This is a genomic window from Caulobacter sp. GW821-FHT10F06, assembly GCF_058809215.1.
Genome location: NZ_JBXASK010000008.1, coordinates 115,343 through 226,977, shown reverse-complemented (window position 1 = coordinate 226,977; position 111,635 = coordinate 115,343). Strand labels below are relative to the sequence as shown.

Annotated in this window: 110 protein-coding genes and 5 tRNA genes (2 of these 115 running past the window's edge); 81 read left to right on the top strand and 34 right to left on the bottom strand. The window is 67.7% G+C overall.

The window, feature by feature from the left end; translation table 11 throughout:
* Positions 1-91, bottom strand: the beginning of a protein-coding gene (locus AC1RUS_RS18435) for a uracil-DNA glycosylase (protein WP_492918054.1). Its footprint begins 593 nt before the window's first position; 91 of the gene's 684 nt are visible here — the first part of the coding sequence; the start codon lies at positions 89-91; the stop codon falls past the left edge of the window.
* Positions 81-680 (bottom strand): LabA-like NYN domain-containing protein, encoded by a 600-nt coding sequence (locus AC1RUS_RS18430; protein WP_492918053.1) that lies wholly within the window; start codon positions 678-680, stop codon positions 81-83. The genes AC1RUS_RS18435 and AC1RUS_RS18430 overlap by 11 nt, the downstream gene beginning before the upstream one ends.
* 39 nt (positions 681-719) lie before the next feature.
* On the opposite strand from AC1RUS_RS18430, the gene folK reads away from it, so the two are divergent.
* The 4 genes from folK to AC1RUS_RS18410 all read left to right on the top strand — a co-directional run bounded on the left by folK (position 720) and on the right by AC1RUS_RS18410 (position 5,838).
* Positions 720-1,208 carry a 2-amino-4-hydroxy-6-hydroxymethyldihydropteridine diphosphokinase gene (gene folK / locus AC1RUS_RS18425; protein ID WP_492918052.1) on the top strand — a complete coding sequence of 163 codons (489 nt, stop codon included), beginning with the start codon at positions 720-722 and terminating at the stop codon, positions 1,206-1,208.
* A gap of 76 nt (positions 1,209-1,284) precedes the next feature.
* On the top strand, positions 1,285-3,006 hold the full coding sequence (locus AC1RUS_RS18420) for a cellulase family glycosylhydrolase (RefSeq protein ID WP_492918051.1): 1,722 nt from the start codon (positions 1,285-1,287) through the stop codon (positions 3,004-3,006).
* Between the two features lie 142 nt (positions 3,007-3,148).
* Positions 3,149-3,508: a DNA-directed RNA polymerase subunit omega gene (rpoZ, locus tag AC1RUS_RS18415; RefSeq protein ID WP_035049486.1), complete on the top strand. Its 360-nt coding sequence runs from the start codon at positions 3,149-3,151 to the stop codon at positions 3,506-3,508.
* 179 nt (positions 3,509-3,687) lie between these two features.
* Positions 3,688-5,838, top strand: a complete 2,151-nt coding sequence (locus tag AC1RUS_RS18410; protein ID WP_492918122.1) for a RelA/SpoT family protein — start codon at positions 3,688-3,690, stop codon at positions 5,836-5,838.
* On the opposite strand, the gene AC1RUS_RS18405 is transcribed toward AC1RUS_RS18410, so the two are convergent.
* The gene (locus tag AC1RUS_RS18405; RefSeq protein WP_492918050.1) at positions 5,835-6,236 is read right to left on the bottom strand and encodes an NUDIX domain-containing protein; all 402 of its coding nucleotides are present in this window, start codon (positions 6,234-6,236) and stop codon (positions 5,835-5,837) included. The two genes, AC1RUS_RS18410 and AC1RUS_RS18405, sit on opposite strands and share 4 nt — an antisense overlap.
* A gap of 75 nt (positions 6,237-6,311) precedes the next feature.
* Between AC1RUS_RS18405 and pyrE the strand changes: the two genes are divergently transcribed.
* Positions 6,312-6,899: an orotate phosphoribosyltransferase gene (gene pyrE / locus AC1RUS_RS18400; protein WP_492055254.1), complete on the top strand. Its 588-nt coding sequence runs from the start codon at positions 6,312-6,314 to the stop codon at positions 6,897-6,899.
* Here the strand turns inward: pyrE and AC1RUS_RS18395 are convergent, their stop codons facing one another.
* Complete coding sequence (locus AC1RUS_RS18395) at positions 6,900-8,480, bottom strand: amidohydrolase (protein ID WP_492918121.1); 1,581 nt, start codon at positions 8,478-8,480, stop codon at positions 6,900-6,902. It lies immediately after the preceding gene.
* A 257-nt stretch (positions 8,481-8,737) separates the two neighbouring features.
* On the opposite strand from AC1RUS_RS18395, the gene AC1RUS_RS18390 reads away from it, so the two are divergent.
* The 15 genes from AC1RUS_RS18390 to AC1RUS_RS18320 all read left to right on the top strand — a co-directional run bounded on the left by AC1RUS_RS18390 (position 8,738) and on the right by AC1RUS_RS18320 (position 25,089).
* A complete protein-coding gene (locus tag AC1RUS_RS18390; protein WP_492918049.1) occupies positions 8,738-9,496 on the top strand; it encodes a pyridoxine 5'-phosphate synthase in 759 nt (252 codons plus the stop codon).
* A complete protein-coding gene (gene acpS, locus AC1RUS_RS18385) occupies positions 9,493-9,891 on the top strand; it encodes a holo-ACP synthase (RefSeq protein ID WP_492918048.1) in 399 nt (132 codons plus the stop codon). The genes AC1RUS_RS18390 and acpS overlap by 4 nt, the downstream gene beginning before the upstream one ends.
* Before the next feature lie 144 nt (positions 9,892-10,035).
* Positions 10,036-10,890: a signal peptidase I gene (lepB, locus tag AC1RUS_RS18380; RefSeq protein ID WP_492918047.1), complete on the top strand. Its 855-nt coding sequence runs from the start codon at positions 10,036-10,038 to the stop codon at positions 10,888-10,890.
* A gap of 9 nt (positions 10,891-10,899) precedes the next feature.
* The gene (gene rnc / locus AC1RUS_RS18375; RefSeq protein ID WP_492918046.1) at positions 10,900-11,595 is read left to right on the top strand and encodes a ribonuclease III; all 696 of its coding nucleotides are present in this window, start codon (positions 10,900-10,902) and stop codon (positions 11,593-11,595) included.
* Between the two features lie 681 nt (positions 11,596-12,276).
* Positions 12,277-13,227 carry a GTPase Era gene (era, locus tag AC1RUS_RS18370; RefSeq protein ID WP_492918045.1) on the top strand — a complete coding sequence of 317 codons (951 nt, stop codon included), beginning with the start codon at positions 12,277-12,279 and terminating at the stop codon, positions 13,225-13,227.
* A gap of 178 nt (positions 13,228-13,405) precedes the next feature.
* Positions 13,406-14,266 (top strand): arylamine N-acetyltransferase family protein, encoded by an 861-nt coding sequence (locus AC1RUS_RS18365; protein ID WP_492918120.1) that lies wholly within the window; start codon positions 13,406-13,408, stop codon positions 14,264-14,266.
* Positions 14,267-14,998, top strand: coding sequence for a DNA repair protein RecO (gene recO / locus AC1RUS_RS18360; RefSeq protein ID WP_492918044.1), 732 nt, complete (start codon positions 14,267-14,269; stop codon positions 14,996-14,998). It abuts the gene before it with no gap.
* A gap of 210 nt (positions 14,999-15,208) precedes the next feature.
* Entirely contained in the window at positions 15,209-17,488 is a 2,280-nt protein-coding gene (gene parC, locus AC1RUS_RS18355) for a DNA topoisomerase IV subunit A (RefSeq protein ID WP_492918043.1), read from the top strand.
* Positions 17,485-18,840 (top strand): serine hydrolase domain-containing protein, encoded by a 1,356-nt coding sequence (locus AC1RUS_RS18350; RefSeq protein WP_492918042.1) that lies wholly within the window; start codon positions 17,485-17,487, stop codon positions 18,838-18,840. Before parC ends, AC1RUS_RS18350 begins: the two co-directional genes overlap by 4 nt.
* A gap of 7 nt (positions 18,841-18,847) precedes the next feature.
* The gene (locus AC1RUS_RS18345; RefSeq protein WP_492918041.1) at positions 18,848-19,426 is read left to right on the top strand and encodes a TMEM175 family protein; all 579 of its coding nucleotides are present in this window, start codon (positions 18,848-18,850) and stop codon (positions 19,424-19,426) included.
* 209 nt (positions 19,427-19,635) lie between these two features.
* Complete coding sequence (locus AC1RUS_RS18340) at positions 19,636-20,814, top strand: saccharopine dehydrogenase family protein (RefSeq protein ID WP_492918040.1); 1,179 nt, start codon at positions 19,636-19,638, stop codon at positions 20,812-20,814.
* A 239-nt stretch (positions 20,815-21,053) separates the two neighbouring features.
* Entirely contained in the window at positions 21,054-22,376 is a 1,323-nt protein-coding gene (locus AC1RUS_RS18335) for a serine hydrolase domain-containing protein (protein WP_492918039.1), read from the top strand.
* 39 nt (positions 22,377-22,415) lie between these two features.
* Positions 22,416-23,378 carry a quinone oxidoreductase family protein gene (locus AC1RUS_RS18330; protein ID WP_492918038.1) on the top strand — a complete coding sequence of 321 codons (963 nt, stop codon included), beginning with the start codon at positions 22,416-22,418 and terminating at the stop codon, positions 23,376-23,378.
* A complete protein-coding gene (locus AC1RUS_RS18325; protein WP_492918037.1) occupies positions 23,375-24,310 on the top strand; it encodes an NAD(P)H-dependent flavin oxidoreductase in 936 nt (311 codons plus the stop codon). Before AC1RUS_RS18330 ends, AC1RUS_RS18325 begins: the two co-directional genes overlap by 4 nt.
* Before the next feature lie 11 nt (positions 24,311-24,321).
* Positions 24,322-25,089, top strand: coding sequence for an SDR family oxidoreductase (locus AC1RUS_RS18320; protein WP_492918036.1), 768 nt, complete (start codon positions 24,322-24,324; stop codon positions 25,087-25,089).
* Between the two features lie 125 nt (positions 25,090-25,214).
* Here AC1RUS_RS18320 and AC1RUS_RS18315 read toward each other — a convergent pair whose 3' ends face one another.
* Positions 25,215-26,054 carry an arginyltransferase gene (locus AC1RUS_RS18315; protein ID WP_492918035.1) on the bottom strand — a complete coding sequence of 280 codons (840 nt, stop codon included), beginning with the start codon at positions 26,052-26,054 and terminating at the stop codon, positions 25,215-25,217.
* Positions 26,055-26,157: 103 nt separating this feature from the next.
* Positions 26,158-27,057 (bottom strand): flagellar motor protein MotB, encoded by a 900-nt coding sequence (locus AC1RUS_RS18310; protein WP_492918034.1) that lies wholly within the window; start codon positions 27,055-27,057, stop codon positions 26,158-26,160.
* A 90-nt stretch (positions 27,058-27,147) separates the two neighbouring features.
* Between AC1RUS_RS18310 and AC1RUS_RS18305 the strand changes: the two genes are divergently transcribed.
* From AC1RUS_RS18305 to AC1RUS_RS18295, 3 genes are read left to right on the top strand one after another with little or no spacing between them, the layout of a single operon-like run.
* Positions 27,148-28,026 (top strand): NAD(P)-dependent oxidoreductase, encoded by an 879-nt coding sequence (locus AC1RUS_RS18305; protein WP_492918033.1) that lies wholly within the window; start codon positions 27,148-27,150, stop codon positions 28,024-28,026.
* Between the two features lie 3 nt (positions 28,027-28,029).
* Positions 28,030-29,106, top strand: coding sequence for an alpha/beta fold hydrolase (locus tag AC1RUS_RS18300; RefSeq protein ID WP_492918032.1), 1,077 nt, complete (start codon positions 28,030-28,032; stop codon positions 29,104-29,106).
* Positions 29,061-29,483, top strand: a complete 423-nt coding sequence (locus tag AC1RUS_RS18295) for a ribosomal maturation YjgA family protein (RefSeq protein ID WP_492918031.1) — start codon at positions 29,061-29,063, stop codon at positions 29,481-29,483. Before AC1RUS_RS18300 ends, AC1RUS_RS18295 begins: the two co-directional genes overlap by 46 nt.
* On the opposite strand, the gene AC1RUS_RS18290 is transcribed toward AC1RUS_RS18295, so the two are convergent.
* Positions 29,455-30,306 (bottom strand): metal-dependent hydrolase, encoded by an 852-nt coding sequence (locus AC1RUS_RS18290; RefSeq protein ID WP_492918030.1) that lies wholly within the window; start codon positions 30,304-30,306, stop codon positions 29,455-29,457. The two genes, AC1RUS_RS18295 and AC1RUS_RS18290, sit on opposite strands and share 29 nt — an antisense overlap.
* A gap of 72 nt (positions 30,307-30,378) precedes the next feature.
* Here AC1RUS_RS18290 and AC1RUS_RS18285 point away from each other — a divergent pair, with 72 nt between their 5' ends.
* Entirely contained in the window at positions 30,379-30,987 is a 609-nt protein-coding gene (locus AC1RUS_RS18285) for a TetR/AcrR family transcriptional regulator (protein WP_492918029.1), read from the top strand.
* On the opposite strand, the gene AC1RUS_RS18280 is transcribed toward AC1RUS_RS18285, so the two are convergent.
* From AC1RUS_RS18280 to AC1RUS_RS18265, 4 genes are all read right to left on the bottom strand, one after another.
* On the bottom strand, positions 30,984-31,367 hold the full coding sequence (locus tag AC1RUS_RS18280; protein ID WP_492918028.1) for an NUDIX hydrolase: 384 nt from the start codon (positions 31,365-31,367) through the stop codon (positions 30,984-30,986). The two genes, AC1RUS_RS18285 and AC1RUS_RS18280, sit on opposite strands and share 4 nt — an antisense overlap.
* A complete protein-coding gene (hemB, locus tag AC1RUS_RS18275) occupies positions 31,367-32,368 on the bottom strand; it encodes a porphobilinogen synthase (protein WP_492918027.1) in 1,002 nt (333 codons plus the stop codon). The genes AC1RUS_RS18280 and hemB overlap by 1 nt, the downstream gene beginning before the upstream one ends.
* A 61-nt stretch (positions 32,369-32,429) precedes the next feature.
* Positions 32,430-32,882 carry a DUF2147 domain-containing protein gene (locus AC1RUS_RS18270; RefSeq protein WP_492918026.1) on the bottom strand — a complete coding sequence of 151 codons (453 nt, stop codon included), beginning with the start codon at positions 32,880-32,882 and terminating at the stop codon, positions 32,430-32,432.
* A 78-nt stretch (positions 32,883-32,960) separates the two neighbouring features.
* Positions 32,961-33,404, bottom strand: coding sequence for a DUF2147 domain-containing protein (locus tag AC1RUS_RS18265; protein WP_492918025.1), 444 nt, complete (start codon positions 33,402-33,404; stop codon positions 32,961-32,963).
* A 239-nt stretch (positions 33,405-33,643) separates the two neighbouring features.
* Here AC1RUS_RS18265 and AC1RUS_RS18260 point away from each other — a divergent pair, with 239 nt between their 5' ends.
* The 8 genes from AC1RUS_RS18260 (at position 33,644) to hemA (ending at position 40,517) form a co-directional block, all read left to right on the top strand.
* On the top strand, positions 33,644-34,783 hold the full coding sequence (locus AC1RUS_RS18260) for an isobutyryl-CoA dehydrogenase (RefSeq protein ID WP_492918024.1): 1,140 nt from the start codon (positions 33,644-33,646) through the stop codon (positions 34,781-34,783).
* 42 nt (positions 34,784-34,825) lie between these two features.
* Positions 34,826-35,101, top strand: a complete 276-nt coding sequence (locus tag AC1RUS_RS18255; RefSeq protein ID WP_492918023.1) for a type II toxin-antitoxin system Phd/YefM family antitoxin — start codon at positions 34,826-34,828, stop codon at positions 35,099-35,101.
* The gene (locus tag AC1RUS_RS18250; protein ID WP_492918022.1) at positions 35,098-35,511 is read left to right on the top strand and encodes a type II toxin-antitoxin system VapC family toxin; all 414 of its coding nucleotides are present in this window, start codon (positions 35,098-35,100) and stop codon (positions 35,509-35,511) included. The genes AC1RUS_RS18255 and AC1RUS_RS18250 overlap by 4 nt, the downstream gene beginning before the upstream one ends.
* An 8-nt stretch (positions 35,512-35,519) precedes the next feature.
* Entirely contained in the window at positions 35,520-36,119 is a 600-nt protein-coding gene (locus AC1RUS_RS18245) for a histidine phosphatase family protein (RefSeq protein ID WP_492918021.1), read from the top strand.
* A 2-nt stretch (positions 36,120-36,121) separates the two neighbouring features.
* Positions 36,122-37,174: an enoyl-CoA hydratase/isomerase family protein gene (locus AC1RUS_RS18240; RefSeq protein ID WP_492918119.1), complete on the top strand. Its 1,053-nt coding sequence runs from the start codon at positions 36,122-36,124 to the stop codon at positions 37,172-37,174.
* Between the two features lie 57 nt (positions 37,175-37,231).
* Complete coding sequence (locus AC1RUS_RS18235; RefSeq protein WP_492918020.1) at positions 37,232-38,041, top strand: class I SAM-dependent methyltransferase; 810 nt, start codon at positions 37,232-37,234, stop codon at positions 38,039-38,041.
* Positions 38,042-38,212: 171 nt separating this feature from the next.
* A complete protein-coding gene (mmsB, locus tag AC1RUS_RS18230) occupies positions 38,213-39,109 on the top strand; it encodes a 3-hydroxyisobutyrate dehydrogenase (protein WP_492918019.1) in 897 nt (298 codons plus the stop codon).
* 181 nt (positions 39,110-39,290) lie between these two features.
* Positions 39,291-40,517 (top strand): 5-aminolevulinate synthase, encoded by a 1,227-nt coding sequence (gene hemA / locus AC1RUS_RS18225; RefSeq protein WP_492918018.1) that lies wholly within the window; start codon positions 39,291-39,293, stop codon positions 40,515-40,517.
* Between the two features lie 124 nt (positions 40,518-40,641).
* Here hemA and AC1RUS_RS18220 read toward each other — a convergent pair whose 3' ends face one another.
* Positions 40,642-41,082, bottom strand: coding sequence for a Ros/MucR family transcriptional regulator (locus AC1RUS_RS18220; protein WP_492918017.1), 441 nt, complete (start codon positions 41,080-41,082; stop codon positions 40,642-40,644).
* Between the two features lie 162 nt (positions 41,083-41,244).
* Here AC1RUS_RS18220 and glyA point away from each other — a divergent pair, with 162 nt between their 5' ends.
* From glyA to AC1RUS_RS18185, 7 genes are all read left to right on the top strand, one after another.
* Positions 41,245-42,537, top strand: coding sequence for a serine hydroxymethyltransferase (glyA, locus tag AC1RUS_RS18215; protein ID WP_492918016.1), 1,293 nt, complete (start codon positions 41,245-41,247; stop codon positions 42,535-42,537).
* Between the two features lie 31 nt (positions 42,538-42,568).
* A complete protein-coding gene (gene nrdR / locus AC1RUS_RS18210; protein ID WP_492918015.1) occupies positions 42,569-43,042 on the top strand; it encodes a transcriptional regulator NrdR in 474 nt (157 codons plus the stop codon).
* Positions 43,043-43,113: 71 nt separating this feature from the next.
* On the top strand, positions 43,114-43,578 hold the full coding sequence (gene ribH / locus AC1RUS_RS18205; protein ID WP_492918014.1) for a 6,7-dimethyl-8-ribityllumazine synthase: 465 nt from the start codon (positions 43,114-43,116) through the stop codon (positions 43,576-43,578).
* Positions 43,575-44,036, top strand: coding sequence for a transcription antitermination factor NusB (gene nusB, locus AC1RUS_RS18200; RefSeq protein ID WP_492918013.1), 462 nt, complete (start codon positions 43,575-43,577; stop codon positions 44,034-44,036). The genes ribH and nusB overlap by 4 nt, the downstream gene beginning before the upstream one ends.
* The gene (thiL, locus tag AC1RUS_RS18195; RefSeq protein WP_492918012.1) at positions 43,996-45,060 is read left to right on the top strand and encodes a thiamine-phosphate kinase; all 1,065 of its coding nucleotides are present in this window, start codon (positions 43,996-43,998) and stop codon (positions 45,058-45,060) included. The genes nusB and thiL overlap by 41 nt, the downstream gene beginning before the upstream one ends.
* A gap of 34 nt (positions 45,061-45,094) precedes the next feature.
* Positions 45,095-45,634 (top strand): hypothetical protein, encoded by a 540-nt coding sequence (locus AC1RUS_RS18190; RefSeq protein WP_492918011.1) that lies wholly within the window; start codon positions 45,095-45,097, stop codon positions 45,632-45,634.
* A 243-nt stretch (positions 45,635-45,877) separates the two neighbouring features.
* Positions 45,878-48,016 (top strand): sodium-translocating pyrophosphatase, encoded by a 2,139-nt coding sequence (locus AC1RUS_RS18185; protein ID WP_492918010.1) that lies wholly within the window; start codon positions 45,878-45,880, stop codon positions 48,014-48,016.
* Between the two features lie 77 nt (positions 48,017-48,093).
* Here the strand turns inward: AC1RUS_RS18185 and AC1RUS_RS18180 are convergent, their stop codons facing one another.
* From AC1RUS_RS18180 to AC1RUS_RS18170, 3 genes are all read right to left on the bottom strand, one after another.
* Positions 48,094-48,441 (bottom strand): hypothetical protein, encoded by a 348-nt coding sequence (locus tag AC1RUS_RS18180; RefSeq protein WP_492918009.1) that lies wholly within the window; start codon positions 48,439-48,441, stop codon positions 48,094-48,096.
* 200 nt (positions 48,442-48,641) lie between these two features.
* Positions 48,642-49,175, bottom strand: coding sequence for a response regulator (locus tag AC1RUS_RS18175; protein ID WP_492918008.1), 534 nt, complete (start codon positions 49,173-49,175; stop codon positions 48,642-48,644).
* 273 nt (positions 49,176-49,448) lie between these two features.
* On the bottom strand, positions 49,449-49,937 hold the full coding sequence (locus AC1RUS_RS18170; RefSeq protein ID WP_492918007.1) for an outer membrane protein assembly factor BamE: 489 nt from the start codon (positions 49,935-49,937) through the stop codon (positions 49,449-49,451).
* Between the two features lie 121 nt (positions 49,938-50,058).
* Between AC1RUS_RS18170 and AC1RUS_RS18165 the strand changes: the two genes are divergently transcribed.
* The 7 genes from AC1RUS_RS18165 (at position 50,059) to AC1RUS_RS18135 (ending at position 54,396) form a co-directional block, all read left to right on the top strand.
* Complete coding sequence (locus AC1RUS_RS18165; protein WP_492918006.1) at positions 50,059-50,589, top strand: ubiquinol-cytochrome C chaperone family protein; 531 nt, start codon at positions 50,059-50,061, stop codon at positions 50,587-50,589.
* On the top strand, positions 50,574-51,113 hold the full coding sequence (locus AC1RUS_RS18160) for a YceD family protein (RefSeq protein ID WP_492918005.1): 540 nt from the start codon (positions 50,574-50,576) through the stop codon (positions 51,111-51,113). Before AC1RUS_RS18165 ends, AC1RUS_RS18160 begins: the two co-directional genes overlap by 16 nt.
* Positions 51,114-51,244: 131 nt before the next feature.
* Entirely contained in the window at positions 51,245-52,330 is a 1,086-nt protein-coding gene (plsX, locus tag AC1RUS_RS18155; RefSeq protein WP_492918004.1) for a phosphate acyltransferase PlsX, read from the top strand.
* Positions 52,327-53,304, top strand: coding sequence for a beta-ketoacyl-ACP synthase III (locus AC1RUS_RS18150; protein WP_492918003.1), 978 nt, complete (start codon positions 52,327-52,329; stop codon positions 53,302-53,304). Before plsX ends, AC1RUS_RS18150 begins: the two co-directional genes overlap by 4 nt.
* Before the next feature lie 198 nt (positions 53,305-53,502).
* Positions 53,503-53,805, top strand: coding sequence for an integration host factor subunit alpha (locus tag AC1RUS_RS18145; protein ID WP_035047822.1), 303 nt, complete (start codon positions 53,503-53,505; stop codon positions 53,803-53,805).
* A 13-nt stretch (positions 53,806-53,818) separates the two neighbouring features.
* The gene (locus AC1RUS_RS18140; RefSeq protein WP_492918002.1) at positions 53,819-54,247 is read left to right on the top strand and encodes a MerR family transcriptional regulator; all 429 of its coding nucleotides are present in this window, start codon (positions 53,819-53,821) and stop codon (positions 54,245-54,247) included.
* A gap of 72 nt (positions 54,248-54,319) precedes the next feature.
* Positions 54,320-54,396: transfer RNA gene (locus tag AC1RUS_RS18135), tRNA-Pro, on the top strand.
* Between the two features lie 61 nt (positions 54,397-54,457).
* Here AC1RUS_RS18135 and AC1RUS_RS18130 read toward each other — a convergent pair.
* Together AC1RUS_RS18130 and AC1RUS_RS18125 are read right to left on the bottom strand one after the other, a co-directional pair.
* Complete coding sequence (locus tag AC1RUS_RS18130) at positions 54,458-54,658, bottom strand: DUF2842 domain-containing protein (RefSeq protein WP_492918001.1); 201 nt, start codon at positions 54,656-54,658, stop codon at positions 54,458-54,460.
* A 41-nt stretch (positions 54,659-54,699) separates the two neighbouring features.
* A complete protein-coding gene (locus AC1RUS_RS18125) occupies positions 54,700-54,954 on the bottom strand; it encodes a GlsB/YeaQ/YmgE family stress response membrane protein (RefSeq protein ID WP_492918000.1) in 255 nt (84 codons plus the stop codon).
* A gap of 145 nt (positions 54,955-55,099) precedes the next feature.
* Between AC1RUS_RS18125 and AC1RUS_RS18120 the strand changes: the two genes are divergently transcribed.
* From AC1RUS_RS18120 to AC1RUS_RS18095, 6 genes are all read left to right on the top strand, one after another.
* A complete protein-coding gene (locus AC1RUS_RS18120) occupies positions 55,100-56,131 on the top strand; it encodes a COX15/CtaA family protein (protein ID WP_492917999.1) in 1,032 nt (343 codons plus the stop codon).
* A gap of 88 nt (positions 56,132-56,219) precedes the next feature.
* A complete protein-coding gene (locus tag AC1RUS_RS18115) occupies positions 56,220-57,668 on the top strand; it encodes an alkaline phosphatase (RefSeq protein WP_492917998.1) in 1,449 nt (482 codons plus the stop codon).
* A gap of 276 nt (positions 57,669-57,944) precedes the next feature.
* Entirely contained in the window at positions 57,945-58,418 is a 474-nt protein-coding gene (gene rplM, locus AC1RUS_RS18110) for a 50S ribosomal protein L13 (protein ID WP_056444711.1), read from the top strand.
* A gap of 3 nt (positions 58,419-58,421) precedes the next feature.
* Complete coding sequence (gene rpsI / locus AC1RUS_RS18105; protein WP_492917997.1) at positions 58,422-58,895, top strand: 30S ribosomal protein S9; 474 nt, start codon at positions 58,422-58,424, stop codon at positions 58,893-58,895.
* An 89-nt stretch (positions 58,896-58,984) separates the two neighbouring features.
* The gene (argC, locus tag AC1RUS_RS18100) at positions 58,985-59,932 is read left to right on the top strand and encodes an N-acetyl-gamma-glutamyl-phosphate reductase (protein ID WP_492917996.1); all 948 of its coding nucleotides are present in this window, start codon (positions 58,985-58,987) and stop codon (positions 59,930-59,932) included.
* A complete protein-coding gene (locus AC1RUS_RS18095; protein WP_492917995.1) occupies positions 59,929-60,366 on the top strand; it encodes a GNAT family N-acetyltransferase in 438 nt (145 codons plus the stop codon). The genes argC and AC1RUS_RS18095 overlap by 4 nt, the downstream gene beginning before the upstream one ends.
* Here AC1RUS_RS18095 and AC1RUS_RS18090 read toward each other — a convergent pair.
* The 4 genes from AC1RUS_RS18090 to AC1RUS_RS18075 form a co-directional block, all read right to left on the bottom strand.
* Entirely contained in the window at positions 60,363-60,749 is a 387-nt protein-coding gene (locus AC1RUS_RS18090) for a type II toxin-antitoxin system VapC family toxin (RefSeq protein ID WP_492917994.1), read from the bottom strand. The genes AC1RUS_RS18095 and AC1RUS_RS18090 overlap by 4 nt on opposite strands.
* Positions 60,746-60,997: an AbrB/MazE/SpoVT family DNA-binding domain-containing protein gene (locus tag AC1RUS_RS18085; protein ID WP_492917993.1), complete on the bottom strand. Its 252-nt coding sequence runs from the start codon at positions 60,995-60,997 to the stop codon at positions 60,746-60,748. The genes AC1RUS_RS18090 and AC1RUS_RS18085 overlap by 4 nt, the downstream gene beginning before the upstream one ends.
* Before the next feature lie 58 nt (positions 60,998-61,055).
* Positions 61,056-61,670: a DUF1287 domain-containing protein gene (locus AC1RUS_RS18080; protein ID WP_492917992.1), complete on the bottom strand. Its 615-nt coding sequence runs from the start codon at positions 61,668-61,670 to the stop codon at positions 61,056-61,058.
* A gap of 69 nt (positions 61,671-61,739) precedes the next feature.
* A complete protein-coding gene (locus AC1RUS_RS18075) occupies positions 61,740-63,725 on the bottom strand; it encodes a class I poly(R)-hydroxyalkanoic acid synthase (RefSeq protein WP_492917991.1) in 1,986 nt (661 codons plus the stop codon).
* A gap of 93 nt (positions 63,726-63,818) precedes the next feature.
* Between AC1RUS_RS18075 and AC1RUS_RS18070 the strand changes: the two genes are divergently transcribed.
* The 14 genes from AC1RUS_RS18070 to AC1RUS_RS18005 all read left to right on the top strand — a co-directional run bounded on the left by AC1RUS_RS18070 (position 63,819) and on the right by AC1RUS_RS18005 (position 74,006).
* Positions 63,819-64,262 carry a hypothetical protein gene (locus tag AC1RUS_RS18070; RefSeq protein WP_492917990.1) on the top strand — a complete coding sequence of 148 codons (444 nt, stop codon included), beginning with the start codon at positions 63,819-63,821 and terminating at the stop codon, positions 64,260-64,262.
* A gap of 109 nt (positions 64,263-64,371) precedes the next feature.
* A complete protein-coding gene (locus AC1RUS_RS18065) occupies positions 64,372-65,592 on the top strand; it encodes an LL-diaminopimelate aminotransferase (RefSeq protein WP_492917989.1) in 1,221 nt (406 codons plus the stop codon).
* Positions 65,593-65,667: 75 nt separating this feature from the next.
* The gene (locus AC1RUS_RS18060; RefSeq protein WP_492917988.1) at positions 65,668-66,957 is read left to right on the top strand and encodes a homoserine dehydrogenase; all 1,290 of its coding nucleotides are present in this window, start codon (positions 65,668-65,670) and stop codon (positions 66,955-66,957) included.
* Between the two features lie 50 nt (positions 66,958-67,007).
* A complete protein-coding gene (gene glpX / locus AC1RUS_RS18055; protein ID WP_492917987.1) occupies positions 67,008-67,961 on the top strand; it encodes a class II fructose-bisphosphatase in 954 nt (317 codons plus the stop codon).
* 59 nt (positions 67,962-68,020) lie between these two features.
* Positions 68,021-68,998, top strand: a complete 978-nt coding sequence (locus AC1RUS_RS18050; protein ID WP_492917986.1) for a class 1 fructose-bisphosphatase — start codon at positions 68,021-68,023, stop codon at positions 68,996-68,998.
* Between the two features lie 110 nt (positions 68,999-69,108).
* The gene (recJ, locus tag AC1RUS_RS18045; RefSeq protein ID WP_492917985.1) at positions 69,109-70,932 is read left to right on the top strand and encodes a single-stranded-DNA-specific exonuclease RecJ; all 1,824 of its coding nucleotides are present in this window, start codon (positions 69,109-69,111) and stop codon (positions 70,930-70,932) included.
* A 118-nt stretch (positions 70,933-71,050) separates the two neighbouring features.
* Positions 71,051-71,125, top strand: a tRNA-Glu gene (locus tag AC1RUS_RS18040).
* A 56-nt stretch (positions 71,126-71,181) separates the two neighbouring features.
* A tRNA-Glu gene (locus AC1RUS_RS18035) sits at positions 71,182-71,256 on the top strand.
* A 194-nt stretch (positions 71,257-71,450) separates the two neighbouring features.
* Complete coding sequence (gene cspD / locus AC1RUS_RS18030; protein ID WP_492917984.1) at positions 71,451-72,071, top strand: stationary phase survival cold shock domain protein CspD; 621 nt, start codon at positions 71,451-71,453, stop codon at positions 72,069-72,071.
* 106 nt (positions 72,072-72,177) lie between these two features.
* Positions 72,178-72,651 carry a DUF192 domain-containing protein gene (locus tag AC1RUS_RS18025; RefSeq protein ID WP_492918118.1) on the top strand — a complete coding sequence of 158 codons (474 nt, stop codon included), beginning with the start codon at positions 72,178-72,180 and terminating at the stop codon, positions 72,649-72,651.
* Positions 72,652-72,726: 75 nt separating this feature from the next.
* Positions 72,727-72,803: transfer RNA gene (locus tag AC1RUS_RS18020), tRNA-Pro, on the top strand.
* A gap of 28 nt (positions 72,804-72,831) precedes the next feature.
* Positions 72,832-73,137 (top strand): ETC complex I subunit, encoded by a 306-nt coding sequence (locus AC1RUS_RS18015; RefSeq protein ID WP_492917983.1) that lies wholly within the window; start codon positions 72,832-72,834, stop codon positions 73,135-73,137.
* A 27-nt stretch (positions 73,138-73,164) separates the two neighbouring features.
* Positions 73,165-73,241, top strand: a tRNA-Arg gene (locus tag AC1RUS_RS18010).
* 177 nt (positions 73,242-73,418) lie between these two features.
* On the top strand, positions 73,419-74,006 hold the full coding sequence (locus AC1RUS_RS18005) for a hypothetical protein (protein ID WP_492917982.1): 588 nt from the start codon (positions 73,419-73,421) through the stop codon (positions 74,004-74,006).
* A gap of 6 nt (positions 74,007-74,012) precedes the next feature.
* On the opposite strand, the gene AC1RUS_RS18000 is transcribed toward AC1RUS_RS18005, so the two are convergent.
* The gene (locus tag AC1RUS_RS18000; protein WP_492917981.1) at positions 74,013-75,398 is read right to left on the bottom strand and encodes a sensor histidine kinase; all 1,386 of its coding nucleotides are present in this window, start codon (positions 75,396-75,398) and stop codon (positions 74,013-74,015) included.
* Complete coding sequence (locus AC1RUS_RS17995; protein WP_492917980.1) at positions 75,395-76,057, bottom strand: response regulator transcription factor; 663 nt, start codon at positions 76,055-76,057, stop codon at positions 75,395-75,397. The genes AC1RUS_RS18000 and AC1RUS_RS17995 overlap by 4 nt, the downstream gene beginning before the upstream one ends.
* A gap of 73 nt (positions 76,058-76,130) precedes the next feature.
* Here AC1RUS_RS17995 and AC1RUS_RS17990 point away from each other — a divergent pair, with 73 nt between their 5' ends.
* From AC1RUS_RS17990 to AC1RUS_RS17970, 5 genes are all read left to right on the top strand, one after another.
* Positions 76,131-77,255, top strand: coding sequence for an ABC transporter substrate-binding protein (locus tag AC1RUS_RS17990; protein ID WP_492917979.1), 1,125 nt, complete (start codon positions 76,131-76,133; stop codon positions 77,253-77,255).
* Positions 77,256-77,352: 97 nt separating this feature from the next.
* The gene (locus AC1RUS_RS17985) at positions 77,353-80,196 is read left to right on the top strand and encodes a TonB-dependent receptor domain-containing protein (protein ID WP_492917978.1); all 2,844 of its coding nucleotides are present in this window, start codon (positions 77,353-77,355) and stop codon (positions 80,194-80,196) included.
* 18 nt (positions 80,197-80,214) lie between these two features.
* The gene (locus AC1RUS_RS17980) at positions 80,215-82,167 is read left to right on the top strand and encodes a CocE/NonD family hydrolase (protein WP_492917977.1); all 1,953 of its coding nucleotides are present in this window, start codon (positions 80,215-80,217) and stop codon (positions 82,165-82,167) included.
* Positions 82,164-83,507 (top strand): 2-hydroxycarboxylate transporter family protein, encoded by a 1,344-nt coding sequence (locus AC1RUS_RS17975; protein WP_492917976.1) that lies wholly within the window; start codon positions 82,164-82,166, stop codon positions 83,505-83,507. Before AC1RUS_RS17980 ends, AC1RUS_RS17975 begins: the two co-directional genes overlap by 4 nt.
* A gap of 96 nt (positions 83,508-83,603) precedes the next feature.
* A complete protein-coding gene (locus tag AC1RUS_RS17970) occupies positions 83,604-85,142 on the top strand; it encodes an adenosine deaminase family protein (RefSeq protein ID WP_492917975.1) in 1,539 nt (512 codons plus the stop codon).
* Positions 85,143-85,153: 11 nt separating this feature from the next.
* On the opposite strand, the gene AC1RUS_RS17965 is transcribed toward AC1RUS_RS17970, so the two are convergent.
* Entirely contained in the window at positions 85,154-85,426 is a 273-nt protein-coding gene (locus tag AC1RUS_RS17965; RefSeq protein ID WP_492917974.1) for a hypothetical protein, read from the bottom strand.
* 511 nt (positions 85,427-85,937) lie between these two features.
* Here AC1RUS_RS17965 and AC1RUS_RS17960 point away from each other — a divergent pair.
* Genes AC1RUS_RS17960 through AC1RUS_RS17925 form a run of 8 tightly spaced genes read left to right on the top strand, consistent with a single transcriptional unit; the run spans position 85,938 to position 96,740 of the window.
* A complete protein-coding gene (locus AC1RUS_RS17960) occupies positions 85,938-87,575 on the top strand; it encodes a TldD/PmbA family protein (protein WP_492917973.1) in 1,638 nt (545 codons plus the stop codon).
* A gap of 22 nt (positions 87,576-87,597) precedes the next feature.
* The gene (locus tag AC1RUS_RS17955) at positions 87,598-88,932 is read left to right on the top strand and encodes a TldD/PmbA family protein (protein ID WP_492917972.1); all 1,335 of its coding nucleotides are present in this window, start codon (positions 87,598-87,600) and stop codon (positions 88,930-88,932) included.
* A gap of 34 nt (positions 88,933-88,966) precedes the next feature.
* Positions 88,967-89,674, top strand: coding sequence for a DUF4159 domain-containing protein (locus AC1RUS_RS17950; RefSeq protein WP_492917971.1), 708 nt, complete (start codon positions 88,967-88,969; stop codon positions 89,672-89,674).
* A 48-nt stretch (positions 89,675-89,722) separates the two neighbouring features.
* On the top strand, positions 89,723-90,718 hold the full coding sequence (locus AC1RUS_RS17945; protein ID WP_492917970.1) for an AAA family ATPase: 996 nt from the start codon (positions 89,723-89,725) through the stop codon (positions 90,716-90,718).
* Positions 90,719-90,734: 16 nt separating this feature from the next.
* The gene (locus AC1RUS_RS17940) at positions 90,735-91,628 is read left to right on the top strand and encodes a DUF58 domain-containing protein (protein ID WP_492917969.1); all 894 of its coding nucleotides are present in this window, start codon (positions 90,735-90,737) and stop codon (positions 91,626-91,628) included.
* A complete protein-coding gene (locus AC1RUS_RS17935) occupies positions 91,625-92,776 on the top strand; it encodes a BatA domain-containing protein (protein WP_492917968.1) in 1,152 nt (383 codons plus the stop codon). Before AC1RUS_RS17940 ends, AC1RUS_RS17935 begins: the two co-directional genes overlap by 4 nt.
* Positions 92,773-94,899 carry a DUF4175 family protein gene (locus AC1RUS_RS17930; protein WP_492917967.1) on the top strand — a complete coding sequence of 709 codons (2,127 nt, stop codon included), beginning with the start codon at positions 92,773-92,775 and terminating at the stop codon, positions 94,897-94,899. Before AC1RUS_RS17935 ends, AC1RUS_RS17930 begins: the two co-directional genes overlap by 4 nt.
* Entirely contained in the window at positions 94,896-96,740 is a 1,845-nt protein-coding gene (locus AC1RUS_RS17925; protein ID WP_492917966.1) for a hypothetical protein, read from the top strand. Before AC1RUS_RS17930 ends, AC1RUS_RS17925 begins: the two co-directional genes overlap by 4 nt.
* A gap of 6 nt (positions 96,741-96,746) precedes the next feature.
* Here the strand turns inward: AC1RUS_RS17925 and AC1RUS_RS17920 are convergent, their stop codons facing one another.
* The 8 genes from AC1RUS_RS17920 to AC1RUS_RS17885 all read right to left on the bottom strand — a co-directional run bounded on the left by AC1RUS_RS17920 (position 96,747) and on the right by AC1RUS_RS17885 (position 107,544).
* Positions 96,747-98,381: a TldD/PmbA family protein gene (locus AC1RUS_RS17920; protein WP_492917965.1), complete on the bottom strand. Its 1,635-nt coding sequence runs from the start codon at positions 98,379-98,381 to the stop codon at positions 96,747-96,749.
* Between the two features lie 180 nt (positions 98,382-98,561).
* Positions 98,562-99,785 carry a dipeptidase gene (locus AC1RUS_RS17915; protein WP_492917964.1) on the bottom strand — a complete coding sequence of 408 codons (1,224 nt, stop codon included), beginning with the start codon at positions 99,783-99,785 and terminating at the stop codon, positions 98,562-98,564.
* Between the two features lie 10 nt (positions 99,786-99,795).
* Positions 99,796-100,596, bottom strand: coding sequence for an ABC transporter ATP-binding protein (locus tag AC1RUS_RS17910; RefSeq protein ID WP_492917963.1), 801 nt, complete (start codon positions 100,594-100,596; stop codon positions 99,796-99,798).
* On the bottom strand, positions 100,593-101,612 hold the full coding sequence (locus tag AC1RUS_RS17905; protein ID WP_492917962.1) for an ABC transporter permease: 1,020 nt from the start codon (positions 101,610-101,612) through the stop codon (positions 100,593-100,595). The genes AC1RUS_RS17910 and AC1RUS_RS17905 overlap by 4 nt, the downstream gene beginning before the upstream one ends.
* Positions 101,613-101,624: 12 nt before the next feature.
* Positions 101,625-102,701, bottom strand: a complete 1,077-nt coding sequence (locus tag AC1RUS_RS17900; protein ID WP_492917961.1) for an ABC transporter substrate-binding protein — start codon at positions 102,699-102,701, stop codon at positions 101,625-101,627.
* A 6-nt stretch (positions 102,702-102,707) separates the two neighbouring features.
* Positions 102,708-103,739: an MBL fold metallo-hydrolase gene (locus tag AC1RUS_RS17895; RefSeq protein ID WP_492917960.1), complete on the bottom strand. Its 1,032-nt coding sequence runs from the start codon at positions 103,737-103,739 to the stop codon at positions 102,708-102,710.
* Between the two features lie 4 nt (positions 103,740-103,743).
* Positions 103,744-105,084 carry an LLM class flavin-dependent oxidoreductase gene (locus tag AC1RUS_RS17890; protein ID WP_492917959.1) on the bottom strand — a complete coding sequence of 447 codons (1,341 nt, stop codon included), beginning with the start codon at positions 105,082-105,084 and terminating at the stop codon, positions 103,744-103,746.
* Between the two features lie 180 nt (positions 105,085-105,264).
* The gene (locus tag AC1RUS_RS17885) at positions 105,265-107,544 is read right to left on the bottom strand and encodes a TonB-dependent receptor (protein ID WP_492917958.1); all 2,280 of its coding nucleotides are present in this window, start codon (positions 107,542-107,544) and stop codon (positions 105,265-105,267) included.
* Positions 107,545-107,957: 413 nt separating this feature from the next.
* Here AC1RUS_RS17885 and cobO point away from each other — a divergent pair, with 413 nt between their 5' ends.
* Complete coding sequence (gene cobO / locus AC1RUS_RS17880) at positions 107,958-108,584, top strand: cob(I)yrinic acid a,c-diamide adenosyltransferase (protein WP_492917957.1); 627 nt, start codon at positions 107,958-107,960, stop codon at positions 108,582-108,584.
* A complete protein-coding gene (locus AC1RUS_RS17875) occupies positions 108,581-108,997 on the top strand; it encodes a DUF1636 domain-containing protein (protein ID WP_492917956.1) in 417 nt (138 codons plus the stop codon). Before cobO ends, AC1RUS_RS17875 begins: the two co-directional genes overlap by 4 nt.
* Before the next feature lie 15 nt (positions 108,998-109,012).
* Here AC1RUS_RS17875 and AC1RUS_RS17870 read toward each other — a convergent pair whose 3' ends face one another.
* Positions 109,013-110,773, bottom strand: coding sequence for a Ca2+-dependent phosphoinositide-specific phospholipase C (locus AC1RUS_RS17870; RefSeq protein WP_492917955.1), 1,761 nt, complete (start codon positions 110,771-110,773; stop codon positions 109,013-109,015).
* A gap of 138 nt (positions 110,774-110,911) precedes the next feature.
* On the bottom strand, positions 110,912-111,635 hold the 3' portion of the coding sequence (locus AC1RUS_RS17865; RefSeq protein ID WP_492917954.1) for a LysR family transcriptional regulator. The gene runs 239 nt beyond the window's last position; only the last 724 of its 963 coding nucleotides appear in the window; its start codon lies off the right edge, out of view; its stop codon occupies positions 110,912-110,914.

The following is a 111,635-nucleotide window of genomic DNA, read 5'->3' as shown; positions in this document are numbered from 1 at the left end:
CTAGGCGCGGGCACAGCGGACAGTCGCGCGGCGGCTCGGCCGGATTGGGAACCCGTTCGCCGACGATGTTGGAGGGCTGATCAGTATTCATCGTCGGCCTCGCGCTCGGCCGGGGTGCGGGCGTCGGCGGTGGGGCGTGGCGCTGGGGCGCGCTGCGGGCGGCCGATGATGGCGCCCAGGTCGTTGAGGTCGACGAAGTTGTCGGCCTGGCGACGCAGGTCGTCGCTGGTCATCGGCGGCTGGCTCTTCATGGTCGAGACCACGGTGACGCGGCGGCCCTTGCGCTGCACGGCCTCGACCAGGGCGCGGAAGTCGCCGTCGCCGGAGAACAGCACCAAGTGGTCGGCGGTCTCGGCCATCTGCATCATGTCGACGGCGATCTCGATGTCCATGTCGCCGCGCCAACGCTTGCGGCCCTGGCTGTCGGTGAACTCGCGGGCGGGCTTGGTCACCAGGGTGAAGCCGTTGTAGTCGAGCCAGTCGACCAGGGGGCGAATGGGCGAATAGTCGTCGTTCTCGGCGATGGCGGTGTAGTAATAGGCCCGGATCAGCACGCCGCGCTTTTTGAACTCGTCCAGCAGCTTGCGGTAGTCGATGTCGAAGCCTAGCGCCTTGGCGGCCGAATAGAGGTTCGCCCCGTCGATGAACAGGGCGATCCGGTCGGTGGGATAGAAGGTCAACGCGGGAATTCCTTGAAAAATACGGTCGATCGAAATGACTTGAACGAGGCCGTTGTCGTGGCGCTCGGCTGCAATCTGCCCGGAGCCTATACGAGTCGCGAAGCCTTGTTGGAAGCCGCGCTGGAGGCCTTTCCGTCCGAAGGCTTGAGGGTGCTGGCGCGATCGTCCTGGTGGACCTCGGAGGCCTGGCCAGACCCGACGGCGCCGGCCTATCTGAACGGCGTGGCGGTGGTCGAGACGAGCCTGGCGCCGGCCGAGGTCCTGGCCGCTCTGCATCGCCTGGAGGCGCGGTTCGGTCGCGAGCGGGCGGCGCTCAATGCGCCTCGGACCCTGGACCTGGACCTGATCGCCCACGGTCGCGTGGTGATGTCCGGCCAGCTGATCGTGCCGCATCCTCGGGCTCACGAGCGGCTGTTCGTGATGGGGCCGCTGGCGCAGATCGCGCCGGACTGGCGTCATCCGGTCAGCGGCGAGACCGCCGTCCAACTGGCGCGAACGGCTACGGTGGGCGCCGACGCCTCGCCCTGAACCTGGCCCCCTGAACTTCGCCTTGCATCGCTCGCCGCCGTCGGGATGATCGCGCCCAATCATTAGGGACGACATCATGAAACTTCGCGCCGCCTGCCTGGCTCTGTGCGCCCTGTTGCTGGCCACGCCGGCGGCGGCCGACGGCTATCTCCACGCAGACGGCAAGCGGATCGTGGATGGCTCGGGCAAGCCGGTGATCCTGCGCGGCATGGGCCTTGGCGGCTGGATGCTGCAGGAGGGCTACATGCTCCAGCTGGGCAAGCTGGGGCCGCAGCAGGTCATTCGCGGCAAGATCACCGAACTGGTCGGCGAGCAACGCGCCGCCGAGTTCTACAGGGCCTGGCTCGACAACCACACGACCGAAGCCGACCTCAAGGCGATGGGACGGTGGGGCTTCAACTCGGTGCGCCTGCCGATCCATTTCGACCTGCTGACCCTGCCGGTCGACCAGGAGCCGGTGGCCGGCGTCGACACCTGGCATGAGTACGGCTTCAAGCGGATCGACGACCTTCTGGCCTGGAGCAAGGCCAATGGGATCTATCTGATCCTCGACCTGCACGCTGCGCCGGGAGGCCAGGGTAACGACTTGGCGATCTCGGATCGCGATCCGACCAAGCCGTCGCTTTGGGACAGCCCCGAGAACCAGCGCAAGACCATCGCCCTGTGGCGCAAGCTGGCGGCGCGCTATGCGGGCGAACCGTGGATCGGCGGTTACGACCTGATCAACGAGCCCAACTGGAGCTTCGCCACGCCGGGCAAGGGCAATGGCTGCGACGAGAAGGTCAACGGTCCGGTCCGCGACCTGCAGATGCGGATCACCCAGGCCATCCGCGAAGTCGACGACAAGCACCTCGTCATCGTCGAGGGCAATTGCTGGGGCAACAACTACGCCGGCGTCCTGCCCAAGTGGGACGCCAACATGGCGCTCTCGTTCCACAAGTACTGGAACGTCAACACGCCGGACTCGATCGCGGCGATCCTGAAGCTGCGCGACGACAACGCCATGCCGGTGTGGCTGGGCGAGTCCGGCGAGAACTCCAACGTCTGGTTCGCCGACGCCATTCGGCTGGTGGAAGGCGAGGGTATCGGCTGGGCCTTCTGGCCGCTGAAGAAGATCGGCTTCAATCAGCCGCTGGAGATCACGCCCAATCCGGGCTGGGCCAAGCTGGTCGCCTATTGGACCGAGGGTGGGCCAAAGCCCGAAGCGGATGAGACCTACGCCACGCTGATGCGGCTGGCTCGGCACGACATCCGCTTCGAGGCCAACGTCCAGCATCCCGACGTCATCGACGCCATGTTCCGCCAGCCGGGCTCGGACGCGGCCAAGCCGTTCGGGCCGCTGGTCGCCGGCAAGCCGATCCTGGCGGCGGACTATGACCTGGGCCGCGTCGGCGTGGCCTATGCCGACAACGACGCGGCCAACTATCATGTCTCGACCGGCAAGGAGCGCACGGCCTGGAACCATGGCCGCACCTATCGCAACGACGGCGTCGACATCGGGCGGGAGGCCGACGGCACGCCTTTCGTCGACCGCTTCGAGCCCGGCGAGTGGCTGCGCTACACCGTCGTGGCCGCGCGAGACGGCGTGAGCGAGGTGATGGTTCGAGCCACGACGCCGGTCCTGGTGGGCGTGAACGGCGCGCCGCCGGTCGCGGGCGTTGAGGCCGGACCGGGCGAGGGGCGCTGGAAAACCTTCGTCGTGAAGGGCGTGCGCTTGAAGCGCGGCGACAATGTCGTGCGGGTCGAAGCGGGCGCGCAGGTCGGCGAGATGCTGTCGCTGGAATTGTCGAAGCCATAGCGACGCTTGCCGCACTGGACTTCATGTGGCGAAGCAGGCATAAGCGCCCCCTCGCGAAAGATGGGCGACAACCCGGGCGACGTTGCGTAACGTCGTCGGGCTGCTTATTTTTGCAGAGCATCACGGCTAGCCCGAGGAATTCATGGCCCGCGTCACCGTCGAAGATTGCGTCGAGAAGGTTCCGAACCGCTTCGCGCTCGTCCTGCTGTCCGCCCACCGGGCGCGCGGCATCTCGGCCGGCGCGGCCCTGCTGGTCGACCGCGACAACGACAAGAACCCTGTCGTCGCCCTGCGCGAAATCGCCGACGACGTCGTCGACCACGAAGGCCTGAAGGAACAGCTCATCAGCACGCTGCAACGCGTCGACGAGCACACCGAGGCTGAAGAAGAAGCCGAAACCCTGGCCCTGCTGGCTGATCCGAGCCACATGCAGATGAGCGAGCTGGAACTGGTTCGCGCCCTGCAGAGCGACCGCGACGGCGGTCAGGAGGAGCGGTACTGAGCCCCGACGGCGCAGACCCTCTGACCCTTGAAGCGGCGCCAGCCGCCGCTCCTTCCGAACGCGCGCCTGAATCTTCCTCGACAGAGGCGGATTCGGGCGCGTCTTCGTTTCAGGCCTCCGGCGAGCCGGCGGCCGCGCCGGCGCCGAAGCCGCGCCAGAAGTTCCTTCGCCAGTATGAACTGATCGAGCGGGTCCACTCCTACGACCCGACCGCCGACGAAGCCCTGCTGAACCGCGCCTATGTCTACGCCATGCGGATGCACGGCAGTCAGACCCGCGCCAGCGGCGACCCGTACTACGCTCACCCGATCGAGGTGGCGGGCATTCTCACCGAATACCGGCTCGACACCGCGACCATCGTCACGGCCCTGCTGCACGACGTGATCGAGGACACCCCGGTCACCCGCGAGGACATCGAGGGCCTGTTCGGCGCCGAGGTGGCCGAGCTGGTCGAGGGCGTCACCAAGCTTTCGAAGTTGGAGCTCCAGGCCGAGCATTCGCGCCAGGCCGAGAACCTGCGCAAATTCATCCTGGCGATCAGCAAGGACGTCCGCGTCCTGCTGGTGAAGCTGGCCGACCGTCTGCACAACATGCGGACGCTGCACTTCATCAAGGCCCAGGCCAAGCGCGAGCGGATCGCTCGCGAGACCCGCGACATCTATGCGCCGCTGGCCCGCAACATCGGCTGCCACCGGATCTGCACCGAGCTGGAAGAACTGTCGTTCGAGCACACCAATCCGGTGGCCCGCAACGCGATCGTCCGCCGGCTGGACACCCTGCGCGCCGAGCAGGGCGGGGCGGTGGCCCTGGTCAGCCAGGAGATCGCCGCGCGCCTCGACGCTGCCGGCCTGCCGGCCCGGGTCTTCGGGCGGGAAAAGTCGCCCTATTCGATCTGGCGCAAGCTGCAGCGCAAATCGATCGGCTTCTCGCAGATGTCCGACATCTACGCCTTCCGCGTGATCGTCGACAGCGAAGAGGATTGCTACAAGGCCCTGGGCGTCGTCCACCGGGCCTGGTCCAGCGTGCCCGACCGGTTCAAGGACTTCATTTCGACCCCCAAGCGGAACAACTACCGCTCGCTGCACACCACGGTGGTCGGTCCGCGCGGCATGCGCATCGAGATGCAGATCCGCACCGAGGCCATGGATCGCGTCAACGAAGAGGGCGTGGCCGCTCACTTCCGCTACAAGGACGCCTCGTACGGCCTAGACCTGGAAGGCATGGAAGCCGCCGGCGGCCGCGATCCGCTGGCCAACCTGCGCCAGCTGGTCCAGGTGCTGGAACACGGCGGCGACGCCGAGGAGCTGGTCGAGCACGCCAAGCTCGAGATGTTCCTCGACCAGGTGTTCGTGTTCACCCCCAAGGGCAAGCTGGTCAGCCTGCCGCGCGGGGCCATGCCTCTGGACTTCGCCTATGCCGTCCACACCAGCGTCGGCGACACCTGCATCGGCGTGAAGATCAATGGCGAGCTGAAGCCGCTGCGCACGGGCCTCAACAACGGCGACGTCGTCGAAGTCATCCGCGGCTCCAAGCCCGTGGTGCCGCCCGACTGGCGCTCGCTGACCGTGACGGGCCGGGCCCGCTCGGCCATCCGTCGCCACATCCGCCAGACCGAGAAGGAAGAGTTCCTGCGCCTGGGCCGGGCCTCGGTGGAGCAGATCTTCGAGCGGGCCGGCAAGCGGCTGAAGGACGTCTCGCTGCGTCCGATCCTCGAGCGCTTCGCCCTGGAGACCGAGGAGTCGCTGTTCGACGCCGTCGGTCGTGGCCGGGTCTCGCCCAGCCAGGTTCTGGAAACCGCATTCCCGGGCATGAAGGACACCGAGATGGCGGCCGCCTCGGCGCGTCGCAAGATCGAGGGCGGCAAGGGCGCGCGGCTCTATGTGCGCGGCGGCGGCCTGACCCCCGGGGTCTCGCTGCACTTCGCCCATTGCTGCAGCCCGGTGCCGGGCGATCGCATCGTCGGCATCCTGCGCGAGGACGGTGAAGGCCTGGACGTCCACACCATCGATTGTCCGAAGCTGGCCGACTACGAGGACCGTGAGGACCTGTGGCGCGACCTCAACTGGACGCCTGAGGCCGAGCGCGAGACGGTGTCGCTGACCCGCCTGCACGCCACGATTCAGAACGCACCGGGCGTGCTGGGGCAGGTCTGCACGATCATCGGCGAGGCGGGCGGCAACATCGTCAACCTGCGCATGCACCATCGCCAGAGCGACTTCTTCGACACCGATATCGATGTCGAGGTCCGCGACGCCAAGCATCTGACCAACATCTCGGCCGCGCTTCGGGCCTGCCCGTCGGTCGAGACCGTGGATCGCACCCGAGGCTAGGCTTTCAGGGCCGCCACCGCGTCCGCCGTCGACGCTGTCAGGGGCGAGGGCAGGGCGTCCAACGCGAACCAGCCCCACTCCGACAGCGCGTGGTCCTCCTGGATCGACGGTTCGCCCGAGAAGCTTCCGGCGCGATAGGTGATCGCCAGCCAGTGATAGTCGTCGGCGATCATGTCGGTCACCGCCAGCACAGGGCCGGCGACCAGGGTGATCCCCAGTTCCTCGTGGATCTCGCGTTCGGCGCAGGTGCGAGCGGCTTCGCCCCAGTCCAGCTTGCCGCCGGGCACGCCCCAGTGCGCGGCCTCGGGGTTCTTGATCCGCTTGACCAGCAGCAGTCGGCCCTGGTCGTCGAGGATGGCGGCGCCGCAGCCGACGCGGGGGCGGAGAGGTTCGGTCATGGCGCGATAGAGCCAAATTGGCGGCGTCGCGCAAGGCGTTGGAAGACTCAAGGGCGTCGGCTATATCGCCTGCTCATGACCAATGATGACGTCCTCGACGAATTCCGCGCCGCAGGGGCTCTGCGCGAAGGCCACTTCGTGCTGTCCAGCGGCCTGCACAGCCCGGTGTTCCTGCAGAAGAACCTTGTGTTCATGCGGCCCGAGCGCTGCGAGCGCCTGTGCAAGGCCCTGGCTGAGAAGATCGTCGCCACCGTCGGCCAGCCCGACGTGGCGGTGTCGCCGGCCGTCGGCGGGATCATTCCCGGCTACGAGACCGCCCGCCACCTGAACGTCGCCTCGATCTATGTCGAGCGCGAGGGCGGCGGCTTCAAGTTCCGGCGCGGCTTCCACCTGGAGCCCGGCCAGAAGGTCGTGATGGTCGAGGACATCGTCACCACCGGCCTGTCGTCGCGCGAGTGCATCGCTGCGATCCAGGAGGCCGGCGGCGACGTCATCGCCGCCGCCTGCATCGTCGATCGCTCGGGCGGCAAGGTCGATGTCGGCGTGCCGCTGGTCTCGCTGTGCAGCCTGGAAGTGCCGGCCTATCCCGCCGACGCCCTGCCGCCGGAGCTGGCCGCGATCCCGATCGAGGATCCCGGCAGCCGCCGGCTGAAGGCTCAGTAATCACTTGGTCGGAGCAGGCGGCGTTAGCTGCTTGACCGGCCAGGCGACGCCCAGCTGCTCCAGATAGGTCTCGTACTTGCTGGGATCGTAATAGTACTTGCTCATCTCCGGTCGGAAGGTCGCCATGATGTTGGCGTTGATCTGGGTCTGCGGCTTGTCGGTCGCCGACAGCATCGGCACGTACTTCTGATCCTTGGTCTGGACGTCCTTGAACCAGGCCTTGGAGGCGTCCAGCAGCTTGGGCTGGGTCAGCAGGTCCAGCACCGTCATCGCCACCACCTTCGAGCCGGCCGCCACGCCCTTGTGGGCGATCGGCGTGGCCATCGAGATGGCGTTGGCCCAGTGGTGGCCGGGCAGGTCGGGGATGTTGGACGGATAGTTGATTGTGATGGTCGGCATGATCCACGAGATGTCGCCGATGTCGTCCGATCCGCCGCTTTCCGGCTTGGGCTCCGGCGCGGTCAGGCCCTTCAGCTTGATGTCGAGACCTTCCTTCTTGGTCGAGCCGACATTGGTCTGCACCGCCTTGGCGAAGGCCTGCTCGTCGGGCGTCCACTTGGGCAGGCCGACGGCCTCGATATTGGCCTGGGCGGCCTCGGCCATCGGGCGGTTGTAGTAGCGAGGGGCCGCTGTGCCGACCAGCATGTGGTCGACCGTGGTGTCGGTCATGTCGGCGGCGGCCTGGGCGATCTTGTTGCCGATCGCGTAGTTCTTCTTGATCGCGTCGAAGCTCTGTTCGCGGAAATAGTACCAGACCGTGGCTTCCGACGGCACGACGTTGGGCTGGTCGCCGCCGTCCGTGATCACGGAGTGCGAGCGCTGCTCTGGTCGCAGATGCTCGCGGCGCATGTTCCAGCCCATGTCCATCAGTTCGACGGCGTCCAAGGCGCTGCGGCCCCGCCAGGGCGCCCCGGCCGAGTGGGCGGATTCGCCGTGGAAGCTGTACTTCACCGACACCAGGCCCGTGCCGATCGACGGGCCCCAGCTGGTCTGCAGGTTCGAGCCGACATGGGTGAAGATGGTGGCGTCCACGTCCTTGAAGACGCCGTCGCGGACCATGTAGGCCTTGCCCGCCACCAGCTCTTCGGCGACTCCGGGCCACAGCATCAGGGTCCCGGCGATGTTCTCCTTGATCATCAGATCCTTGAGCGCCAGGGCCGCGACCACGTTCAGCGCCTGGCCGGAATTGTGGCCCTCGCCGTGACCGGGCGCGCCGGGAACGATCGGGTCGTGCCAGGGTACGCCGGGCTTCTGCGAGGCCTTGGGGATGCAGTCGATGTCGCTGCCCAGGGCGATGACCGGACCGCCGGTCCCGTTCGTCCAGGTCGCCGTCCAGCCGGTGGGCAGGCCCGCCACGCCGCGCGTGACCTTGAAGCCGTTCTCTTCCAGCACGCCGGTGATGTATTTCGAGGTCTCGACTTCCTGGAAGCCCAGCTCGCCGAACGAGAAGATCTGGTCGTTCATCACCTGGGACAGCTTGGCTCGCGCCTCCACGCCGGCCACGGCCTTGGCCTTCAGGCTCTTGATGGCGCTTGCCGAATAGCTCTGAGCGGCTAGGGCCGAGCCCGCCGCCGTCGACATCAACAGCGCCAAGCCCAGCGCGCCCGCTTTCGTCCCGATCATGTTCCCACCCGTTTTGACTAGTCAGGGACGCGACCTTGGGCGCCCGATCGAACGCTGTCCACGCCGTTTTCCGTAAGGCGAAACTGAACAGCGTCAGCGCCGCTTTTCAGGTCTCCAACTCTTGGCCCACAGGCGATAGACTGCGGACGAGACGCGGCGTCGGCCGCGCCGGAACAACGAGCGACCGAGGTCTCGACATTCCTAGCGAGCAGCAGATGACCGTCCGGCTGGGCGTCAATATCGACCACGTGGCCACAATCCGGAACGCCCGTGGCTCCAGCTATCCCGAGCCCGTGCGGGCCGCAGAGCTGGCCCTGGCGGCCGGCGCCGACGGCATTACCGCCCACCTGCGCGAGGATCGCCGGCACATCTCCGACGCCGACATCGCGCTGCTGACTGACCTGTGCCTGAAGCGCGGCAAGCCGCTGAACTTCGAGATGGCGGTCACCGACGAGATGGTCGGCATCGCCCTGAACGCCAAGCCGCACGCCGCCTGCCTGGTGCCGGAGCGCCGCGAGGAGGTCACAACCGAGGGTGGCCTCGACGTCGTGCGCGGCTATGACGCCATCGCCGCCGCCACCGGCCGGCTTCGCGAGGCCGGCAGCCGCGTTTCGCTGTTCATCGACGCCGAGCCCGCCCAGATCGAAGCCTCGCACCGCCTGGGCGCCCAGGTCATCGAGCTGCACACCGGCGCCTATTGCGACGCCGCCCGCGAGGGCCACGTCGAACGCGCCGCCACGATCCTGGAACGCCTGAAGACCGGCGCGGCCCTGGCCGCCAGCCTGGGCCTGGAGGTTCACGCCGGCCACGGCATCGACTACGCCACCGTCAAGCCGATCGCCGCCATCCCGCAGATCGCCGAGCTCAATATCGGCCACTTTCTGATCGGCGAGGCGATCTTCGTGGGTCTGCCGCAGGCCATTCATCGGATGCGCGCCCTGATGGACGCCGCCCGCCTCGAGGCAGCCGCGTGATCATCGGCATCGGCTCCGACCTGTGCGACATCCGGCGCATCGAAAAGTCTCTGGAGCGTTTCGGCGACCGCTTCACCCACAAGGTGTTCACCGACGTCGAGCGCGCCCGGTCCGAGCGCAAGCCCGACCGCGCCAGCAGCTACGCCAAGCGCTTCGCCGCCAAGGAGGCGTGCTCCAAGGCGCTCGGCACGGGCTTGAAACGCGGCGTGCATCTGGCCGGCATGGGTGTGGTCAACCTGCCGTCGGGCAAGCCGACCATGGCCCTGACCGGCGGCGCCGCCGAGCAGCTGGCGCGCATGGTCCCGGCCGGCATGAAGGCGGTGGTCCATTTGTCGCTGACCGACGATCATCCCTACGCCCAGGCCTTCGTGATCATCGAAGCCCTTCCGGAATAAGGACTTTTCTGGCGGAGCCGCCAGCGCCCAACCTTGGCCATGAAGCCGGGTTACCCGGCGCAAAGCTTGCCCCTGTCGCCAAGCCCGTCTAGCTAAGCCTGTCCGGTTCGCCGGAACCCCATTGCCTGAGAGCTCCGCGCCCGCATGACCGACGCCGCCGACACCTCGCCGTCCGAAGAAGATAAGGGCGGCGCCGTCAAGGAATTCATCGAGATCATCAAGACGGTGGCCTACGCCCTCGGCATCGCCCTGGTGCTGCGGGTGCTGCTGTTCCAGCCCTTCACGATCCCGTCGGGCTCGATGGAGCCGAACCTGCTGGAAGGCGACTACATCATCGTCAGCAAGTTCAGCTACGGCTGGAGCAAGCACTCGATCCCGTTCAGCCCGCCGATCTTCAACGGCCGAATCCTGGGCCACGCCCCCAAGCGCGGCGACATCATCGTCTTCAAGCTGCCGCGCGACGGCCGCACCGACTACATCAAGCGCCTGATCGGCATGCCGGGCGACAAGGTCCAGGTCCGCTCGGGCGTCATCAACATCAACGGCAAGCCCCTTGCCCAAGCCGCGCAGGCGCCGGCCCTGGTCGACATGGGCTATGGCTTCACCCAGCAGGTTCAGCGCTTCCAGGAAACCAATCCGGAAGGCCGCAAGTACGTCACCCAGGACTACGGTCCCGACAGCCGCGGCGACAACACCGGCGTCTATACCGTGCCCGAGGGCTGCTACTTCTTCATGGGCGACAACCGCGACAACTCGGCCGACAGCCGTTTCGATCCGGGCGTCTCGCCGTTCAAGACCGGCCCCGGCGTCTGCAAGTGGGACTATGAGCTGGACCAGTATATCGGCGACGAGGCCGGCGTCGGCTTCGTTCCGGCCGAGAACCTGGTCGGCAAGGCCCAGATCATCCTGTTGTCCTGGAACCGCAACGCGGCGCTGTTCAAGCCCTGGACCTGGGTGCTGGACGCCCGGCCCAGCCGCTTCTTCCGCATCCTGAAGTGAACCTGAGCCATGGATAGACGGGTCGTCGCCGTCGGCGACCTGGAGCGCCGGATCGGTCATACCTTCGCGGACCGCAAGCTGCTGGAACAGGCCCTGACGCACGCCAGCGTCGGGGACGGGGCCAAGAAGACCGCCGACAACGAGGTCCTCGAATTCATCGGCGACCGCGTGCTGGGCCTGCTGGCCGCCGAGGCCCTGGCCGAGCGTTTCCCGCAGGCCAAGGAAGGCGAGCTGGCGCCGCGCCTGAACGCCCTGGTCAGCCGCGAGACCTGCGCCCGGGTGGCCAAGGCCGCCGAGCTGGGTCCGGCCCTTCGTCTTTCGGCGTCCTCCAGCAAGATCGGCGGTCGCGAGACCGAGTCGATCCTGGCCGGCGGCTGCGAGGCGCTGATGGCGGCGCTCTACCGCGACGGCGGCCTGGAGACGGCCCGCCGGGTGTTCCTGGACCTGTGGAGCGCCGAGTTCGACCGCGCCTCCCAAGGAAAGCCGCGCGATCCCAAGACCGCCTTGCAGGAATGGGCTCAGAGCCTGGGCAAGCCGCTGCCGACCTACGCGGTCAAGGACCGCACCGGGCCGGACCATGCGCCGGTGTTCACCGTGCAGGTGGTGGTTGCGGGCGTCGATCCGGTGTTCGCCACCGGCCGATCGCGGCAGGAGGCTGAGAAGGCGGCGGCCAAGGCGCTGCTGGAGCGGGAAGGGGCGGGGTAGCGCGTTCGGCGAACGCCGTTGAGGACCCCCTCCGGCCCTCCGGCCACCTCCCCCAAAGGGGGAGGATCGACCCACGTCGATGCTCCCCTTCGGGGGAGCTGTCGCGGAGCGACTGAGGGGGTCCTCACGAGCGTCCGCAACCTCGCGCTTTCGCTGCGATGGTGATGGGAAGGGCTGCGGAGCGTCCGGACGACGTCCGGATGAGTGGGGTAGTGAGTACCGTTTCGACGAAGCCGTCCGCTCCGCGTGATCTTCAGACGAGAGCTTCCGAGGCGCGGGGTTTTAACCCGCTCCCGACTTCGGCCCCCGGCGGGCGGAGCGTTGGCTTGCTCCGGACCGCATGGGCGATTTCAGCCCATGCCTACGTGTCCCGCTCGATCACCCCTGACAGCCGCTCGAGGTCGCCGGCCTAGCGCCCTTCCCATGCCGTCAGGTGAGATCGAGTATGCGGGCGGTTTGAGCGCGGAGGAGAGCGCGCTGCGAGAAAGTTGTAGGGCGTTGATTTCGCTTCGTTCTATCTCGACTCCGCCGAGGATGGAGCGCCGTTTATCCCCGCGCTCCCATCATAAACTTTCGTCATTCCCGCCCTTGTGGCGGGAATGACGGTTGAAAGGGAACGGCGAAGTATGGGCTCCCATCAGGGGGAGGAATCCCCCGCCCGCTGTGCTACACGCACGCGCAATGACTGAAACACCTCAAAACACCCGCGCCGGGTTCGCCGCCATCATCGGCGCGCCGAACGCCGGCAAGTCCACCTTGGTCAACCGCATGGTCGGGGCCAAGGTCTCGATCGTCACCCAGAAGGTCCAGACCACGCGCTTCCCCGTGCGGGGCGTGGCCATGACCGGCCAGACCCAGATCATCCTCGTCGACACCCCCGGGATCTTCAGCCCGCGCCGTCGCCTGGACCGCGCCATGGTCCGTTCGGCCTGGAGCGGCTCCGAAGAGGCCGAGGTCACCGTGCACCTGATCGACGTCCAGGCCGAACTGGCCTCGAACGAGAACAAGGCCACGCCGGCCGAGCACCGCTCGGTGCAGGATGTCCAGACCATCATCGAAGGCCTGAAGGCCGCCAACCGCCAGGTGATCCTGGCCCTGAACAAGATCGACGGCGTCAAGCGCGAGACCCTGTTGAAGGTGACGCAGGAGCTGTTCGACACCGGCGTCTATTCCGAGGTCTTCATGATCAGCGCCGCCACGGGCGCGGGCGTCGATGACCTGCTGGAACGCCTGGCCTCGCTGATGCCGGAAGGCCCCTGGCTCTATCCCGAAGACCAGACCGCCGACCTGCCGGCCCGCCTGCTGGCCGCCGAGATCACTCGCGAGAAGATCTATCTCCGCGTCCACGAGGAGCTGCCCTACGCGGCTTCGGTGGAGACCACGGCGTTCGAAGAGCGCGCCGACGGCAGCGCCCGCATCGAGCAGACCATCTATGTCGAACGCGACGGCCAGCGCGCCATCGTCTTGGGCAAGGGCGGCCAGACCCTGAAGTGGATCGGCCAAGCCTCGCGCGAGGAGCTGTGCGACATCCTGGACCGCAAGGTTCACCTGTTCCTGCACGTGAAAGTCAAGGAAAACTGGGCCGAGGAACGCGGCCTGTTCAACGACATGGGCCTGGATTTCGACGCCTGACGCTGAGCTTGGTCCTCGTCCTTCGACAAGCTCAGGATGAGGACCACTTTCGGGCCTCGCGATGGAAGACCTCATCCTGAGGCTGTCGACGGACGAGGTCTTCGCCCCTTGACTCCAGGCGTTCCAAGCTGTCCCTACGGATGAGAACATATCGGGAATATCGTTTCCAGTGAGCAAGATCGAGAACGCCTTCGCCGACGCCGCTCCGGCGGTCGACCTGGACGCCTATTTCGCGCGCATCGGCTATGACGGTCCGCGCGAACCAACCTTGGCGGTGCTGCGGGCGATCACCCAGAAGCATCCGGCGGCCATTCCGTTCGAGAACCTCGACGTGCTGCTGGGGCGCGGGATCAGCCTGGATCCGGCGGCTATCGACGCCAAGCTGATCGGCGCGGGACGCGGCGGCTACTGCTACGAGCAGAACGGCCTGCTCAAGCGGGCTCTGCAGGCCATCGGCTTCAAGGTCGAGGGGCTGATGGCGCGGGTGCTGTGGATGGCTCCGGTTGGCGCGCCGGTCCGGCCGCGCTCGCATATGGTGCTGGCCGTAACCCTGGACGGCGAGACCTGGCTGGCCGACGGCGGCTTCGGCGGCTGCGTGCTGACCGCGCCGCTGCGGCTGTTCTCCGACGAGACGCAGTCGACTCCGAACGGCGACTTTCGCATCCTCGACGCCGCGCATGGCGGCGTGGCCGAGCGGCGGGTGCAGGCCAATCTGTCGGGCCAGTGGACGACGCTCTACCAGGTGGCCCAGGGCGCACTGGCCGACATCGACTACGAGCAGGCCAACTATTTCTCCCACGCCCATCCCAACTCGCATTTCACCTGGAGCCTGACGGTGGGGCGCACCACGCCGACCGCCCGCTATGCGCTGAGGAACAACCGCCTGACCCATCGCGACCAGACGGGCGCTCTGGTCTCGCAGCGCGACCTGAACGTCGACGAACTGGAAGCGGCCCTGCGCGACGTCATCGGCCTGCCGGTCGAGGCGGACTGGCGCCCGGTGCTGGAGAAGGTCGTGGCCTGGGGGACGCCGACCTAGATGGAGTGGGAGGACGAAGCCCTGGTGCTGTCCGCCCGCATCCATGGCGAGACGGGCGCCATCGTCGAACTGCTGACCGAGACGCACGGCAAGTTCGCCGCCCATGTCGCGGGCGCGGCCTCGCGGCGGATGAAGCCGTTCCTGCAGCCCGGCTCGAAAGTGATCGCGCGCTATCGGGCCCGGATGTCCGACCAACTGGGCGCGGCCAGCCTGGAGCCGATGGGCGAGGGGGTCTCGGAGTTGTTCGACGACCCGCTGGCCTTGGCCGGCCTGTCGTCGGCTGCGTCCTTGGCGGCGGGAGCCTTGCCCGAGCGCGAGGCCCATCCCGGCGCCTTCCACGCGCTGGAGGCCTTGATCCGCGTACTGCAGATCCCCGACATCTGGCCAGCGGTCTATGTGCGCTACGAGGCCGGGCTGCTGCAGGAGCTGGGCTTCGGCCTGGACCTGTCCAAGTGCGCGGCGACGGGCAGTTTCGACGATCTGATCTATGTCAGCCCCCGCACCGGCCGCGCCGTCAGTCGTGGGGCTGGGGAGCCCTACAAGGACAAGCTGCTGCCGCTGCCGCCGTTCCTGCTGTCGGCCCAGGGCGGGCTGGCCGAGGGCGACGTGCGGCAGGGCTTGGACATCACCGGCCACTTCCTGGAGCAGTTCGTCTTCGGCCCCCTGAACCGCCCGCTGCCGCCGGCGCGGGTGTGGCTGCTGGACCGGCTGGGCGAGGCCGGGCGGCTTTAGTCTTCTCCTCCCTCGCAAAGCGGGGGAGGTGGCATGGCGCGAATACGCGACATGACGGAGGGGGCGTCGGGCGTGGGCAGCGCCCCCTCCGTCACGATGCGTATCCGCATCGCGCCACCTCCCCCGTTTCACAGGGGAGGAGGTCAAACCCGGTCGAACCGGGCGCCTCACATCTGCTACTGTGTCCTTCACGCGTAACGAATCTGCCTCATGAACAAACCTGTCCTTCCCCCCGGCGGTCCTGGCGACGGCGACCGCATTCTCGACGAGCCGCTGACGGAAGCCCTGTCGCGCCGCTACCTGGCCTATGCGCTGTCGACGATCAGTTCGCGGGCCCTGCCGGACGTGCGCGATGGCCTCAAGCCCGTGCACCGTCGCGTGCTCTACGCGATGAACAACATGCGCCTGAACCCCGAGTCCGCCGCGCGCAAGTGCGCCAAGGTGGTCGGGGAGGTGATGGGTAACTTCCACCCGCACGGCGACCAGTCGATCTATGACGCCCTGGTGCGTCTGGCCCAGGAGTTCGCCCAGCGCTTCCCGTTGGTCGAGGGCCAGGGCAATTTCGGCAATATCGACGGCGATAGCGCCGCGGCCATGCGCTACACCGAATGCCGGATGACCGAAGCGGCGACGCTGCTTCTGGACGGCATCGATGAGGACGCGGTCGACTTCCGCCCCACCTATGACGGCCAGGACGAGGAGCCGGTGGTCCTGCCGTCGGGCTTCCCGAACCTCTTGGCCAACGGCTCGTCGGGCATTGCGGTCGGCATGGCCACCTCGATCCCGCCGCACAACGCCGCCGAGCTGATCGACGCCTGCCAGCTCTTGTTGGCCCGCCCCGACGCCACCACCGAGGACCTGCTGGAGCGCGTGCCCGGCCCGGACTTCCCGACTGGCGGCGTCATCGTCGAGACCCGCTCCAACCTGCTGGAGGTCTATGAGACCGGCCGCGGCGGCGTGCGCGTGCGCGCCAAGTGGGAGAAGGAAGACACCGGTCGCGGCACCTACCAGATCGTCGTCACCGAGATCCCGTACCAGGTCAAGAAGTCGGATCTGGTCGAGCAGCTGGCCGACCTGATCGACAGCAAGAAGGCCGCCCTGCTGGGCGACGTGCGCGACGAAAGCGCCGAGGACATCCGTCTGGTCCTCGAGCCGAAGTCCAAGAACGTCGAGCCCGAAGTGCTGATGGAGAGCCTGTTCAAGCTCTCGGCGCTGGAGAGCCGCTTCCCGGTCAACATGAACGTGCTGGACGCGCGGGGCACCCCGGGCGTGATGGGCCTGAAGGCGGCGCTGATGGCGTTCCTGGCCCACCGCCGCGAGGTGCTGACCCGCCGGGCCCGTCACCGCCTGGCCAAGATCGAAGCCCGTCTGCACATCCTGGACGGCCTGCTGATCGCCTATCTGAACCTCGACGAGGTGATCCGGATTGTCCGTTACGAGGACAAGCCCAAAGAGAAGCTGATCGAGACCTTCAAGCTTTCGGACATCCAGGCCGACGCCATTCTCAACACCCGCCTGCGCCAACTGGCCAAGCTGGAAGAGATGGAGATCCGCCGCGAGCACGCCGAGCTGATGGAAGAGCGCGACGGCATCTTGGCGATGCTGGCCAGCGACGAGAAGCAGTGGAAACTGGTCGGCGTGGGCCTGGCCCAGGTCCGTGAGGCCCTGCTGAAGATCAAGCACCCGCTGGACAAGGGCGGCCGCCCCACCGGCGTGACCGGCCGCTCGATCTTCGCCGACGCCCCCGTCGTCGACGCCGAGGCCGCCATCGAGGCGATGATCGTCCGTGAGCCGATCACCATCATCCTGTCGGACCGCGGCTGGATCCGCGCCGCCAAGGGCAAGGTCGACGATCCGTCCGAACTGAAGTTCAAGGAAGGCGACAAGCTGGGCTTCCTGGTCCCGGCCGAGACCACCGACAAGCTGCTGATCTTCAGCTCCGACGGCCGCTTCTTCACGATCGGCTGTGACAAGCTGCCGAGCGCGCGGGGCCATGGCGAGCCGCTGCGGATGATGATCGAGCTGGACGACAAGGTGAAGATCCTCGACGTCTTCCCCTACAAGGCCGGCCGCAAACGCATTCTGGCCTCGAAGCTGGGCTATGGCTTCCTGATGCCCGAGGAAGAAGCGCTCGCCAATCGCAAGGCCGGCAAGCAGGTCCTGACCGTCGACGCGGCGGGCGCGGCCTTCTGCCTGGAAGCCACGGGCGACCAGATGGCCGTCATCGGCGACAACGGCAAGATCCTGATCTTCCCGCTGGAAGAACTGCCGGAAATGCCGCGCGGCAAGGGCGTCAAGCTGCAGGCCTATCGCGAGGGCGGGCTGCGCGACGCGCTGTCGTTCAACGCCGAGACGGGGGCCTACTGGATCGACACGGCCGGCCGTCGCCGCGAATGGGCCGAGTGGAAGGACTGGATCGGCCGTCGGGCCGGTTCGGGCAAGCTGGCGCCCAAGGGCTTCCCGACCCAGAAGCGGTTCCGGCCGAAATGAACCTGAGGCGGCTGCGGCGGAAAACCCTCGCGGTCGTCGCCGGCCTGCTGGGCTGCGCGGCCGCCGCCAGTGGAGCTTCGGGCGAGGCTGCGGCCGCGCCGCTGCCTCGCGCCAAGCCCGAGGCGGTCGGCTTCTCCTCGCCCAAGCTGAAGAAGCTGGACGAGACCATGCAGGCCATGGTCGACCAGGGCCAGGTGGCCGGCGCGGTCACCCTGCTGTCGCGCCACGGGAAGGTCGTCTCGACCCAGGCCTTCGGCAAGCGGGCGCTGGACGCCGCCGATCCGATGCGGTCCGACGCCATCTTCCGCATCCGCTCGGAGACCAAGCCGGTCACCGGCGTGGCGATGCTGATCCTCTATGACGAGGGCAAGTGGAAGCTGGACGATCCGGTCAGCAAGTACGTGCCCGAGTTCGCCAACCTGCGCGTGGCCAAGATGGACGCCGAGGGCCGGCCGGTGCTGTCGCCGATCTCGCGCCCGCCGACCATGCGCGAGCTGATGACCCACACGGCGGGCTTCGCCTATGGCATCGCCGACGACCCCTCCAGCCCCGCCGACCAGGCCTATTACAAGGCCGCCGTGCTGCAGTCGGACTCGCTGGACCAGCTGGTCAGCAAGGTTTCCACCCTGCCGATGTTCGCCGAGCCGGGCACGCTGTGGCGCTACAGCGTGGCCGCCGACATCCAGGGCTATATCGTCGAGAAACTGTCGGGCCAGTCGCTGCCGATCTTCATGCAGGAGCGGATCTTCACGCCGCTGGGCATGAGGGACACCGCCTTCTACGTGCCGCAGGAGAAGGTCGGGCGCCTGGCCGCGCTGTACGACACCGGCCCGAACGGGCAGCTGGTTCCAGCGGTCGAGGGCGCGTGGCGCGACATCACCAAGCCGCCCGTGGCGCCGTCGGGCGGCGGCGGGCTGGTCTCGACCGCCCATGACTTCGCGCGGTTCGCCCAGATGATCCTGAACGGCGGCGAGCTGGACGGCCAGCGCATCCTGCAGCCCCAGACCGTGGCGCTGATGAAGCTGAACCAACTGCCGCCCAGCTTTACGGTGACCACCAACGGCACGGCCGGGGTGCTGCATCCGACAAGCAACGCCAAGCCGTTCCCGTTCGCCCTGGGCATGGGCTATGGCCTGGACGTCGCCGTGGCGGTGGATCCGGCCGCCTCGGGCGCGCCGGTGGGGCCGGGCACGATCAGCTGGGGCGGCAGCGCGGGCACCTGGTTCTGGATCGATCCGGCCAACGACCTCTTCTTCATCGGCATGATCCAGCGGCTGGGCGGCGTGGGTCCAGGCCTGGACGCCACCACCCGAACGCTGGTCTATCAGGCCCTGGAGCATCCGGAGCATTAGGACGGGCATGGGCAAGGGTCGGTTCGAGGCGTTCAGCGACGGCGTCATCGCCATCATCATCACCATCATGGTGCTGGAGCTGAAGGTGCCCCACGGCGTCGAGCTGGCGGCCCTGAAGCCCTTGATCCCGGTGTTTCTCAGCTATGTGCTGAGCTTCATCTATGTCGGCATCTACTGGAACAATCATCACCACATGCTGCACACGGTGACCACCGTGACCGGCCCGATCCTGTGGGCCAACCTGCACCTGCTGTTCTGGCTGTCGCTGATCCCGTTCGTGACCGGCTGGATGGGCGAGAACCACCTGGCCGCCGTGCCGGTGGCGCTCTATGGCGGCGTGATGCTGATGAACGCCGTGGCGTTCACGCTGCTGGCCCGGATGCTGGCCAAGCACGAGGGCGAGGATTCCGACCTGAGCCGCGCCATCGGCAAGGACTACAAGACCAAGGCCTCGTTCGTACTCTATGCGATTGGCGTCGGCCTGGCCTTCGTCAGCGCCTGGCTGTCGGTGGCCTGCTACGTCGCCGTGGCGGTGATCTGGTTCCTGCCGGACCGGCGCATCGAGCGCGTGCTGAACGTCAACTAGCGGCCAATACTTCAACACTCCCTCGACTTGTCATCCCGGCCGCAGCGAAGCGGAGAGCCGGGACCCAGGAGAACCGCACTGCGTCGGCCCCTGGGTCCCGGACAGCCTCTGCGAGGCTTCCGGGATGACAACTGAAGGAGATTTCAAACGGATGTTTGCGGCCCGGTGCGGACGAGTCCATGTTGCCTCCAAGATAAAGGGAGGGGCGCATGAACCCGGCGGCTGAGTTCGACATCATCGTCTATGGCGCGAGCGGCTTCACCGGCCGGCTGGTCGCCGAATACCTAGCTAAGCAGTACGGGGTCGGCGGCAAGGTGCGCTGGGCCATGGCTGGGCGGAGCCTGGAGAAGCTGGCCGCCGTCCGCGACGAGATCGGCGCGCCCGCCGACACGCCGCTGGTCACCGCCGACGCCGACGATCCCGCATCGTTGAAGGCCATGGTCGAGCGCGCCAGGGCCGTGCTGACCACGGTCGGGCCTTACCAGCTCTACGGCTCGGCCTTGGTGGCGGCCTGCGCCGAGGCCGGGACCGACTATCTGGACCTGTGCGGCGAGCCGGCCTGGATGCGCCAGATGATCGACGCCCACGAGGCGACGGCCAAGAAGACCGGCGCGCGGATCGTGTTCTCGTGCGGCTTCGACTCCATCCCGTTCGAGCTGGGCGTGTGGTTCCTGCAGGACGCGGCCAAGGCCCAGTTGGGGGGGCCGGTTCCGCGCGTGAAGGGCCGGGTTCGCGGCATGAAGGGCGGTTTCTCGGGCGGCACAGCCGCCAGCCTGAAGGCGACCATGGCCGCCGCAGCGCGCGATCCGTCGCTGGTGGCACTGCTGAAGAACCCGTTCTCGCTGGTCCCCGGCTTCGAGGGCCCCGCCCAGCCGTCCGGGAACAAGCCGATGCTGGACGAGGACCTCGGCGTCTGGGCCGCGCCGTTCGTGATGGCGGCGATCAACACCCGCAACGTCCACCGCTCCAACGCCCTGCTGGGCCAGGCCTATGGCGCGGGCTTCGTCTATGACGAGATGATGCTGACCGGCCCCGGCGAGCAGGGCGAGCAGATCGCCAACATGATCGCCGCGTCGGGCGGCGGCCTGGGCGGCGAGGGCGGTCCCAAGCCGGGCGAGGGGCCCAGCAAGGAAGAGCGTGAGACGGGCTTCTATGACGTCCTGTTCCTGGGGATCGCGGCTGATGGCCGGCAGATCCGGGCCTCGGTGAAGGGCGACAAGGACCCGGGCTATGGCTCGACCTCGAAGATGATCTCGGAGTCGGCGGTCTGTCTGGTCACCGAGGCGACCGACGTGCCCGGTGGCGTCTGGACGCCGGGAGCGGCCATGCAGCGCAAGCTGATCGACCGGCTGGAAGCCCATGCGGGGCTGAAGTTCACGTTGGAATGATCCCTCTCCCCTTGCGGGAGAAGGTGGCGGCCGTGGGCCGACGGATGAGGGGTGGGTAGACCTGTCGGAAAGGCCCGCGCGACCCCTCACCCGACCCTTCGGGCCACCCTCTCCCGCAAGGGGAGAGGGAAGGGTTCACGCGACTGACGTCGTTCCGTCCTAGGAGAAAAACTAGGCTGCGCAACCGAGGGGATTCCTCCTAAGGTCGCTTAAACAAGTGTTCGAGACGGTAGGCTGATATGACTTTACGTCGGTTGTTCGGGACCGCAGTCGCGGTCGGGTTCCTGGCGCTGGGCGCGCCGCTGCACGCCGCTCCCAAGAGCAGCCCTGCCGTCACCCTCGCGCCCGCCGCGCCCGAGAGCGTAGGCTTCTCCAGCGCTCGCCTGAAGACCCTGGACGCCAGCATGCAGGCCCTGGTCGATCAGGGTCACCTGCCGGGCGTGACCACCATGGTCGTGCGCCACGGCAAGGTCGTGGCCTTCGAGGTGCACGGCAAGAAGGGCTTCGATGGCCCGCCAATGACCAAGGACACCATCTTCCGGATCTATTCGCAGACCAAGCCGGTCACCGGCGTGGCGATGATGATCCTGTACGAGCAGGGCAAGTGGCGTCTGGATGATCCGGTCACCAAGTACGTGCCCGAGTTCGCCAATCTGCGGGTCTACAAGGGTCAGAACCCGGACGGCAGCTTCATCACCGAGGCCGCCGATCGTCCGCCGACGATGCGCGAGATCATGAGCCACTCGGGCGGCTTCGCCTATGGCCTGGTGCCCGACAACCCCATCGACAAGGCCTATGTCTCGACCGGCGTGCTGGGGGCCAAGACCGGCAAGGAGTTCATCGACAAGGTCGCGGCCCTGCCGCTGGTGGGCCAGCCCGGCGCGCAGTGGAAGTACAGCGTCTCGGTGGATATCCAGGGCTACATCATCGAGAAGCTGTCGGGCCTCTCGCTGGCTGACTTCATGCAGAAGAACATCTTCACGCCGCTGAAGATGACCGACACCGGCTTTTACCTGCCCGCCGAGAAGAGGGATCGCCTGGCCTCGCTCTATCTCTGGGGCCCCAAGGTCCAGAAACTCGTTCCGGCCGAGGGCTTCATGGTGCTGGACATCACCAAGCCGCCGGTCGTCGCCTCGGGCGGAGGCGGTTTGGTCTCGACCAGCGCCGACTACGCCCGCTTCGCCCAGATGATCCTCAATGGCGGCGAACTGGACGGCGCGCGCATCCTGTCGCCGTCGACCATCGCCCTGATGGGATCCAACCATCTCAGCAACGACATCATGACCGGCAAGGAGGGCTCGTTCCGCGACGAGCGCGGCCAGGGCTTCGGCCTGGACTTCATGGTCATCACCAACCCCGCCAAGGCCGGCACGCCGGCGGGCGAAGGCACGATCAGCTGGGGCGGCGCGGCCGGCACCTGGTTCTGGATCGACCCGAAGAACGATCTGTTCTTCCTGGGCATGATCCACATCCTCAACAAGGACGGCGATCCGGCGCTGCGCAATCTCGACGATATCAGCCAGCAGCTGGTCTATTCGGCGCTGGTCGATCCTTCGAAATAACCAGCCTAATCAATAAGAAAAGTACTTAGGGAGAGCGCCATGAGGGCCGCCGTCTATTACGAAACCGGTTCGCCGGATGTGCTGCGCTATGAAGATGTCGCCGATCCGGCTTGCCATGCCTCGGGCGTGGTGATCCGGGTCGAGGCGGTCAGCATCGAAGGCGGCGACACCCTCAATCGCGGCGGCGGCGCGATGGCCGGCAGCCCGCATATCGTCGGCTACCAGGCGGCCGGCGAGATCGTCGAGGTCGGGGCCGAGGTCACCCACCTGAAGGTCGGCCAGAAGGTGGTGACGGTGAACGCCTTCGGTTCGCACGCCGAGCTGCGCTCGGTGCCGGCCCGTAACGCCTGGCCGATCCCGGCCGGCTTCGACATCCACAAGGCCTCGGCGATCCCGGTGCCGTTCGGTACGGCGCACGAGTGCCTATTCGGCGCGGGTCGCCTGAAGGCCGGCGAGACCGTGCTGGTCCAGGCCGGGGCAGGGGCCGTCGGCATCGCCGCCATCCAGCTGGCCAAGCGGGCCGGGGCGACGGTGATCGCCACGGCCTCCAGCGACGAGCGGCTGGAGCGCCTGAAGGTCTTTGGCCTGGATCACGGGATCAATTACGGCCGCGACGCCGTGGTCGAGCAGGTGATGAAGCTGACCGGCGGCAAGGGCGTCGACCTGGTCGTCGATCCGGTCGGTGGCGCGACGCTGGAGGGCAGCCTGCTGTCACTGGGCTATCGCGGCCGCGTCTCGCTGGTCGGCAACGCCGGGCGCGAGCCGATGAAGGTCGATGTCAGTTCGCTGATGGGCGGCAACCGCTCGCTGACGGGCGTATTCCTGGGGGCCGAGATCATGACCGATCGTGTCCACGACATGATCCAGGCGCTGATCGATGAGGCCGCGCGCGGCGAGCTGGAGGTGGTCATCGACAAGACCTTCCCGCTGTCGGAAGCCGCCGCCGCCCACGCCTATATCGAGAGCCGTGCGGCTGTCGGCCGGGTGCTCTTGATCCCATGACCAACCGCGTCCTGGCCCATACGGGCGCAAAGTATCCCATCGTCCAGGCCCCGATGGGCTGGATCGCCCGCTATCCCCTGGCCTCGGCGGTGTCGCGGGCCGGCGGTCTCGGCATCATCGAGACCTCGTCCGGCGAGACCGAGACCTGCAAGGCCGAGATCCGCAAGATGGCCGAGGCGGGCCTGCCGTTCGGCGTGAACCTGCCGATCCTGTTCCTGCGCGACGACTCCATGCTGCGGTTCGTTTGTGAGAGCGGCGTGAAGTTCGTCACCACCTCGGCCGGCAGTCCCGCCAAGTTCATCGGCCCGCTGAAGGACGCCGGGATCACGGTCTATCACGCCGTGCCGACGCTCGACGCTGCGGTCAAATGCGCCGAGGCCGGGATCGACGGCCTAGTGGTCGAGGGCGCGGAAGGCGGGGGCTTCAAGAACCCCGAGGAGGTCTCGACCCTGGTCCTGTTGCAGGCGATCCGGGCGCGGGTCGACGTGCCGCTCATCGCCGCTGGCGGCATCTGCGACGGACGCGGCATGGCCGCCGCCTTCGCCCTCGGGGCCGAGGCGATCCAGATGGGCACGCGCTTCGTCAGCTCGGCCGAGAGCCCGGTGCACGCCAACTACAAGGCCGCGATCACGGGCGCCAAGGAGACCGGCACCTGGGTGCTGAACAAGAAGGCCAGCCCCTGCATCCGAGCCCTGAAGTCGGACCTGACCAAGGACATCTACGACGCCGGCGTCATGCCGCCCGACGTGCTCAAGAACATCCTCGACGTCTATTTCGGCGGCGACATGGAGGCCGCGCCCGCGCTGGCCGGCCAGACCGTCGGCCTGATCGACGAGGTCAAGACCGCCCAGCAGATCATCGACGAGACCGTCGCCCAGTTCCACGCCATCACCGGACGCCTTGGCGCCCTGGCCGCCGCGCGCGGCTTCTGAAGGACAACACCATGCAGAACCTTTTCTCGCTCGAAGGCCGCGTCGCGGTCGTCACCGGCGGCTCGCGCGGCATCGGGGCGATGATCGCCAAAGGCTTCCTGATCTACGGCGCCAAGCGCGTCTACATCACCGCCCGCAAGGCCGCCGCCTGCGACGCCGCCGCCGAGGCGCTGTCGGAGTTCGGCGAGTGCGTCTCGCTGCCGGGCGACATCTCGACCATGGAAGGCATCGAGGGCCTGGCCAAGCGGGTCGCCGAGCGCGAGGACAAGCTGGACATCCTGGTCAACAACGCCGGCGCGGCCTGGGGCGCGGCGTTCGACGAGTTCCCCGAGAGCGGCTGGGACAAGACCGTCGACCTCAACATGAAGACCCCGTTCTTCCTGACCCAGGCCCTGATCGGCCCGCTGCGCGCGGCGGCCGCCGATCGCGTGGCCAAGGTGATCAACATCTGTTCGATCGACGGCCAGTCGGTGACCAAGGACGAGACCTATCCCTATGGCGCGTCCAAGGCCGGCCTGCTGCACATGACCAAGCGCATGGCCCTGCGCCTGGCGGCCGACAACATCGCCGTCAGCGCCATCGCGCCCGGCGCCTTCGCCTCGGACATGAACAAGGTCGCCCGCGATCATGCCGACGCGGTGTCGAAAGCCATCCCGGCCGGCCGGATCGGTTCCGAGGAAGATATGGCCGGCGCGGCCATCTATCTGGCCTCCCGGGCGGGGGACTATGTGATGGGCGGGGCGGTGACCGTGGACGGCGGGGTCAGCTTCGCGCGGTAGCAGGTGGGTAGATCCTCCCCTTCGGGGGAGGTGGCCCGGAGGGCCGGAGGGGGTCCTCTCCGGCCTAGACCGTAGAGGACCCCCTCAGTCGCTCCGCGACAGCTCCCCCGAAGGGGGAGCATCTACTAAAGCTCTTCCAAGGTCGCGGGCTGGGCGTCGCTCAGGTCCAGGTCGCGATCCTCGGCCTCGCGAGGGCCGGAGATCTTGGGCGAGCGGGCGCCGCGTTCGCGGGCCGACATCAGGGCCCAGCCGCCGGGCTTGAGGATCTCCAGCGGCGAGAAGCGCGCCTTGTACGCCATCTTCTCGCTGCCCGGCACCCAATAGCCCAGATAGACATAGGGCAGGCCGGTCTGCTTGGCCTGGACCAGGTGATCCAGGATGATGAACGAGCCCAGGCTGCGCCGGGTCAGTTCCGGATCGTAGAAGCTGTAGACCAGCGACAGGCCGTCGGCGAGGACGTCGACCAGCACGCAGGCGATCAGGTCGCCCGGGCCGCGGTCCTGCGACTTACGGCGATATTCGATCAGGTGGGTGCGGACCGCGGTGTCCTCGACCATGGCCACATAGTCGGGCCAGGTCATCTCGGCCATGCCGCCGTCGGCATGGCGGGTCACCAGGTAGCGGCGCAGCAGCTCGAACTGCTCCAGCGTCGCTTCGGACTCGACCAGATGGCGTTCCAGGTCGTCGTTGCGGGCCAGGATCTTCCGCTCGGAGCGCGAGAAGACGTACTCGCTGGCCGGCGCGCGGGCCGACTGGCAGGCGCGGCAGGTCTCGCAGGCGGGGCGATAGGCGATGTTCTGGGAGCGACGGAAGCCGACCTGGGTCAGGCTGTCATTGACCGTGGGGCCGTCGGACAGCGGGAGGTGGGCGAAGACCTTCCGCTCCTCGCGGCCCGGCAGATAGGGGCAAGGGGTCGGCGCCGTGAGAAAGAACCGAAGCTGTCGCGTCGGAAAATGCTGCGTCACGGAAGCGCCGTCCCCTTTCTTTCAGCGGCCCTCGGCCGGTAGCTGATTAGGCGGCATGAAGGCGGTTTGCGCAAGCGGCGCCGGAGCGCCGCGCGGCATCGCGTCACAGGCCGTCGGGAAGAACCGGTTTTTCGCGCAGAAGCACGATGGAAATGCGTCGATTGCCGGCCAGAGTGGGGTCGTCGGCGTACAGCGGCTCTGAATTGGCCTTGCCCGAGACCTGGTAGATGCGGTCGTCCGGGACGCCGGCGTTCAGCAGCACCCGGCGCGAGGCGTCGGCGCGCTCGGCCGACAGGGCCCAGTCGCTGTCGGACTTGCGGCCCACGGCGTTGGAGCTGGTGTGGCCCGAGACGGTGATGCGGTTGGGCAGTTGGTTGACCACCTTGGCGACGGCGCGCAGCAGGATCTTGGCGCGGTCGTTGGGCTCCTTGCTGTTCTCCTTGAACATCGAGCGGCCCTCCTGATCGATCAGCTGGATGCGCAGGCCCTCGGGGGTCTGGTCGATCATGATCTGCTTGGACAGTTCGGCCAGCTCCGGCATGTCCTGCAGCGACTGGCGCAGCGACTGGGCGGCCGAGGCGAAGCTGTCTTGCTGCTTCTTGGCCATGGCGTCGCGCAGGGCCTGTTCGCTGGCGGAATCGAGGCTGGCCTGGGTCGAGCTCTGGCCGTCCTTCTGGATGTCGTCGGGAGCCTCGGGGGCCATCTGCTGGATCACCGACATCTTGCCGTCGGCCTTGGCGCCGTCGTCGCCCAGCGAGGTGCCGCCCAAGATGCCGCCCGACCCGCTGGTCGTGGACGAGATCGAGGCGGGCGCGAAGTAGTCGGCGATGCCTTGCTTTTGTTCGGGGCTGGTGGAGTTGAGCAGCCACATCAGCAGGAAGAAGGCCATCATCGCGGTCACGAAATCGGCGTAGGCGACTTTCCACGCGCCGCCGTGGTGGCCGCCGCCGGACACCTTCTTGACCTTCTTGATGATGATTGGCTGTTCGGCGCTGACGGCCATCGTGCTTAAGCCTGCTTAACCCTGTCGCCGGAAGGTGACCTGTGGACGTTAAGATGGGGTTGCCGAACGGGCTCTGGCGGGCGAAATCCCGTGAACCTTCAAGGAGTGTTCGGCATGAAGACGGCGTTTATCGGCCTAGGCGTGATGGGCTACCCGATGGCGGGGCATCTGAAGGCCGCCGGCCACGAGGTTTCCGTCTTCAACCGCAGTCCTGCAAAGGCCCACGCGTGGGCGGCCGAGCACGGCGGGGCGGCCTTCGAGACCATCGCGGACGCGGTCGCCGGGTGCGAGCTGGTCGTGCTGTGCGTGGGCAATGACGACGACGTCCGCGGCGTTGTGGCGCAAGCGCTTCCGGCCATGGCCGAGGGCGGCGTGATCGTCGACCACACCACCACCTCGGCCGTGGTGGCGCGCGAGATGGCCGAGTTGGCGGAGCAGAGCGGCCGGTTCTTCATCGACGCCCCGGTCTCGGGCGGTCAGGCCGGCGCCGTGAACGGCCAGCTCACCATCATGGCCGGCGGCGACGAGGGCGCGTTCAAGCGGATCGAGCCGGTCATCGACGCCTACGCCAAGGCCATCCGCCGGATGGGCGAGGTCGGCACGGGCCAGCTGACCAAGATGTGCAACCAGATCGCCATCGCCAGCCTGGTCCAGGGCGTGGCCGAGGCCCTGCACTTCGCCAAGCGCGCCGGCCTGCCGACCGACGACGTGCTGGCGGCCATCTCCAAGGGCGCGGCCCAGTCGTGGCAGATGGAGAACCGCTGGGCGACGATGGCGGAAGGCAAGTTCGACTTCGGCTTCGCTGTCGACTGGATGCGCAAGGACCTGGGCATCGCCCTGGACGAGGCGGCCCGCAACGGCGCGCGGCTGGAAAGCACGGCGATGGTCGACAGCTTCTACGGCGAGGTCCAGGCTCTGGGCGGCCATCGCTGGGACACCTCCAGCCTCGTGGCGCGGTTGGAGAAGTAGATCATGCGCAAGCTCGCGATCGCCCTGGCGGCCTGCGCCGCGCTGCTGGCTCCCGCCGCCATGGCCGCGCCCGCCGTCGCGCCGAAGGAGGGCGATTTCGTGGTGCGGGACTTCAAGTTCCGCTCGGGCGAGACCTTGCCGGAATTGCGACTGCACTACACCACCTTCGGCGAGCCCAGGCGCGACGCGGCCGGCCATGTCACCAACGCGGTGATGGTGCTGCACGGCACCGGCGGCACGGGCAAGCAGTTCCTCAATCCGGTCTTCGCCGACGAGCTGCTGGCGCCCGGCGGCCTGCTGGATCCTGCCAAGTACTATGTGATCCTGCCCGACGGCATCGGCCATGGCGGCTCGTCCAAGCCGAGCGACGGCCTGCGCGCCAAGTTCCCCAAGTACGACTATGACGACATGGTCCTGGCGCAATATCTGCTGCTGACCCAGGGGCTGAAGGTCGACCACCTGCGGCTGCTGATGGGCACCTCGATGGGCTGCATGCACGGTTTCGTCTGGGGCGAGACCTATCCGGACTTCGCCGACGCCCTGGCCCCGTTCGCCTGCCTTCCCAACGCGCTGGCCGGTCGCAACCGCATGTGGCGCAAGCTGCTGATCGACGGGATCACCAAGGACCCAGCCTGGAAAGGGGGGGATTATACGGAACAGCCCCAGCAGGGCCTGCGTACGGCGCTGGGCCTGCTGATGGTGGCCGGCCTGGCGCCGCTGCCGGCCCAGATCGCCCAGCCGACCCGCGACGCCGCCGACAAGTTCGTCGACGACTATTTCGCCGCCCGCCTGCCGCCGCTGGACGCCAACGACCTGATCTACCAGGTCGCCGCCTCGCGTAATTATGACCCCTCGCCGAAGCTGGAGACGATCACCGCGCCGGTGCTGTGGATCAATTCGGCAGACGACTTCATCAACCCGCCGGAACTGGGCATCGCCGAGGTCCAGGCCAAGCGGCTGAAGCACGGGACCTTCGTGCTGCTGCCAGCGTCGGAGAAGACGCGCGGGCATGGCAGCCACACCGTGGCGGCGCTGTGGAAGGATCGGCTGGCGGCGCTGATGAAGGCGACGGATCACTGAGCCGGAGAGGGGGCTACGGCCTCGCGGCTCTGGCGGTCTTCGCCGTCGAGGTGGTGATCGCCCTGTTCGTCGACGATGCGGTGGTCCGGCCCTATGTCGGCGACGTGCTGGCGGTGGTGCTGGTCTATCTGGCGGTCCGCGGGCTGACGCCCTTTGGGCCGCTGGTGTCGGCCGCGGCCGCTCTGTCCCTGGCTGTGGTCATCGAGCTGGCCCAGTACGTCCACATGCTCTCGGCGCTGGGTCTGGCGGACAACCGGCTGGCCCGCACGGTGCTGGGCGGCGTGTTCGATCCGAAGGACCTTGTCGCCTACGCAGCCGGCGCGGGGCTCGTCTTGGTCGTCGAGCGGCTTATTCCGCCGCCAGCGGCGAGACGCTGAACTCTTCGCGCCAGCTTTCCAGGCGCTCGCGGTTGTCGTGGTCCCACGGGTGGAAGCCCGGCCGGTACCAGGCCCAGTATTCGCGGGCGCAGCGGCGGAAGAGGCCCGGGGTTCCGAACAGGAACCACAGCACCTTGGCCCGGGCGACGCGCGGGTTCATGCCGTCGGCGGCCAGCAGGGCGCTGGCGTAACGGGTGATGTTGCGGGTGAAGAGGAGGCTGATCAGCACCATGACCCGCACGCGCATGCGATAGCGGCGCAGGGGCGTCCAAGGCTGGGTGACCGCCTGGAAGACGTCGAAGGCCACGGCCTTGTGCTCGGTCTCCTCCAGGGCGTGCCACTGCCACAGGCGCTTCATGCCGGGGTCGGTGTTCTCGAACAGGTCCTGATCGCGCATGAACGAGTCGGCCATCATCGAGGTGAAGTGCTCCAGCGCGATGGTCGCGCCCAACATGGCCATCGGACCCTTGCCGCGCACGAACTTGAGGCGGTTCTTCAGCTGGGTCTCGATCTGCTCAAGCGGGTAGTGGGCGCGATCCAGCCCGCCGTTCATCGCCACGTGCTCGCGCGAGTGGATGGCTTCCTGGGCGATGAAGGCCTTGGCGTCTTCGAGCAGCTTGCCGGAGAGCTTGGGGCGGTAGTGGCGCACGGCGTCCATGAACAAGCGCTCGCCGTCGGGGAAGGTCAGGGACAGGGCGTTGAACACCGCCGTGCCGACCACGTCGCCGCCCAGCCAGGCGCCCTGGCCGGCCGCGTGGGTGTCGAAACGGATGTCACGGGGCGTGACCGTGATGTCTTGCGGTGTGATGCGCGGGCTCGCCATGGCGTTCGCTCCTGCCTCGGGATAGGGCTTGTCGTTGCAAGCTCATCGTTAGATTTGGTCTTACCGACAAAAATGTCAATAGAGCAGACCGCCACCCGCACGCGCCGATCGCCGCAGGCGTCGCGCGACAACATCCTGGCCGCCGCCGAGACCATCCTGCTGGCCTCTGGCCCGCAGGACCTGAAGCTGGCCGAGGTGGCCAAGGGGGCGGGGGTGGCCAACGCCACGGTGCTGCATCACTTCGGCTCGATCGACGGTGTCCAGACGGCGCTGATGGAGCGGTTGATCCGCCAGCTGACCGACGAGGTGCTGTCGATCTCGGCCTCGGAGGGCGACGCCTTCAGCCATGTCGGCGATGGCATGAAGGCGCTGTTCGACGCCTTCGAGGCCCGAGGCGCGGCGCGGCTGGCGGCCTGGCTGGTGCTGACCGGCGAGGCGCCGCGCCTGACGGTGGTGCGCTCGGCGGTGGCCGAGGTGATCGCCGCGCGCTCGGCGCAGATGACGGTGCTAAGCCCCGAGGTCGCGGAGGATTTCATCCTGGGCTGCGTGACCTTCGCCCTGGGGGCGGGCCTGTTCGGACCCTCGCTGAGCGAGCTGCTGGGCAAGCCGCCCGAACGCGCCCGCGAGGTGGCCCTGGCGGTGCTGATGGCCCGCCTGGAAGCGGCGACGGCGAGGCTCTAGAGCGCGGCCAGCACCACGCGCATCAGCGGCGCCAGCCGGATGTCGCCAGGCTCGGCGACGTCGATCCAGGCCATCTCCTCGATCTCGGCCCGCACCGCGATTTCGCCCTCGACGGTGGCCAGATAGGTGGCGGCCTTGACGATGTGGTCCGGTTCGTTGGCGGCCGGGGCCTCGAAGCGGCCCAGCAACTCGGCGCTTACCAGCCGGCAGCCCAGCTCCTCGTCCAGTTCGCGGGCCAGGGTGGTCAGGTCGTCTTCGCCGGCGTCGTGCTTGCCGCCGGGCTTCATGAAGATCGTCGTGCCGCGCTTGCGGACCACCAGCATGCGGCCGGCGTCGTCGCGGATCACGGCGGTGACGATGTCGATGACCTTTTCGGCCACTAGCCCAGCTTCTCGGCCGCCCAAGGTGCGAAATAGGTGATGATCCCGGCCGCGCCGGCGCGCTTGAAGGCGGTCAGGCTTTCGAGGATGGCGCGTTCCTCGTCGATCCAGCCGTTCATGCCGGCCGCCTTGATCATCGCGTACTCGCCCGACACCTGGAAGGCGTAGGTGGGCATGCGGAACTCCTCGACCAGGCGCCGGACGATGTCGAGATAGGGCATTCCCGGCTTGACCATGACCATGTCGGCGCCCTCGGCGATGTCGAGGGCGACCTCGCGGATGGCTTCCTCGGTGTTGGCGGGGTCCATCTGGTAGGTCTTCTTGTCGCCCTGGCCGCCGGCTAGTTTGGCCGAGCCGATGGCGTCACGGTACGGGCCGTAGAAGGCCGAGGCGTACTTGGCGGCGTAGGACATGATCATCGTGTCCTGGTAGCCTGCGCTTTCCAGCGCCCCGCGCAGCGCGCCGATGCGGCCGTCCATCATGTCGGACGGGGCCAGGATGTCGGCGCCGGCCTCCGCCTGCATCAGGCCCTGCTCGATCAAGCGTTCGATGGTCGGGTCGTTGAGGATCTTGCCGCCCTCGACCACACCGTCGTGGCCGTGATCTGTGAAGGGGTCCAGCGCCACGTCGCACATGATGCCGACCTCGGGGGCGGCGTCCTTCATGGCCTTGACGGCGCGGGGGATGACGCCGTCCGGATCGGCGGCGATCGAGCCGCTGGCGTCCTTCCTGGCTCCGTCGATGTGCGGGAAGATGGCGATGGCGGGGATGCCGAGGTCGCGAGCCCGCACAGCGGCCTCGGCGGCGTCCTTGACCGACAGGCGCTCAACGCCGGGCATCGAGGCGACGGGAATGGTCCCTTCGCCCTCGTGCACCACCATCGACCAGATCAGGTCGGACGGGCGCACCTCGGTCTCGCGGATCAGGCGGCGGGTCCAGTCGGCCTGGCGGACGCGGCGCAGGCGGGTGGCGGGGTAGGGAGCGAGCGGGGGCGTGGTCATGCCTAGGGTTTCGCGCGACCGGCCGCGCGAGGCAAGATCGATGGTCCCTTAAGGAGCCCCCTTAAGGAGCCTTGCCCAAGCTGGCCTGGTCCTCGACCCGGGTCCAGATCTGCGACTTGCACAGCACGTTGGCCAGCACGCAGCCCTTGGCCTTCAGGCGCTTGGTGTCCAGGACCTCGGCGCTGCCCGAAAAGGTCATGTTGAGGTCGGGCACGAACACCTTGCCGCGCCACGAGCCGTTCTTCTGCGGCGTGAAGTCCCGCAGCAGCTGGGCGCCGATCAGGTTGGGGGTGCCGCCCTTGCGAGCGTCTTCCTGTGCATGGGCGTTGGCCCAGACCACGAAGCCGCAGGTCGCGGTTCCGCAGGTCTTGATCTCGAGATGGACGCTGTCCTTGGGATTGCGCCAGACGCCGAACACGCCGGCGGCGGTGATGTCGGTCTGGGCGTTCGCGAGCGCGGGCGTCAGGGCCAGCGTGGCGGTCAGGGCAAGAACAGGCAGTTTCACGCGTCGCATCAAGGATGTCTCGGCTGTGGGTGATCCTCGTCTATGCACCGCGCCGATGGCGAAGTGAAGGCGGGCCGAGGCCCGGCCTTACATGGCCGCGCTGTAGTTCACCGGGGTGGGGCTGTCGACGCGGGTCCAGATCTGCGACTTGCACAGCACCTTGCCCAGGACGCAGCCCTTGGCGCGCATGGTGCGCGAGTCGATGAACTCGGCGGTGCCCGACAGGGTGACCTTCAGGGTGGGCACGAAGACCTTGCCGCGCATCGAGCCGTTGCCGACGGGTTCGAAGTCGCGCAGCAGCTGCTGGCCGACCAGGGTGTCGTAGCCGCTCTTGCGGGCGTCCGCCTGAGCCTTGGGGCTGGCATAGACCACGATGCCGCACGTGCTGTCGCCGCAGCGCTTGATCTCGACCCGGACGTTGTCCTTGGGGTTGCGCCACACGCCATAGCCTTCGCCGGCCGCATGGGCGGGGGCGGACGCAAGGCCAATGAGCGCGACGAGCGCGGTGAGGAAAAGCTTTAGATTACGCATGACGAAACGATGACGCCTCCGAGGAGCGACATCTGAGGTCTTTGCGAGCGGCTATCAAGGGGGTGTGGCATTCACGCCGATGCACAACGTGTAACAGAGGATTTCAGGCCACAGGTCCGTAGCGCTTCGAAACGCGTAAGCTCCGGTCGTCGGGATTGTTGACATGCGGCCGTGGGCGCGGCACGTCGGACATCAAAGAAGGTGAGGGCGGTTATGCCCCACACGGGAGGAATTCGCGCATGGATTTCGCGCTCAGCGACGATCAGCTCGCCATCCAGGACGCCGCTCGCGCCTTCGCCGAGGGACAGCTTGCCCCGCATTCGGCCGAGTGGGACGAGAAGAAGCACTTCCCCGTCGACGTATTGCGCGAGGCCGCCCAGCTGGGCTTCGCCGGCATCTATGTGAACGAGGACGTCGGCGGCACAGGCCTGTCGCGCCTGGATGCGTCGATCATTTTTGAGGCGTTGAGCTACGGCGACGTGCCGACGGCCGCCTACCTCACCATCCACAACATGGCCTCGTGGATGATCGATCGGTTTGGCTCCGACGACCTGCGCCAGCGCTACCTGCCGCGCCTGACCACCATGGCGCTGATCGCCAGCTATTGCCTGACCGAGCCGGGCGCGGGCTCCGACGCCGCCAACATGCGCACAACGGCGCGGCTGGACGGCGACCACTACGTGCTGAACGGCGGCAAGGCCTTCATCTCGGGCGGTGGCGTCTCGGATGTTTATGTGGTGATGGCCCGCACCGGCGGCGACGGGGCCAAGGGCGTCTCGGCCTTCGTGATCGAGAAGGGCACGCCGGGGCTCAGCTTCGGGGCCAACGAACGCAAGATGGGGTGGAACGCCCAGCCGACGGCGGCCGTGAACTTCGATGACTGCCGCGTGCCGATCGCCAACCGTATCGGCCAGGAAGGCGAGGGCTTCCGCTTCGCCATGATGGGCCTGGACGGCGGGCGGCTGAACATCGCCTCGTGCTCGCTGGGCGGAGCGCAGTTCGCGCTCGATACCGCCAAGGTCTATCTCGAGACCCGCAATCAGTTCGGCAAGCCGCTGAAGGATTTCCAGGCCCTGCAGTTCAAGCTGGCCGACATGGCCACCGAGCTGGAGGCCGCCCGCCTGATGGTGCGTCGCGCCGCCCACGCGCTGGACAACAAGGACCCGCAGGCCACCAAGCTGTGCGCCATGGCCAAGCGCTTCGCCACCGACGCCGGCTTCCAGGTGGCCAATGACGCCCTGCAGCTGCACGGCGGCTATGGCTACCTGCAGGACTATCCGCTGGAGCGCATCGTCCGCGACCTGCGGGTGCACCAGATCCTGGAAGGGACCAACGAGATCATGCGCGTGATCATAGCGCGCGAGATTTTTCGGCAGTGAGGTGGTAGTCTGACCATAAGTGGTCAGACTAGGGAGCCTCTCATGCGTGAAGTCGGCGTACTCGAAGCCAAGACCCATCTATCGGCTCTGCTCGACGCGATCGAGAAGGATGGCGAAGCTGTGATGATCACGCGCCATGGGCGTGCGGTGGCTAGACTGTCGCCCGCGGTCGAAGCCGAAGAACAGCCAAGGCCGCGCAAGGCCACGGCTGCGGAGCTCACGGAGCGTTTTCGGGTGTTGCGTGAGCGGATCGCGGCGGCGAACCCCGATGCCGAAAACCTGACCTGGGAAGAGCTCAAGGAAGACGCGCGTCGGTGAGGGCTGTTGTCCTGGATGCTTCGGCGGCCCTGGCCTGGATATTGCCGAAGCAAGCGACCTTGGCCGCGGCGGCGCTGCTGAACCAGAGCAATGATCTGGTCTTCGAGGTTCCCGACATTTTCGGGTGGGAGGTTCGCAATGTCCTTCTGACGATGGATCGTCGCGGCGTGTTGACGGACGGCGACTACGAAGAGGCCCTGGCGATCTATGACGACCTGATGGTGCGAGTCAGTCCGCAGGCTTTCGATATAGACAAGCTGGCGGTGCTGGCGCGAGGCGCTCGGCTCAGTTTATTCGACGCGTCGTATCTTGCTCTGGCCTTGGACCGTGATCTGGCCTTGGCCTCTCGCGATGAGGCCCTGTTGACTGTCGCGAACGCGGCGGGCGTCGAATGTTTTGATCTGAGATGACGACCTGAATGATCTATCTCTGCCGCCACGGCCAGACCGAGTGGAACCGCGAACGTCGTCTGCAGGGACAGACGGAGGCCGACCTGACGCCTTTGGGCCGCTTGCAGGCCGCGGCGATGGCCGACCTGCTGCATGATCTGGTCGCGCGCGAGCCGTCGGCCGACTGGCGGATCGTCGCCAGCCCGCTACGGCGGGCGCGGGACACCGCTCAGACGATCGCCGACCGTCTTGGCCTTGAGCTCGCGTTCGACGATCGGCTGATGGAGCTGACGGTCGGTGAGTGGGAAGGGCGTCTCTATGCCGACGTGCACGCCGAAAATCCCGAGGCCTTCAAGAGCCCCGAGTGGTTCTTCACCGCGCCGGGCGGCGAGACCTATGAGCAGGTGATGGCGCGGGTGTCCGACTGGCTGGCCGAGCAGGCCGCCGAACCGGAGCGCCGGCTGATCGTGGTCAGCCACGGCATCGCCGGGCGGCTGCTGCGCGGGGCCTATGCCGGGCTGTCGCGCGAAGACACCCTGGCTCAGGACGTGCCGCAGGACGCTCTCTATCGCCTGAGCGACGGCCAGATCGATCGCCTGGACTGCGAACCCGTCGAGGAACCCGCATGACGATGAACGACACCGCCGAGATCATCGTCCGCGTTCACAAGAACGTCGGCCGCATCACGCTCAACAGGCCCAAGGCATTGCACGCCCTGACGCTGGGCATGTGCGAGACGATGATCGACACTCTGGTCGAGTGGCAGGCCGATCCCGAGATCGACATGGTCATGATCGACCACACCGGCGAGCGCGGCTTCTGCGCCGGCGGCGATATCCGCATGCTGGCCGAGAGCGGGGCGGGCGACGGCGTCGCGGCGCGTCAGTTCTTCCACACCGAATATCGGCTCAACCACCTGATGTTCCACTACGACCGCCCGATCGTGGCGATCATGGACGGCGTGGTGATGGGTGGCGGTGTCGGCATCTCGATGCCCGCCCACTACCGGATCGCCACCGAGCGTACGACCTTCGCCATGCCCGAGACCGGCATAGGCCTGTTCCCCGATGTCGGCGGCGGCTGGTACCTGCCGCGCCTGCCCGGAAAGGCGGGGCTTTGGCTGGCCCTGACCGGGGCGCGGATCAAGGGCGCGGACTGCCTGCGTCTGGGCATCGCCACCCACTTCGTCGAGTTCGGCGCGATCGAGGGCCTGAAGAAGGCCATCACCGCCGATCACCGTCGCATCGACGAGACCCTGAAGATGTTCCGCGCCGACGCCGGCAAAGCGCCGCTGGCCAGCATCGAGCAGGACCTCAACCGCCTGTTCGTCGGCGACAGCGTCGAGCAGATCTTCGAGTTCCTGGAGATGGACAGCAGCGACTGGGGCAAGGCCCAGCTGGCGGTCCTGAAGACCAAGTCGCCCCAGACCCTGAAGGTGGCCTTCCGCCAGCTGGCGCTGGGCGAGGCGACCGAGGACTTCGGCGAGCACATGGCGATGGAATATCGGATCGGCTCGCGGGTGGTGCGCCGCCACGACTTCATCGAGGGCGTCCGGGCGGTGATCGTCGACAAGGACAACGCCCCCAGATGGTCGCCGGCGACGCTGGAAGACGTGTCGGAAACGCTTCTGGACGAGATTTTCGCACCGCTTCCCCCGGAAGAGGAATGGACTCCGCTGACGTAGCGGACGGCGTACGCTAGAACGTCAGACAACAAGAACACGTCGGTCGGAAGGAACACCATGCGTAAGCCGCTTCTCAGTCTCGTCGCCGTGCTCGGGCTCGCCGCGTGCGCCACGACGCCGATGGGACCGCCGCCTCCGCCCCCGCCGCCGCCTCCGGGCCCGTCGTCGGTCGCCATTCCGGCCAATATCGCCATGGCCGTCTCCGATCCCGCGCGTCCGGCCGCCGACATGGTGCGCGACGCCGATCGCCTGCCGGGCGAGATCCTGACCTTCGCGGGCGTGAAGCCCGGCTACAAGATCGCCGACCTGATCCCGGGCGGCGGCTATTTCACCCGCATCTTCTCCAAGGCGGTCGGCCCCAAGGGGCACGTCTATGCCTATGTGCCTGACGAGCTGACCAAGCTGGCCAAGCGCGAGCCGGCGGTGAACGCCATCGCCCGCGACGCCAACTACAAGAACGTGACGGTGATCCTGAACACGCTCCCGAACTTCTCGGCTCCCGAGAAGCTGGACCTGGTGTTCACGGCCCAGAACTATCACGACATGCACGACAAATTCATGGGCCCGGCCGACCTGGGCGCCGTGAACCGCGCGATCTTCCGCTCGCTGAAGCCGGGCGGCGTCTATCTGGTCATCGACCACTCGGCCGAAGCGGGTTCGGGCTTGGCTCACACCGAGGACTTCCACCGCATCGACTCGGCGGTGGTGCGCTCGGAAGTGACCGCGGCCGGCTTCATCTTCGAGGGCGAGAGCCGCGCGCTGCGCGACCCGGCCGACAAGCGCAATGTCAGCGTCTTCGATCCGTCGATCCGCGGCAGGACCGACCAGTTCGTCTACAAGTTCCGCAAGCCGGCTTCGGCGCGGTAAGCCGATAAAAGCTGTCATCCCGGCCAAGCGAAGCGCCGAGCCGGGACCGCCGGAAGCTCCGGGTCTGTTGCGGTCCCGGGTCTTCGCTGCGCTACGCCCGGGATGACAGTTTTGAAGGAATAAGCGCCGCGTCCACGCAGACGCGGCGCACTGCGTTAGGAGCGAAACACGATGACCCGCATCGCCTTCATCGGGCTGGGCAATATGGGCGGCGGCATGGCCGCCAACCAGGCCAAGGCCCAGCATCACGTCACCGCCTTCGACCTGTCCGCCCAGGCGGTCGAGCGGGCCGTGGCGGCGGGCTGCCACGCGGCGGGCTCGGTGGCCGAGGCGGTCGCCGACGCCGAGGTGGTGATCACCATGCTGCCGGCCGGTCCGCATGTGCGGGCGGTCTATGGCGAGCAGATCCTGGCCGCTGCACCAAAGACGGCCTTGCTGATCGACTGCTCGACCATCGATGTCGACAGCGCCCGCGCGGTCGCCAAACAGGCGGGGGAGGCGGGGTTCCGCTTCGCAGACGCGCCGGTTTCGGGCGGGATCATGGCGGCGGAAGCCGGAACCCTGGCCTTCATGGTCGGCTGCGACACCGCCGACTTCGCGGCCGTCGAAGCGGCCCTGGCGCCGATGTCTCGCGTCACCATCCACGCCGGCGACCATGGGGCGGGGCAGGCGGCCAAGATCTGCAACAACATGCTGCTGGGCGTTTCCATGCTGGGGACCTGCGAGGCCTTCGCCCTGGCCGAGAAGCTGGGCCTGGCGGCGGACCGGTTCTTCGAAATCGCCAGCAAGTCGTCGGGCCAGTGCTGGTCAGTCTCGACCTATTGCCCTGTGCCCGGTGTCGGCCCCTCGACCCCGGCCGATCGTCAGTACGAGGGGGGATTCGCCACGACGATGATGCTCAAGGACCTGAAGCTGGCCCAGGACGCCGCCGCCAAGGCCGGGGCCTCGACTCCGATGGGCGCCCAGGCTGAGGCGCTCTACGCGCTGTTCGACGCCAACGGATTCGGCGGCAAGGACTTCTCGGCGGTCATCCAGCTGCTGCGCGGCCGCATCGCCGACCTCGTCTGATCTGCGCATGATTTGCATGAGCGCCCCGCGACCTCAGATCGCGGCGCAAATGACCTATTTCTAATGTGTAAGTAGTGGTCCTTAGGTGGACAGCAGCGTCCCGTGCATGCGAAACGCGGGTATCGAAAAGGGACCGACGATCCGGCTGACGCGTTCTTCCGGGTGATCGAGCAAGAAGACCATGGACTACAAATCCGCGTTCAGCGCCGCTGTCAGCCAGATCCGCGAAGAGGGTCGCTACCGCGTGTTCGCCGATCTGAAGCGCCATCGCGGCAGCTTCCCGCGCGCGACCTGGACCCGCCAGGACGGCGGCGAGATCGATGTCGTGGTCTGGTGTTCCAACGATTATCTGGGCCAGGGCCAGAACCCGGTGGTGCTCGACGCAATGCACGCCGCGATCGACAACCATGGCTCGGGCTCGGGCGGCACCCGCAACATTTCCGGCACGAACCACCACCACGTGGAGCTGGAAGTCGAGCTGGCCGACCTGCACGGCAAGGAAGCCGCGCTGCTGTTCACCTCGGGCTATGTCTCGAACGAAGCCAGCCTCAGCGTGCTCTACAAGATCCTGCCTGGCCTGATCATCTTCTCGGACGAGCAGAACCACGCCTCGATGATCGCGGGCATCCGCAACGGCGGCGGCAAGCGTCATATCTTCCGCCACAACGACCTGGCTCATCTTGAGGAGCTGCTGGCGGCCGCACCGGCCGACGCGCCCAAGCTGGTGGCGTTCGAGAGCGTCTATTCGATGGACGGCGACATCGCCGACGTCGCCGCCACGGCCGCCCTGGCCAAGAAATACGGCGCGATGACCTATCTCGACGAGGTCCATGCGGTCGGCATGTACGGTCCGCGCGGCGGCGGCGTCGCCGAGCGCGATGGCGTCATGGACCAGATCGACATCATCGAAGGCACGCTGGGCAAGGCGTTCGGCGTGATGGGCGGCTACATCACCGGCGACGCCGTGGTGGTCGACGCGATCCGCCTGATGGCCTCGGGCTTCATCTTCACCACCTCGCTGCCGCCCGCCCTGACCGCCGGCGCCCTCGCCAGCGTCAAGTGGCTGAAGCAGCATCCGGAAGTGCGCGAGGCTCACCAGGAGCGCGCCCAGACCCTGAAGGCCATGTTCAAGGCCGCCGGTCTGCCGGTGATGGAAAACGACAGCCATATCGTGCCGGTGCTGGTCGGCGATCCGACCCACACCAAGCTGATCAGCGACATGCTGTTGGCCGACCACGGCGTCTATGTGCAGCCGATCAACTATCCGACCGTGCCGCGCGGCACCGAGCGCCTGCGCTTCACCCCGACGCCGTTCCACACGGACGAGATGATGCGCAAGCTGGTCGGCGCGATGGAAAAGCTGTGGGCCCACTGCAACGTGGCCCGCATGGGCGGCCACGCGGCGTAAAGCGACTAAGTTATAAACTAAGTTATAACTTGTCATCCCGGGCGAAGACCCGGGATCGCAGCACACTCGGAGCTTCCGGCGGTCCCGGCTCGGCGCGCTTCGCGCTTGGCCGGGATGACAGTCTCTACCGCCCCCGCCGCACGCCCTTGCCCAGGCCGATCTGCTTGGCGAAATCCGAACGCCGCGCCGCATAGGCCGGGGCGACCATCGGATAGTCGGCGGGCAGGCCCCACTTGCGGCGGTATTCCTCGGGGCTCATGTCGTAGTGCGAGCGCAGGTAGCGCTTGAGCATCTTCAGGCGTTTGCCGTCTTCCAGACAGACGATGTAGTCGTGCTGCACGGACTTGGACACCGACACTGCGGGCTTGGCTTTGTCCGCCGGACGCGGCGCCTCGGCGGCGTCCAGGTTCAACAGCGCGTGATGCACCGTCCGGATCAACTCCGGGATCACCGATTGCGCGACGCTGTTCTGTCCGACGTACGCAGCGACGATTTCCGCACTCAATCCCAAAATGTCCGGCGCTCTATCGCCTTTCGACTCCAACTCGCCGCTTTGCGACACCATGGGTACCCGCCTTTGTCGTTGCCGTGACCTGACTGCCGGGCGGCTTGGCCTCCCGGAACGGGACGAACGCGCAACTTTCTCCGTGGTTCCCTCATTGATCGCGGCGCGGAGCCCGTTAAAGAGGGCGCCACCTGACTCCCCGCAGCGCTTGGAGAGCGTCCCATGACCGCACCAGCTTCCACCCTGACCGCCTTCTTCGGCGCGGACCTCGCCACGGCGGACCGCGACATCTTCGATCGGATCGGTCTGGAGCTGGGTCGTCAGCAAAATCAGATCGAGCTGATCGCCTCTGAGAACATCGTCTCCAAGGCCGTGCTCCAGGCCCAGGGCTCGATCCTGACCAACAAGTACGCCGAGGGCTATCCGGGCAAGCGCTATTACGGCGGCTGCGAATATGTCGACGAGATCGAGACGATCGCGATCGAGCGCGCCAAGCAGCTGTTCGGCGCCGGCTTCGCCAACGTCCAGCCGCACTCGGGCTCGCAGGCCAACCAGGCGGTCTTCATGTCGCTGCTGCAGCCGGGCGACACCTTCATGGGCATGGACCTGGCCGCCGGCGGTCACTTGACCCACGGCTCGCCCGCCAACCAGTCGGGCAAGTGGTTCAAGCCGGTGTCCTACACCGTGCGCCAGCAGGACCAGCTGATCGACTACGACAACGTCGCCGAGGTGGCCGAGCGCGAGAAGCCCAAGCTGATCATCGCCGGCGGCAGCGCCTATAGCCGCGAGATCGACTTCAAGCGCTTCCGCGAGATCGCCGACAGCGTCGGGGCCTATCTGATGGTCGACATGGCCCACTTCGCGGGCCTGGTGGCCGGCGGCGTGTTCCCCAACCCGGTCCCGCACGCCCACGTCGTCACCACCACCACCCACAAGACCCTGCGCGGGCCGCGCGGCGGCATGGTGCTGACCAACGACGAAGCGATCATCAAGAAGGTCAATTCGGCCGTGTTCCCGGGCCTGCAAGGCGGTCCGCTGGAGCATGTGATCGCCGCCAAGGCCGTAGCGTTCGGCGAGGCGCTGCAACCATCCTTCAAGGCCTACGCCGCCCAGATCATCGCCAACGCCAAGGCCCTGGCCGACGCGTTGCAGGCCGGCGGCGTCAACATCGTCTCGGGCGGCACCGACAGCCACCTGATGCTGGTGGACCTGCGTCCCAAGGGCGTGACCGGCCGCGACGCCGAGCACAGCCTCGAGCGCGCCCACATGACCTGCAACAAGAACGGCGTGCCGTTCGACACCGCGCCGTTCACGATCACCTCGGGCATCCGCCTGGGCACGCCGGCCGGCACCACGCGCGGCTTCGGCGAGGCCGAGTTCAAGCGGGTCGGCCAACTGATCGCCGAGGTCGTCGACGGCCTGGCCACCAACGGCCCGACGGGCAATGGCGAGGTCGAGGCTCGGGTCCGCGAGGAAGTCCTGGCCTTGACGGCGCGCTTCCCGATCTACAACTAATAGATTCGAGCAAGCCGGAGGGGGCTAGATCATGCGCTGCCCGTTCTGTGGACACGCTGAGAGCCAGGTCAAGGACAGCCGCCCGTCGGAAGACGGCGCGGCCATCCGGCGTCGGCGCATGTGTCCCGACTGCGGCGGACGGTTCACCACCTTCGAGCGGGTTCAGCTGCGCGAACTGACGATCCTGAAGCGTTCGGGGCGTCGTTCGCCGTTCGACCGCGAGAAGCTGGTGCGCTCGATCGCCCTGGCCACTCAGAAGCGTCCGGTCGAGGCCGAGCGGGTCGAGCGCATGATCAACGGCATCGTCCGGCAGCTGGAAAGCATGGGCGAGACCGAGCTGCCGTCCTCGACGGTCGGTGAGATGGTCATGAAGGCCCTGAAGGCGCTCGATGACGTGGCCTATGTCCGCTACGCCTCGGTCTATCGCGATTTCAAGGAAACTAGCGATTTCGCAAAGTTTTTGGGGGAAGAAGGCCTCAGCGACGTCGCGGACGACGAGCTATAGGCGCATTCTGTTTTCGATTACGGCCGAATCTGTTGGCGACGCGCCAGCGCCGGCCCGGGAGTTCGAGTTAGATGGTTGAAGACAAGATCCGCCTGCTGATCGTGGAGGGCCGAACCTATTCGGGCATCTCCGACGAACTGCTGCGCGGAGCCGCCCAGGCAATCGAGGCCCAGGGCGCGGAATACGATGTGATCACCGTCTCGAGCGCCTTGCAGATCCCCAGCGCTGTGGCACTGGCCGAGGAAGCCGGCCATCGTCCCGTGGGCGTGAAGTACGACGGCTTCGTGGCCTTGGGCTGCGTGATCCGTGGCGAGACCTACCATTTCGAGATCGTCGCCAACGAGACGGCGCGCGGCCTGCAGGACCTGGCCATCGGCAAGCGCCTGGCCATCGGCTTCGGCGTGCTGACCGTCGACGAGGAAGACCAGGCCTGGACCCGCGCCAAGGTCAGCGAAGGCGATCGCGGCGGCGCGGCCGCCAAGGCGTGTCTCGAGACCGTCGCCCTGAAGCGTCAGCTGCTGGGGCAGAACCGATGAGCAAGAACAACCGCATCCAGCCCCGTTCGGTCGCGCGTCTCGCCGCCGTCCAGGCCCTGTACCAGATGGAAGTCTCCGGCGTCGGCGTAGACGCCGTGGTCCGCGAATTCTCCGAGCACCGCTTCGACCGCGACGTGGATGGCCCGGATGGCGATCAGCTGGCCGCCGCCGACGAGACCTTCTTCGCCGAACTGGCCAAGGGCGTCGTGGAGAAGCAGGGCGAGGTCGATCAGGCTATCGTCAAGCGCCTGGCCTCGGGCTGGCGCCTGGACCGCCTGGACGCCACCGCGCGAGCAGTGCTTCGGGCTGGCGCGTTCGAGCTGATGCATCGGCCGGACGTCCCCACCGAGGTTGTCATCGACGAGTATGTCGAGATCGCCAAGTCGTTCTTCGAAGGACCGGAGGCTGGTTTCATCAATGGCGCCCTCGACGCGATCGCCCGCGATGCACGAACCTGAGGCAGACGACGACTGGTTCGACGACGACGCGCCGTCCGAGACGGCCGCGGCGCCGCTCGCCAATGAGTTCGACCATATCGCGCGGATCCTGCGCCCCCTGACGCGCGGCGATCCGGTCGCGCTGGACCTGCTGGACGATGCGGCGGTGCTGCCTTCTCGTCCTGACCACGACCTGGTGATCACCAAGGACGCCATGGTCGCCGGCGTGCACTTCCTGGCCGAAGAGGCGCTGGACGTCGTCGCCCGCCGCCTGCTGCGCACCAATCTCTCCGACCTGGCCGCCAAGGGCGCCGAGCCTTACGGCTATTTCCTCGCCGTGGGCTGGCCCTCCGGCGCCGACGTCAACTCGCGCGAGACCTTCGCCCGGGGCCTGGCCGAGGACGGCGCGGCCTTCGACATCTCGCTGCTGGGCGGCGACACCGTCACCACCTCGGGTCCGTTCGTGGTCTCCGCCACCCTGCTGGGCTGGGTGCCGGCGGGCGGCGCCATCCTGCGTCGCGGCGCCAAGCCGGGCGACAAGCTGATGGTCTCCGGCACGATCGGCGACGGCTGGCTGGGCCTGATGGCGCAGTGGGGCGAGGTGATGGACGAGGATAGCTCACTGCTGCGCCGCTATCGCCAGCCCGAGCCCCGGATCGCCCTGCGCGACGCGTTGCGGGCCCATGCCCACGCCGCCGCCGACGTCTCCGACGGCCTGTTGGCCGACAGCGGTCACCTGGCCAAGGCCAGCGGCTGCCGCGTCCGCGTGGACCTGGAGCGCCTGCCGCTGTCGCCCGGCGCGACCGCCTGGCTGGAAACGCAACCCGAGGACTCCGAGGCCCGTCTGGCCCTGGCTTCTGGCGGCGACGACTACGAGATCGTCTGCGCGGTCGATCCGGCCGACGCCTGGGCCTTCCGGGTCGCGGCCGCCGCAGTCGGGATCAAGGTCAGCGAGATCGGCGAGTTCGTCGAGGGTGAGGGCGTCATGGCCTACTACAAGCGCAAGGACGTCACCCCGACCAAGCTGGGCTGGCTGCACGGCTAAGGAAACCTCAAGGCTTCCTGGTTAAGAGAGCGGTATGACCGCTCCTTCCGCCTTCACGCGCCGCGCCGCGCTCGCCGCCATGCTCCTGGCTGTGGCGAGCCCCGCCCTGGCCAGTTCGAAGAAGAAGGAAGGCAAGGACGAGAAGAAGGGCGAGGGCGAAGGCCCGCCGCCGGATCCCATCATCAAGATGCAGCCGTTCGCCGCCCCGATCGTCGAGGACGGCAAGCTGATAAACTACGTTTTCCTCAATCTAAGCCTGAAGATGGCCGACGGCGTGCCGGTGACGATCATGGCGGGGCAGGAGCCTATCCTGCGCGACGCCATCGTCCGCGCCGCCCACCGGGCCCCGTACTTCAACAAGGCCGACAGCTATAACGAGGTCGACGCCGCCAAGCTGAAGACCATCGTGCTGAGCGAAGCGGGCCGGCTGATCGGCAAGGGCAAGATCGCCTCGGTCGAGATCACCAAGCAGATCGCCCGCAAGCAATTGCCGCCGCCGATCAAGGCCAAACCCGCCTCGGCTTCGGCGACGCCGCCGCTTCCGTCGAGTTCGGGGCGAGACCTCATTCCCTGAAGCCGAGCCTTCGCGCCAGGATTTGCCGTCTCTAACGCTTGTTAGAGCACGGGTTGCGCCCGCTTGTCCCATTTGGCACTGTCGTCGCCTTGGCGCCGCAGAGCGCCAATTCAGGGAGCATCGAGGGGGCATGAGGCCATAAGGCCCGCCTGTCGATCCGGACGATGACTTGACCCCGGTCAAGGCGATCGCGACCGGACGGCGTCCCCCTCGTGATTGGAAGCGCGAAGGGGCAATTCACTAATGAGTCTTTGGCTTACACTGGCCATAGCGGCCGGGCTGCTGGCGGTGCTTTACGGCGCCGTGCAGACGGCCAGCTTGATGCGGGCCTCGCCCGGCAACGCGAAGATGCAGGAGATCGCTGCGGCGATCCAGGAAGGCGCGCAGGCCTATCTGCGCCGGCAATATCTCACCATTTCCATCGTCGGCGTGGTCATCCTCGTCGGCGTCTACCTGCTGATCGGCGCCTGGGCCGCCGGCGGCTTCCTGGTCGGCGCGGTGCTCTCGGGCGCGGCCGGCTTCGCGGGCATGCTGATCTCGGTCCGGGCCAATGTCCGCACCGCCCAGGCGTCCTCGGAAGGCCTGGCCAAGGGTCTGTCTCTGGCCTTCACCTCCGGCGCCGTCACGGGCATGCTGGTGGCCGGCTTCGCCCTGCTGGGCGTGGCGGGCTACTACGCCGTGCTGACCGTGGGCCTGGGCCTGGAAGCCACCAGCCGTCCCGTCGTGGACGCCCTGGTCGCTCTGGGCTTCGGCGCCTCGCTGATCTCGATCTTCGCCCGTCTGGGCGGCGGCATCTTCACCAAGGGCGCCGACGTGGGCGGCGATCTGGTGGGCAAGGTGGAAGCCGGCATTCCGGAAGATGATCCCCGCAACGCCGCGACCATCGCCGACAATGTCGGCGACAATGTCGGCGACTGCGCGGGCATGGCCGCCGACCTGTTCGAGACCTATGCGGTGACCACGGTCGCCACCATGGTCCTGGCGGCGATCTTCTTCCGTGGCACCGAAGCGGTGACCTCGATGATGCTGCTGCCGCTGGCCATCTGCGCGGTCTGCATCGTCACCTCGATCGTCGGCGCGTTCTTCGTCCGCCTGGGCAAGAGCCAGAACATCATGGGGGCCCTCTACAAGGGTCTTATCGTGACGGGCGTGCTGTCGATCCCGGCCGTCTGGTACGTGATCCACCAGCTGGTCCCGACCGCCGTCACCGTCGGAGCCAAGAGCTTCGACGCCGACAGCCTGTTCTATTGCGGCTTGGCGGGCCTGGCGGTCACCGCCCTGATCGTGATGATCACCGAGTACTATACCGGCACCAACTTCCGCCCGGTGAAGTCGGTGGCCCAGGCCTCGGTCTCGGGTCACGGCACCAACGTGATCCAGGGCCTGGCCATGTCGCTGGAATCCACGGCCCTGCCGGCCCTGACCATCATCGTCGGCATCCTGGTGACCTATAATCTGGCGGGCCTGTTCGGCATCGCCATCGCCACCACCACCATGCTGTCCCTGGCCGGCTTCATCGTCGCCCTGGACGCCTTCGGCCCCGTCACCGACAACGCCGGCGGCATCGCGGAGATGGCCGGTCTTCCGCCGGAAGTCCGCGTCACCACCGACGCCCTGGACGCCGTGGGCAACACCACCAAGGCCGTCACCAAGGGCTACGCCATCGGTTCGGCCGGCCTCGGCGCCCTGGTGCTGTTCGCCGCCTATACCGAGGACTTGAAGTTCTTCTCGGCCAATGCGGTTCCGGGCAGCTTCTTCGACGGCATGGGCCCGGTGACCTTCGACCTGTCCAACCCGTATGTCGTCGTGGGCCTGCTGTTCGGGGGGCTGCTGCCCTTCCTGTTCGGCGGCATGTCGATGACCGCCGTGGGCCGGGCCGCCGAGGCCGTCGTGGCCGAGGTGCGCCGCCAGTTCCGCGAGAACCCGGGCATCATGACCTATGAGGTCAAGCCCGAGTACGGCAAGGCGGTCGACATCCTGACCAAGGCCGCCATCCGCGAGATGATCGTGCCCAGCCTGCTGCCGGTGGTCTCGCCGGTGGTGCTGTTCTTCGTGATCAAGGCCATCGCCGGCAAGGTCGACGCGTTCGCCTCGCTGGGGGCCATGCTGATGGGCGTGATCGTCACCGGCCTGTTCGTCGCCATCTCGATGACCAGCGGCGGCGGCGCCTGGGACAACGCCAAGAAGGTGATCGAGGAAGGCTTCACCGACAAGGACGGCGTCCTGCACAAGAAGGGCGGCGACACCCACAAGGCGGCCGTCACCGGCGACACCGTCGGCGACCCCTACAAGGACACCTCGGGTCCGGCCGTGAACCCGATGATCAAGATCACCAACATCGTGGCCCTGCTGCTGCTGGCGGTTCTGGCCCACAGCGGCTGAACCTCGGTTCAGGCCTGAAACAAGAAACGCCCCGGAGGTTTTCCTCCGGGGCGTTTTTCGTGGGTCATGTCGGGCCGTTAGCCGCGACGATGATCGCGGTCATAGCGGTTGTCGCGATCGTTCTTCTCGTAGCGGACGCTGGCGCTCAGACGATCAAAGCGGGCGTCCAGATCGGCGCGTTCGCGGGCCGACAGGCCGCCGCCGCTGCGACGATACTGGGTTTCCAGGCGGCCGAGCGAACGGAACTCGCCGCGCAGGCGGGCGGCTTCCGGACGGGTGATCTGGCCGCTGCGGACGCCTTGGTCGATGCGGCGTTCGATATTGGCCTGGCGCTGGTTTACCGACTGCCAGGGCGCGGCCTGGGCGGCGAGGGGAGCCGTGACGGCGACGGCGATGGCGGCGGCGGAAATGAGGAAGCGCTTCATGTGAGACTGCCTTTCTTAGCTCTTGCGGGCCGCTGGGGAGGACGACCCGATGAGGCTTAGTAAAACCTCATCCGCCTGAACGTTCCCGGAGCGCTGCGTTGGGTGGCGTTCATCTTCGCCGTCGTGATGGCGGACGGCACGTGGGGCCGTAAAGGACGTGCAAGCAGGAGCATTGGCCCCCAGCGGGCTGGACAGGCGTCTCAGTAGACGTCTTCAGGGTCGAACTGGTCTTCGTTGAGGCCGGCGGGAACCGGGTCCGAACCGCGACGCTCCTCGCCGGCGAAGTCGTGGTCGATCTTGCGACGACGGCAGGGACCGAAATAGTCGCCGACCCGTACGAAGGGGCGGGGATTGTTGATCACCTCGTTGAGGCGATGCAGCACGCCGCGCGCGTTCAAAGGCTTGGCCAGGAACTCGGTGACGCCGGCCATGCGCGCCTCGTTCAGGCTACGCTGGGTGGCGTGGCCGGTCATCATGATGATCGGCGCATATTGGCAGGGGCTGGCCGTGGAGGTGCGGATCCACTTGATGAACGCCAGGCCGTCGACCGGCTGCATCATCAGGTCGGTGAAGATGATGTCGACTTCGCGGCTGTTGAGGATGCGCAGCGCCTGCAGACCGTCGTCGGCCTCGTAGATGTTACGGACGCCGAACGACTTTAGAATCGCGCCCAGGATGTGGCGCATGTTTGAGTTGTCGTCGACGACAAGCACGGACAACGACTTGAGGTCCATACCAATCCGCTAAGCTCCCCACCGTATCGACTCGTATTGCGCGCATGATCTTGGTCGCGCTGGAGTCGAAATCTGCGGGACTTCTGGTTGACGAAGTGTTTTCGACTCTCGCAAAGCTGCGACAAATCGTCATGACCCGAAGTTTAACTGTAATTGTTGACTAGAGCGCTCGCGCTGCGGTGGATTTTGTTGGCCTGGCTGTCGCGGCGCGTGAAAAAGGCCGCTTCCCTTGGAGAAGCGGCCTCTTCGCGTTCAGTAGAGACGATGTCGTGACTAGCGACGGTCGCCGGGGCGGGTGCCGGGCACGCCGTCGTCGTCTTGCGGCAGCATGCCGCCGCGGCCGACGTTGCCGAGCAGCTGCTCGAGAATGGTCATCTCGCGACCGCGGGTCGGGGTCTCGCGGCCGTTATAGGCGATGACCTTGCCGTCTTTCAGCGTGTAGGTGTTCACCGAGGCGACCTTCTCGTCGGCCGGGTTGAACTTGATGGCGATGACGTCGCGCTTGATCACGCGCGGCATGTAGAAGGCCACCCGGTCGGTCGTCTGCGAGACGTAGTACCAGGTGTTGGGGTCGAAGGTCGAAACCGTCGAGGGCGAGCCCAGCTTCTCCATCAGGGTGGACTTGCTGTCTTCGCCCACCTTCATGTCGGCCGGCTTGGCTTCGATCGCCTGGAAGCCGGAATAGCTCGTCAGCGGCGTGCAGCCGGACACGGCGGCGGCGAGACCGATGGCGGCTGCGGCGAAAATAGCGGGACGAAACATGCGGGCTCCGGAGCCGGAAGAATGCTGGACTTTGACCTATCGTCCGCGGGGGCTTAGTTCAATGGCCCGCGTGGACCGGCTGCTCATCTAGTTCCGGGTCGCGGCGAAATAGAGGCGTTGAATGATTCTGGATCGGTTGCTCAAACCCAGGCCCGCCAAGGCGGCGGGGGCGAAGCTGTATGCTGGCGCCGTCGCCCAGGCCCGTTCGGCGCCGCTCTACGCCGTGATGGGCGTGCGCGACTCGATGGAGGGCCGGTTCGAGCTGTTCACCCTGCACGTCGTTCTGTTGCTGGAGCGACTGAAGGGGCAGGGCGATCTGGCGGCCGAAACTTCGCAGGCCACGTTCGACGCCTATGTGCGCGGCCTGGACGACGCCTTCCGCGAGATCGGCGTGTCCGACACCGCCGTCGGCAAGAAGATGAAGAAGCTGGCGGGAGCCTTCTACGGCCGCCTGAAGGCGTTCGACGAAGCCGTGGCGTCGCTGCCGGATCGCACGGCGCTTTCGGAAGTTATCGCTCGCACGGTTCTGGAAGAACGCGGCGAGGGCGACGTCGAGGGCCTGACCACCTATGTGATCGGCGCGCGCGACGCGCTGGCGAGCCAGCCGCTGGACGCCCTGCTGCAAGGAGAGGCTCAATGGCCGAACCCGTGAATACGCCCTGGCCCTGCGAGGTGCCGCTGGCCCGCGTCGATCGCGGCGACGTCGCTCTGCGCCTGGAGCCCGACGCCGACCAGCGCAAGGCCATCGCCAAGCAGCTGGGTCTGGTGCGCCTGGAGGAGTTCTCCTCCGAGGTCTATCTCAGCTCGTGGATGGACGGGGCCGAGGTTTCGGGCCGCCTGCGCGCGCGGGTGATCCAGACCTGCAGCGTCTCGGCCGACGACTTCGAGGATTCGATCGAGGCGCGGTTCAGCGTCCACGTGATCCCCGCCAACAGCGAGCACGCGCCGTCGGAAGAGGGCGGCGAGCTGGGCCTGGATCCCGAGGGCGACGATCCGCCGGACGTGCTGGAAGCAGAGACCATCGACGTCTCCGGCTATGTGCTGGAGCACTTGGCCCTGGAGCTGGATCCGTTCCCCCGCAAGCCCGGCGCGGTGTTCGTCAACCCGCTGCCCTCGGCCGAGATCTCGCCCTTCGCCGCCCTCAAGGCGTTGAAGACCAAGGACGACGCGGACTAAACCGGTCCGACTCGCCCCGCTTGCGTGATATTCACGCGGATGTATCGTCCGCCGCCTCGAACCGGCGGCAGGGCCAGATGTTGGAATCGAGCCAGCCCGAACGGGATGGCTCTGGGAGCTGTTAGCGCCACGTGTCCAAGTCCATTGTCCTTTCGATCGACGCCATGGGCGGCGATCACGGCCCGTCCATCGTCGTTCCGGGGGTGGCCAAGGCCGCCCAGGCGCTGACCGGCGTCCGCTTCCTGCTGCACGGCGACGAAGCCAAGCTGAACGCCGAACTGGCAAAGGCGCCGGCCGCCAAGGCCGTCAGCGAGGTCCGCCACACCGACAAGTTCATCGCCATGGATGAGAAGCCCGCCCAGGCCATGCGCCGGGGCAAGGGCTCCAGCCTGTGGAACGCGGTCGAGTCGGTTCGCGCGGGCGAAGCCGCCGCCGTGGTCTCGGCCGGCAACACCGGCGCGCTGATGGCGATCTCCAAGCTGATCCTGCGCATGGGCGCGGATTTGGAGCGTCCGGCCATCGTCGCCAACTGGCCGACGATGCGAGGCATTTCCACGGTGCTGGACGCCGGCGCCAACGTCGAAAGCGACGCCAAGCAGCTGATCGAGTTCGCGATCATGGGCGCCGCCTTTCACCATGCGGTGCATGGCTCGGAACGCCCGACGGTCGGCCTGCTCAATGTGGGTTCGGAGGACCAGAAGGGCCACGAGGACGTGCGCGAGGCGCACGCCATCCTCAAGGAAGCCAAGCTGGATTTCGACTATCGCGGCTTCATCGAGGGCAACGACATCGCCAAGGGCACTGTCGACGTCGTTGTCACCGACGGCTTCACCGGCAATGTCGCGCTCAAAACCGCCGAGGGGATGGCGCGGTTCTTCTCCAACGAGATCAAGTCGACCCTGACCTCCGGGCCCCTGGCGATGCTGGGGGCGCTGATCGCCTCGGGCGCGCTGAAGAAGATGCGCCAGCGGCTGGACCCCAGCCGGGTCAACGGCGCCCCGCTGTTGGGCCTGAACGGCATCGTGGTCAAGAGCCACGGCGGGGCCGACGCCAACGGCTTCTTTTCGGCGATCCGGGTGGCCACCGACCTGGCCCGCAGCGACTTCATCGCCGAGATCGATCGTAATCTGAAACGCCTGACCGCTGTCGCGGCCGAAAGCGCGGCAAAGGCGGGCGAAGCCGCCTCCGGCGCCGGAACTGATGGAGCGAGTGCGTGAGCGTAGTCCGTAGCGCGGTCACCGGCGTCGGCGCTTATCTGCCGCCCCAGATCGTCACCAACACCGACCTGGCCAAGTTCGTCGACACCAGCGACGAGTGGATCGTCGAGCGCACCGGCATCCGCCAGCGCCACCAGGCCGCCGAGGATCAGGCGGTCTCCGACCTCGCCGTCGAAGCCGCCAAGTCGGCGCTCGAGGCGGCCGGCAAGACCGCCGCCGACGTCGACCTGATCATCGTCGCCACCACCACGCCCGACCTGACCTTCCCGGCCACCGCCGCCATCGTACAGCGCAAGCTGGCCGCGCCGGTCGGCATCGCCTTCGATGTCCAGGCCGTCTGCTCGGGCTTCGTCTATGCGCTGAGCGTCGCAGACGGGTTCGTGGCCCGCGGCCATTCCAAGTGCGCCTTGGTCATCGGGGCCGAGACCATGACCCGCCTGATGGACTGGTCCGACCGCGGCACCTGCGTGCTGTTCGGCGACGGAGCCGGGGCGGTCGTGGTCGAGCCGCGCGAAGGCGAAGGGACCAACGCCGACCAGGGTCTGCTGAGCTTCGCCCTGCGCGCCGACGGGACCAAGCAGGACCTGCTGTTCGTCGACGGCGGCCCTTCGACCTCGGGCACGGTCGGCAAGCTGCGGATGCTAGGCAACCAGGTCTTCAAGCACGCGGTGGTCAATATCTCCGAGGCCATCCACGCGGCCGCCGACAAGGCCGGCGTGCCGATCGCCGAGGTCGACTGGTTCATTCCCCACCAGGCCAACCAGCGCATCCTGGCCGGCGTGGCCAACCGGGTGGGCATCGACGAGCACAAGGTGATCTCGACCGTGGCCATCCACGCCAACACCTCGGCGGCCTCGATTCCCCTGGCCTTCGCGCACGGCGTGGCCGACGGACGGATCAAGCCGGGCCAGCTTCTGCTGCTGGAAGCCATGGGCGGCGGGCTGACCTGGGGCGCCTGCCTTCTGCGCCTCTGACCGTTCGACATGCCCAGCTTGCGGGCGGGTGTGAAGTGATGGCCTTGAGTCTTTGACTCCATGCGATAATCGCGGCATGCAGTCAGGGCTAAACGTGAGCGTTCGCGGGGGCGGGGATCACGATCTCTGCTTGCGTGTAACAACAGTTCTCAATCTGGCGCGGTCTTCTGGACCTCGCCGAAGCGCGTAGGGGGCGTCATGAAGGGCGCGACATTGACACGAGCCGACCTCTGCGAGGCGGTTCATGAAGAGGTCGGTCTGACTCGGCAGGATTGCGCGGGGCTCGTCGAGCGCACGCTGGATCTGGTGGCCGAGGCGCTGGAAACCGGCGAGACGGTCAAGCTCTCCGGATTCGGAGTCTTCCAGGTCCGCGACAAGCGGGCTCGCATGGGTCGCAATCCCAAGACCGGCGAACCGGCCGAGATCGAACCCCGTCGGGTGATCGGGTTCCGGGCCTCGCAGGTCATGAAGGCGCGCATCGACCGCGCCCTCGGCGGCTAGAGGATTCGATGCGGTGGCGAAGGGGCCCAACGCCTTCCGCACGATATCCGAAGCCGCCGAAGAGCTGGGCGTGCCGCAGCACGTCCTGCGTTTCTGGGAAACCAAGTTCTCTTTCATAAGGCCCATGAAGCGGGCCGGCGGGCGGCGATTCTATCGCCCGCAGGACATCGCCGTGCTGAACGGCGTGCGGGTGCTGCTGCACCGCGAAGGCCTGACCATCAAGGGCGTCCAGAAGCTGCATCGCGACCAGGGCATGGCCCATGTGATCGCCGCAGGCCTGGGCTCCAACGGGTCGGCCGCCCTCGACACCCAGGCCGACTACGCCTCCGAGAACGCGCCGGGCTTCGAGCTGGGTGAGGACGCGCGCGGTCGCCTGGCCTTCGCGCTCGACGATCTCGAGGCGGTGAAGGCTCGTCTGGACGGGCTTTTGAAGCGCCTTTGAGCGCTTGCGAAATTCACCTGGAATTCCGGTTGCGGAGCCTCGGAGCGGCGCCTATAAGAGCGCCTCTTCCGTCGGAGCGTGGCGCAGCCTGGTAGCGCACTTGACTGGGGGTCAAGGGGTCGCAGGTTCAAATCCTGTCGCTCCGACCATTTCCGCAAGGGAATAAACGGAAGAACGGAAAGGCCGCCCTTCGGGGCGGCCTTTTTCGGTTTAGCGCACCACCGGTTTGTCGGCCTTGCCCATCCACGACATCAGCGGCATCAGCGGCAGGCCCCAGGCCATGCCGACGACGACGAAATAGATCAGGTGCACCGCGCGGTTGTCGGGCAGGTAGTCATAGAGGCTGGTCCCGGCCCAGATCCAGGCGGCCAGGAAGACCATGATGCCGATCCCGCCAATGAGCTTACGCACCCTTGCAGGAATAAGGGGGCGGGCGGGAATGAGGGGCTCGCTCAAGCGGGTCTCCGGATAACAAGGCCGAGCACGGCCAGAAACAGGACGGCGCCGACGCTGGAGACCAGCAGGCCTCCCCAGAAGCCGGTGAACGGCAGTTCCAGGCGCTGGGCGATGAAGACGCCGATGAACGAGCCGATCACGCCGATCAGCAGCTTGACGAACAAGGAGTGGCGACGGCCCAGCGCCAGGTCGGCGATCCAGCCGGCCAGGATGCCGATCACCGCCGTGGCGAACACTCCAACTCCGCTCATCAGGTCCTCCGCGACGGACGTTGCGTCCGCGGCGCGACCTTCGCACGAAGCGCCTACGTAGTCATCGGGCATGGACGGGCGGGGAACTCAGGCGTAGGGGTTTGCCCGCCCCATTTCGGCCCCGAACAGGCGCTTTTTCCGTCCGATGACGTCATTCCTGCGTTCCGATCGTTCCCGTCCCGTCGCCATCTGGCTGTTCGTCGTGGCGGCTTTCGTCTTTGGCATGGTCGTTGTCGGCGGGGCCACGCGCCTGACCGACTCGGGCCTGTCGATCACCCAGTGGAAGCCGATCATGGGCGCGCTGCCGCCGATGTCGGAGGCCGCCTGGCAGGCCAATTTCGAGCTCTACAAGAAGATCCCGCAGTTCAAGCTGGTCAATCCGGACATGACCCTAGAGGCCTACAAGGGCATCTTCTGGTGGGAGTGGGCGCATCGGCTGCTGGGACGCCTGGTCGGGGCGGTGTTCGCCATCCCGTTTGTGTTCTTCCTGATCCGTCGGATGATTCCGCGCCGCCTGATCTGGCGCTGCGCAGTGATGCTGGCGCTGGGCGGCCTGCAGGGCCTGGTCGGCTGGTGGATGGTGTCCAGCGGTCTGTCCGAGCGGGTCTCGGTCGCGCCCGAACGGCTGATGACGCACCTGGGCCTGGCTCTGGCGCTGTTCGTGGTGCTGATCTGGACGGGCCTGGACGCCTGGGCCGGTTCGCCCCGGGTCGAGGAGCGCTCGCCCTGGCGCGGCTGGGCCCTGGGCTTCCTGGGCGCTGTGTTCTTCCAGAGCCTGCTGGGCGCCCTGGTGGCCGGCAACGACGCGGGCCTCGTCTATAATGACTGGCCGCTGATGAACGGCGGCTTCTTCCCCGACGAGTATGCCGGAAACGGCTTCTGGGGCACGCTGGCCCACAGCCAGGGCGCGGTGCAGCTGCATCACCGCCTGTTTGCCTACGCCCTGTTCGCCGCCGGGATCGCCATCGGCGTCCTGACACGCCGCGCGCGGTTCCTGCCGGCCGAGGCCAAGGCGGTGGGCCTGGTCGTGGCCGGCGTCGTGACGCTGCAGGCGGGCCTGGGGATCTGGACCCTGATGGCCCACGTGCCGGTGTCGCTGGGCGTGGTCCACCAGGCCGGCGCGGCGCTGCTGCTGGCGGTCGCCACCACCTTCGCCTGGCGCGTCCGGCGGCCTTGATCAGGATTTTGAGCGTCGGGTTCCCGGCGCGCGCATAACTGTCACACGCCTAAAGCAAAGCAGGCCGGCATCTCTCAGGAGTCCGGTCTTGATCCGTCTGTCCTCGCTCACACTCGTCGCCGCCTTGTTCGCCACCTCGGCCTTCGCCCAGCCGTCCGCAGACGCCTATTACAAGGCCGGCGAGGCGGCTCTGGCCAAGAACCTGGCCGTCACGCCCAACACCGGCCGGGCCAAGAACGTCATCCTGTTCCTGGGTGACGGCATGGGCATCTCCACGATCACCGCCGGCCGCATCTATGAGGGCCAGTCGCGCGGCGTGGACGGCGAATCCAACAGCCTGTCGTTCGAGAAGCTGCCGTGGACGGCGCTGTCTAAGACCTACAGCCACGACACCCAGGTCACCGACAGCGCCGCCGGCATCACCGCCATCACCACCGGCGTGAAGACCCGCAACAAGGTCATCGGCCTGACCGGCGCGACCATCCCCGAGCAGTGCGCCACCGAGAAGGGCGCACGCGTCGAAACCATCGCCGAGATCGCCAAGGCCAACGGCCTGTCGACCGGCGCGGTGACCACCACCCGCATCACCCACGCCACCCCCGCCGGGGTCTACGCCCACACCGCCTACCGCGACTGGGAAGGCGACACCGACATGCCGGTCGAGGCCGTGCAGGCCGGCTGCAAGGACATCGCCAGCCAGCTGCTGGACGCCGGCAAGCTGCGGCTGGACGTAGCCTTGGGGGGAGGGCGCTCGCGCTTCCTGCCTGAGGACGCCGGCGGCAAGCGTGGCGACGGTCGCGACCTGACCGCCGAGTGGCGCAAGACGCCGGGCGCCGTCTATGTCTCGACCGCCGACCAGCTGGCCGCGCTGGATCCGGCCAAGACCGGTCCGGTGCTGGGCCTCTTCGCCAACGAGCACCTGCCCTACGAGGTGGAGCGCGGCATCCTGGGCGAGGGCGTGCCGACACTGGCCCAGATGGCGACCAAGGCGGTCGACCTGCTGTCGAAGAACCCCAAGGGCTACTTCCTGCTGGTCGAGGGCGGCAAGATCGACATGGGCAGCCACCTGAACAACGCCAAGCGGACCCTGACCGAGACGGCCGAGTTCTCGAAAGCCATCCAGGCGGTGCTCGACAAGGTCGATCTGCAGGACACCCTGGTCATCGTCACGGCCGACCACAGCCACGGCCTGGTGATCTCGGGCTACGCCGCGCGCAACGCGCCGATCCTGGGTCTGGCCGGCAACGAGGGCGAGCCGATCCTGGCCGGCGACGGCAAGGCCTACACCGTGCTCAGCTTCGCCACCGGCCCGGGCGGGACCGAAGGCCTGAACCTGCGCGGCGATCCGGCCAAGGAAGACATGGACGACGTCGACTACCACCAGCAGGCCCTGGCCAACCTGCCCAGCGCCGCCCACTCGGGCGAGGACGTGGGCGTGTTCGCCGACGGTCCCGGCGCCTGGCTGGTGCATGGCGTGGTCGAGGAGTCGTATATCTTCCAGGTCATGCGCTACGCGTATGGGTTTGATCGCAAATAACTGTCATCCCGGCCAAGCGCGAAGCGCGCCGAGCCGGGATCGCCGGAAACGCCGGCGTTAGCGGTGGTCCCGGGTCTGCGCTGCGCTTGCCCGGGATGACAGTCTTTGATGAGGTATCATAATACCACATCGCGCAATCCCTTGTGATATAAGGGTTTGTCGAGTTTCTTGCGCGCGCATTGTTGACAGGGCGCGAACCCTCACGTATCAGCCGCCCCTCACGCAGACGGATCCGCTTTCTTGGCTCCCGACGCACAAGGAATACGGATCAATCCCATGCAAAAGACCACGGCTTCCCTGAAGCCCGCCGAGGTCGAGAAGAAGTGGATCGTGGTCGACGCCCAGGACGCCGTTGTCGGTCGTCTGGCGACGTTCATCGCCATGCGTCTTCGCGGCAAGCACCGTCCCGACTACACCCCGAACGTTGACTGCGGCGACTTCGTCGTCGTGATCAACGCCGACAAGGTGAAGTTCACCGGCAAGAAGATGGACGACAAGGTTTACTATCGCCACACCGGTCACCCGGGCGGCGTCAAGTCGACCACCCCGCGCAAGCTGCTGGAAGGCCGCTTCCCGGAACGTGTCCTCGAAAAGGCCGTCGAGCGCATGCTGCCCAAGGAGAGCCCGCTGGCTCGCAAGCAGCTGACGCACCTGCTCATCTACAACAACGGTGAGCACCCGCACCAAGCGCAGAGCCCGGAAGCGATCGATTTCGCCTCGCGCAACGCCAAAAACACCCGGAGCGCCTAAGTCATGTCTGAAGCTCAAGGCTTTGACGCGCTGGCCAGCCTGTCCAGCAACCCGGAAGCGGCCGCCCCGGCCGAACCGAAGATCGACGCCCAAGGCCGCGCCTACGCGACCGGCAAGCGCAAGAACGCGATCGCTCGCGTTTGGATCAAGCCCGGCAAGGGCACCATCACCATCAACGGCCGCGACCAGGCGATCTACTTCGCTCGTCCGGTTCTGCGCATGATGATCGCTCAGCCCCTGGAGGTCACCGACCGCCTGGGTCAGTTCGACGTCGTCGTGTCGGTTGAAGGTTCGGGCCTGTCGGGCCAGGCCGGCGCCGTGCGCCACGGCCTGTCCAAGGCTCTGACCTACTACGAACCCGCGCTGCGCCCGGTTCTGAAGCCGCACGGCTTCCTGACCCGCGACAGCCGCGTCGTCGAGCGTAAGAAGTACGGCAAGGCCAAGGCCCGTCGTAGCTTCCAGTTCTCGAAGCGCTAAACGCGGTTCACCGTGTTTGGAAGAGGGCGCTTCGGGAAACCGAAGCGCCTTTTTCTTTGTCCTTTTGTCCGGATTGATTGGAGGTCGCGATGACCCCGAAGGTCTTCATCGATGGCGAAGTCGGCACCACGGGTCTTCAGATCCGCGAGCGCCTGATCGGTCGCACCGACCTGCAGCTGATCTCGATCGACCCCGACAAGCGCAAGGACCCTATCGCCCGCGCTGAGATGCTCAACGCCGCCGACGCGGTGATCCTGTGCCTGCCCGACGAGGCCTCCAAGGAGGCGGTCGGCCTGGTGACCAATCCGAACACCGTGGTGATCGACGCCTCGACGGCCTATCGCACCGCGCCCGATTGGGCGTTCGGCTTTCCGGAACTGGACAAGCAGCAGCGCGCCAAGGTCGCCGGCTCCAAGCGCATTTCCAATCCAGGCTGCTATTCCACTGGCGCGATCGCCCTGACCCGGCCGCTGGTCTCGGCCGGCATCCTGCCGCCGGAGCTGCCGCTCTCGTTCAACGCCGTGTCGGGCTACACCGGCGGCGGCAAGGCGATGATCGCCGAGTTCGAGGACGAGACCGCGCCGAACTTCACCAAGGTCCCGTACCGGATCTACGGCCTGGGCCTGTCGCACAAGCATGTGCCCGAGATCCAGAAGCACGGGGGGCTGCTGACCCGGCCGATCTTCACGCCGGCCGTCGGGCGCTATGCCCAGGGCATGCTGGTGGAGCTGCCGTTGCACCTGTCGACCCTGGACGACGGCCGCACCCTGGCCGACATCCACGCCGCCTACGCCGCCCACTACAAGGGCGAGCAGTTCATCGAGGTGGCCTCGCTGGACGAGTGTAAGGCGATGACGACTCTCGATCCGGAAGGCCTGAACGGCACAAACCGCCTGAAGATCTTCGTCTTCGGCTCAGACACCAGCGGCCAGGCGCGCCTGGTGGCCCTGCTCGACAACCTGGGCAAGGGCGCTTCGGGCGCGGCCGTGCAGAACCTCAATCTGGCCCTGGGCCTGGAGGAGGCGGCGGGTCTTTGATCCGCCGCGCCGTCGACGCCGATATCCCGGCGCTGCGGGCGATGATGGCCGGCAGCAACGGCTACGAACGCCCCGACGAACTGGCCATGATCCAGCCCTATGCGCGCGACTGGTGGTTCTCCGGCGACGACGAGGTGTGGGTGCTGGAGGACGAGGCGGGCCTGGCCGGCTTCCACGCCTTGATCCATGGCGCGAGCGGCTGGGAGCTGGACCTGTTCTTCACCGCCAATGATCGCCAGGGCAGGGGCGTCGGCTCGCGCCTGTTCGCGCACATGAAGGACCGCGCCGTGGCCTTGGGTGCGGCGTCGGTGCTGATAAAGTCCAACCCACGCGCCGCCGACTTCTACCGCCGCATGGGCGCCGAGGACGCCGGGTTCGACCCGCCGTCGGTGGAGATTCCGTGGGAGCGGCCGAAGTTCAGGGTGGCGCTTTAGGGAGAGGACGCCCGGCCTTGGCTGAGCGCGATCAAGCCTTCGTCGAAGGTGGCGAGGCGATCGCACTTGGCGCGGTCGGCTTCGAACAGGATGCAGCCATCCGCGAAATCGCCGCCGCGTTCCAGCATGGCCAGGCCGGCGTTAAACAGAGGGCGATCAAGCGTAACCCCGTCAGCACTGCCAATTTGCCTTAGCGCGGAGGCGATCGCCGACGGTGACATTCGATATGAGCGGCGTAGCACCCAAACGACTTCGCAAAGCGTGATGATCGAAACCATCACTTCATCGGCTTGGTCCAATAGTCTTTCGACCTGATCGACTTGGCTGGCGTTGTCGTCGACGACAAGGCGCACGACAAGGTTGGTGTCTAAGGCGATCTTCATTCGCCGCAGGCGCTCGCCTCGATCGCATCCTGCATTTCCTCGATGCTGACCATGCGTTGCCCTTCGCGCTTCAGGATGCCGCGCAAGCTGGACAGCTTATTCGTTTCGCCGGTCGCGGCGATCTCAACCCGTCCATTGGGCAGCAGGCTGACGTCGACCTTTTGTCCGGGGCGCACCCCCAGGTGATCCAGCACCGATTTCTTCAGGGTGACTTGCCCCTTGGCGGTGATCGAGAGTTTGGTGGCCATAGCGTCCTCGATGGAACCTCATTTCCAAAAGTAAGGCATCGGGTGCCTTACCGCAAGCTCACGCCCGCCAGCGGTAGTGCGCCACCGCCGTGTGCAGCTTGAACATCCACAGCGGCTCTTCCTTGGCGCCGAAGCCGATGTTGTGGACCACGCGGACGCCCTCGGGGCCGCGCGAGACGATGCCCAGGTGAGGGCGGTCGCCCCAGACGCGCCAGGTCAGGATGTCGCCCGGGCGCGGCGCGTCGAAATTGTCGCCGGCCTCGCGCTTGGGCGCGCGGCGGATCAGGGCGCCCTGTCGGGTGAGGTAGGTCTCCAGGTTCAGCACCCGGCGGTGATCGATGTTGGCGTCGGGCTCCTTCAGGCCCCAGGTGGCGCGGGAGGGATAGGCGTTGAAGGCGCGCAGCATGTCCTCGTGCACGCGCTGCTGCAGGTCGACGTCCCAGGCGTCGCGGGCGGCCCGCACCAGTACGTCGGCGCAGACGCCGGTGGTGCGCAGGACGTCGCCGCCGGGGTAGGAGATGGCCCGATAGTTGGCGTCATAGGCCTTGGTGACGCCGATCTGTTCGCGCGCGGCCTTGGCCAGGCTGACGCCGTCATGCGCGGGCGCCGCCGCGCCGAACGTCGGCGTGGTCAGAATCAGTCCCAGGGTCCTGCGGCGGCTGATCGCGAGCATGGCGGCAAGCTCGACCGCAATCTCGGCGAGTTTTGGGCGAACGGTGTCCGACGATGTCCTGATCGGTGATCAGGTGTCCGAACGGACACGCACGTAGCTGCCCGGCGCGTCCTCGATCGGCTTCAGCTTGCCCTTGGCCGGATCGCGGGCGGGGATCAGCGGTCCCGACCGCGCCTTCAGCCAGGTCGACCAGTGCGGCCACCACGAGCCAGGATGCTCCTGGGCGCCCGAGATCCAGCCTTCGACAGAGGCAGGCAGGCTGTCATTGGTCCAGTGCTGGTACTTCTTGGCGTCGGGATGGTTGATCACGCCGGCGATGTGGCCTGAACCCGCCATGGTGAAGGTCACCGGCCCGCCGAAGGCCCGCGCGCCGCGATAGACGCTGCGATAGGGCGCGATGTGATCGTCCTTGGACGACTGGACGTAGATCGGCGTCTTGACCTTGGAGAGGTCCAGCGTCTCGCCGCCCAGGGTCAGGTCGCCCGTCGCCAGGGCGTTGTCCTTGTAGAAGTTGCGCAGGTAGAACATGTGCAGCGCCTTGGGCATGCGAGTCTGGTCGGCGTTCCAGAACAGCAGGTCGAAGGGGCGGGGCTCCTTGCCCATCAGGTAGTTGCTGATGAAGAACGACCAGATCAGGTCGTTGCCGCGCAGGGCGTTGAAGGTGTCGGCCATCGACTGGCTGGGCAGGAAGCCGCCGGTCTGGTCCATCTGCTGCTCGATCGACTGCAGCCATTCCTCGTTGGTGAACAGCAACAGGTCGCCGGCCTCGGCGAAGTCCTGCTGAGCGGCGAAGAAGGTGGCCGAGTTGATCCGCTCGTCGCCTCGCGCGGCCATGTGGGCCAGAGCGCAGGAGAGCAGGGTGCCGCCGATGCAGTAGCCGACGGTGTTGACCTTATCGACGCCGGTCTGGGTCATGACCTGTTGGGTGGCGTCATAGACGCCCTCCAGCAGGTAGTCCTCGAAGGTCTTGGCGGCCAGTTTAGCGTCAGGATTGACCCAGGAGGCGACGAACACCGTGAAGCCCTGGCTGGTCAGCCAGCGGATCATCGAGTTCTCGGGCCGCAGGTCCATGATGTAGAACTTGTTGATCCACGGCGGGAAGATCAGCAGCGGGATCTCGTGGACCTGATCCGTGGTCGGATCGAACTGCAGCAGCTGCAGGATGTCGTTTTGGTAGACCACCTTGCCCGGCGCGGTGGCGACGTTCTCGCCCACCTTGAACTTGTCCAGGTCGGTCTGGCTGATGGCCAGCTGGCCGCCGCCGCGCTCCAGGTCGGCGGCGAAGTTCTCCATGCCGCGCACCAGGCTCTCGCCATTGGTCTGGGCCACTTCGCGCAGGGCCGCGGGGTTGGAGATCAGGAAGTTCGACGGCGAGAAGGCGTCGGTCAGCATCTTGGTGAAGAACTCGACCCGGCGCTTGGTGGCCGGTTCGACGCCCTCGACCTCGGAGATCAGGGTGTTCAGCCAGTTCGAGGACAGCAGATAGGACTGCTTCATCATGTCGAACATCGGGTTCGACACCCAGTCGGGGTCATTGAAGCGCTTGTCGCCGGCGGCGGGCGCGACGATCGGCTGGGTCTCCTCGCCGGCGGCGCGGCGGGCGGCCGACTGCCAGAGATCCATGTAGCGGCTGAAGAGGTCGGCCTGGGCTCGCAGCAGGCGGTCGGGCTGGGCGGCCAGGCGCGACATCACCTCGTTCATGGCCGGCGCGACGTGGAAGGGGTCGGGCGTCAGGGCGGCGGGGCGGTCGGCCTGGCGCAAGGCCGCCTCGGCGATGGCGCCCTGGGCGGTGACGGCGGCGCGGGCCAGGTTGGCCGACAGCTTCTCCAGCATCTGCCGCTGATCGGGCGAGATCACCGCGTCGAACGTGGGCGGGACCGGCGGGACCCAGGCCTTGGCCGTCGATTCGGGCTGAGGCGCGGCCTTGGGCGCATCCTCGACGGGCGGCGGCGCTGCGGCCTTGGTCTTGGGTTTGGCGGGAGGCTTCGGCGTAGCCGACTGCGCCTTGGGCGTGGACGCTTTCTTAGGCTTGGTCGGTGTTTTCGCCGTGGCCATGCTGGTCCTTCCCGTTTCTTTTCCCCGTCAGGTCAGCAACTGACCTGGACGGTCTTTCGTTCGCCGCGATCATCGCATAAGACCAGAGACAAGATGAACGGCGAAACCGGCAAAATCGTACGTCTCGGCGTGCTTATGGGTTTCACGGCCTTGGCCGTGGCCGGCTGCGCGACGCCGTTCTCCGCCGCGCAGGTCGATCCCAGCTCGCCGGTGGCCGGGCAGACCCGGGCCGCCGCCCATCAGCACGGCCGCCGCCCGACCTTCGCCGACATCCCGGAAATCCCGACCGACGTCCGCGCGCCGGGCGCCTATCGCGCCGCCGTGACCGCCCAGCAGGCCGCCGCCGACAAGCTGCGCCGCGACGCCGCGCCCGAGACGTTCAAGTTGAACGATACCGAAGGCTACGCCGCCAAGACCCGCGCCGCGGGCAAGGCTCCGGACTTCGGCGCGCCGACCGAAGCCGATCGCGCGGACACCGAGGCCTTCGCAAAGGCGGCGCGTGGCCGAGCTAGCGCGCCTTCGTCGCAGCCTAAATAGGCCGGCGAAGGCATAATCTTCCTTGAACTGGCTTGGCGCGACCCCGCTCGGGGTCTATCCATGCCCGACTTTCGCTCCCGACGCGCCGGAGCGGCGCACAGAGCCCCAAATGAGCACCGATTTTCATCGTATCCGCCGACTGCCTCCGTACGTTTTCGAGGAGGTCAACAAGATCAAGGCGCGCCTGCGCGCCGAGGGCACCGACATCATCGACTTCGGCATGGGCAATCCCGACATGCCGACGCCCAAGCACATCGTCGACAAGCTGATCGAGACCGCCCGCGACCCCAAGGCTGGCCGCTATTCGGCGTCCAAGGGCATTCCGGGCCTGCGTCGCGCCATGGCCGGCTATTACGATCGCCGCTTCGGCGTGAAGCTGAACCCCGACACCGAGGTGATCTCGACCCTGGGCTCCAAGGAAGGCTTCGCCAACCTGGCCCAGGCCCTGACCGCGCCGGGCGACGTGATCATCTGCCCGAACCCGGCCTATCCGATCCACGCCTTCGGCTTCATCATGGCCGGCGGCGTCATCCGCCACGTGCCGGCCCTGAGCCCGGAGGACTATCTGTCCAACATCAGCCGCGCGGTGAAGCACTCGGTGCCGCCGCCCAGCGTGCTGATCCTGTCCTATCCCTCCAACCCGACCGCCCAGTCGGTGGACCTGGAGTTCTACAAGGACGCCGTGGCGCTCGCGAAGAAGCACGACCTGCTGGTGATCAGCGACGTGGCCTATGGCGAGATCTATTTCGAGAACAATCCGCCGCCGTCGATCCTGCAGGTCGATGGCGCCAAGGACATCGCCGTCGAGGTCAACTCGCTGTCCAAGACCTACGCCATGGCCGGCTGGCGGGTGGGCATGGTGGTCGGCAACGCCCGCATCTGCGCCGCCCTGGCGCGCGTGAAGTCCTATCTGGACTACGGCGCCTATACCCCCGTGCAGGTGGCCGCCGCCGCGGCGCTGAACGGGCCTCAGGACTGCGTCGACGAGATCCGCGGCATCTATAAGAGCCGCCGCGACACCCTGGTGTCGTCGATGGCGCGTGCCGGCTGGGACATCCCCAATCCGCCCGCCTCGATGTTCGCCTGGGCCAAGATCCCCGAGGCCTATCGCGAAGCCGGCTCGATGGTGTTCTCCAAACTGCTGATCGAGGAGGCCGGCGTCGCCGTGGCTCCGGGCGTCGGCTTTGGCGAATATGGCGAGGGCTATGTCCGCATCGGCCTGGTCGAAAACGAACACCGCATCCGCCAGGCCGCGCGCAACGTGAAGAAGTTCATCACGAACGCCGACACCATCCTGGCCAAGCACCACAATTCGATGGAGCCGGTCTAATCGACCGCTCCAAACTGGACTTTAGAGACGGAGCGCCGCGGGAGCGGCGTTCCGGTCCCGCGATAGGATTCGAAGATGACGAAGAAAACCTGGCGAGTCGGCGTCGCGGGACTTGGCACGGTCGGCGGCGGTCTGCTGCAGTTCCTGGCCGATCGCCCCAACTTCGCCCCGGCCGGCGACAGCGCCGTCGTCACCGCCGTCTCGGCGCGTTCCAAGTCGCGGCCGCGCACGGTCGACATCTCGGGCCTCGCCTGGTTCGACGATCCGGTGGCCCTGGCCGCCTCGCCGGACATTGACCTCTTCGTCGAGCTGGTCGGCGGTTCGGACGGCCCGGCCAAGGCCGCCGTCGAGACCGCGCTGAAGGCCGGCAAGCCGGTCGTCACTGCCAACAAGGCCCTGATCGCCGAGCACGGCGCCGAACTGGCCGCCCTGGCGGAATCGCAAGGCGTGCCGCTGCTGTTCGAAGCCGCCGTCATGGGCGGCGTACCGGCCGTGAAGATGATGCGCGAGGCCCTGGTCGGCGACGACATCGACTCCGTCGCCGGCATCCTCAACGGCACCTGCAACTTCATCCTCAGCGAGATGGAGAAGACCGGCCGCTCGTTCGCCGACGTGCTGCGCGAGGCCCAGGCCCTGGGCTACGCCGAGGCCGATCCGACCATGGACGTCGGCGGCTTCGACGCCGGTCACAAGATCAGCATCCTGGCGGCCCTGGCCTTCGGCTGCGCCCCCAACTTCGCCGCCGCCGAGATCGAGGGCATCTCGAACGTCGAGCTGCTGGACATCAAGCTGGCCAAGGACCTGGGCTACCGGATCAAGCTGGTGGCCTCGGCCTCGCGCACCGCCGACGGCGTGGCCGTGAAGGTGCACCCGTCGCTGGCCCCGCTGGAGCATCCGCTGGCCCAGGCCGGCGGCGCGCTCAACGCGCTGTTCATCGAAGGTCGCCGCGTGGGCCGCATCTTCGTGCAGGGACCGGGCGCCGGCGCGGGTCCGACCGCTGCCGCCGTGGCCGCCGACATCGCCGACGTGATGACCGGCGCGGTGCGTCCGGTGTTCCAGGCCCCGGCCGGCGACCTGAAGCCCTTCATCGCCGTCGATCCCAGCCGCACGGTGGGCAAGGCCTATCTGCGGATCATGGTGCGCGACGAGCCGGGCGCCATCGCCGCCATCTCCGAGACCCTGGCCGAATGCGGGGTGTCGATCGACAGCTTCCTGCAGAAGCCCGTCGAAGGGGCGGGCGGGGTGCCGATCGTGCTTGTTACGCACGCCACACCCGAATCCAATCTCCTGGATGCGATTACACGCATCGAAAAATTGCGCGCCGTGTTAGAGCGTCCCCGCCTTTTGCGCGTCGCGCGCATCTGAGAGCCGCGCGAAGCGGCCGGGATTAGGCCTCGACAGGCTGGGAGACGTTGATGAGTTCGAAGACCCTGGACCGCTCGCTGGTCCTGGACGCGGTTCGCGTGACCGAAGCCGCCGCCATCGCGTCCTGGACCATGGTCGGTCGCGGCGACGAGAAGGCCGCCGACCAGGCCGCCGTCGACGCAATGCGCAACGCGCTCAACGAGCTGACCATCGACGGCGAGATCGTCATCGGCGAGGGCGAGCGCGACGAAGCCCCAATGCTCTATATCGGCGAGAAGGTCGGCACGGGCAAAGGCCCGGCGATCGACATCGCGCTGGACCCCCTGGAAGGCACCACCCTGGCCGCCAAGGCCATGCCCAACGCCCTGGCCGTGATGGCCTGGGCCCCCAAGGGCACGCTGCTCAACGCGCCCGACACCTATATGGACAAGATCGCCTGTGGGCCCGGCCTGCCGGTCGGCGTCATCGATCTGGACAAGTCTCCCGCCGACAACATCAAGGCCATCGCCGCCGCCAAGGGCGTCGAGACCTCACAGATCACCGTCTGCGTGCTGGACCGTCCGCGCCACGCCGAGATCATCGCCAGCATCCGCTCGGTCGGCGCGCGGCTCTATCTGATCACCGATGGCGACGTGGCTGGCGTGATCAGCACCACCGATCCCTCGACCGGCATCGACCTCTATGTCGGCTCCGGCGGCGCGCCCGAGGGCGTGCTGGCCTGCGCGGCGCTGAAGTGCGTCGGCGGCCAGTTTCAGGGCCGGCTGCTGTTCCGCAACAGCGACGAGAAATCCCGCGCCGCCAAGTGGGGCATCACCGAGCTCGACAAGAAGTACGACCTGCACGACATCGTTCGCGCCGACGCCATCTTCGCGGCCACCGGCGTGACCTGGGGCAACCTGCTGGAAGGCGTCGTCTACAAGAACGGCTTCGTGCACACCCACACCTTGGTGATGAATTCTTCGACCGGCACGGTCCGTGAAGTCCGGATGAAGCGCCGGGTGTAGGATCGTCACACGCCAGCGGCTAAGGTCACGGCGAATCCCTGCAGCCTCCGGAACACCGCATGACCGCTCTGATTGATCTCGCCGGACACCTGGCCGCCGAGCAGACGCCCGACGAGACGGTCAAGGACGTCGTCGCGGTCATCGCCCAGGCCTGTGTCCAGATCAGCAGGGTCGTGGCCTCCGGCGCCATCTCGGGCAGCCTGGGCGCGGCGGGACAGGTCAACGTCCAGGACGAAGAGCAGAAGAAGCTCGACATCATCACCAACGACATCCTGCGCGACGCGCTGAAGGCCTGCCCGGCGGTGGCGGGCCTGGCGTCCGAGGAGCTGGAAGAGATCGAGACCACCGGCCGGACCGGCGGCTTCCTGGTGACCTTCGATCCGCTGGACGGCTCCAGCAATATCGACGTCAATGTCTCGGTGGGGACGATCTTCTCGATCCTGCCCGCGCCGACCGGCCACGAACCGACCGAAGCCGATTTCCTGCTGCCGGGCCGCCAGCAGGTCGCCGCCGGCTATGTGGTCTATGGTCCCCAGACCATGCTGGTCCTGACCCTGGCCAAGGGCGTCTACGGCTTCACGATGGACGCCGATGGCCGCTGGCTGCGGACCCACGAGACGGTGGCGATCAGCGCCGACACCGCCGAGTTCGCGATCAACATGTCCAACCAGCGCCACTGGGCGCCGCCCGTGCGCGCCTATATCGACGGTTGCCTGGCCGGCAAGACCGGTCCGCGGGGCAAGAACTTCAACATGCGCTGGGTGGCCTCGATGGTCGCCGACGTCCACCGCATCCTGATGCGCGGCGGTATCTTCATGTACCCGTGGGACGCCCGCGAGCCCGACAAGCCCGGCAAGCTGCGCCTGCTTTACGAAGCCAACCCGATGTCGCTGATCGTCGAGCGCGCGGGCGGCAAGTCCACCGACGGCGCGAGCGCGATCCTCGACCTGCAGCCGACCAAGCTGCACCAGCGGGTGCCGGTGGTGCTGGGCTCGGCCAACGAGGTCGACCAGGTGGCGACGCTGAGCGCGGGCTGAAGGCGCCCTCTGGCGACCGATCCTGACGTCGGCGCGGCGCATGGAGCGAATCCCCGGAAAGGGATAGACTCGTCCGATGCTTACCGCCGCCGCCCTTGGGGTTTTCTAGCATGGCCGCCGATGGCCACGTTCCGCTCACGCCCGAGGCCTTCCTGGGCGTCGGGCGATCGCTGAGCGGCCGGGCCTGGCGCGAGCGCGCGGCCGATCCGGCCATCGTGCGCGGCCACCAGCAGTCCCACGGCCTGTCCGAGCCCTTGGCCCGGGCCCTGGCCTCGCGCGGCGTGGGCCTGGACGACGCCGACCACTATCTGCGTCCGACCCTGAAGGCCCTGTTTCCCGATCCGTCCAGCTTCACCGACATGGATCGGGCCGCCGAGATCCTGATCGACGCGCTGGAAAACGGCCGCTCGATCATGGTGTTCGCCGACTATGACGTCGACGGCGCCACCAGCGCCGCCCAGTTGGTGCGCTGGTTCCGGCACATGGGCGTGGAGTTGCCGATCTACATCCCCGACCGCCTGACCGAGGGCTACGGCCCCAGCCCGGCGGCGTTCAAGACCATCCGCGACACTGGCGCTGACCTCGTCGTCACCCTGGACTGCGGCGCGGCCGCCTATGACGCCATCGCCAGCGCGACGACCATCGGGCTGGAGGTGGTGGTCATCGACCACCACATGATGCGCGAGGACCCGCCGGCCGCCGCCGCCGTGGTCAATCCCAATCGCCCGGGCTGCCAGAGCGGACAGGGCGTGTTGGCCGCCGCCGGCGTCACCTTCGTGCTGCTGGCGGCGCTGAATCGCGAGGCCCGCAAGCGCGGCCTGTTCAATGACGACCGCAAGGAACCCGATCTTCGCCAGTGGCTGGATCTGGTGGCCATGGGCGAGGTCTGCGACGTCACCCAGCTGGTCGGCTTCAACCGCGCCCTGACGACGCTTGGTCTGCGCACCATGTCCAGCTGGGGCAATCCCGGCTTGAAGGCCCTGTTCGAGGTCGGCAAGGGTTCCGGACCGGCGTCTGTCTTCCATGCCGGCTTCATCCTGGGGCCGCGCATCAACGCCGGTGGGCGCATCGGTCGCTCCGACCTCGGCGCGCGCCTTCTGTCCACGGACGATCCGATCGAGGCTCAGGCGCTGGCCGAGGAGCTGGACGCCCTCAACACCGAGCGCAAGGCCGTCGAGGCCGGCGTGGTCGAGGAGGCCGCCGCCGTGCTGGAGCGCGGCAGCAACTTCAATCCCGACGCCCCGGTAATCGTGGTCGCCGGCGAGGACTGGCATCCCGGCGTTATCGGCATCGTGGCAGGGCGCCTGCGCGAGCGCTACCGCAAGCCGGTGGTGGTGATCGGCATCGACCGCGCCGCCAATGTCGGCAAGGGCTCGGGCCGCTCGCAGCCGGGCGTCAATCTGGGCCGCGCCATACAGGCTGCGTTCGAGGAGGGTCTGCTGATGGCGGGGGGAGGGCACGCCATGGCGGCCGGGCTCTCCATCCGTCCCGAGATGATTCCCGAGCTTCGCGCCTTCCTGGAGGAGCGCCTGGCGGGCGAGATGGAGGCCGTGGGGCCCGAGGCGGTCGAGATCGACGCCCTGGTCCAGCCGCGGGGCGCGGATCGCGCGCTTTACGAGGACTTCCAGCGCCTGGCGCCGTTCGGCCCTGGCAATCCCGAGCCGATGTTCGCCCTGACCGGCGTGCGGCCCGACCGTGTAATGGCGCTGAAGGGCGGGCATGTGCGCATGGATCTGGTCGGTCCGACAGGCGAGCGCCTGAAGGCCATCTCGTGGCGCAGCGCCGAAACCGATCTGGGGCGTCGGCTGCTGTCGGGCGGCGGCGCGCTGCATGTCGCCGGCAAGCTGAAACCCGACGATTACATGGGCCGCAACGGCGTTCAGCTCGAGATCGAGGACGCCGCCGATCCCCGCGACTTCTCGCGCCGGGACTAGGCTGGACCACGCCGGATCGCCCTTGGCGCTCCGCATGTGGATGAGCTGAAAAAATGCCCGACGGCGGCTTGCGTGTCCCAAAGGGCGCGGCTATACACCCGCTTCCTCGCGGGGCCGTGGTCCCTTCGTCTATCGGTTAGGACGCCAGATTTTCATTCTGGAGAGAGGGGTTCGACTCCCCTAGGGACTACCACCCGCGAGGTCTTCAATTCGACTACCCGACGATGTCACCGTCCCGGACGGCGATGTGGTCCCTTCGTCTATCGGTTAGGACGCCAGATTTTCATTCTGGAGAGAGGGGTTCGACTCCCCTAGGGACTACCACCTTCGCGCTTCGCCGCCATCTGCGGCTGTATTTCAGAATTGTTTCCAACTTGACACCGCGACGAAATGTCGCGGCGGGCCAAAACGCGTGCATTTGACGCGAATTCGCCATTGACGGCTCTCCTTACGCGAGAACAGTGTTATTCTTGTGGCGCTCTCCCCGTTGGGCTGATGGGGGGAGCCAGAGGGGTGGGATGTCTGGTTACGATTTCGAGAGCGCGGGGGCGCATGAAGACCTCGTGCGCATCAGCGGGCGCGTCAAATGGTTCGACGCTGGCAAGGGTTACGGGTTCATCGTTCCTGACGACCCCGGCCAGACCGGCCTCAAGGACGTGCTTCTTCATGTGACGTCGCTGCGCAATTGCGGGCGAGAGACGGCGCTGGAAGGCGCCGTGATCGTCTGCGACGTGGTGCGTCGGCCCAAGGGATGGCAGGTCAGCGAAGTCGTCGATCTCGACGAAAGCTCCGCGCCCTCGCCGTTGGAGCGCCCCAGGCGCAGCTTCGCCGAACCCGGCCCGCGCCGGGACCGCGAAGGCTTCGCCAGCGGCTTCCGATCGGGGATGGACAGCGGCGGCGCTCGCCAGGCGTTGACGCCCGAAGGGCCCGCCGAGCACGCCAAGGTCAAGTGGTTCAACCGCACGAAGGGCTATGGCTTCGTGGTTCGGGACGCCGAACCCGGGGACATCTTCGTCCATATCGAGACCCTGCGTCGCGGCGGGCTGGAGGATCTCCAGCCGGGTGACGACGTGCTCGTGCGGTTCGCCAAGGGACCCAAGGGCCTGGTCGTCGCCGAGATCTCACCCGGCGAATCCTGACGGCCCGTCGGAGCGGTCTTTCCGTCGTCACCCGCAGCGCGCTAGGCTGTTCGCGGTCCCGCGCCTCACGCTCGGGTTCCGGTGAAAGCGGAGACCGCGTGTGGCGATGATCGGCGGAATTCAGCGGCGAGCGCTCCTGGCCGTCTTGCTGGCGGGCGGACTGTTCGCCGGCGATGGCGCCCGAGCCGCGCCTCCGGCCAGGCTGGAGCCGCTCGAGATCGTCACAGGCAAGGGCAGGGCGAAGTTCCAGGTCGAGATCGCCGCCACGCCGGCCCAGCAGAAGCGCGGGCTGATGTTCCGCAAAGCGCTGGCGCCCGATCGCGGCATGCTCTTCACCTACGCCAAGCCGCAGCCGGCCGCGTTCTGGATGAAGAACACCCTTATCCCGCTCGACATCCTCTACATCTCGGCCGATGGCCGGGTGCTGTCGATCGCCCGCAACGCCCGGCCGCACGACGAGACGCCTCTGGCCTCGGGCGGTCCCATCCTGGGCGTGCTCGAGATCGCCGGCGGCCGCGCGGCCCAGTTGGGCGTCCTGCCGGGCGACCGCGTCCTGCATCGGATTTTCCCGAAAGGCTGATCGTTCGTCGCCCGCCGCCGGTTCGTGTTTGATCCCGACGGCGAACCCTTGTAGAGCACCCGCCTGCCGGTGTTTCGGAGCGTAGCGCAGTCTGGTAGCGCGCCTGGTTTGGGACCAGGATGTCGCAGGTTCAAATCCTGCCGCTCCGACCATCGGCCCAAGATCAAGAGAGAGATGCTCATGCTGGCTCGCATCTATCGCCCCGCCAAGACCGCCATGCAGTCCGGCAAGGCCAAGACCAAGGACTGGGTGCTGGAATTCGAGCCGGCCTCGGCGCGCCGTTCCGATCCGCTGATGGGCTGGACCCAGTCGAGCGACATGAACGGCCAGGTGCGTCTGACCTTCGAGACCAAGGAAGAGGCCGTCGCCTACGCCCAGACCAATGGCCTGGCGTTTCAGCTGTTCGAGCCCAAGACCCCCAAGCGCGTTCTCAAGGCCTACGCCGACAACTTCGCCGCTGGCCGCCGCCAACCCTGGACCCACTAGGGTCCAGGCCGCAGACTTCCCCGGTCCGCGCCCTTAGCTCAGCTGGATAGAGCACTCGCCTTCTAAGCGAGCGGTCGCTGGTTCGAATCCAGCAGGGCGCGCCAGGAAATTATCCTTTTAAATCAATCAATTAACTCAATAGTTGCGAAGTCGGCGGTTGCGAGCGGCGCCGCTCCTTTGTTGGTCGTGTGGCGACAACTCTTCTCATCGACAGTTCCGATCGTCGCGCGTCCGCCTAGTCTCTGACGCTGCCCACGACGGCGAAGCGGACGGAGCGCCCTGTGATCACCTTAGTCTTCTGGCTGCTGGCCGCGGGCATGTTGGCCGCCGCTGTCGCTTCCGGCGTTCTACGTCTTTGGCTGCTGACCGCCGTCGTCGTCGCGCTGTGCTGGGACAACGCTATCGTCGCGGCCGGGTCGATGATCGGCGCCGGGGAGCTGCTGCGGGGTCTTTCCGTGCCGCGCTATGTCGCCCACGCGGTGCTCACGCCGCTGCTGATCCCGATCGTGTTCGGCATCGCCGATCTGCGCCGCCGGGCCTGGGTGTGGGCGCTGACGGGCGTGCTGATCGCCGTCGGGATCTATTCCGAGATCATCCACCTGAAGCTGGAGCTGCGGGAATATGCGGGCACGTTGCGCTACGCCAACGCGGCGGCCGGGCCGCCCGTGCCGGCCATCCTGACGGTCTTGGTGCTGATCGGCGTCGGCGCGCTCCTGTGGCGACGCGAGGGCTGGCCGTGGCTGTGCCTCGGCGCCTTGGCGATGTTCGGCGCGGCGGGCTCGGGCGTCTTCTGGCTGGGCAACGCCGGCGAACTGGTGCTGATCGGCTCGGTGCTGTTGACCGCCGTGTTACGGGCTCGTCGCGCCTGACGGCCTTCAGGCCGCGACCAGATCCAGTCTCGGCAGGCGAATGATGACCTTCAGGCCGCCGCCCGGCAGATTGGCCAGCGTCGCGTCGCCGCCCGCGCGGGCGGCGAGCGCCTTGACGATCGACAGACCAAGACCGCTTCCGAGGCCTTCGCTGTGCGGCCCGCGCGAGAACCGCTCGAAGGGGCGGCGGGTCAGGCCGTCCGGCAGCCCCGGACCATCGTCTTCGACCGCCAGGATCGCGGCGTCCGGCTGCAGGTCGATCTCGACGACGACCGTGGGACCGCCGTAACGCAGGGCGTTATCGATTAGGTTCTCGAGGATTTGTTCGACGAGCGCGCCGGTCAGGGCCACGCGGACCTCATCCGTAGCGGACCTCAGCGTCAGCGACTTCCCGGCCGCCGTGGCGCGGTCCCGACAGCGGGCCACAAGGCTGGCGGCGCAGGCGGCGAGGTCGGACTCCTGGCGGCCGTCGGCCTCGGCCGCTTCGGCGCGGGCCAGGGCCAGGAGCTGCTCGATCAGGCGCTGGAGGCGGTCGACGGCTTCCAGAGCATCGACCAGGGATTCGCGGTCGGCGGCCGGACGTTTGCCGCGCGCCAGCAGGGTCAGGTGGGTCTTGAGGATCGCCAACGGCGTGCGGATCTGGTGCGAGGCGTCGGCCGTGAAGCGGCGTACGCCGTCGACCGAGCGTTCCAGCTGGCCCAGCAGGGTGTTGAAGGCCACGACGACCGACTGCAGCTCGCGCGGCACGTCGTCGACCGCGACGGGGGTGAAGTCCGGATCGCGGGCGTCGGAGCGTTCCGACAGGCGGCGGCGCAGGCCCTGCAGCGGGCGCAGGCTCCAGCGGGCGGCGGGCCAGATCAGCAGCGCCACCAGGCCGATCAGGCCGGCCTCGATCAGGCCGACGGTGGTCATCAGCGTGCCTCGCACGGCGGTGCGGGACTCCATGGTCTGGGCCACGGAGATGATGACCGGCGCGGCGGCTCCGGGCGCCCGCAAGGCCTCGGCCGACTGGCGCACCTGGCGGCCCTGGTAGGTGAGGGTGCGGAACACCGGTCCGCGCGTGGCGATGGCCTCGCGGTCGAAGTCGGGCAGGTCGGCATAGCCGGTCAGGGTGCGCCCCGACTGCCGGACGCTGTAGAACACGCTGTCGCGCTGGGGGCTGTCGAGCAGGCCGAAGGCCCACGGCGGCAGGTCGACGCGCACCTGACCGTTCTCGACCGTGACGGACTCGGCGATGGCGCGCACCGAGCCGCCCAGCAGACGGTCGGAGGTGTAGTCGACCACCCGGCGGGTCACCCAGGCGTCGCCGATCCCGATCAGGGCGGCCGAGACGATCAGCGGAATCACCAGCGCCAGCAGCAGCCGGACGGTCAGCGACCGGAAGCGGATCATGGAACCTGCAGCACGTAACCCTGGCCGCGCAGGGTCAGGATCTTGGGACCGTTCGGCTCGAGCTTGCGGCGGACCCGGCCGACATAGACGTCCAGCGCGTTGGGGCCGGCTTCGTCGTCATGGCCGAAGATCTCGCCCGTCAGTCGGCGGCGCGAGACCACCTTGCCGGCGTTGGCGGCCAGCACCAGCAGCACGGTGTGCTCGCGGCGGCGCAGCTCCAGGTCGCGGCCGTCGACATAGGCCCGGGCGCCGTTGCGATCGACGGTCAGGGAGCCGACGGTCAGGACGGGGGAGGGGTCTCCGCCCCGACGGCGGGCCAGGGCGCGGATGCGCGCGGCCAGCTCTTCCAGCTCGAACGGCTTGAGCATGTAGTCGTCGGCGCCCAGGTCCAGGCCGCCGACCTTGTCCTTCAACGTGTCGCGCGCGGTCAGGATCAGCAGCGGCGTGCGGTTGCCGGCGCGTCGCAACCGGACCAGCACTTCCAGACCGCTGATGTCGGGCAGGCCCAGATCCAGGACGATGACGGAATAGGGCTCGGCCAGTTGCTCCAGCGCCGTCTCGCCGTCGGTGACCCAGTCGACGGTGAACTGCTCGGACCGCAGGAAGGCGACCACGCCCCGGCCCAGAGCCTTGTCGTCTTCGACGAAGAGAAGCCTCATGTCTGTCTGGCTCCCCGGCTGGACGACTCCGCCCTATCATGCAAGTTCGCCGGCAGGGAACAAGGCGGCCTCCATGCTTCGACGACAGCTGATGCTCGCGCCGCTCGCCGGTCTGGTCGCCGGATGCGCGCCTGGCGGGCCCTTCGACGCCCAGGCCTGGTCGCGCCGCGGCCTGCGGAAGGCGGCGGCCCGCGAGGGGGCGCTGACCATCTACGCCAACACCGGCGACATGGAGATCAGCCCCGTCCTGGCCGCGTTCCAGCGCGCCAATCCGGCGGTGCGGGTCTCGTTCCTGCGGCAGAATTCCGCCGAACTCTACGCCCGATACCTGACCGAGAGCGCCGCCGGCGCGTCCACGGCCGATCTCGTCTGGAGTTCGGCGATGGATCTGCAGATCAAGTTGATCAACGACGGCTACGCCCAGACCTTCGTCGCACCCGACAAGGCGATGCTGCCGCCGTGGACGGTTTGGAAGAACCAGGGCTATGGCGTCACCGCCGAGCCCATTGTCTTCGTCCACGACCGGCGCCGATTGCCCGAAAGTCAGGCGCCGCGCAGTCACGCCGAGCTGCGTCAGGCCCTGGAGAGCGGCCGGCTGAAGGGCTCGATCGGCACCTTCAACCCGGCCCGGTCCGGCGTGGGCTTCCTCTATTATTCGCAGGACCGACAGGCTTCCGCCGACACCCTGGCCTTGAACCGGGCGATCGGCGCGAGCCGGCCGCGGCTCTACGAGTCCACGGCCACCCTGCTGGAGGGCGTCAGCCGGGGCGACACCGTGCTGGGCTACAACGTCATCGGCTCCTATGCGCTGGAGGAGCAACGCAAGAACCCGAACCTGCGCGTGATCTTTCCCAGCGACTACACGCTGGTGATGTCGCGCATCGCCTTCGTGTCGGCCAAGGCGCGGCATCCCAACGCCGCCAAGCTGTTCCTGGACTTCATGCTGTCGCCGGAGGGCCAGGCCCTGCTGGCCCGCACCAGCCTGACTCCGGTGCGGACGGACCTGGGCGGCGCGGGCGTGCCGGGCCCGGACCCTTCGATCGCCCGGCCGATCGAGGTGGGCCCTTCGCTGCTGGCCAATCTCGACCAGATGCGGCGCGAGCGCATGGTGCAGGACTGGCGCGCCGCGATCGGACCCGATCACACCGACGACTATCGCCGGGTCCGCGACAACATCGTGACAGGTAACCGACCCTAGCCTCCGAATGAGCGGTGGAAAGCCGCGCAACTTAGCCGCCGGCGGTCGCCGACGGCCAGGAGGGGGATCTCCGTTGAAAAAGCTGTCCGCTATCTATTTGAGCGCTTCGGTTCTGGCTCTTCTCGCGGGGACCTCGGGTCACGCCATCGCTCAAATCGCGCCCGCCGCGCCGTCGGCCGGCGCGTCGGACGTGGCGACTGTCGACACCATCATCGTCACGGGCTCCAAGACCCGCCGCAAGGACGCCGACTCGGTCGGCGAGCTGACCAGCATCACCGAGGAAGACCTGCAGCGGGCAGCGGTGTCCTCGGTCGGCGAGCTGTTGCAGAAGCTGCCCAGCGCCGGCGTCAGCTACAATTCCAACGGCACCCAGGGCACGTCGTACGGCGGCAGCTCGATCAGCCTGCGCTACCTGGCCAACTCGGACGGCGCGGCCGACCGCACCCTGGTTCTGGTCGACGGCCACCGCTGGGTGGACGGCGTGGGCGCGCGCGGCATCCGCGACTTCGTCGACCTCAACACGATTCCGATCGGCATGATCGGCAGCATGGAGGTGCTGCAGGACGGCGCCTCGGCCATCTACGGCGCCGACGCCATCGCCGGCGTCGTCAACCTGAAGACCCGCAGCAACCTGCAAGGCCTGAACGTCGAGACCAAGTACGGCGTCTCCTCGCGTGGCGACGGCGAATCCTGGAGCCTGGTGACCAACTGGGGCCATCGCTTCGAGCGCGGCTCGGTGATGGTGTCGGCCACCTATGTCACCGATGATCCGGTCGAGACCAAGGACCGCGACCTGACCCAGGTGTCGCTGACCGCCGGGCCCGCCAACCTTAGCGCCGCGCCGTCCAGCCCGCGCGGGCTCTACATCCTGCCGGGCTTGTCGACGACGGCCTCGCCCCTGACCCAGAATGTCGGCGTCACCGTCGCGACGGGGCTGGCCAGTTACCACCGCGCCGCCCTGCCGGACGACTACTACAACACCATGGCGCAGGGCGTTTACGCTGTGGGCCCCAGCGAGCGCTACGGCCTCTTCGCCCGCGTCGACCAGGACCTGACCGACCACGTCAAGCTGACGCTGGACGCGATGTTCAATCGCCGCAACTCGCAGCAGGTGTTCTCGCCGACCAACCTGTCGATCGGCGGCACGGCCGGCACCTATCGCGGCTTCGCCATCGCCGCCAACCAGCAATACAACCCCTTCGGCGTCGGCTTCGCGGCCAATCAGGCCTGGAACATCCAGATCTTCACGCCGCAGGTCGGAAACCGGATCAGCAACCAGCAGGTCGACACCTATCGGGTCTCGGGCGAGCTGGCTGGAGACGTCGATCTCTTCGCCCGGTCGTGGAACTGGTCGCTGTTCGGTTCGGCCGCCGAGAACCGGATGAAGTTCTCCTCGCCCGGCGGCATCGACCTGGAGCACCTGGCCCTGGCGCTCTCCAGCCCCTCGGTCTGCGCGGCTCAGGCCGGCTGCATCCCGGTCAACATCTTTGGACAGATGACGCCCGAGCAGGCCGCCTACATCAATTCGACGGCGCGCGAGACCAACGCCACCAAGCTCTATGACCTGACCTTCGACGTGAACGGCACGCTGATGGAGCTCCCGGGCGGGCCGCTGGCCATGGCCTTCGGCTTCGAGTGGCGCAAGAACGTCGGCGAGGACCATCCCGACGCCTATGTGAACACCGTCTCGACCGGTTCGGGCGCGCTGCCGCTGCCGGCCACGACCGTGACGACGACCAACGTCATGCGCACGCCGACCGCCAACGGCTCCTACACTGTCAAGGAAGCGTTCCTGGAGTTCACGGCGCCGATCCTGTCGGACCTGCCGTTCGCCAAGAAGCTCGAGGTGGATGTCGCCACCCGCTATTCGGACTACGACACCGCCGGCTCGAAGTTCACCTCGAAGGTGGGCGTCGGCTACCGTCCGGTGGAAGGCCTGCTGCTGCGGGGCACCTGGTCGCAAGGATTCCGGGCGCCGTCGCTGATCGAGCTCTATACCGGTTCGCGGCAGTCGAACCTGGCCGGCAGCAACACCGATCCCTGCAACGGCGGCGCGGCGGCCCATCCCACCCTGCCGGGCTGCGCGGGCGTGCCTTCGACCTATAACCAGAGTTCCTACAACGGCGGCCTGTTGCCGCTGACGGTGTCGGGCAACGGCAAGCTGGAGCCGGAGACGGCCGAGACCTGGAGCTACGGCCTCGCCGTGCAGCCCAATTGGGTTCCGGGCCTGAGCGTCACGCTGGACGGCTACAAGGTGACGATCAAGAACGCGATCTCGACCCCGTCGGTCGCCAACGCGCTGCAGCTGTGCGCCGCCCAGGCGGGGACCTATTGCGACGCCCTGACCCGCGACGCGACGACGGGCCAGGTGCTCAACTTCAGTTCCTCGTTCCTGAACCTCAACCAGATCCAGACGCAGGGTTACGACGTGGCGGTTCGCTATCATGTCGCCAGCGACTTCGGGATCTGGGATGCGACGGTCTCGGGCACGCACCTGGACAGCTTCGACGTCACCTCGCCCAACCCGACGGGCGGCGCGCCGCTGGTCACCCATGCGGCCGGCACCTCGACCGGCGGCACCACGCCGGCGACGGCGCGGGCCACCTATCCGCGCTGGAAGGGCCTGGCTTCGCTGCGCTGGTCGAACGATGACTGGGCGGTGATGTGGCGCGGCCGCTATATCGGCTCGACCCTGGACGGCGCCGCGCCGGCCCTGCCGACCACGCCCGTGAAGGGCAATCGCGTCGCGTCGATCGTCTACAACGACCTGCAGCTGGATCGCCGGTTCGAGGACGCCCGCACCAACGTCACGCTGGGGATCAACAACCTCTTCGACAAGGCCCCGCCGATCTCATACGCCAACGCCCCGATCAACTTCGACATCTACACCTACGATGTGATGGGACGTTACTTCTACGTCCGCGTCGGCAAGTCGTTCTAAGCGTCGAGGCGAGCGTCCATGTCGAATTCCCCGATGACCCGCCGCGCCTTCGGGCGCGCGGCGGCCCTGCTTGGGCTGTTGGGATCCACACGGGCGCTCGCCGCGCCCAAACCGAGCGAGCCCTACGACATCGTGCTGGAGAGCAATGTCGGCGTGAAGACCCGCGACGGCGTGCGGTTGGCCACCGACATCTACAGACCGGCGCGCGGCGGGAAGCCCGTCGCCGGTCGGTTCCCGGTGATCATGGAGCGCACGCCCTATGGGCGGAACGTCACCAGTTTCCGGGACATTACGGCGACCAACAAGATCCCGATCAGCCGGGCCGAGGTGGCCAAGGTCTATGTGTCCCAAGGCTATGTGGTGATCTTCCAGGACTGCCGGGGCCGCTATGGCTCGGAAGGCGAGTTCATCAAGTATCTGAGCGAAGGCGCGGACGGCTACGACACCTGCGCCTGGATCGTCGAGCAGCCGTGGAGCGACGGCAGGATCGGGACCATGGGGCTGTCCTACGCGGCCCACACCCAGGTGGCCCTGGGCTGCCTGAACCCGCCGGGCTTGAAGGCGCTTTTCGTGGACTGTGGCGGTTTCTCCAACGCCTATCAGGGCGGCATCCGTCAGGGCGGAGCCTTTGAGCTCAAGCAGGTGACCTGGGCCTATAATCTGGGCCTGGAAAGCCAGGCGGCGCAGAACAATCCACGCCTGCTGGCGGCGCTGAAGACCGTCGACCTCAAGGCCTGGTTCGCCAGCATGCCGTGGAAGCGCGGTCATACGCCGATCAGCCGGATCCCCGACTACGAGGCCTATGTCTACGAGCAGTGGGAGCACGGCGAGTTCGACGGCTTCTGGAAGCAGCCGGGCATCTACGCGGCCGGCTACTACGACACCTTCGCCAAGGCCGACATGGTCCACATGTCCGGCTGGTACGATCCCTATTCGCGCACGGCGACCGACAACTATCTGGGCCTGGCCAAGGCTGGACGCTCGGTGCGGCTTATCATGGGGCCCTGGACCCATGGGGGGCGCTCGACCAGCTATTCGGGCGACGTCGAGTTCGGGCCGGCCTCGACGATCGACGCCGACGGCGGCGCCGACTTTTTCGCCCAGCGCCTGAAATGGTACGACCGCCATCTGAAGGGACTGCCGGCGACCGGCCCGGCTGAGCCGGCGGTGCGCCTGTTCGTCATGGGCGGCGGCGACGGCCGCAAGACGGCCCAAGGCCGGCTGAACCACGGCGGCGCCTGGCGCAGCGAGACGGCCTGGCCGATCCCCGAACAGCGCCTGACGCCGTTCTATATCGACGCATCGGGCGCCTTGGCCAAGAGCCCGCCGGCAGCCGACGGCGCGGCGCTGAGCTATGACTTCGATCCCGATGATCCCGTGCCGACCATCGGCGGGGCGGTGACGTCGGGCGAGCCGCTGATGCGCGGCGGCGGCTTCGACCAGCGCGAAACGCCCGATCTCTACGGCGCTCGCGCGCCCTATCTGCCTCTGGAGGCCAGGCCGGATGTGCTGGTTTTCCAGACCGAGCCGCTGGTCGAGGACGTCGAGGTCACTGGGGTCATCGAGGCCACGCTCTGGATCGCGTCGGACGCCAAGGACACCGACTTCACGATCAAGCTGATCGATCTTTACCCGCCGAGCGAGGACTATCCGGCCGGTTACGCTCTGAACCTGACCGAAGGAATCCTGCGCTGCCGCTATCGGGCGTCGTGGGAGACGCCGACCCTGATGACGCCGGGCGAGGTCTATCCGATCAAGATCGAGGCCTTCCCGACCTCGAACCTGTTCAAGCGCGGCCACCGCATCCGGCTGGACATCTCGTCCAGCAATTTCCCGCACTTCGACGTCAATCCCAACACCGGCGCGCCGGAGGGCAAGGGCCTGACCCGGCAGGTCGCGCGCAACACCGTCTTCGCTGACGCCGCCCGGCCTTCGCACGTGACATTGCCGATCATCCCGAGGCGCGCATGAGCGAGCCTGTCAAAGCCGTCGAGAACCAGGACGTCGCCAGGCCCAGCTCGGCCCTGGCCTGGTGGTGGAGCCTGATGGACTTCAGGATCGGCATCGCGCCGCTGCCGGTGGTGCTGATCGTCCTGGCGCTGGCCGCGACCTATGTCGCCCTGGGCAAGGCGCCGTCCGACATCCTGACCAATATCGCCATCCTGACCACGGGCGGCTTCCTGTGCGCGGAGATCGGCAAGCGCATTCCGGGCCTGCGCAGCCTGGGCTTCGCGGCGATCTTCGCCACCTTCATTCCGTCCTATCTGGAATATGCCGGCCTGCTGCCCCAGGTGCTGGTGACCTCGATCTCGGAGTTCACCGAAAGCTCGAACTTTCTCTACCTGTTCATCGCCTCGATCGTAGTGGGCAGCATCTTGGGCATGGATCGCCGCTCGCTGATCCAGGGCTTCGGCAAGATCTTCATCCCGCTGGCGCTGGGCTCGATCGTCGCTTTCGTCGTCGGCTGCTCCACGGGCGTGATGCTGGGTCTGGGCTTTGAGCACACCCTGTTCAAGATCGTCGCGCCGATCATGGCAGGCGGGGTGGGCGAGGGAGCGATCCCGCTGTCGGTCGGCTACGCCCACATCTCCGGCCAGCCACAGGGCGAGGTGTTCGCCGAGGTGCTGCCGCCGATCATGCTGGGCAGCCTGACGGCCATCGTCCTGTCCGGAGGGCTCAACTTCCTGGGCCGCCGCTATCCACACCTGACCGGCGAGGGCCGTCTGCAGGTCGGCGAGGCGGACGTGCCGTTGAGCGGCCATGATGCGGTGAAGGTGACGCCGACGCCCCAGACCGTGGGGGCGGCTATCCTGATGGTGGTCACGCTGTATCTGGTGGGCGCCCTGACCCAGACGCTGCTGCACTGGCCGGGTCCCGTGGTGATGCTGGGTCTGGCGGTGGTGATCAAGCTGTGTCGCCTGGCGCCGCCGGCCTTGGAGCAGGGGGCCTACGCCAACTACCAGTTCTTCTCGACCTGCGTGACCTATCCGCTGCTGTTCGCGATCGGCGTGGCCAAGACGCCATGGGAGAAGCTGATCTCGGCCTTCAACCTGCCGACCCTGGTGACGATCTTCGCCACCGTGGTCTCGCTGATGGCGACGGGGTTCCTGACCGCGCGCTTCGTGCGCCTGCATCCGATCGAGGCGGCCATCGTCAACGCCACCCATTCGGGACAGGGCGGCACGGGCGACGTGGCGATCCTCACCGCCGCCAACCGCATGCAGCTGATGCCCTTCGCCCAGATCGCCACCCGGATCGGCGGGGCGATCACCGTCACCCTGATCCTGATCGCCTTCGCGCGTTGCGCATAGCGCGGGCAGACGTCGTCATCCGCCTTCGGACCAGATCGAGGATTTGCCAGCCGGGGCAAATCATCGTGGAAGGGGAGGGCGAGATCGAGGTGGGCGATGACGGCGGCCAGGACATATTTCGGAGCACTGATCGGTCTGGTCGTGGCGGGCGGCCTGCTGGGCGCGACGGCGGCGGGGGCCGCGCCCGCGCCTTCGGCCGAGACCAAGGCCGCCGCGCGCTTCGACGCGATCGTCCAGGACCGCGCCCGGCTGCGGGTGTTCCTCAAGGCCATGCCTAAGGGCGGCGATCTGCACAACCACCTGTGGGGCGCGCCCTATGCCGAGGATTTCCTCGCCTGGGCCGCCGCCGACGGCCAATGCGTCACGACGGGTTTGAAGCCCGAGATCGTCGCGGGACCGTGCGATGGCGCGGGCAAGGTTTCGGCCAAGGATCTGGGGAGTAGCGATCCGGGCCTCTACAACCGCACCATCGACGCCCTGTCTGTGCGCAACTACGCGCCCGGCGCGGACGGCGCCGCCGCCTCGGGCCATGACCAGTTCTTCTCGACCTTCGGCCGGTTCGCGACCTCGGCGCTCGGCAACATGGGTCCGATGATCGCGGTGACCCGCGAATACGCGGCCGGCGACCATGTCGGCTATGTCGAAAGCTCCGCCAATCCCAACGCCATGCGCGCCTTCGCCGTCGCCGGACAGGACGGCTGGGATGGTGATTTCGATCACGGCCTGACGCGTCTGTCTCCGGGCCTGCCGGCAATGGTCGCCGAGGTTCGGCGCGAGATGGACGCGGCTCTCGCCGAGGCCGATCGACGCCAGGGATGCGCGCCGGGGACTTCCGCCAAGCCTGGCCCGTGCCAGGTGGTTCTCGGCTTCCAGTCGTTCGTGGAGCGGGCCCAGCCGCCGGGCTTTGTGTTCGCCCAGATGTTGGCGGCCTTCGCTTTGGTCGACGCCGATCCGCGCTTCGTCGGAGTCAATATCGTCAATCCCGAGGACGATCCGACATCCCTGGCCGACTACGCGCTGCACATGCGGATGTTCAAGTTCCTGGCCGCCCGCTATCCGAAGGTCCCGCTGGCGCTGCACGCCGGTGAGCTGACCCTGGGCCTGGCGCCGCCGCGCGACCTGAGTTTCCATATCCGCGAGGCGGTCGAGGTGGCCGGGGCCAGGCGCATCGGCCATGGCGTCGACATCGCCTACGAGGACGGCGCCCAGGCGCTGCTGGCCCGCATGGCGCGCGATCGCGTGGCCGTCGAGATCAACCTGACCAGCAACGACGTCATCCTGGGCGTGAAGGGCGCCGATCATCCGATCGCGCTCTATCGCAGGGCCGGCGTGCCGGTGGTGCTGTCGACCGACGACGAGGGCGTCTCGCGCATCGACATGACCAACGAGTATCTGCGCGCCGCAACCGAGCATGGCCTAGGCTATCTCGACCTGAAGGCCATGGCGCGCGATAGCCTGGAATACGCCTTCCTGCCCGGGGCCAGCCTGTGGGTCTCGACGCGTGTCAAAATTCCCGCCTGCGCCGCGACCGGGCCGGCGTGCAGGGCGTTCCTGGCCAAGAACTCGAAGGCTGCGGCGCAGTGGAAGCTGGAACAGGACTTCGAGGCTTTCGAGCGGTCGCTGGACCGGCCCTAGATCGCCTGAGGCTAGACGCCGGTTTCGAAATAGGCCGTCTGGCTGCCCTCGGCGTGGGCGACGATCGAGACGTCCAGCGATTGGCCGTCATCCAGCACCAGCCGCGCCTGACCTTGCCGGAAGGCCAGCCGCATCGTCTCGGCGTCTCCCGTCACTCCGCCCTTGGCCAAGCGCTGGCCGCGAGACTCGTTGAAGCGGATTTCGAAGGACACGGGATGCTGCTCGCGGGCGACGGTCAGGGCGCCGATGCCGGTGCGCGCGGGTTTGGGAGGCTTTACCATCATGCCTCAACGCCTTGGGCGGAGCATGGCTGCGCACAAAGCTGTGGATCAACGCGCAAAAGGGGGAGGGTGCGGCCCGGCGTCAGTCGGGGGGGCGTTTGGCCGGGCCGCTTGGCGTCCCCAGGGCCTGAAGCTCTGTCCGGACAGGGTAATAAGACTTTCGCGTTGAACCCGTTCCAAGCCTTGCCGCAATTTTCCGAACGGTCGTGCGGAGATCGAAAGTCACCCCGGCCAGCGCGGCGTAAGGATTCGCGGCTAACACACGATTTGGCCTGAACGAACGGTCGGCTTGTCCGCGCTCCGCGCTGTTCAATGGACCGGCAGGGCTTCGCGTGGACTGACCCAAAGACGTGCTTCGCGGCATCTGACGCCAAGGCGGCGAGCCCTCGGACTTCTGCGTTTGACGTCGTCCTCGGGCGGCGGCAATGATCCTCGCGCGCCGGCTCTCGGGGACTCGGCGGGGACCAAGCATTTCAGATTTTGTCCTGCGCGGATCGCAGGTTGGGGGCGAGCCATGCACAGACGCGACTTCCTGTCCCTTGGCTCGGCGGGCGTGGGCGGGCTGCTGATGCCCTCGCTGTTCGCTGGCCGGGCCATCGCCGCCGAAGACCTGCTCTCGACGCTCGATATCCGCGTGAAGAAGACCCTGGCCGATGCGGCGATGAACGCCGCGACGGCGGCGGGGGCGACCTATTGCGACGTCCGCGTCGGCCGCTATCTGCGACAGTTCGTGATCACTCGCGAGACCCACGTCGAGAACATCGTCAACACCGAGTCGCTGGGCGTCGGGGTGCGGGTTATCGCCAACGGCGCCTGGGGCTTCGCGGCCACGAACGCGATGACGACGGACGACGTGGCAAAGGCCGCGCGGCAGGCCGTGGCGATCGCGACGGCCAACGCCAAGGCGCTGACGGCCCCCGTCCAACTGGCGCCGACCAAGGGCGTCGGCGAAGTCGCCTGGCGCACGCCGATCGTCAAGAACGCCATGGCGGTGCCGATCAAGGAAAAGGCCGACCTGCTGCTGGACGTCAACGCCTCCGCCATCAAGGCCGGCGCGGACTTCATCCAGTCGATGCTGTTTCTCGTCAACGAGCAGAAGTACTTCGCCAGCACCGACGGCTCGTACATCGACCAGGACGTCCATCGCATCTGGGCGCCGCTGGACGTCACGGCGGTCGACAAGACCACCGGCAAGTTCCGCAATCGCGAGGGTCTGTCAGCCCCGATGGGGCTGGGCTTCGAGTACCTTGACGGCGCGGCCTCGGGCAAGTTCGCCCTGCCCAATGGCGTCGTCACCTACGGCAAGTCCTACGACATGAAGGAAGACGCCATCGCGGCCGCGCAACAGGCGCGCGCCAAGCTGAAGGCGCCGTCGGTCAAGCCGGGCAAGTACGACCTGGTGCTGGATCCCTCGCATACCTGGCTGACCATCCACGAGTCGGTCGGCCACCCCCTCGAACTGGACCGGGTGCTGGGCTACGAGGCCAATTTCGCGGGCACCAGCTTCGCAACGATGGACAAGCTGAAGGGTCACTTCCAGTACGGCAGCGACAAGGTCAACATCGTCGCCGACAAGCTGCAGCCTGGCAGCCTCGGCGCCGTCGCCTATGACGACGAGGGCGTGAAGACCAAGAAGTGGGACCTGATCCGCGACGGCAAGCTGGTCGGCTACCAGGCGATCCGTGACCAGGCCCATATCGAGGGCAAGGCGGAGTCGGACGGCTGCTGCTACGCCGACAGCTGGTCAAGCGTACAGTTCCAGCGCATGGCCAACGTCTCGCTGGAGCCTGGCAAGGACAAGAAGAGCGTCGCGGACATGATCGGCGAGGTCGAGGACGGCATCTACATCGTCGGCGACGGTTCGTTCTCGATCGACCAGCAGCGCTACAACGCCCAGTTCGGCGGCCAGCTGTTTTACGAGATCAAGAACGGCAAGATCACTCATCAGATCGAGGACGTGGCCTACCAGATCCGGACGCCGGAGTTCTGGAACGCCTGCGCCGGGGTCTGCGACGAGAGCGACTACCGCCTGGGCGGGTCCTTCTTCGACGGCAAGGGCCAGCCCAGCCAGATTTCATCCGTGTCGCATGGGTCCAGCACCGCGCGCTTCAACGGCATCAACGTCATCAACACCGCCCGTTCGCTCGGCTGACCGCGACCAAGGAGACTGACAGATGAGCATTCTTCCGGAGGCGGAAGCCAAGGCGATCCTGACCAAGGTCGTGAGCCTGTCCACGGCGGACGAGTGTATCGCCCAACTGGACGGATCGACCCTGGGCAATATCCGCTTCGCCCTCAACAACGTCTCGACCAGCGGCGTGATCAGCAACACCGTGCTGGCCGTGCAGGTCGCTTTCGGCAAGCGGGTCGGCCAGGCCACGATCAACCAGTTCGACGAGGCCTCGCTCAAGCGCGTGGTGCAGCGGGCCGAGGAGCTGGCCAAGCTGGCTCCCGAGAACCCCGAGTTCATGCCGGCGGTCGGCCCTCAGACCTACGCCGCCACGCCGACGTTCAGCGCCGCGACCGCCGCCATCACCCCGGACTATCGGGCCAAGGTGGCGACGGACTCGATCACTCCCTGCAAGGCCGCCAACCTGATCGCGGCCGGCTATCTGGAGGACGTGACCGGATTCACGGCCTTCCTCAACAGCAAGGGCGCCTACGGCTACCAGACCTCGACCAGCGCCGACTTCACCTGCACCGTCCGCACCGCCGACGGGCGCGGATCCGGCTGGGTCGGGCACAACGTCCAGGACACCACCAGCTTCCAGGCGGGCGACGACGTGCGCGTGGCCATGCGCAAGGCTAGCGCCTCGGCCGAGGCTAAGGCGCTCGAGCCCGGCAAGTACACGGTCATCCTGGAGCCGGCGGCGGCGGCCGGCCTGATCGGCTTCATGATGAACTTCTTCGATGCGCGCTCGGCCGACGAAGGACGCAGCTTCCTGTCCAAGGCCGGCGGCGGCAACAAGACCGGCGAGCAGGTCTATGGTCCGCAGGTCAACCTGTTCACCGACCCGGCCTATCCCGGCGGCGCGGTCTATCCCTGGGATGGCGACGGACTGCCGCGCTCGAAGATGCCGATCGTCGAGAACGGCAAGGTCATGAACCTGAACTACTCCCGCTATTGGGCGCAGAAGCAGGGCAAGGCCGCCAAGGCCGGACCGGGCAATCTGATCATGCTGGGCGGCGACAAGTCGACCGCGGACCTGATCCGCACCACCGAGCGCGGCATCCTAGTCACGCGCACCTGGTACATCCGCATGGTCGACCCGCAAACGGTGCTGCTGACGGGCCTGACCCGCGACGGCACGTTCTACATCGAGAACGGCCAGATCAAGTATCCGATCAAGAACTTCCGGTTCAACGAGTCGCCGGTGATCATGCTCAACAACGTCGAGGAGTTGGGCAAGCCGGTGCGGGTCAAGAGCGACGAGTCTGACACCGTCATGGTGCTGCCGCCGATGAAGCTGCGCGACTTCACCTTCACCTCGCTGTCGGACGCGGTTTGATGGCGGCAGTCCGACCGGACGCCAGACGGAAGGCATGAACCGGGCGCAGTTCCTGCGGCTCGGGGCAGGGGGGCTGGCCAGTTTAGTTCTGGCCGGCTCGCCGCGCGCCAGGGCCGCGGCCGGCGGCTACGACTTCTGGTTCACGCGGCTGCGCTACGACTCGGGCGACTGGGACGTGGACCAGCGCATGCCGTCCAACCTGATCACCTCGCTGATCGACTACACGACCCTGCGCGTCGATCCGACCGAGCGGGTGATCGCCCTGTCGGATCCGCGCATGCTGACCGCGCCGTTCTGCTATCTGGCTGGGCATAAGCTGGTCGAGTTCTCGGCGGCCGAGCGGCGCAATTTCGAACGCTATGTCCGAAACGGCGGTTTCGTTCTGGTGGACGACTGCAACCACGATATCGACGGCCTGTTCGCCCGGTCTTTCGAAGCGCAGATGCGGGCGATCTTCGGGCCGACGGCGCTGAAGACCCTGCCCAAGACCCATCCGATCTATCGCAGCTTCTTCAAGTTCGACGACGGGCCGCCGAACACCGGGCTGGAGCTCAATGGCTGGGGGGACGACCTGGTGCACGACTACTTGAAGGGCATCGAGATCAATGGTCGCCTGGGCGTGCTCTACAGCAACAAGGATTACGGGTGCGAGTGGGATTACGACTGGCGAAACAAGCGCTTCCTGGCCGTCGATAACACCCGGTTCGGGGTCAATATCGTGATGTACGCCCTGTCTTCCTGACCCAGCCCGCCCGCCGAATTCGCTTTTGTACCCCTCCCGGGACCCGCCATGACCGACACCGTTTCCGAAGCCGACATCCAGGCGCAGCTCTCGCGCCTCGGCGATCTTCGCGCCGCCATCGCCCAGGCCATCGTCGGCCAGGAGGACGTGGTCGAGCAGCTGTTGATCGGCCTGCTGGCGGGCGGCCACTGCCTGCTGGAAGGCGTGCCGGGCTTGGGCAAGACGCTGCTGGTGCGCTCGCTGGGCGAGGCGCTGAAGCTGGAGTTCCGCCGCGTGCAGTTCACGCCCGACCTGATGCCCAGCGACATCCTGGGCACCGAACTCTTGGAAGAGGACCACGGCACCGGCCATCGCAGCTTCCGCTTCCAGCCCGGCCCGGTCTTCACCAACCTGCTGCTGGCCGACGAGCTGAACCGCACGCCGCCCAAGACCCAGGCGGCCCTGCTGGAGGCCATGCAGGAACGGACCGTCAGCTATGGCGGGGTGACCCACAAGCTGCCGTCGCCCTTCTTCGTCCTGGCCACCCAGAACCCGCTGGAACAGGCCGGCACCTATCCGCTGCCGGAAGCCCAGCTGGACCGCTTCCTGCTGCACATCCGCGTCGACTATCCCAGCGAGCGCGAGGAGCGGGACATCCTGGCCCAGACCACGGGCAGCAAGACCGGCGCCGTGCCCGCCGTGATGAAGGGCGAAGAGGTCCTGGCGCTGCAGGCCCGCGTCCGCGAAGTGCATTTCAGCGAGACCCTGCTGACCTGGGTCACGCGGATCGTGCGCGCCAGCCGGCCGGGCGACGGCGCGCCGGACGAGGTCCGCAAGTACGTCAAATGGGGCGCGGGTCCTCGCGCGGGGCAGTCGCTGATCCTGGCCGCCAAGGCGCGGGCTCTGTTGCAGCGACGGCTGGCGGCGACCCGCGAGGACATCGTGGCCCTGGCCGGCCCGGTGATGCGTCATCGGCTGCTGCTGTCGTTCGCCGCCGAGGCCGAGGGGCGCAGCGCCGACGACGTGGTGGCCGCGCTGGTCCGCGCCGTGCCGATGCCCGCCTGACGAGGCGGTCTGGCCGATGATCGACTTCATTCCCCTCGATGTGCGGAGCCGGCTGAAAGGCCTGCGTCTCGTCGCGCGTCGAGCCGTGGGGTCGCATGGCATCGGTTCGCACCAGAGCCACAGTCGGGGCGCGGGCCTGGAGTTCGCGCAGTACCGCGCCTATGAGCGCGGCGACGAACTGCGCCAGATCGACTGGAAGCTCTATGCCCGGTCGGACAAGTTCTTCGTCCGCGAGGCCGAACGGGAGAGCCCGGTGGCGGTCTGGATCCTGATAGACGCCAGCGCCTCCATGGGCCAGGCCGATCCCGACCGTCCAGACTTCACGCGGCTGGAGGCGGCCAAGGGCCTGACCCAGTGCGTCGCCGAACTGGCGATGCGGCAGGGCGACCGGTTCGGCTGGATGGCGTTGAGCGACCAGGGCCTGAAGCTGCTGCCCCCGGCGACGGGCCTTCGCCAGCGCGACCGTCTGCTGCTGGACCTCTTCTCGCTCAAGGCCGGCGGCGTCTTCGCGCGCACCGACCAGCTGGGTCCGGTCTGGGAGCGGATCGGGGCGCATGATCTGGTCGTGGTGCTCAGCGACTGTTTCGAGCCCGGCGTCGTCGACCTGATGGAGAAGCTGGCGGCGGCCGGCCGCGAGGTGCTGGCCGTCGAGATGCTGACAGTGGGCGAGCGCGACTTTCCCTTCCGCGACGGCTACCGCTTCCGCGATCCTGAGACGGGCGAGGAACTGCTGGGCGACGGACCGGCCTTGCGCGCCGAGTTCCTGCGCCGGTTCGCCGAGGCCCGGGCCATCCTGCACGCCCGACTGGCCGGGGTGGGTATTCGCCGGGCCGACTATGTCCTGGACCAGCCTCTGGACCTGCCGCTTCGGCGGCTGTTCGGCGACCATGATGCGGCGGAATACGCGTGACCCCCGGCCTGCTGCTGCCCGGCGCGTTGGTCGCGCTGATGGCCCTGGTTGTTCCGTTGGTCCTCCACATCGCCCGGCGCAGCGCGCTCCAGCCGCTGGACTTCGCCGCCTTGCGCTGGTTGCGGCAGAAGCCGCGTCCCCGGTCGCGGCTGCGGTTCGACGAATGGCCGCTGTTGCTGGCGCGCCTGCTGATGCTGGCGCTGGTCGCCCTGTGGCTGGCGCGGCCGGTGCTGCTGGGCGGGGGCGACAAGACCCCCTATGTCGCCGTCATCCCGGGCGCGGACGTCGCCGACGCGCGGCGGGCGGCGGAGCTGGGCGCCGACGTCCACTGGCTGGCGCCGGACTTTCCGGACTTGAAGCAGGCCAGACCCGAGGGCGGCGCGCCCGTGGCCAGCCTGATCCGGCAGCTCGACGCCAGCCTTCCAGCGGCCACGCCCCTGACCATCGTCGCGCCGCGGGTTCTCGAGGGCGCGGATGGTGAGCGGCCCCGGCTGTCGCGCAAGATCGACTGGCGTGTCACGCCGGGGATCGCGCCCGCCCGCCCGGCGACGCCTGTCGTCTTTCCGGCCCTGTCGATCCGCCATGACACGGCCCACGCTTCCGAAGTGCGCTACCTGCGTGCGGCCGCCGCGTCCTGGCAGCCGCCCGGGCGCGACGCCGATGTCGAGATCGGCGGGCTCGACGCGGCCTTGCCAGGTTCGGCGCGCAAGCTGGTCTGGCTTGGTTCCGGACCGCTTCCAGCCGCGCTCACCCGCTGGATCGAGAGCGGCGGCGTGGCCATCGTCGCCGCAGAGGCCGCCGTTCCGAAGGGCGGAGCCGTCGTGTGGCGGGACGATCTGGGCCGGCCCCTGGTCGAGGCCGGGCCGATGGGGGCCGGACGGTTTATGCGGTTCACGCGGCGGCTCGCGCCCGCCGAGACGCCCGAACTGCTCCAGGCGGATTTCCCGGACCGCTTGCGGGCGGTTTTCGAGCCTTCGAAATCCGAGCCCGCCCGCGTCGCCGCGGTCGACTACGCGCCCCTGACGGGCGGTCGCCATTACGAGCAGACGCCCAGAGACCTCCGCGACTGGCTGGCGGTAGCGGTCGGGCTTCTGCTGCTGGTCGAGCGCTGGCTGGCGACCCGCCGCAGCCGGTCGGTGACGCCATGAACGCCGAGGTCCTGCTCTCGACCTGGACCGGTCCCGCGCGGCGCCGAGGCCTGCTGAACGATCTGCTGCTGGCGGCTCCGGTCGTTCTGGCGTTGTCGGCCGTCGCCTGGCGTTTCGCGGGAGCCGTCGTCGCGCTCGCGGTTCTGGCCATTGGGGCGGTGGTTGCGCTGATCATGGCGTGGCGGCGCGGGGCGCGCTTCGACCGGCATTGGCTGACCCACCGCCTCGACGGCGCGCGGCTGGACATGGAGGACAGCGCCGAGCTGCTGTTCGCCGATCCGCAAGCCCTCGGCGGTCTCCAGCGGCTGCAGCGATCGCGCCTGCTCGAACGCCTGGGGCGCGGCTCTCCGGCGACCCTGGCCGGGGACTGGTCATGGCGGCCGATCGAGGCCCTGTGGCTCGTCGCCTTGGTCGTGGCGGCGGGCGCGCTGTTGTGGCCAAGGGGCGCTCAGGGCCCAGTCGTCCTGTCGCCCACCGCGGAAGGCGCGTCGACGCCGCCCGGCCTGCCGCGCCTCACGGCTCAGAACCTGCGCATCGTTCCGCCCGCCTATACCGGCCTGCCGACGCGGGACGAGGCCAGGCTGGACGCTCGCGCGCCACAGGGGTCGCGCCTGGAATGGACCCTGAAGTTCGATCCCCAGGCAAACGCGCCGACGATGGTCATGCTGGGCGGCGCGCCGCTGCCGCTGCGGCGCTCGGGCGACCGGTGGGTGGCTGGCCGGACCTTGGACGCCTCGTTCCTGTACCGCGTCGATCCCGCGCCGGGCCGAGCCGGGACCCCGCCGCTACATCGGATCGACGCCATCGCCGACGCGCCGCCCCAGGTGAAGGCCCTGGCCCCGATCGAGAGCCTGACTCTGGTCGGCGTCGGGCAGCGCGGCTGGTCGCCGGTCTTCGCCGTCACCGACGACTATGGCGTCGCGGCGTCGGCGCGGCTGCGCGTCACCCTGGCGATCGGCGAGGGCGAGAACGTCACCTTCAGCGAGCGGGAGATCACGGTCGCCGGGGCCGGGCCGCCCCGCGATCGCCGGTTCTCGCCCCGCCTGGACTTCGCCGCCCTGGGCTTTGGGCCGGGAAGCGACATGGTCGTGCAGCTGGTTGTCAGCGACAATCGCGCCCCGGGACCGCAGCAGGTGCGCGGGCCCAGCCTGATCCTGCGCTGGCCGTCCAGCGCCAAGCCCGAAAGCGCGGGCCTGCAAGGCATGGTCAACACCACCTTGCCCGCCTATTTCCGCAGCCAGCGCCAGATCATCATCGACGCCGAGGGCCTGCTGGCCCGCAAGCGACGCCTGAACGCAGACCGCTATCTGGCCGAGTCCGTCGTTATCGGCGGCGACCAGCAGATCCTGCGCGGCCGCTACAGCCAGTTCCTGGGCGGCGAAGAGGAAGGCGAGCCGGAAGCGCCGACCGGCGACGGGGCGGGCAAGACGCACACCTACGGCGATGGTCACGACCATGGCGGCGCGCCCAAGACCACCAGCGCCGGCTTCGGCGCGCCGGAGGACGTGCTCGCCGAATTCGGACACCCGCATGACGACTCGCCGGCGTCCAGCCTCGATCCTCAAACCCGCGCGGTCCTGAAGCAGGCGGTCGACGAGATGTGGCTGTCCGAGCGCGAGTTGAAACAGGGACGGCCGGACCTCGCCCTGCCGCACGCCAACAACGCCCTGCGGTTCATCAAGCAGGTGCAGCAGGCCACGCGGATCTTCCTGTCCCGGGTGGGGCCGGAACTGCCGCCGATCGATCCCAAGCGCCGCATGACGGGCAAGCGCGAAGGCCTGGCCAGCCGTATCCTGCCGACAACGTCGGTCGCGGGCGTCGACGGTCCCGCCGCTGCTGCGTGGCGCGCGCTGGGGCAGGGGGCGGACGCCATCCGAGGGCCGATCGCGCTGGATGATCTTGACCGCTGGGCCAGCGCCAACGCCTCGCTGCTGCCTGATCCTCTGGCGCTGTCGGCCGGGCTGGACGCGGTGCGCCGCGATCCCGAATGCGACGCCTGCCGTCAGAGGCTGCGCGCCCTGCTGTGGACGGCCATGCAACGGCCGCCCGCCAACTTGGCCCCGCGACGCCCGGCCGACGCCGCCGGCGCCCGCTATCTGCGCGCCATTGGAGGCGGCCAATGACCGCGAAGGCGATCCTGGCCGCGATCCTCGTCCTCGCCATCGTCGGCGGGTGGGCGCGGCTCGTCCTGTGGCGACGCGCCGCCGAGGCCGATCCGCCGCCGAGGCCCTGGCGGTTGATCGTGTTGCTGGCGCTTCAACCGGTCTGCGCGGTCTTGCTGTTCCTGGGTCTCTTCCCACCCAGCCTGCCGGTGCAGGGTGGCGTCCTGGTGATCGCGACCGCCAACACGCCCCGAGGCCTGGCCGCGACGGCGCGGGCGCGACTGGTCGCTATGCCCGAGGCGTCGGGCCTGGCAGGCGTCGAGCGAGCTCCCGACCTTGGGACCGCGTTGCGGCGCTATCCCGACACCCGGCGGATCAAGGTGACGGGCGACGGGCTGACCGCGCGCGATCGGGACGCGGCGCGCGGCCTCGCCGTGGATTTCGACGCTTCTCCGGTTCGGCCTGGCCTGGTGTCGCTGCAGCCCCCCGCGCGTATCGCGCCGGGCATGCGGTTCGAGGCGGGCGGGCAGGTCGCCGGCTGGCCGGACGCTGTCGTCGAGCTGGTCGACCCCGCTGGCCGCGTCACCGACAGCCGCAAGGTCGACGCCGAGGGGCGTTTCGTGCTGTCGGGAACCGCGCGGGCGGCGGGTATCGTCACGTTCGTCGTCCGGGTGCGCGACGGACGAGGGCGGGTGGCGGAGCAAGCCGATCTGCCGGTGTGGATCGAGGCCGCCGCCGCGCCACGCATCCTGATCCTGGCGGGCGCGCCGGGGCCGGAGGTGAAATACCTTCGTCGCTGGGCGAGTGACGCAGGCTTCGCGGTCACGACCCAGATGAGCGCCGGAGGCGGGGTCCAGTTGGGCGATCCGCCGATCGCCCTGACGGCCGCGACGCTTCGCCAGTTCGACGCGGCGGTCATCGACGATCGCAGTTGGGTCGCGCTGGGCGGTTCGCGCGAGGTCGTGCTCGGCGCGGTCCGTGGCGGTCTTGGACTGGTGTTGCGCGCAAGCGGTCCGCTGGACGGAGCTGGACGCGCCCAATGGCGGGCTCTGGGCTTCCAGCCGACGGGCGGCGACGCGCTGGCCCCGATCGCCCTGTCGGCCGCGACGGACGCGGCCATTGCGCGGACCCGGACGGGCGTCGGGTCATTGGACACGCCCGCCGACCTGGAGATCGGCGACGAGGCGCCGCCGGAGCTCAATCGCCTGGCGCTGGTGCCGGGGGGCGCCGAAGCCGTTCCCTTGATCCGCGATGCCGGCGGCGCCGTTCTGTCGGCCTGGCGCGCGGCGGGCCTTGGGCGGATCGCGGTGTTCACGGGCGTCGACAGCTATGGCCTGATGCTGACGGGGCGACGCGGTCTCTACGGCGACTGGTGGAGCGGCATGCTGTCGACCGTGACGCGACCCGCGGCGGGACCGGCCGCGGCCTTCTCCGCGCCGGCCTGGGCGAGCGAGCGCATCGCCCTGTGCGGCCTGTCCGGCGAAGCCCGGGTCGAGGCGCCCGACGGCGCGCTGACCATCCTGACCGCCGATCCCGCTGCCGGCGGTTGCGCGGGTTTCTGGTCGCGCGCCTCCGGGTGGCATCTGCTGCGTCGGGCCGGAACGGAGGCCGCCTGGCCCTTCTTCGTCCAGCCCGCTGGACAGTTGACGGGTGTTCGCGCTGCCCGCGATCGTGAGGCTACGATGATGTTGCGCGACACGACCGCCGATCGCTCGGATGTCGGCGGCGCCACGAGCCGTCAGCCGGGCGCGTCCTGGCCGTGGCTGTTGGCGTGGCTGACCTTCAGCGCCTTGCTGTGGTGGCTGGAGCGCTCAGGCCTCGGGCGGATCAGCCCGAGCCCCGCCGCGTCGGCGGGGCCCTAGCCGCGATCAGCCGAGCGAGCGGCCCGTGTTGATGACGTTGATGCCGTTGAAGCGGCTGGTCGACGAGCCGTGGCTGACGGCAGAGACCTGGCTGGGCTGGCCCTTGCCGTCGAAGAACGAGCCGAACATCCGGTAGTCGCTCTCGTCGCAGATGGCGCTGCAGGCGGCCCAGAATTCGGGGGTGCGCATCTGATAAGCGACATCGGCCAGGGGCCTGGTGATCTTGCCGTCCTTGATCTCGTGGAACAGCTGGCCGCCGAACTGGGCGTTGTAGCGCTGCTGGTCGATCGAGAACGAGCCGCGGCCCAGGATATAGATGCCGTTCTCGACATTGGCGATCAGGTCGGCCGGGCTCAGCTTGGCCTTGCCCGGCTGCAGCGAGACGTTGGGCATGCGCTGGAACTGCACGGTCGACCAGGAGTCGGCGTAGGAGCAGCCGTCGGACGAGGCCTTGCCCAGGATATGGGCCTGGTCGCGCGTGGCCTGGTAGTCGACCAGCACGCCGTCCTGGATCAGCGGCCAGCGCTTGGTGGCGACGCCTTCGTCGTCATAGGCGACCGCTCCCAGGCTGCCGGGCTGGGTCTTGTCGGCGATGAAGTTGACGATGTCGCTGCCGTACTTGTAGTGCGCCTCGCGCTTGTCGAGGGTGGCGAAGCTGGTGCCGGCGAAGTTGGCCTCGTAGCCCAGCACCCGATCCAGCTCCAGCGGGTGACCGACGGACTCGTGGATCGTCAGGCCCAGATGGCTGGGGTCCAGGACTAGGTCGTACTTCCCGGGCTTCACCGAGGCAGCCGTCAGCTTTTCCTTGGCCTGGGCGGCGGCGGCGATGGCGTCCTCGCGCATGTCGTACGACTTGCCGTAGATCACCAGGCCGTTGGGCAGGGCGACCTTGTCGGCGGCCGCGCCGTCCAGATATTCGTAGCCCATCCCCATGGGAGCCGAGAGGCCGTCGCGGGTGCGGAACTTGCCGGTCGTCTTGTCGGTCGCCGTGACCGTGAAGGGCGCCCAGATCCGGTGGATGTCCTGGTCGATATAGGCTCCGTCGGTGCTGGCGAAGTACTTCTGCTCGTTGATCAGGAACATCCGCGAGGCCACGAACTTGGCGCCCGCGTTGAGGGCCGCTCCGTTGACGCCCAGCAGCAGGTCGATCTTTTCCTGCAACGGCACCGCCATGGCGTTGCGCTTGACCGGCGTGCGCCAGCTCTGTTCGCCCACGGCGGGCGTGGGGGCCAGGCGCACGGGGGCCGTCTGGTTCCTGGCGTTGGCCTTGGCGATCGCGGTGGCGAGCCGGGCCGTGTCGGCGATGGCTTCGGGCGACATCGTGTTGGTGGCGGCGAACCCCCAGGCGCCGTCGGCGATCACCCGCACGCCCACGCCGGTCGATTCGGTGTTGACGATGTTCTCGACATTGGCTTCGCGCGTCATGATGAACTGACGCAGATAGCGCCCGACCCGCACGTCGGCGTAGCTGGCTCCGGCGCCCTTGGCGGCGCTCAGCGCCGAGTCGGCCAGCCGCCTTTTCACCGCCATTTCCAGGCCGTCGACCAGCTGTTCGGCGGCGATCACGCGCCCTGCGAAGCCCGGCAGAAGCGCGCCGCCGGCGCCGATCCCGCACGCGGCGAGGAACATACGTCTATCCAAGGGTCTCTCCCGGCCGCCGCCTGTCTTGATGCGGAGGGGATGCTGCTATGGATCGCGACGTTCCGCAAACCCGCAAGCGCGTCGAGGCGGGTTCGTTGCGGCGATGCCCCTGCGCGAACCGGTGCGAGGCCGGCTGGTCATTGGGCGGGCGACGCTCGGCAGCGGTCGGGCTTGTGGTCCTCAGTGAGGAGGCTTCGCGGCGGCCTCGACCGCGCGGAACACCCTTAGGAAGTTGCCGCCCCACAGCTTGGCGATATCGGCCTCGCCGTAGCCGTGGCGGACCAGTTCGGCCGTGACGTTGGCCGCTTCGCCTTCATCGGCCCAGCCGACGACGCCGCCGCCGTGGTTGAAGTCCGAACCGATGCCGACATGGTCGACGCCGATCCGCTTGACCGCATAGTCGATGGAGTCGGCCAGTTCCTTGACTGAGGCGCGGGGCAAGAGGGCGTTGATCTCGTGGGTGTAGTCCAGGCGCTGCGCCGCCGGCAGGGCGTCTGCGCCGTCGGTAGTCTTCTGGAACGCCGCCGGCAGGCCGTACTTCACGCGCACGACCGCCGCCTTGGTCCGGAAGTCTGGACCGGGTTTGATCAGGTAGGCGTTGAAGGCCACGATCTGCACGACCCCGCCCTTGGCGGCGATGGCGTCCAGTTCGGCGTCCGACAGGTTGCGCGGCGCATCGACGACGCCTTTGACGCCCGAGTGGCTGGCGATCACCGGCGCGCGGCTCAGGGCCAGGGTCTGCAGCACGCCGTCCGGCGTCAGCTGCGAAACGTCGATGACGACGCCCAGGTCGTTCAGGCGCGCGACGGCGGCCTTGCCGGTCGGCGAAAGTCCGCCCCATTCGACCTTCGGCTCGCCGCTGGGACGCGAGGAGTCGGCGAAGTCGTTGTTGCCGGCATGGACGAAGCCGAACACCCGCACGCCAGCCTGGTAGTAGGCGTCCAACGGCGCGAGATCGTTTCCGAACGGATAGGCGTTGAGGAAGCCGACCACGATCGCGCGCTTACCTGCCTTGGCCGCCTTCTCGATATCGGCCGGCGAGCGGGCGAGCACCGCGCGTTGCGGATATTTCGCGGGGATCGCCGTTATCGCCGCCAGTTTGGCGTCGGCCAGTTGCCGCGCCTTGGCGACGCCCTCCGGCGTTCGCGGACCTTGCGGGACGAAAACGGCGAGCACGGCCGCGTCGACTTGGCCGCGCTCCATCTTGGGCAGGTCGGCCTGGGTGTCGCCGTCGACGGCGGCGTCGTGGGGGCCGACACCCAGGTCAGTGGGCACGTCGACATGGCTGTCGAGCACCAAGATGCGGTCGTGCAGGGTGCGGGCGGGCGGATCGGCGGCGAGCGCGGTTCCGGCCAGGGTCAAGGCGAGCAGGCTCGCGGTCGCCGCGTAGCGAAGCATGGGCATCTTAAGGTTCCTAGAGATCGTGACCGTGACCCAGCGAGACCAGGATCTCGCGGCGCAGAGACACTAGGGTCGGGTCGTCGCGATGGCGGGGATAGGACAGCGGCACGTCCAGCTCGCGGACGATGCGGGCCGGACGGTCGCTGAAGACGATGATCCGCTGGGCCAGCAGCAGGGCTTCCTCGACATCGTGGGTGACCAGCAGGCTGGTGAACCGCGAGGCCTGCCAGATCTTCAGCAGCTCGGTCTGCAAGGTCATGCGGGTCAGGGAGTCGAGCTTGCCCAGGGGCTCGTCCAGCAGCAGCAGGCGCGGATCGTTGACCAGCACCCGGCCCAGGGCCGCGCGCTGGGCCATGCCGCCCGACAGCTCATGGGGCAGGGCGTCGGCGAAGGCCTCCAGGCCGACCAGCTTCAACACCTCGTCGACCCGATGCGCCTGTTGGCGCGCCACGCCGCGGGTCTCCAGGCCCACGGCGAGGTTCTGGCGGACCGACCGCCACGGGTAGAGCGTCGGGTCCTGGAAGACGAGCAGTCGGCTCGGATCCGGCCCGGTGATCCGCACGCCATCGGCGCCCAGCTTGCCGGCGCGCGGGGCGTCCAGGCCCGAGATCAGCCGCAGCAGGGTCGACTTGCCGCAACCGCTGGGTCCCAGCAAGGCGACGAACTCGCCGGCCTCGACCGAGAAGGTGACGTCGTCCAGCACCTGCAGCGGGCCGGTCTTGGTGTCGAAGGCGTGGCTGACGCCGCGGATTTGCAGGGCGAGGCCCGGCGGCTTGCTGGTCGGGACGATCGGAGCGAGAGCAGTGGCGGTCACCAGCGCACCATGCCTTTCTGCCAGGCCAGCGCCCGGTCACGGACGGCGAACAGCAGGCTGATCAGGCCGGAGAACAGCAGGGCCATGATGATCAGCGCGCCATAGAGGTTGGCGTAAGCCGCCCAGCCTTGGGCCCATTGCAGGTACCAGCCGAGGCCGGCCTTCACGCCCATCATCTCGGCCACGATCAGCACCGCGAAAGAGGCGCCCAGGCCCATGAACAGGCCGACGAAGACGTGGGGCAGCGCGGCGGGGATGGCGACCTTGGTGATCAGGAAGCGCTTGGACGCGCCCAGGGTGCGGGCGATGTCATAGAAGCCGGCGCTGACGCTGCCGATGCCCGAGGCGGTCAGGACGGCCACCGGGAAGGCCGTGGAAAGCGCGATCAGGAAGGTGCTGGCGCTGCGGGTGCCGGGGAAGAAGAAGAAGGCCACCGGCAGCCAGGCGGTCGCGGGCAGCGGCCCGACGAAACGCAGGATCGGATGGGCCCAGTAGCTGATCGCCCGCGACCAGCCGACCGACACGCCGACGCCGAACCCGGCCAGGCCGCCCAGCAGGTAGCCGGGCAGGAGCAGCAGCATCGAGTGGACGATGCTCTCAACCAGTCGCCCGGAGTCATCCGTATAGACCTCGAGGATCGACTGCGGCGGCGGGAAGAACGGCAGGGGCAGCAGGCCGGTCTTGGCGGTCAGCACCTGCCACAGGGTCAGGATCGCGGGCAGGGCGGCGAACCACGGGGCCAGCGGCTTGATGCGGTCCAGGCGGCGCGAGCCCGGGGCGGCGACGGCGAGCACGGCCAGCATCAGGCCGAGGCCGGCCTGGACACTGGCCAGCAGCGAGGTCCGCGCCCAAGGCGTCAGGTCGGGCCAGAGGACCGTCAGGGCCGCTGCGCCGATCCAGACGATCGCCGCGCCGAGGCCGCCGCGCCAGATGGGCGAGGCAGGCGCGCGTCGCGCGGTTTGGGCCGGGGCGACGGCGCCCTGGCCGGCGGGATGGGTGGCTTCGATACCGCTCATGCTGACGCTCCTCTAGGCAAAGACATTGTCGACGATCTGGGCGGCGAACTGGTCGGGGACGAGGCCCGGCTTCATCACCCCGACGTCGCGAAGCTCGCCGGCGTAGAGCGCGACTTCGTGCTGCAGGTCGCGGCCGACCGGATGCTTGTCGTGGGTCTGCATACGCAGCACGGCGACCAGGTCCTCCTCGCTGGCCTTGGCGTAGGGCGCGAAGACCTTGGCGGTCTTGTGCGGGTCGCTGGAGCACAGCGAGGCGGCTTCAACCAACGAGGCGGCCAGGGCCTTGGCGGACTCGCGGTCCTGGCGTAGCAGGTGGCCGCTGGCTCCGAGAACGCAGCAGAAGCGGTCTTGCCAAGGGGCTGACAGGTTGGAGAGCACCTCGACCAGATCGCCTTTCGAACCCTTCTGCAGCAGGTAGAGCAGGGGGTCGGAATCCACGAACGCCTGGATCTCGCCCTTCTGGACCGCGGCGGCCAGCAGCGGCGCCGGATAGGCCCGCCACTGCACGTCCTTGTTGGGATCCAGGCCGTTGGCCTTCAGCAGCACCGCCAGGGCGTTGCGGCCCGAGCCGCTGATCTCCGACAGGCCGATGGTCTTGCCGCGCAGGCTCTCGACATTGTTGGTGATCCCATGCTTGCGCGAGCCGACCACGCGCAGGCAGCCGCCGTGGGTGCCGGCGATCAGCTTGACGTCGAAGCCCTGCTCCAGCGGCTTTATCCAGCGCAGGATCATGCCGACTCCGGCGTCGGCCTTGCCGGTCGAGATCGCCTCCAACAGCTGGTCGGTCGAGCCGGCGAAATTGACCAGCTCCACGTCCAGGCCGTTCTTCTCGTAGATGCCGTACTCCTTGGCCAGCAGGGCGGGCGCCAGACAGATGGCGTTGGCGTTCCAGGCGAGGCGGATCTGGCGTTGACCAGCGGCGTTGCGCGGCAGCTTCGGTGCGGACGAGCCGTAGGCCACCGCGCCGGCCACGCCGGCCGCCACCAGGCCGCCGCCGATCAGCAGGTTGCGGCGGCTCAGCAGGCTGGCCTTCGGCGCGGCGTCCGGTTCGGCGATGTCGTCGATAACGGGAGGCAGTTGGTCGGACATGCGGCTCTAGTCTTTCCTCGGAGGGACCGTGGGCTTGGTCGCGTCGCTCTGGTCGTGCGGCCGGGCGATCGCGGCCTTCAGGCAGGCGTCGAGCACGCCGTAGTAGCGTTGGACGGCCTCGCCCCCGATCAGGAACGGGTTGGGCGCGCCGGGCTTGCGGGCGCGGGCCAGATCCAGCCGCTGGCGACTGCCGTCGGCGAAGACGTGGGTGTTGAAGATCGCAGTCGCGCCGGCCGCCTGGCTGACCTTGGCGAAGGCCAGGACCGAGCGGTCATAGGTCAGCAGGCCGCCGGTGGTCGGCGTGGGCTCGAGGCTGGGCGGGAAGGCGACGCTGCCGAACAGCGAAAGTGGATAGGTCTTGCCGCCCTCGCGCGCCGGGATGATGGCCGAGACGGTCCCCGGCGTGTGGCCGGGCGTGACCCGCAGGGTGATCGTAGTGTCGCCCAGGGTCAGGGCCTGGCCGTCGGCGACGACGAGGTCGTGGTCCGGCGTCTCGCGGCCGCCGACGCCGGGGGACGAGGACGCTGTCTTGATCAGGTCCCAGTCGGCTTGGCTGAGGCCGATCTTCGCGCCATAGGTCTTCTGCAGCCAGGCCGCGCCGCCGAAGTGATCCCAGTGGCCGTGCGAGACGATGACATAGCGGATGGTCGCCGGATCCAGGCCCAAGGCCTTCAAGCCGGGGACCAGGTGGTCCCGGGCGTCCTCGGCGCTGGCCGTGGCGTCGAACAGGATCAGGCCGTCGCTGGTCTTGACCACCAGCACGCCGACGAAGGCGTTGCCGACATAGAAGAGATTGTCGAACAGCTTGGTCGGCTCCAGCCATTGGCCGGAGCCCTTGTCGAGCGTCTCGCGAACCACGAGACCGGAGTCCGCGCGGCACAGGAACAGCGGCGGCTGGAGGTCGGAGCCGGCCAGGGCCCGCGCGGCCTCGACATGGCGAACCACATTAGGGCCGTCGGCCGCCTGGGCGGCGGAGCCGGCGAGCAGGGCGGCCAGCGCCAGGGCGCTGACCCGGTTGGGCGAACGGAATACCCCCACGCGCCTATTCCGCCGCGATCTTCTGGGCTTCGGTCCAGCGGTGTTCGGGAACCGGCAGGCCCAGGTGGCCGCGCAGGGTGTCGTGCTCGTACTCGGTGCGGAACAGGCCCTTGGCCTGGAGGATCGGCACGACCTTCTCGCGGAAGAGGGCGAAATCGCGGGGCTTGGTCACGTGCAGGATGAAGCCGTCGGCGGCGCGGCCGACGAACCAGCGTTCAATCTCGTCGGCGATGGTCTGGGGCGAGCCGACGAAGTCCGACCGCCAGCGCCCGAAACGCTCGGCCGCCTGGCGCACCGTCAGCTTCTCGGCCTGGGCGATCTTCACGATCCGCTCGGCGCGACCCTTGTAGCTGTTCAGCGACAGCTTGCTGACGTCCGGGAATGGCCCGTCCAGCGGATATTGCTTGAAGTCGTGGTAGTTGAAGGCCCGGCCCAGCTCGACGAGCGACTTGTCGATCTCGCGGCTGCCGGCCTGGGCCTCGGCCAGGGCGCGGGCTTCCTCGTCGGTGTCGGCGATGACTGGGAAGAGGCCCGGCAGGACGCTGATGTGGTCCGGGTCGCGACCCTCGGCCACAGCGCGGGCCTTCAGGTCTGCATAGTATTCCTGGCCGTCCTCGAAGGTGTCGACGCCGGCGAAGACGCCTTCGGCGATGCGCGCGCCGAGATTACGGCCTTCCCCGCTGACGCCGGCCTGGAAGATCACCGGCTGGCCCTGGGGCGAGCGCGACAAGGCCAGCGGACCGGCCACCGAGAAGAACTGACCCTTGTGGTTCAGCGCGTGCTGCTTGGTCTTGTCGAGAAAGACCCCGGCGCTCTTGTCGCGCGGGAAGGCGTCGTCCTCGTAGCTGTCCCATAGGCCTTGCACCACGTCGACGAACTCGCCGGCTCGGGCGTAGCGTTCGCCGTGCTCGAAGTGCTGGTCGCGGCCGTAGTTCTTGGAGGCGCCTTCCAGGCCGGTGGTCACGACGTTCCAGCCGGCGCGGCCCTTGCTGATGTGATCCAGCGAACCGAACTGGCGAGCGACGTTGTAGGGCTCCCAGTACGAGGTGGTCAGGGTGCCGACCAGGCCGATCTTCGAGGTCGAGACCGCCAGGGCCGACAGCAGGGTCAGCGGCTCCAGGCGGTTGAGGAAGTGCGGAGCCGTGTCGGGCGTGATGAACGGGCTGTCGACGATGAACACCAGGTCGAACTTGGCGGCCTCGGCCAGCCTGGCGTTGTCGATGTACCAGTTGATGTCGATGCTGGCGTCGCCGGGCAGGGCGGGATCGCGCCAGCTGGTGTGGTCGGTGCCGACGCCGGCCAGGATCGCGCCGAGTTTCAGCTGTCGGGTCGAGGTCTGGGTCACGGGATGCTCCTTCGAAAGGGTCGTCGACGCTTAGCGTCCCGCGACCGGGGGCGAATAATGAGCTCTTCTGATCTGTAGTATTCGCGGCGTTCGACTATTGGCCGTGGCGGGCCGTTTTGCTGTCTCGCGCACGCTTATCTCTTGTCGTGTTTAGAAAATTTGTCCGCGACGACGGACGCGTCAGAACTTGCGATTGACGAAGACGTTGACGAAGCGCGGCTCGTTGTAGGCGCGGTAATAGAGCGGGCTGGTCCCGGCGTTGGTCGGGGAATAGCCGCCGGCTTGCCCGCGCCGCAGGTCGAACAGGTTCTTGACCTGGGCGCCGGTGAACCACTTGGCGTCGTCGGAGGTGTAGTTGACTGTCGCGTTGAAGAAGGTCTGAGGTTTCACCTGGGTCTGGGCAGTGTTGTAGATGTCGATGTAGCGGCGGGACTCGTATTGGCCGTCGACCCCGACCCGCCAGGCGCCGGTCGTGTTCAATGGCAGCCGGTAGTTGGCGGCCAGCCCGACCTGCCAGCGCGGGGCGTAGGGGAAGTCCAGGCCGACCAGGGTCTTACGGCCGGCCACGTTGTTGGGCAGGGTGGCGGTGAAGGTGTCGTACTCAGTCTCCAGATAGGCGGCCGTGCCATTGATCCGCAGGCCCTCGATCGGGGCGATCGCGATCTCCAGTTCCGCGCCCTTGGAGTGGGCGTCGCCGGCGTTGATCAGCTGGTTGACGACATTGCCCAAGGCGGCCGTGGCCGTGGCGCGGACCTGGAAGTCCTCGATGTCGTTGTAGAAGGCCGCCAGGTTGGCGGTCACCGAGCCGTCCAGCCAGCGTGTCTTGATGCCGGCTTCGTAGGTGCTGGTGACCTGCGGCTGGTAGGGCGTCAGCGAGCCGACCACGGTGTTGGTCCGCAGATCGTAACCGCCGCTCTTGAAGCCTTGCGAGTACGAGCCGTAGACGAAGATGTCCGGCGTCCACTGGTATTGCAGACCGATCTTCGGCGTGAAGCTGGAGAACTTAGTCCACGGGGCGTGGACGTCGAAATTGGTCGTGTAGGGGCCGTATAGGCGCTCGAAATTGTCGGGGTCGTAGCCCCACTCCTGGGGGTCGTGCAAAGCGACGCCCGACGACTGCTGGCCGCGGTTGTCGAAGCGTCGGCGATCCTCGGTGTAGCGACCGCCCAGGGTGATGCTGAGCTGGTCGGTGAATTTGTAATTGACCTGGCCGAACGCGGCCCAGCTCTCGGTGCGTAGGTAGTTGTTGGTATGGGTGACGGTGCCGACGTCGTCCTTGGGGCTGCCCGCCGACTGGCTGAGGCGGTGGTTGTGGAAGTATTCGTAGAAATAATACACGCCGGCGACGAAGTTGAAGCGATCGTACTCGCCGTTCAGGTTGAACTCCTGGGTCCGGTAGTGCTGGTCGAACCCGGCATAGCTGTCGCCCTTGATCTGGGTGACGCCGTCATTGTCATAGTAGATCGGGCCATGCATGCCGCGCACGGCGGTCACCGACTTCAGCGTCAGGTGGTCGGTCAGGGCGTATTTGAAGGTCAGCGAGCCGCCGTACACCGTGGTTTTGTTATAGGGCAGGGTGTCGGACCAGGTTAGGTCCGGGTTGGTCTCCGCGCCCGAGCCGGTCTTGCCGTCGGGCTGGTTGACCGGGGTGTAGTAGCTCTGGCTGGAGCGATCCCACATGGCGTCGGCGCTGAAGGCGGCGGTCAGCTTGTCGTTCAGTTTCGAGCTCAGCTTGCCGCGCAGGACCGTCAGGTCCAGGTCGTTGACGTCGATGTTCAGCGGCACGCTGTGCTGCCAGCCGTCGCGGGTGTGGCGGACCAGAGACAGCGAGCCGTTCAGGCGGTCGTCGCTGAGGATGGCTCCGTTCACCCGGGCCTTGACCTCGACATTGTTGCTGCTGCCGTAGGTCAGGCCGATCTCGCCGTTGCGGTCGGCAGTCGGCTCCTTGGTGATGAAGCGGATGGCGCCGGCGCTGGAGTTGCGGCCGTAAAGCGTGCCCTGCGGACCGCGCAGCACCTCGACGCGCTCGAGGTCGGGCGTGTCGTAAAGCGAGCCGACCGTGCGAGCCAGATAGACGTCGTCGACATACACGGCGACCGACGGCTCGGGATAGGTGTCGATCTCGCCGATGCCGCGGATCGAATATTGCTGGGTGGTGTAGGCCGTCGAGCGCTTGGGGGCGAGCAGGCCGGGCACCCGGCCCGACAGGTCGCGGAAGGTCGAGATCTTCTGCTGCTCGATGGTTTCCTTGGCGTAGGCGGTGACCGAGACGGCGGTCTTCTGCAGGCTCTCCGAGCGCTTCTGCGAGGTGACGATCACCTCCTCGATGCGCGTGCCCTCGGCTTCCGGCGGCGCCGGATCGGCGTCGGGAGCGGCATTGGCCGCGCCGTGCAAGGCCAGGGTCGAAGTGGCGGCGAGCAGAAGCGCCCGGCCGGCCCGGTGGTGGATCTTGCTGATCATCGAAATCCCCTCGCGGCGAGCCGGATGCGGTGCGCCGTCGTTGAGGGGAAAGGGCTTGCGAGCGCCGGTCGTGAAAATTCAACTTTGCTGCCGGCGCGTTAAGTTATTCTGCGATCATCTAAAACACATAGAAAAATCATCAACTTGATTGTGTTTGATTTTTTGATTTATGATTTGATTTATTGTCATTCAGAGCATTAGATTTTTCCATATATTGAGTGAATATGCTGCATATTTGAAGATTTAATACTTCGCGCCTTGAGGTGACCGCATCGTGCCTCGCGCGTGAAGGCTTGGCCGCTCGACAGCGGAAAGCCGCTCGTCAATAACGACGGCGCGACCGTGTCGGAGTCGTCAAGCGATCGCGCGCCGTCAACATCGTCGCAACGCGCTCGCTTTCTGGAGAGCGCCCGATGAGCCCGCCCGAAACGATCGACGAAGCCGAGCTGAACGCCAGGCACAACGCCAAGATGGCCAAGATCCAGGCGGCGCGCGCCAAGATCATGGCCCAACGCCAGATCGAGAAGGGCCTGCTGATCGTCAATACGGGCCCGGGCAAGGGCAAGACCACGGCCGCCCTGGGCATGGTCTGCCGCGCCATCGGCCACGGGCAGAAGGTGGCGGTGATCCAGTTCGTGAAGGGCGCGATGAAGACCGGCGAGAAGCTCGTCTTCGACGCTTTCCCCGACCAGGTCGAGTTCAGGGCGATGGGCGAGGGCTTCACCTGGGACACCCAGGACCGGGCCCGCGACATCGCCGTGGCCCGTCAGGCCTGGGAGACGGTCAAGGCCCGGATCGCCGACCCCGAGATCGACATGGTGGTCTGCGACGAGCTGAACATCGTGCTGCGCTACGACTACCTGCCCGTCGACGAGGTGCTCGAGGTCATCGTCTCGCGGCCGGACGGCAAGCACGTCATCGTCACGGGCCGCAACGCGCCCCAGGCCCTGATCGACGCGGCCGACCTCGTCACCGAGATGACCGTGGTCAAGCATCCGTTCCGCAGCGGCGTAAAGGCCCAGGCGGGGATCGAGTTTTGAGCGTTCTGCGCGCCGCCGGCGAGGGGCACGCCCTGGTGGTCTGCAACACCTGCCGGGTCTCGGCCGAGGAACGCGAGACCGCCGACGGGGTGCGCGGCGGAGCAGTTCTGGTCGCGGCCTTGCGCGCCAAGCAGGCAGAGGATTCGCGACTGGACGGCCTTGCGGTCGAGGAGATGCCCTGCCTCTTCAACTGCTCGCAGCACTGCTCGATCCACGTGCGGGGGCCGGGCAAGATCGGCTACGTGCTGGGCCGGTTCGAGCCGACCGGCGAGGCCGCGCGCGCCATTCTCGACTACGCCCTGGCCTACATGGCCAGCGAAGAGGGCGTGGTGCCTTATCGGCAGTGGCCGGAGGGCGTGAAGGGACACTTCATCGTCCGCGTGCCCCCGGCCGGCGCGGTGGTGCGCGACTAGACCGATATGGCGCGCCTAACGCGGTTGAACCGCGGCTTGGCCCGCGAGAGCCGCCGCCAGCTCGGCGCGGGCGGCGTCCATGTCCTGGCGGAACAACGGCGAGGCGTGTTCGGCCGCGTAGATCACCGCGCCCGATTGCATCCCGGCCTCGGTGGCGCTGACGGTGTGAGAACCGCAGACGTAACGGCTCTCGGCGTATTGGCGGCCACGGGCATAAAGGGCGTCGGCGCGGCTGGGGGCCAGTTCGGCCAGGATCATCGCCACGTGCATGCCGTGGGCCGAGTGGCCGGACGGATAGTCCGGATTGCCGGCCAGGTGGTCGGACTTGGCTTCGCAGATCGGGGCGTCCTTCTTGCCGAGATAGGGGCGGCGGGTGTTCCAGTGGGTCTTGGCGACGCCGACGACCGAGCGGTCGTCGCCCGCGCGCCGCAGCAGGGCGGTGAGGATCGGGGTCTGGGCTTCGGTCAGGCGCACGCCTGACGCGTCGGCGAAGTGATCGTACATCGAACCATCGACGTCGGCGGTCGCGAGCGCCCAGCGCGGTGCGCCCTTCAAGGCGCGGGTCTGGTCGAAGGTCGCCGCGTCGGCCAGGGCGCGCGGCGAACCAGGCGCGGGCGGCGGGGCCAGGATCTTCGTCAGATCGGGGCGACGCTCGGCGTCCAGATAGCCCGTGGCCGGAACGCCGGGCAGGCTTTCAAGAGCGCGGCCATTGCACCGGCCGACGGCGCGCACGGGATTGCAGACGGCGACGTCGCCGCCGGTCAGGCGCACCGTGTACCCACCCGGAAACCGGGGATCGGGCCGCATGTAGTCGGTGGACACATATTGCGCGCCGCTCGACAGGGCCGCGCTGCGCTGGGCGACGTCGTTTACGCGAGCGGCCCGAGTGTCGGCGTCGGCGCGAGTGCGCACGATGAAGCCGACGCGCACGGCCGCGGCGATGCGATCCTTCTGGGCGATCGGGTCGTTGAGGGTGAGATAGGCGGCGGCGGGGGACTGCTCGTCGGTGTTGACGAACATCGCGCGGCCCTCCAGCGACGCGCGCGCGCCGCGATAGGCCGCCACCTTCGCGGGGTTTTCGTCGAGGGCGAAGAAGATCTTGCCGCGCGCCGCCGCCAGGGTCGGCCAGCCGCCGGCCAGCACGGCTTCGCGCAAGGTGGCGCGCTTACCCTGGACCTGGTCAGGCGTGATCAGGTCGGCCTCGGCGAACACCGAGCGGATTTCGGCGTCGAGGGCGTCGAACGACGCGGTGTCGAAGGGGAGGGGCGCGACGCCGCCGGGAAGGCTGGCGGCGCCGTCTTTGGCGTTCAGCAGGATCAGGATCGGAGCGTGGTCGGGGTGGGCCTTGGACCAGGTCCTCACGATCGTCAGGCATTCCACGAAGGTCAGGCACGACGAGCGGAAATCGACGTCGGGCATGTGCATGACCTTGTAGCCCGGCTTTGCCATGGCGGCGGCGAAGGCCGGAGTCAGGTTCGTTCCCTGGCCCAGGGCGGTCTTGGGATGGGCGAAGCGGCCGCCCTCGGGATCGCGCACGACGTCGATCTCCAGCTGCCGGGCGCCTTGGTCGAGTTGTTCGGTCAGCGGACGGTGGGCGTAGTCGAGGCCCAAGACCGGCGGACCGGCCGTGGCGAGCATGGCGGCGAACTCGTCGGCGGGGATGGCCTGCTTGTAGCTGTTGTGGGTGCCCACCGCCGTGATGTCGTTGAGCCGCAGCGGCGGATCGCTCGGCGCGGCGGCGGCGAGCAGGGCGGCGGCGATCAGCAGGCTGGGCATGGCGGATTCCGTGTGGTCGAGAAGGCGGACGCGGCGGATTGTTTCGCGCGCCGTCCTTGCAGGTCCAGTGTGACAGCCGTGCGAAGCGGAGCCTCAGACCTGCTTCGTCGCCGATGCACCGTGAGCGTATCGTGTCGATCAGACGCTCGCGGCGACCTGCTTGAGCAGGTCCAGCAGCCAGGCGACGGGGCCGGTCGGGCTCTGGTCGCCGGCCGAGACCGCGCCGAACAGGGTGGGTTCGGGCACATGGGCTGGTTCGATGGTCACCACCTTGCCGCGCTCGGCCGCCTGCAGGGCCAGCCGCCGCGGGAGCAGGGCGGCCATGTCGGTCTGGGCCACCACCATGATCGCCGAATAGGCGTCGGGCACCGAGATCGGGCCGGGCGTGGGGCGGGAATTGGCCGCGCCCAAGGCGTATTCCTCACTCCAAGAGGTGATCCGCTTGAGGCCCAGGCCCGGCTTGGTGGGGCCTTCGCTGCCCGGCGTGGCGTCGGCGCTGGAGACGATGAGGTGCTGGATCCTGGCCAGCTTCTCGGCGGTCAGCTCGCCCGACAGGGCCGGGTGCCCGGCGCGGACGGCCCAGACGCCGGTCTCCTCGAACAGGGGCGTGTGGCTAAAGCGCGCCGGCACCGCCTCGAAACAGCCGAGCACGACGTCCAGGCGGCCCCGGTCGATGTCCTCGGCCAGCGTCGGCGACAGTCCGGCGACGCGCAGGGTGACGTTCGGGGCCTCGGCCAGGATGCGTTGGACGACGGCGGGCAGCAGCACCGAGCTCACATAAGGGCTGGTCGCGACGGTGAAGGCGCGGCTGTCTACGGCGGGATCGAAGCGCGGCGCGGCGATCGCGCCTTCCAGCAGGTCC

What these genes read in the sequence shown, in the direction of transcription:
- AC1RUS_RS18420 (WP_492918051.1), top strand. Translation starts at nt 1,285, where the DNA reads ATGAAACTTCGCGCCGCCTGCCTGGCTCTGTGCGCCCTGTTGCTGGCC.
- rpoZ (WP_035049486.1), top strand. Translation starts at nt 3,149, where the DNA reads ATGGCCCGCGTCACCGTCGAAGATTGCGTCGAGAAGGTTCCGAACCGC.
- AC1RUS_RS18405 (WP_492918050.1), bottom strand. Translation starts at nt 6,236, where the DNA reads ATGACCGAACCTCTCCGCCCCCGCGTCGGCTGCGGCGCCGCCATCCTC.
- pyrE (WP_492055254.1), top strand. Translation starts at nt 6,312, where the DNA reads ATGACCAATGATGACGTCCTCGACGAATTCCGCGCCGCAGGGGCTCTG.
- AC1RUS_RS18395 (WP_492918121.1), bottom strand. Translation starts at nt 8,480, where the DNA reads ATGTCGACGGCGGCGGGCTCGGCCCTAGCCGCTCAGAGCTATTCGGCA.
- AC1RUS_RS18390 (WP_492918049.1), top strand. Translation starts at nt 8,738, where the DNA reads ATGACCGTCCGGCTGGGCGTCAATATCGACCACGTGGCCACAATCCGG.
- lepB (WP_492918047.1), top strand. Translation starts at nt 10,036, where the DNA reads ATGACCGACGCCGCCGACACCTCGCCGTCCGAAGAAGATAAGGGCGGC.
- rnc (WP_492918046.1), top strand. Translation starts at nt 10,900, where the DNA reads ATGGATAGACGGGTCGTCGCCGTCGGCGACCTGGAGCGCCGGATCGGT.
- era (WP_492918045.1), top strand. Translation starts at nt 12,277, where the DNA reads ATGACTGAAACACCTCAAAACACCCGCGCCGGGTTCGCCGCCATCATC.
- recO (WP_492918044.1), top strand. Translation starts at nt 14,267, where the DNA reads ATGGAGTGGGAGGACGAAGCCCTGGTGCTGTCCGCCCGCATCCATGGC.
- parC (WP_492918043.1), top strand. Translation starts at nt 15,209, where the DNA reads ATGAACAAACCTGTCCTTCCCCCCGGCGGTCCTGGCGACGGCGACCGC.
- AC1RUS_RS18350 (WP_492918042.1), top strand. Translation starts at nt 17,485, where the DNA reads ATGAACCTGAGGCGGCTGCGGCGGAAAACCCTCGCGGTCGTCGCCGGC.
- AC1RUS_RS18345 (WP_492918041.1), top strand. Translation starts at nt 18,848, where the DNA reads ATGGGCAAGGGTCGGTTCGAGGCGTTCAGCGACGGCGTCATCGCCATC.
- AC1RUS_RS18340 (WP_492918040.1), top strand. Translation starts at nt 19,636, where the DNA reads ATGAACCCGGCGGCTGAGTTCGACATCATCGTCTATGGCGCGAGCGGC.
- AC1RUS_RS18335 (WP_492918039.1), top strand. Translation starts at nt 21,054, where the DNA reads ATGACTTTACGTCGGTTGTTCGGGACCGCAGTCGCGGTCGGGTTCCTG.
- AC1RUS_RS18330 (WP_492918038.1), top strand. Translation starts at nt 22,416, where the DNA reads ATGAGGGCCGCCGTCTATTACGAAACCGGTTCGCCGGATGTGCTGCGC.
- AC1RUS_RS18325 (WP_492918037.1), top strand. Translation starts at nt 23,375, where the DNA reads ATGACCAACCGCGTCCTGGCCCATACGGGCGCAAAGTATCCCATCGTC.
- AC1RUS_RS18320 (WP_492918036.1), top strand. Translation starts at nt 24,322, where the DNA reads ATGCAGAACCTTTTCTCGCTCGAAGGCCGCGTCGCGGTCGTCACCGGC.
- AC1RUS_RS18310 (WP_492918034.1), bottom strand. Translation starts at nt 27,057, where the DNA reads ATGGCCGTCAGCGCCGAACAGCCAATCATCATCAAGAAGGTCAAGAAG.
- AC1RUS_RS18300 (WP_492918032.1), top strand. Translation starts at nt 28,030, where the DNA reads ATGCGCAAGCTCGCGATCGCCCTGGCGGCCTGCGCCGCGCTGCTGGCT.
- AC1RUS_RS18290 (WP_492918030.1), bottom strand. Translation starts at nt 30,306, where the DNA reads ATGGCGAGCCCGCGCATCACACCGCAAGACATCACGGTCACGCCCCGT.
- AC1RUS_RS18285 (WP_492918029.1), top strand. Translation starts at nt 30,379, where the DNA reads ATGTCAATAGAGCAGACCGCCACCCGCACGCGCCGATCGCCGCAGGCG.
- hemB (WP_492918027.1), bottom strand. Translation starts at nt 32,368, where the DNA reads ATGACCACGCCCCCGCTCGCTCCCTACCCCGCCACCCGCCTGCGCCGC.
- AC1RUS_RS18270 (WP_492918026.1), bottom strand. Translation starts at nt 32,882, where the DNA reads ATGCGACGCGTGAAACTGCCTGTTCTTGCCCTGACCGCCACGCTGGCC.
- AC1RUS_RS18265 (WP_492918025.1), bottom strand. Translation starts at nt 33,404, where the DNA reads ATGCGTAATCTAAAGCTTTTCCTCACCGCGCTCGTCGCGCTCATTGGC.
- AC1RUS_RS18260 (WP_492918024.1), top strand. Translation starts at nt 33,644, where the DNA reads ATGGATTTCGCGCTCAGCGACGATCAGCTCGCCATCCAGGACGCCGCT.
- AC1RUS_RS18255 (WP_492918023.1), top strand. Translation starts at nt 34,826, where the DNA reads ATGCGTGAAGTCGGCGTACTCGAAGCCAAGACCCATCTATCGGCTCTG.
- AC1RUS_RS18245 (WP_492918021.1), top strand. Translation starts at nt 35,520, where the DNA reads ATGATCTATCTCTGCCGCCACGGCCAGACCGAGTGGAACCGCGAACGT.
- AC1RUS_RS18240 (WP_492918119.1), top strand. Translation starts at nt 36,122, where the DNA reads ATGAACGACACCGCCGAGATCATCGTCCGCGTTCACAAGAACGTCGGC.
- AC1RUS_RS18235 (WP_492918020.1), top strand. Translation starts at nt 37,232, where the DNA reads ATGCGTAAGCCGCTTCTCAGTCTCGTCGCCGTGCTCGGGCTCGCCGCG.
- mmsB (WP_492918019.1), top strand. Translation starts at nt 38,213, where the DNA reads ATGACCCGCATCGCCTTCATCGGGCTGGGCAATATGGGCGGCGGCATG.
- hemA (WP_492918018.1), top strand. Translation starts at nt 39,291, where the DNA reads ATGGACTACAAATCCGCGTTCAGCGCCGCTGTCAGCCAGATCCGCGAA.
- AC1RUS_RS18220 (WP_492918017.1), bottom strand. Translation starts at nt 41,082, where the DNA reads ATGGTGTCGCAAAGCGGCGAGTTGGAGTCGAAAGGCGATAGAGCGCCG.
- glyA (WP_492918016.1), top strand. Translation starts at nt 41,245, where the DNA reads ATGACCGCACCAGCTTCCACCCTGACCGCCTTCTTCGGCGCGGACCTC.
- nrdR (WP_492918015.1), top strand. Translation starts at nt 42,569, where the DNA reads ATGCGCTGCCCGTTCTGTGGACACGCTGAGAGCCAGGTCAAGGACAGC.
- ribH (WP_492918014.1), top strand. Translation starts at nt 43,114, where the DNA reads ATGGTTGAAGACAAGATCCGCCTGCTGATCGTGGAGGGCCGAACCTAT.
- nusB (WP_492918013.1), top strand. Translation starts at nt 43,575, where the DNA reads ATGAGCAAGAACAACCGCATCCAGCCCCGTTCGGTCGCGCGTCTCGCC.
- thiL (WP_492918012.1), top strand. Translation starts at nt 43,996, where the DNA reads ATGGCGCCCTCGACGCGATCGCCCGCGATGCACGAACCTGAGGCAGAC.
- AC1RUS_RS18190 (WP_492918011.1), top strand. Translation starts at nt 45,095, where the DNA reads ATGACCGCTCCTTCCGCCTTCACGCGCCGCGCCGCGCTCGCCGCCATG.
- AC1RUS_RS18185 (WP_492918010.1), top strand. Translation starts at nt 45,878, where the DNA reads ATGAGTCTTTGGCTTACACTGGCCATAGCGGCCGGGCTGCTGGCGGTG.
- AC1RUS_RS18180 (WP_492918009.1), bottom strand. Translation starts at nt 48,441, where the DNA reads ATGAAGCGCTTCCTCATTTCCGCCGCCGCCATCGCCGTCGCCGTCACG.
- AC1RUS_RS18175 (WP_492918008.1), bottom strand. Translation starts at nt 49,175, where the DNA reads ATGGACCTCAAGTCGTTGTCCGTGCTTGTCGTCGACGACAACTCAAAC.
- AC1RUS_RS18170 (WP_492918007.1), bottom strand. Translation starts at nt 49,937, where the DNA reads ATGTTTCGTCCCGCTATTTTCGCCGCAGCCGCCATCGGTCTCGCCGCC.
- AC1RUS_RS18165 (WP_492918006.1), top strand. Translation starts at nt 50,059, where the DNA reads ATGATTCTGGATCGGTTGCTCAAACCCAGGCCCGCCAAGGCGGCGGGG.
- AC1RUS_RS18160 (WP_492918005.1), top strand. Translation starts at nt 50,574, where the DNA reads ATGGCCGAACCCGTGAATACGCCCTGGCCCTGCGAGGTGCCGCTGGCC.
- AC1RUS_RS18145 (WP_035047822.1), top strand. Translation starts at nt 53,503, where the DNA reads ATGAAGGGCGCGACATTGACACGAGCCGACCTCTGCGAGGCGGTTCAT.
- AC1RUS_RS18125 (WP_492918000.1), bottom strand. Translation starts at nt 54,954, where the DNA reads ATGAGCGGAGTTGGAGTGTTCGCCACGGCGGTGATCGGCATCCTGGCC.
- AC1RUS_RS18120 (WP_492917999.1), top strand. Translation starts at nt 55,100, where the DNA reads ATGACGTCATTCCTGCGTTCCGATCGTTCCCGTCCCGTCGCCATCTGG.
- rplM (WP_056444711.1), top strand. Translation starts at nt 57,945, where the DNA reads ATGCAAAAGACCACGGCTTCCCTGAAGCCCGCCGAGGTCGAGAAGAAG.
- rpsI (WP_492917997.1), top strand. Translation starts at nt 58,422, where the DNA reads ATGTCTGAAGCTCAAGGCTTTGACGCGCTGGCCAGCCTGTCCAGCAAC.
- argC (WP_492917996.1), top strand. Translation starts at nt 58,985, where the DNA reads ATGACCCCGAAGGTCTTCATCGATGGCGAAGTCGGCACCACGGGTCTT.
- AC1RUS_RS18090 (WP_492917994.1), bottom strand. Translation starts at nt 60,749, where the DNA reads ATGAAGATCGCCTTAGACACCAACCTTGTCGTGCGCCTTGTCGTCGAC.
- AC1RUS_RS18085 (WP_492917993.1), bottom strand. Translation starts at nt 60,997, where the DNA reads ATGGCCACCAAACTCTCGATCACCGCCAAGGGGCAAGTCACCCTGAAG.
- AC1RUS_RS18080 (WP_492917992.1), bottom strand. Translation starts at nt 61,670, where the DNA reads ATGCTCGCGATCAGCCGCCGCAGGACCCTGGGACTGATTCTGACCACG.
- AC1RUS_RS18075 (WP_492917991.1), bottom strand. Translation starts at nt 63,725, where the DNA reads ATGGCCACGGCGAAAACACCGACCAAGCCTAAGAAAGCGTCCACGCCC.
- AC1RUS_RS18070 (WP_492917990.1), top strand. Translation starts at nt 63,819, where the DNA reads ATGAACGGCGAAACCGGCAAAATCGTACGTCTCGGCGTGCTTATGGGT.
- AC1RUS_RS18065 (WP_492917989.1), top strand. Translation starts at nt 64,372, where the DNA reads ATGAGCACCGATTTTCATCGTATCCGCCGACTGCCTCCGTACGTTTTC.
- AC1RUS_RS18060 (WP_492917988.1), top strand. Translation starts at nt 65,668, where the DNA reads ATGACGAAGAAAACCTGGCGAGTCGGCGTCGCGGGACTTGGCACGGTC.
- glpX (WP_492917987.1), top strand. Translation starts at nt 67,008, where the DNA reads ATGAGTTCGAAGACCCTGGACCGCTCGCTGGTCCTGGACGCGGTTCGC.
- AC1RUS_RS18050 (WP_492917986.1), top strand. Translation starts at nt 68,021, where the DNA reads ATGACCGCTCTGATTGATCTCGCCGGACACCTGGCCGCCGAGCAGACG.
- recJ (WP_492917985.1), top strand. Translation starts at nt 69,109, where the DNA reads ATGGCCGCCGATGGCCACGTTCCGCTCACGCCCGAGGCCTTCCTGGGC.
- cspD (WP_492917984.1), top strand. Translation starts at nt 71,451, where the DNA reads ATGTCTGGTTACGATTTCGAGAGCGCGGGGGCGCATGAAGACCTCGTG.
- AC1RUS_RS18025 (WP_492918118.1), top strand. Translation starts at nt 72,178, where the DNA reads ATGATCGGCGGAATTCAGCGGCGAGCGCTCCTGGCCGTCTTGCTGGCG.
- AC1RUS_RS18015 (WP_492917983.1), top strand. Translation starts at nt 72,832, where the DNA reads ATGCTGGCTCGCATCTATCGCCCCGCCAAGACCGCCATGCAGTCCGGC.
- AC1RUS_RS18000 (WP_492917981.1), bottom strand. Translation starts at nt 75,398, where the DNA reads ATGATCCGCTTCCGGTCGCTGACCGTCCGGCTGCTGCTGGCGCTGGTG.
- AC1RUS_RS17995 (WP_492917980.1), bottom strand. Translation starts at nt 76,057, where the DNA reads ATGAGGCTTCTCTTCGTCGAAGACGACAAGGCTCTGGGCCGGGGCGTG.
- AC1RUS_RS17990 (WP_492917979.1), top strand. Translation starts at nt 76,131, where the DNA reads ATGCTTCGACGACAGCTGATGCTCGCGCCGCTCGCCGGTCTGGTCGCC.
- AC1RUS_RS17980 (WP_492917977.1), top strand. Translation starts at nt 80,215, where the DNA reads ATGTCGAATTCCCCGATGACCCGCCGCGCCTTCGGGCGCGCGGCGGCC.
- AC1RUS_RS17975 (WP_492917976.1), top strand. Translation starts at nt 82,164, where the DNA reads ATGAGCGAGCCTGTCAAAGCCGTCGAGAACCAGGACGTCGCCAGGCCC.
- AC1RUS_RS17970 (WP_492917975.1), top strand. Translation starts at nt 83,604, where the DNA reads ATGACGGCGGCCAGGACATATTTCGGAGCACTGATCGGTCTGGTCGTG.
- AC1RUS_RS17965 (WP_492917974.1), bottom strand. Translation starts at nt 85,426, where the DNA reads ATGATGGTAAAGCCTCCCAAACCCGCGCGCACCGGCATCGGCGCCCTG.
- AC1RUS_RS17960 (WP_492917973.1), top strand. Translation starts at nt 85,938, where the DNA reads ATGCACAGACGCGACTTCCTGTCCCTTGGCTCGGCGGGCGTGGGCGGG.
- AC1RUS_RS17955 (WP_492917972.1), top strand. Translation starts at nt 87,598, where the DNA reads ATGAGCATTCTTCCGGAGGCGGAAGCCAAGGCGATCCTGACCAAGGTC.
- AC1RUS_RS17950 (WP_492917971.1), top strand. Translation starts at nt 88,967, where the DNA reads ATGAACCGGGCGCAGTTCCTGCGGCTCGGGGCAGGGGGGCTGGCCAGT.
- AC1RUS_RS17945 (WP_492917970.1), top strand. Translation starts at nt 89,723, where the DNA reads ATGACCGACACCGTTTCCGAAGCCGACATCCAGGCGCAGCTCTCGCGC.
- AC1RUS_RS17940 (WP_492917969.1), top strand. Translation starts at nt 90,735, where the DNA reads ATGATCGACTTCATTCCCCTCGATGTGCGGAGCCGGCTGAAAGGCCTG.
- AC1RUS_RS17930 (WP_492917967.1), top strand. Translation starts at nt 92,773, where the DNA reads ATGAACGCCGAGGTCCTGCTCTCGACCTGGACCGGTCCCGCGCGGCGC.
- AC1RUS_RS17925 (WP_492917966.1), top strand. Translation starts at nt 94,896, where the DNA reads ATGACCGCGAAGGCGATCCTGGCCGCGATCCTCGTCCTCGCCATCGTC.
- AC1RUS_RS17915 (WP_492917964.1), bottom strand. Translation starts at nt 99,785, where the DNA reads ATGCCCATGCTTCGCTACGCGGCGACCGCGAGCCTGCTCGCCTTGACC.
- AC1RUS_RS17905 (WP_492917962.1), bottom strand. Translation starts at nt 101,612, where the DNA reads ATGAGCGGTATCGAAGCCACCCATCCCGCCGGCCAGGGCGCCGTCGCC.
- AC1RUS_RS17900 (WP_492917961.1), bottom strand. Translation starts at nt 102,701, where the DNA reads ATGTCCGACCAACTGCCTCCCGTTATCGACGACATCGCCGAACCGGAC.
- AC1RUS_RS17885 (WP_492917958.1), bottom strand. Translation starts at nt 107,544, where the DNA reads ATGATCAGCAAGATCCACCACCGGGCCGGCCGGGCGCTTCTGCTCGCC.
- cobO (WP_492917957.1), top strand. Translation starts at nt 107,958, where the DNA reads ATGAGCCCGCCCGAAACGATCGACGAAGCCGAGCTGAACGCCAGGCAC.
- AC1RUS_RS17870 (WP_492917955.1), bottom strand. Translation starts at nt 110,773, where the DNA reads ATGCCCAGCCTGCTGATCGCCGCCGCCCTGCTCGCCGCCGCCGCGCCG.